Below are 113,237 nucleotides of genomic sequence, written 5' to 3'. Positions count from 1 at the left end.
ATGGTCAACGTGAGCAATGATGGCGATGTTACGTAGATTTTCGATCACTTGTGTATCTCGATCAGAGGATTCGGTGTGCTGACAGGTCGTGGCAGCGATTAACAGTAGAGTCAGGCCTTGCCGTTACAGCTTGACGGCAGAGTCGGGGGGCCGGTGACGCAGGCCACAGGCATACAGCCCCGGGCTCTTAGCTCGGTCGATAAACGCGCACATTGGCATGCCCCTCACTGAGCAAATGGTGGGCATGCAGGCGACTCATCACGCCTTTGTCGCAATACAGCAGGTACTGGCGAGTAGGGTCCAGTTCCTTGAAACGAGCGTTCAAAGCATAAAACGGCATCGCTTGTACCTCGATGCCAGCCAAGCCCAGCGGGTCATCTTCAGCGGCATCCGGGTGACGGATGTCGATAACGATCTGACCGGCCAGCGCTTCGCTGACTTCTTCAATCTGCACATCCTGGCCCAATTCGTCGATCACGCGATCGATCGGCACCAGTTTGGCGTTCTCGAGCGCACGCTCAAGCACTGCCATGTCGAACTGTTGTTCTTCGTACTCCACGCGTGGACGCTTGGCGTGGGTCTTGGGGTTCACCGAGATGACCCCGCAGTATTCCGGCATGTGCTTGGCGAAGTCAGCAGTACCGATTTCGTTGGCCAGGTCGATGATGTCCTGCTTGTGACTGGCGATCAGCGGACGCAGGACCAGCTTGTCGGTCACGCAGTCGATCACGGACAGGTTCGGCAGCGTCTGACTCGACACCTGGGAAACCGCTTCGCCGGTGACCAGCGCATCAATGTCCAGCCGATCGGCAATACGGGAAGCGGCGCGCAACATCATACGCTTCAAAACCACACCCATATGACTGTTATCGACTTTACCGAGAATTTCTCCCAGTACTTCCTCGAACGGCACACTCACAAATAACACGCGCTGGGAGCTGCCGTACTTCTTCCAGATGAAGTGCGCGACTTCCATAACGCCCAGTTCATGGGCCCGTCCGCCCAGATTGAAGAAGCAAAAATGACTCATCAGCCCGCGGCGCATGATCTGGTAAGCGGCGACGGTGGAATCGAAACCGCCAGACATCAGCACAAGCGTCTGTTCCAGGGCACCCAGCGGATAACCGCCGATGCTGTTGTGCTGGCTGTGGATCACAAACAACCGTTTGTCGCGAATTTCGAGACGAACTTCGATTTCCGGCTCTTTCAGCGAAATTCCGGCGGCGCCGCACTGACGGCGCAGTTGGCTGCCGACGTATTTCTCGACGTCCATCGAGCTGAATTCGTGCTTGCCGGCACGCTTGCAACGCACCGAAAAGATCTTCCCGGCCAACGCATCACCAAAGTGCTGCTTGCACTTGGCGACGATGTCGTCGAAGTCGCCCAGCGGGTATTCGTCGACCTGCAGGAAGTGCGCGATACCCGGCATGCAGCTCAGGCGCTCGGTCATCTCCTTCAGGGCTTTGGGCTCGCTGACGCGGGTTTCCAGCTCGAGATTGTCCCACACACCGTTCACCACCACAGCCGGGTCCAGGTCGCGGAGCACGGTACGGATGTTTTTGGCCAACTGGCGGATGAAACGCATCCTTACCGGGCGGCTCTTGATGGTGATCTCGGGGAAGACTTTTACGATTAGTTTCATGAAAACAGCGCGCGCTGGGCCAGCCGAAAAAGGGGGGCGCGGATTATAGCGGAAATTGCTCAAGGTTTAACCAGTTAATGTGCAGAAGGTTTTGCGCGCACCAAAACAGGTCATCTGCTGAATTTAACGCTACATTACGGGGCGCTATTTCCGGCGCTGCGGTGCTTTGTTCCTTTATAAGCGTGATATTGGGGCAAAAAACCCATGGTGGGGCACTGGCATGCAATTTGCTCCCTTGTGAGGCAGGTTGCCTTGGCAGAGTATTCGCGCCGGCATCACCCACATTCTAAGGGCATCCACTACTTAAGCCCGAAGCCACCCGGAGGACACTATGTCGAAGTCGGTTCAACTCATCAAAGATCATGACGTCAAGTGGATTGATCTGCGCTTCACTGACACCAAAGGCACTCAGCACCACGTGACCATGCCGGCTCGCGACGCGCTGGATGACGCTTTCTTCGAAGAAGGCAAAATGTTCGACGGTTCCTCCATTGCTGGCTGGAAAGGCATCGAAGCTTCCGACATGATCCTGCTGCCGGACGACAGCACTGCCGTACTCGACCCGTTCACCGAAGACCCAACGCTGATCATCGTTTGCGACGTTATCGAGCCGTCGACCATGCAAGGCTACGATCGCGACCCACGTGCGATCGCCAAGCGTGCCGAGGAATACCTGAAATCGACCGGTATCGGCGATACCGTATTCGTTGGCCCGGAGCCTGAGTTCTTCATCTTCGACCAGGTGAAGTTCAAGTCCGACATCTCCGGTTCGATGTTCAAAATCTTCTCCGAACAAGGTTCCTGGATGTCCGACCAGGACATCGAAGGCGGCAACCATGGCCACCGCCCAGGTATCAAAGGCGGTTACTTCCCGGTTCCACCGTTCGACCACGACCACGAAATCCGTACCTCCATGTGCAACGCCATGGAAGAAATGGGTCTGGTCATCGAAGTTCACCACCACGAAGTGGCAACTGCCGGTCAGAACGAAATCGGTGTGAAGTTCAACACCCTGGTTGCCAAGGCTGACGAAGTTCAGACCCTGAAGTACTGCGTGCACAACGTTGCTGTCGCTTACGGCCGCACCGCGACCTTCATGCCTAAGCCTCTGTACGGCGACAACGGTTCGGGTATGCACGTTCACCTGTCCATCGCCAAAGATGGCAAGAACACCTTCGCTGGCGAAGGCTATGCCGGCCTGTCCGACACCGCTCTGTACTTCATCGGCGGCATCATCAAGCACGGTAAGGCCCTGAACGGCTTCACCAACCCGTCGACCAACTCCTACAAGCGTCTGGTCCCAGGTTTCGAAGCTCCGGTAATGCTGGCCTACTCGGCTCGCAACCGTTCCGCTTCGATCCGTATTCCTTACGTGTCCAGCCCTCGCGCTCGCCGTATCGAAGCCCGCTTCCCGGATCCGGCAGCCAACCCGTACCTGGCCTTCGCTGCCTTGGTAATGGCTGGCCTGGACGGCATCCAGAACAAGACTCACCCTGGCGACGCAGCTGACAAAAACCTGTACGACCTGCCGCCTGAAGAGGCGAAAGAGATCCCACAAGTTTGCGGCAGCCTGAAAGAAGCCCTGGAAGAGCTGGACAAAGGTCGTGCGTTCCTGACCAAAGGCGGCGTTTTCAGCGACGATTTCATCGACGCTTACATCGCCCTGAAAAGCGAAGAAGAAATCAAGGTTCGCACCTTCGTACACCCACTGGAATACGAGCTGTACTACAGCTGCTGATCCAGTAGCGCCTGCGCAAGCGGCGTGACAAAAAAGAGGCCTCCTTCGGGAGGCCTTTTTTGTGGGCGCGGTTCAGTAAGCGCTCCCACAGGGTTATGCGGTGTTTGAGGGATTTCGGCAATTCATGCCCAAATGTTTACAACTTGGGTCAATCGCCACCCCTGACCTATGCTGCACCTCAACGTTTTCGTTTCTGGTTGATTTTATGGGTCGTGGTTTTCTATTCATCCTGCTGCTGATCGCCCTGCCCGCCGCAGCGCAGATCTATAAGTACATCGACGCCGACGGCAACACCGCCTACAGCAATCAACCGCCCGATGGCGTTAAAGCTCAACCGGTCGAATTGCCTGCGCTCAACAGAGTCGAAAGCCAGCCACCTCCTGCGCCCGCTGCCGAAGCCAGCAACCACGAACAGCCGCGCAGTGCCTACGAGGTGCTGGAGTTGACCAGCCTGCCCACCGACGAAGCCCTGCGCGCCAACAACGGCACGTTCACGGTCAGCGTCATGATCAAACCGCGCCTTCAACCGCCGCATCTGTTCAGGTTGCTGCTTGATGAACAACTTTACGGACAGTCCAGCAACGTGCCGATCCTGCAACTGGTGAACATCGATCGTGGCGAACACAGACTGGCGGTACAGGTGATTGATGGCGAGAGCATCGTCCAGCAGAGCCCGACAGTGACGTTTACCGTACAACGGGTACATAAGCCGTGAGGGTGTGGTTGCTGATCGCCTGTTTGATCGCCCTGCCGGTGACTGCTGAGGTTTTCACCTATGTCGACGCCCAGGGCAATCGGGTCTACACCGATCAGCCAGGCGCCGGCAACGCCAAGCGCGTGCCGATGGCGACGAGCAATCGCATGTACGCCAACCCAACCGGGGCTGCGCCCATGACAGCCGCGAAGAAAAACGAAGCCAAACCGCTTTTCCACTACGACATGCTCCGCGTACTGGTGCCGGAACCCGACGCAACAGTGCGCAGCAACGCTGGCGAGATTATCGTCAGCGTCACCAGCGAACCCGGTCTTCAGCGAGGCCATCGTTACCGATTGCTTCTCGACGGCCAACCCACCGCAGAGCCCGGCCCAAGTCCGGTATTCGCCCTGAGCAACATCGATCGCGGCAGCCATAACCTCTCAGTGGAAATCCTCGACGAGCAGAGTCGCATCGTTGAACGCACAGCCAACCAGCCGTTCCACATGCTGCGCATCTCCCTCGCGCAAAAGCGCCAGGTCAGACCCTGCGCCCTTGCCGATTACGGCCAACGGCCGGAATGCCCGCTCAAAGACAAACCCATCGAGCCCAGAAATCCCTTCCTGCGTTTCTTCTAACGCTGTTCAGCTTTGCGCACTATATTGGTGCAATAGGCTGCACCGTTCCCACATCGCAACCCATTTTGGTTCGAAAGTACCCGCCAAAGCTGGCAGAACGCCACGCAAACGCGCGTCAAACGCCCGTTTCAGGCCTTAAACGCTTCTTTTAGGAGCCTTGGTTTGGTTTTTGCATTTTCCTCGTATACGCGCGTTATTCATGCGCAATGCCCTGCTCCAAAAGAGGTCCTGATGACCATTAGCGACGCACTACACCGCTTGCTACTCGACAACCTGACCACCGCCACCATTCTGCTCGACGCCGAACTGCGCCTCGAGTACATGAACCCGGCAGCGGAGATGCTCCTGGCCATCAGCGGTCAGCGTAGCCATGGGCAGTTCATCAGCGAGTTGTTCACCGAATCCACCGAGGCGCTGAACTCACTGCGCCAGGCGGTCGAGCAGGCACACCCGTTCACCAAACGCGAAGCGATGCTCACCGCCCTCACCGGCCAGACCCTGACCGTCGACTATGCGGTCACGCCGATCCTGGCCAACGGCGCCACCATGCTGCTGCTGGAAGTCCATCCTCGTGACCGCTTGCTGCGAATCACCAAGGAAGAAGCGCAGCTGTCGAAGCAGGAAACCAGCAAGATGCTGGTGCGCGGCCTCGCTCACGAAATCAAGAATCCACTGGGCGGGATTCGCGGAGCGGCACAACTGCTGGCGCGCGAACTGCCGGAAGAAAGCCTGCGCGACTACACCAACGTGATCATTGAAGAGGCCGACCGCCTTCGCAACCTGGTCGATCGCATGCTTGGCTCCAACAAACTGCCGTCGCTGGCGATGTGCAACGTCCACGAAGTGCTCGAACGCGTCTGTCATCTGGTGGAAGCCGAAAGTCAGGGCTGCATTACATTGGTGCGCGACTACGACCCCAGCATTCCCGACGTGTTGATCGACCGCGAACAAATGATTCAGGCCGTGCTGAACATTGTGCGCAACGCGATGCAGGCCATCAGCAGCCAGAACGAGCTGCGCCTTGGCCGCATCAGCCTGCGTACCCGCGCCATGCGCCAGTTCACCATCGGCCACGTGCGTCATCGCCTGGTGACCAAGATCGAAATCATCGACAACGGCCCGGGCATTCCCGCGGAGTTGCAGGAAACCATCTTCTTTCCCATGGTCAGCGGCCGCCCGGACGGTACTGGGCTGGGCCTGGCCATAACCCAGAACATCATCAGCCAGCACCAGGGCCTGATCGAATGTGACAGCCATCCAGGCCACACCACCTTCTCGATCTTTCTGCCACTGGAACAAGGAGCCACATCGACATGAGCCGTAGTGAAACCGTGTGGATCGTCGATGACGACCGTTCTATCCGTTGGGTCCTGGAAAAAGCCTTGCAGCAAGAAGGCATGACCACGCAAAGCTTCGACAGCGCCGATGGCGTGATGAGCCGCCTGGCGCGCCAGCAGCCGGACGTGATCATCTCCGACATCCGCATGCCGGGTGCCAGCGGTCTGGACCTTCTGGCACGGATTCGCGAACAACACCCACGGCTGCCGGTCATCATCATGACCGCTCACTCCGATCTGGACAGCGCTGTCGCGTCCTATCAGGGCGGCGCGTTTGAATACCTGCCAAAACCGTTCGACGTTGATGAAGCGGTGTCACTGGTCAAACGTGCAAACCAGCACGCTCAGGAACAGCAAGGCCTGGAAGTCCCGGTCGCCCTGACCCGTACCCCGGAAATCATCGGCGAAGCGCCGGCGATGCAGGAAGTGTTTCGCGCCATCGGGCGCTTGAGCCACTCCAACATCACCGTGCTGATCAACGGCGAATCCGGTACCGGTAAAGAGCTTGTGGCCCACGCCCTGCACCGTCACAGCCCGCGCGCGGCTTCGCCGTTCATTGCGCTGAACATGGCGGCGATCCCGAAAGACCTGATGGAATCCGAGCTGTTCGGCCATGAGAAAGGCGCGTTCACCGGCGCGGCCAACCTGCGTCGCGGGCGTTTTGAACAGGCTGACGGCGGCACGCTGTTCCTCGATGAAATCGGCGACATGCCGGCAGACACCCAGACCCGCTTGCTGCGGGTGTTGGCCGACGGCGAGTTCTACCGTGTCGGCGGCCATGTGCCGGTGAAGGTCGATGTGCGAATCATCGCCGCGACTCACCAGAATCTGGAAACCCTGGTGCACGCCGGGAAATTCCGTGAGGACTTGTTCCACCGCCTCAACGTGATCCGCATCCATATTCCACGGCTGTCGGACCGTCGCGAAGACATCCCGACCCTGGCCAAGCACTTCCTCGCCCGCGCCGCGCAAGAACTGGCGGTGGAGCCGAAGCTGCTGAAAAGCGAAACCGAGGAATACCTGAAGAACCTGCCGTGGGGCGGGAACGTGCGTCAGCTGGAAAACACCTGCCGCTGGATCACGGTGATGGCTTCGGGTCGCGAAGTGCACATCAGCGACCTGCCGCCGGAGCTGCTGAACCTGCCACAGGATTCAGCACCGGTGACCAACTGGGAGCAAGCGCTACGCCAGTGGGCTGATCAGGCGCTGGCCCGTGGTCAGTCGAACCTGCTCGACAGCGCCGTGCCGGCCTTCGAGCGGATCATGATCGAGACCGCCCTCAAACACACCGCAGGCCGCCGCCGCGATGCTGCCGTTTTGCTGGGCTGGGGGCGTAATACCCTGACGCGCAAGATCAAGGAATTGGGGATGAAGGTTGATGGTGGGGATGATGATGAGGGGGATGAGGGTTAAGCACTCGGTCTAATGTGGGAGCGGGCTTGCTCGCGAAGGCGTCATCACACTCACATCGATGTTGAATGAAACACCGCTTTCGCGAGCAAGCCCGCTCCCACATTTAGGGCTCAGTGCACCGCACCAATGCACCGTGACCCGCAATCGCGCACGACAACTGATTCGAAACCCCGCCTGCTTCTGCAATAGAACCCATTCTTTAAAAACACGAAAGCCCCGGAATACGGGGCTTTCGACGTTTCAGCGCGACATTCTGTTTCAACTTGTTAAAACCTGGCACGCCCCCTGCAATAGTCCATTCAGTGATTCGATTCACTACCCAGTTTCGGGGACCTTGGTACAGGCAGGCCGGGGATTCCCTCTTTTATTGCTCTCGGAGATGGATCTCCAGCCGCCAGCGGTCATCGACCTCGCTACCGGCCCACTCGCCCTGCAGTGGCCGGGCCGCCACCACCGTCAGCAACAACCCCCCATCACTCAAACGCACGCGCCAGTTCACGCTCTTGTCGTTGATTTTGAGCTGACCTTTCTGCGACTTGCCTTCAGCCTCAAAGAGCAGCGCGAGGCTACCGTCCACGAACTCGCCGTGAGCCTTGGGTTCGTTGTTGAACCACACCACCAGCCCATCGTTCGTCACTTCCACTTGCTGCAATTCGCTGGGGTCGGGGGTGGTCAGGCGACCGATCATCAGCCCCACCATTACCCCGACAATCGCCAGCGAAGCCATCACTCGCGGGAATAGTTTCGAACGCGGATCCGCTTGCGGCGTAGAATGCTGCTCATCTTTACCTTCGGAGCCGTGCATGTTTCACGTCATCCTTTTCCAACCAGAAATTCCGCCGAATACCGGCAACGTTATCAGGCTGTGCGCCAACAGTGGCTGCCACCTGCATTTGATCGAACCGCTGGGCTTCGAGATGGACGACAAGCGCCTGCGCCGGGCCGGCCTCGATTACCACGAGTATGCCACCCTGCAACGCCACGCAGACCTCGCCAGCTGCCTGGAAAGCCTCGGCCATCCTCGGCTGTTCGCCTTCACCACCAAGGGCTCGCGACCGTTCCACGATGCCAGCTTCGCCGAGGGCGATGCGTTTCTGTTCGGCCCGGAAAGCCGTGGTTTGCCGGCGGAAGTACTCGATGCCCTGCCCAGTGAACAGCGTCTGCGCCTGCCGATGCGTGAGGGCTGCCGCAGCCTGAACCTGTCAAACACCGTGGCGGTTGCCGTGTATGAAGGCTGGCGTCAGCTCGGGTTCAAGTAACACACATAACAAATGTGGGAGCGGGCTTGCTCGCGAAGGGGCCATAACATTCAACATCATCGTTGACTGTTACACCGCTTTCGCGAGCAAGCCCGATCCCACATTGGACTTGCTTTGACTCAGGACCGCTTATTGAACGGTTGCAGTCTCGCCCGCCGCCTGCATGCGTTGCAGTTCCTGTGCGTACAGCGCGTCAAAGTTCACCGGAGCCAGCATCAGGGCCGGGAACGAACCGCGGGTCACCAGGCTGTCCAGGGTCTCGCGAGCGTACGGGAACAGGATGTTCGGGCAGAACGCGCCGAGGGTGTGGCTCATCGAAGCGTCGTCGAGGTTCTTGATCAGGAAGATCCCGGCCTGTTGCACTTCAGCAATGAACGCCACTTCGTCGCCGTTCTTCACGGTGACGGACAGGGTCAGCACGACTTCGTGGAAGTCGCCCTCCAAGGCCTTTTGACGGGTGTTCAGATCCAGACCGACGCTCGGTTCCCACTGCTGGCGGAAGATCGCCGGGCTTTTCGGGGCTTCGAAGGACAAGTCACGTACGTAGATGCGCTGCAAGGAGAATTGCGGTGCGGTTTCTTCTTCGCTAGCTGCAGTGTTCTGTTGGTCAGTCATCTCAGATCCTTTCTGATCTTGGGGTCTTAAAGGGAAGGCGTTCAGGCCTTGAGCATGGCGTCGAGCTTGCCGGCGCGCTCAAGGGCAAACAAATCATCACAGCCACCGATGTGGCGCTCGCCGATCCAGATCTGCGGCACGGACGTACGTCCGGCCTTCTGGGCCATGGCGGCGCGCACCTGAGGCTTGCCATCGACCTTGATCTCTTCGAAGGCCACGCCTTTGTTCTCGAGCAGGTACTTGGCTCGCGAGCAGTAAGGGCAGTAATCGCTGGAATAGACGACGACGTTGCTCATCTCACTTTACCAGCGGCAGGTTGTCGCCTTTCCAGCTGGAAATCCCGCCGGAGAGCTTGGCGGCGGTGAAGCCGGATTTCATCAGTTCGCGGGCATGAGTGCCGGCAGTCTGGCCCATGGCATCGACCAGGATGATGGTCTTGGCCTTGTGCTTTTCCAGTTCGCCGACGCGAGCGGTCAGTTTGTCGTGAGGAATGTTCAACGCGCCAACAATGTGACCAGCGGTGAAATCCTTGATCGGACGGATGTCGATCACCACGCCTGCGTCCTTGTTGACCAGCCCGGTCAGTTCACCGGTGCTCAGGCTGCGGCCGCCGCCTTTCATCTCATGGGCGATCAGCAGAGCCAGCAGAACAACGAAAATACCGGCCAGCAAATAGTGGGTAGTGGCAAATGCAATCAGGTGATCAAGCATTTAAGGTGGTTCCAGGGCGTTAAAAGTGGGCCAGTATACACAGCCCATATGGTGCGCCAAACCCCGTCCGGCGGTGACGGCACCGGAACTTAGCTTTAAACTGCCACTCCCTTTTCCATCGCCCTCTTTTAACTCAGCCACGAGTGGAATCCATGACTACTACGCCTAAACCTCTGGTCCTGATTATTCTCGACGGCTTCGGTCACAGCGAGAGCCCTGAATCCAATGCCATCTATGCGGCCAGGAAGCCCGTGCTGGACCGCCTGACCGCTACCGTGCCAAACGGCCTGATCTCGGGCAGCGGCATGGACGTCGGCCTGCCAGATGGCCAGATGGGCAACTCCGAAGTCGGCCACATGAACCTCGGCGCTGGCCGCGTGGTGTATCAGGACTTCACGCGCGTGACCAAATCGATCCGCGATGGCGAGTTTTTCGAAAACCCGACTATTTGCGCCGCTGTGGATAAAGCCGTCGCTGCCGGCAAAGCCGTGCACTTCATGGGCCTGCTGTCCGAGGGCGGCGTTCACAGTCACCAGGATCACTTGGTTGCCATGGCCGAACTGGCTTTCAAGCGCGGCGCCGAAAAAATCTACCTGCACGCCTTCCTTGATGGCCGCGACACGCCGCCGAAAAGCGCTCAGTCCTCCATCGAACTGCTGGACGCTGCGTTCCAGGCACTCGGAAAAGGCCGGATCGCCAGCATTGTCGGCCGTTACTTCGCCATGGACCGCGACAACCGCTGGGACCGCGTGTCCCAGGCCTACAACCTGATTGTCGATGGCAACGGCGAATTCAACGCCGCCACCGCTCAGGAAGGTCTGCAAGCTGCGTACGAACGTGGCGAGAGCGACGAATTCGTCAAAGCCACCTCCATCGGTGAGCCGGTGAAAGTCGAAGACGGCGACGCCGTGGTGTTCATGAACTTCCGCGCCGACCGCGCCCGTGAACTGACCCGCGTGTTCGTTGAAGACGATTTCAAGGAATTCGAACGTGCCCGCCAGCCAAAACTGGCCGGCTTCGTCATGCTGACCCAATACGCCGCCAGCATTCCCGCGCCTTCGGCCTTCGCCGCAGGCAGTCTGGACAACGTGCTGGGCGACTACCTGGCGAAAAACGGCAAGACCCAGCTGCGCATCGCCGAAACCGAGAAGTATGCCCACGTGACCTTCTTCTTCTCCGGCGGCCGCGAAGAACCGTTCCCGGGCGAAGAGCGCATCCTGATCCCGTCGCCGAAAGTCGCCACCTATGACTTGCAGCCTGAGATGAGCGCCCCGGAAGTCACCGACCGCATCGTCGAAGCCATCGAAAACCAGCGTTACGACGTGATCGTAGTCAACTACGCCAACGGCGACATGGTCGGCCACAGCGGCGTGTTCGACGCAGCCGTCAAAGCTGTTGAATGCCTGGACCTGTGTGTCGGCCGCATCGTCGACGCGCTGGAAAAAGTCGGCGGCGAAGCGCTGATCACTGCCGACCACGGCAACGTCGAGCAAATGGCCGACGAATCCACCGGCCAGGCGCATACCGCCCACACCACCGAACCGGTGCCGTTCATCTATGTCGGCAAGCGTGACTTCAAGGTTCGCGACGGCGGCGTGCTGGCGGATGTGGCACCGACCATGCTGATGTTGATGGACCTGGAAAAACCGACCGAGATGACGGGCACGTCGATTCTGGTGTAATCCGACCGCTCAAACGCCGCCAAACCCTGTGGGAGCGAGCCTGCTCGCGAAAGCAATCTGACAGCCAACATCCCTGTTGAATGTCAGGATGCCATCGCGAGCAGGCTCGCTCCCACATTGGTTTTCGGTGTTTTTCAGGCCGGTTATCACACAGCCCCAATTGGGCGTTTTTTTTGCAGCGCTTGGCGGGCATACTAGGCCGTCCCTTTCCCTGGTGTCGCCCGCCTCTATGCTTCGCGTCCTGATAGCCCTTGCTCTGACTTGCCTGCTCCAACCGGCCTTTGCTGACGAGCGCGCGCAAACCCAACAACAGTTGGACGCCACGCGTCAGGATATTGCCGAGCTGAAAAAACTGCTGGGCAAACTCCAGGAAGAAAAATCCGGTGTGCAAAAAGACCTCAAAGGCACCGAGACCGAGATGGGCAAGCTTGAGAAGCAGGTCGAAGCCCTGCAAAAAGAGCTGAAGAAAAGCGAATCCGAGCTGCAGCGACTCGATGCCGAGAAAAAAAAACTCCAGAGCGCGCGCATTGAACAGCAGCGACTGATCGCCATTCAGGCCCGCGCGGCCTATCAGAACGGCCGTCAGGAGTACTTGAAGCTGTTGCTCAACCAGCAGAACCCGGAAAAATTCGCCCGCACCCTCACCTATTACGATTACCTGAGCCAGGCCCGCCTGGAACAGTTGAAGAATTTCAACGAAACCCTGCGCCAACTGGCCAATGTCGAAAAAGACATCGCCATGCAACAGGCGCAATTGCTGGTGCAGAAAAGCAGCCTCGACAGCCAGCGCGATGAACTCGACAAAGTCCGCAAGGAGCGCCAGCAAGTCCTGGCCAAGCTCAGCGACGACGTGAAGGCCCGCGATCAGAAACTGGCAGCCCGCGAGCAGGATCAGGCAGACCTGTCTAAAGTCCTTAAAACCATTGAAGAAACCTTGGCCCGCCAGGCCCGTGAGGCAGAGGAAGCGCGGCAAAAAGCGCTGATCGCCCAGCAGGAAGCCGAAAAAAAGCGTTTACGTGAGGCTCAGGCTGAAGCAGACGCAGACGCCACTGACGCCCCACGAAAATCCGTTAAATCGACGTCCGGCGTTCTGGTATCAAGCTCCGGCGAGACCTTTGGCGGCCCTTTCGCTTCAACTCGGGGAAAACTTCCTTGGCCGGTTGATGGTCGACTGCTGGCACGCTTTGGCGAAACCCGTGGCGACGACGCCCGCACCAAGTGGGACGGCGTGATGATCAGCGCCTCCGCCGGCAGCCAGGTGCACGCCGTGCATGGCGGTCGCGTGGTCTTCGCCGACTGGTTGCGAGGTGCCGGGCTGCTGGTGATCCTCGACCATGGCAACGGTTTTTTGAGTCTTTATGGTCACAACCAGACGCTGCTCAAGTCTGCGGGTGACGTGGTTAAAGCCGGTGAGTCCATCTCCACTGTGGGTAGCAGTGGCGGGCAGGACACACCAGCGCTGTATTTCGCTATTCGTCAGCAGGGTCACCCGAGTGATCCAGCGCAATGGTGTCGCGCGCAAGGATAAGCACGCGACCTACTTCAGGAGTTCGTTCGACATGCTGCATTTGTCCCGCCTTACCTCGCTGGCCCTGACGATCGCCCTGGTGATCGGCGCGCCTCTGGCGTTCGCCGCTCAACCTGCTCCGGCTGTCGCGCCTGCGGGCACTGCTGCGACCACCAAGGCGCCATTGCCGCTGGAAGAGTTGCGCACCTTCGCCGAGGTCATGGACCGGATCAAGGCCGCCTATGTCGAGCCGGTGGACGATAAGACCCTGTTGGAAAACGCCATCAAAGGCATGCTCAGCAACCTCGACCCACACTCCGCCTACCTGGGCCCGGAAGACTTCGCTGAATTGCAGGAAAGCACCAGCGGCGAATTCGGCGGCCTGGGCATCGAAGTCGGCGCCGAAGACGGTTTCATCAAGGTCGTTTCACCGATCGATGACACCCCGGCCTCCAAGGCTGGCATTCAGGCCGGCGACTTCATCGTCAAGATCAACGGCCAGCCGACCCGTGGCCAGAGCATGACCGAAGCCGTGGACAAGATGCGCGGCAAGATCGGCCAGAAAATCACCCTGACCCTGGTACGCGACGGCGGTACACCGTTCGACGTGACCCTGGCCCGCGCCATCATTCAAGTGAAGAGCGTGAAGAGCCAGCTGCTGGAGTCCGGCTACGGCTACATCCGTATCACCCAGTTCCAGGTCAAGACCGGTGACGAAGTCTCCAAAGCCCTGGCCAAGCTGCGCAAGGACAACGGCAAGAAGCTCAAAGGCATCATTCTCGACCTGCGTAACAACCCGGGCGGCGTCCTGCAAGCGGCGGTGGAAGTGGTCGACCACTTCATCACCAAGGGCCTGATCGTTTACACCAAGGGCCGTATCGCCAACTCTGAACTGCGCTTCTCCGCCACCGGCAAAGACGAAAGCGAAGCCGTGCCAATGGTCGCACTGATCAACGGCGGCAGCGCCTCGGCGTCGGAAATCGTCGCCGGTGCCTTGCAGGATCAAAAACGCGCGGTGGTCATGGGTACCACCAGTTTCGGCAAAGGCTCGGTACAAACCGTGTTGCCGCTGAACAACGAACGCGCACTGAAGATCACCACGGCGCTGTATTACACGCCGAACGGTCGCTCGATCCAGGCTCAGGGCATCGTCCCGGACATCGAAGTGCGCAAGGCCAAGATCACCAATGAGCAGGACGGCGAGTACTTCAAGGAAGCCGATCTGCAAGGTCACCTGGGCAATGGCAACGGCGGCGCCGACAAACCGACCGGCTCCAGCGGCAAAGCCAAGGCGATGCCTCAGGATGACGACTACCAGTTGGCCCAGGCGCTGAGCCTGCTCAAAGGGCTGAGCATCACTTCCGGCCGCTGAGATGCAGCTGCGGTTCATCCTCGGCTTGCTGTGCTGTCTGGCGGGTGTTGCTCATGCAGCGCCCGTCGCGACAGCGCCTCAAAAAGCCTACCTAAGCCTGATCATCGACGACCTGGGGCAGAACCTGCCCCGGGATCGTCGCGTGCTGGCCCTGCCCGGCCCCGTCACCACGGCGATCATGCCCGACACGCCCCACGCCACCGAATTCGCCCGCGAGGCTCACCGCGCCGGCAAGATCGTCATCCTGCACATGCCCATGGACCCGGCCACCGGCCCGTTCGCCTGGCATCCCGACCTGCCCATCGACGAACTCGAAAAACGTCTGAACGCGGCGCTCAATGTCGTGCCCTATACCGACGGCATCAACAACCACATGGGCAGTCGCATGACGGCTCAGCCGGCCGCCATGGCCTGGTTGATGGCGGATTTGCAGCAGCGACACAAATTCTTCGTCGACAGCCGCACCAGCGCGCAGACCGTCGCCGCGGCCGAGGCGCAGAAAATCGGGTTGGCGAGCGTTTCGCGGGATGTATTTCTGGATGATGAGCGCACTGAAGCGGCGATCTTCACGCAGCTACAGACGGCTATCAGCCTGGCGCGAAAGCAGGGTTCGGCGGTGATGATCGGGCACCCGTATCCGCAGACATTGGCGGTATTGGAGCGTGAGTTGCCCAAGCTCAAGGATCAGGGGATTGACTGGATCGACATCAAACAGATGATCAGCGTGCGCGGGAACCGCGCAACGACTGCACATGGCAAGGACGGCGTGTACCGTTAACCGCCAAACACCGCAGTTCTAATGTGGGAGCGGGCTTGCTCGCGAATGCGGCCTGACAGTCGACATTAATGGTGACTGACACTCCGCATTCGCGAGCAAGCCCGCTCCCACATTAGATTGTGCATGGCACAGGATTCAGTGTTGGGCCCTAGAGATACTTCGTCATGATGTCTTCCACCACACCTTCCTTGCGCAACTGATCCAGCGCCGCCTGCAACTTCGCCACCACCTCGTCCGGCACATCCTTGTTCAGCGCCAGGTACAACTCGGCGCTGTTGAATCGCAGCACGGTCTTGAGGCCGGTCACGCCATCCTGTCGCGCGAGGTAACGGCCGGCCGGATCGCCGGTGGCCCACAGGTCAATCTGGCCGTTAACCAGTTTCTTCGCGTTGTCCTGGTCCCGCAGCACGACTATCGGCTTCAACCCTTGCTTGGCCAGCGTCTCGGCAATCGCGTCGCCCTTATAGGCACCAATCTTGTATTTGCGCGCCTGCTCCAGTGACTCAAGGCTGATATTGCTATCAGCCTTGGCCAACATGATCCAGTCGTCCGGGCCGATCGGGCCGACCCACTTGAATAGGTTCTCGCGGTCCGGCAACCGTGCCATCACAAATACGCCGTAACCGGGTTTCTCGAGGGCGATCTTGTAGATTCGCTCCCAAGGGAAACGCAGCGTCAGGCTATAAGTGATGTTCGCGCGTTTGAACATCTCGCGGACGATGTCCACGGCGATGCCGTTGATGTTCTCGTCCTGAGCGAAGTTCTTGCCGTTCTTCGCCATGTTGTACGGGGGGAAATTTTCAGTCAGTAACACCAGATCGGTGTCGGGATTTTCTACGGCATGCGCCCCATTGACGAGCAATAGAGAAGCGCTGGCGAGGGCGAGAAGAAGGCGTCTAAGCATGTCTGGCTACCTGAATCCATGGCGTACCCAAGAGTGCCTTGAGCCCGCCATGATGTCCACTGGCCTGTATCGGTTTGTTTAGCGCATCACGATGCCGCGATGAGCCATGTAGGCCTTGGCTTCCTGCACGGTGTATTCGCCAAAGTGGAAAATACTCGCCGCCAACACCGCGCTGGCGTGGCCTTCGATAATGCCGTCGGCCAAATGTTGCAGGTTGCCGACGCCTCCGGAGGCGATCACCGGAATCCCCAAGGCATCGCTGATGGCGCGGGTAACGCCCAGGTCGAAGCCGTTTTTCATGCCGTCCTGATCCATGCTGGTCAGCAGGATTTCACCGGCACCCAAGCCTTCCATCTTCTTCGCCCACTCAACGGCATCGAGACCGGTAGGTTTGCGGCCGCCGTGGGTGAAGATTTCCCAGCGCGGGGTTTCGCCCGGGCCGGAGACCTTCTTGGCGTCGATGGCAACGACGATGCACTGCGAACCGAAATGCTGCGCCGCTTCGCCCACGAATTCCGGGTTGAACACCGCAGCAGTGTTGATCGAGACCTTGTCCGCGCCAGCATTCAGCAAGTTGCGAATGTCCTGCACGGTCCGCACGCCGCCGCCCACGGTCAGCGGAATGAACACCTGGCTGGCCATGCGCTCAACGGTATGCAGCGTGGTGTCGCGGCCATCGACGCTGGCGGTGATGTCGAGAAAGGTAATCTCGTCGGCACCCTGCTCGTCATAGCGACGGGCGATTTCTACCGGGTCGCCGGCGTCGCGGATGTTCTCGAACTTGACGCCCTTGACCACCCGGCCGTTATCCACGTCCAGGCAAGGGATGATGCGTTTGGCCAGCGCCATGGTCAGTCCTCAGCCTTTGTACGAATCGCAGAAAGCTTGCGCTTCAGCGACATCAAGAGTGCCTTCGTAGATCGCCCGGCCAGTGATGGCGCCGATGATGCCTGGCGCCTTGGCGTCGAGCAGCGACTTGATGTCACCCAGATTGTGGATACCGCCGGAAGCGATGACCGGAATGCGCGTGGCGGCCGCCAGCGCAGCAGTGAACGGTACGTTGCAGCCCTGCATCATGCCGTCTTTGGCGATGTCGGTATAAACGATCGCGGACACGCCATCAGCTTCGAATTGCTTGGCCAGGTCGATCACCTGAATGGTGCTGATCTCAGCCCAGCCGTCGGTGGCGACGAAACCGTCTTTGGCGTCCAGACCGACAATCACCTTGCCCGGGAACGCGCGGCAGGCTTCAGCAACGAAGGCCGGATCTTTCACGGCTTTGGTGCCGATGATCACGTAGCTCACGCCGGCCTTCACGTAGTGCTCGATGGTTTCCAGGGAACGGATACCGCCGCCGATCTGGATCGGCAGGTTCGGGTAGCGCTTGGCGATGGCGGTAACCACTTCGCCGTTGACCGGCTGGCCTTCGAAAGCGCCGTTCAGGTCGACCAGATGCAGACGGCGGCAACCGCCCTCCACCCACTTGGCAGCCATGCTCACCGGGTCATCGGAGAACACCGTGGAATCTTCCATGCGGCCCTGGCGCAGACGAACACAGGCACCGTCCTTGAGATCGATAGCGGGAATAATCAGCATCTGGCAAACCTTCAAATTCGAGTGTTCAGCTTCGCTCGGAAATCAGTTTTTCTCGAGCGCCCACAAGTCGCTTTCGATGCTTTCGAACCTCTCTTTGAGGTGCGTCTGCACATCGAAAATCGCCCTGTTGTAATAGTGCGGCGCAATTTCACGGGTAAACAGCTCAAGGATTTCAGCCGCCTCGAACGAACCCAGGTCCAGTTCGAAGCGATCCTCCATGAAGCGTTTGATCTTCTGATTGGCCTCGTTCTCCTGTTCAGGAGTGAGGGTCAAGATCGGTGGCTTCTTCTTGACGGCCATTTACCAGCGACCATCCCACGCGGCGAAGTTCTGCAGCAATTGCAGGCCATGGGTATGGCTCTTCTCCGGGTGGAACTGCACGGCGAAACGCGAGCCATCGGCCAGCGCCGCGGCGAAATCGACACCGTAGTGACCGCCACCCACCACCTGCCGCGCATTGCCGGCGGCGATGTAGTAGCTGTGCACGAAGTAGAAACGCGCCAGGTCCGGAATGTCGTGCCACAGCGGGTGACTCACCGTCTGCTTCACTTCGTTCCAGCCCATGTGCGGGACTTTCAGGTGCTCGCCGTCTTCGTGCAGGTCTTTTCCGAAGAATTTCACTGCGCCTGGAAACAGGCCGATGCAATCCACGCCGTCGTTCTCTTCACTGCTGTCGAGCAAGGCTTGCATGCCCACGCAGATGCCAAGGAACGGACGGTCCTGGCTGACTTCACGCACCAGCGAGTCGAAGCCCAGGCGACGGATTTCCGCCATGCAATCGCGAATCGCGCCGACGCCGGGGAATACCACCCGATCAGCTTCGCGAATCACGTCGGCATCGCTGGTGATCAGGACCTTGCCGGCACCCACGTGCTCGAGGGCCTTGGCCACCGAGTGCAGGTTGCCCATGCCGTAATCGATAACCGCGACCGTCTGCATTACAGAACGCCTTTGGTCGACGGCATCTGACCGGCCATGCGGTCATCCAGCTCTACGGCCATGCGCAGGGCGCGGCCGAAAGCCTTGAACACGGTTTCGATCTGGTGGTGGGTGTTGGTGCCACGCAGGTTGTCGATGTGCAGGCTGACGAGGGCATGGTTGACGAAGCCCTGGAAGAACTCCTGGAACAGGTCAACGTCGAAGCCGCCGACGGTGGCACGGGTATAGGGAACATGCATCTGCAGGCCAGGACGGCCGGAGAAGTCGATCACCACGCGCGACAGCGCTTCATCGAGCGGCACGTAGGCGTGGCCGTAGCGACGGATGCCTTTCTTGTCGCCGATGGCTTTGGCGAAGGCCTGACCCAGGGTGATACCGACGTCTTCCACGGTGTGGTGGTCGTCGATATGCAGGTCGCCCTTGCTGACAATATCCATGTCGATCAGCCCGTGACGGGCGATCTGGTCCAGCATGTGCTCAAGAAAAGGAACACCGATATCAAATCGGGCCTTTCCGGTGCCATCCAGGTTGATCGAGGCTTTGATCTGGGTTTCCAGAGTGTCGCGCTCGACTGACGCCTTACGTTCGGCCATCACCAGCTCCGCAAAATCATTGGGCGAAAAAGGCAGCCATTATAGGGGCGCGGGCGCGAAACAGAAACATGGGAGGTGATATGACTGACGGACAGGACCCCGTGCTGTCGGGGATAGACATGTCCATACAAGAAAAAGATCGCAGCCTCCGGCAGCTCCTACACCGACCGCATTCACACAATGTCATGTGAACGCTGACCGTAGGAGCTGCCGAAGGCTGCGATCTTTTCGGGCATAAACCAATGTGCCTGACACAACACATGCCAGGCACAAAGCGCTACTTAGTGGAACAGAACCGCGGTTTTCTGCAGGGTCACCCAAACACCCCACGCCAACGGAATACCCACCACCAGCCATGCAGCAATCGCCAAAGGCTTGGTACCCGCATCCGCTTTCCACTCCAATACGGTGCTGCTGTCAGCACCTTTGTCGTGGCCCAGCGCCTGTTCGGCCGCCAGTTCAGCGTCGGTCATGAAGTACTTGTCGGCCACCGGACGCACCAGCAGGTTGCACAGGAAACCCAGCACCAGCAGGCCGGCGAGGATGTACAGCGTGATGTCGTATGCTGCGGCGCGTTCAACGCCGATGCTCAGCTGATACTCACGCAGATAGTTCACCAACACCGGACCCAACACACCCGCCGCCGCCCAGGCAGTCAGCAGACGACCGTGGATCGCGCCCACCATTTGCGTACCGAACAGGTCCGCGAGGTAGGCAGGGACCGTCGCAAAACCACCGCCGTACATCGACAGGATGATGCAGAAGGCCGCCACGAACAGCGCAACGTTGCCCAAGTGACCGAGGTTCGGAATCAACGCGTACAGAGCAAAGCCCAGGGCGAAGAACACGAAATAGGTGTTTTTGCGCCCCAGGTAATCGGAGAACGACGCCCAGAAGAACCGCCCGCCAATGTTGAACAGGCTCAGCAAACCGGTGAAACCGGCAGCGATCGCTGCGATCGAGGCCAGTTGCCCAGCGTCCAGCTGACCGAAAGTCAGACCGTTACCCAGCAACTTACCGGCGAACACTTCCTGCAACAGCGGCGACGCCATGCCGAGGATGCCGATACCGGCCGATACGTTCAGGCACAGCACCAGCCACACCAGACGGAACTGCGGAGTTTTCCACGCCACATTCACGTGGACGTGACGGTGGGTGATCATCGAGTTGGAAGCTTTCTTCGCCGGAGCGGTCCAGCCTTCAGGCTTCCAGCCGGTTGGCGGAACGCGGTAAGACAGCGCGCCACCGATCATGAACACGAAGTAGATCGCGGCCATCACCAGGAAGCTCTGCCATACGCCGACGCTGGTTGGCGTAGCGAAGTGGCCCATCAGCGCTGCGGCCAGCGGAGCACCCACCATCGCGCCACCACCGAAACCCATGATCGCCATGCCGGTCGCCATGCCACGCTTGTCCGGGAACCACTTGATCAGGGTCGAGACCGGCGAGATGTAGCCCAAACCCAGGCCGATACCGCCAATGACCCCGGAGCCGATCCACATCAGCCAAATCTGGTGGGTATACACGCCCAACGCCGAAATCAGCAGACCACCACACCAGCACAGTGCCGATACAACGCCAGCCTTGCGAGGACCTGCGTGTTCCAGCCAGCCACCCCAGATCGCTGCCGAGCAGCCAAGGAAGATGAAGAACAAGGTGTAGATCCAGCCGAGCATCGAGATCGGCCAGTCGCATTGGGACGAAAAGACTTGCGAGATGAAGCTCATGTCTGGCGCGCAAGCCACGGCCTTGGTCACACCCAGGGCTTTGGACAGTGGCAACCAGAACACCGAAAAACCGTAGGCCATGCCGATGCAAAGGTGGATGGCCAGGGCGGCCGGTGGCACCAGCCAACGGTTGAAACCGGGCTTGGCGATGATGCGCTCCTTGGACAGGAACGCGGGCTGATCGGCTTTGAGGCCGTCCGCCGTAATGCTCGTGGTCATTGTGTATCCCCCAATTATTAGTAGTGTTCGCCAGTCACTCCTCACCCCTCAGCCTTTATGCGCACGCATGACTGTTTTTTCAGGCTGAAGCTCCGCGTTGGTGCGACATCAAGTCGCAGAAGGACGGACGAACTGGCAGAGGTTACCATCAGTAGGTGACAGAAAAACCAAAGTGACATCACCTTTTGTACGTTATCCGATCTCTTCAACGGTACAGAAGGGCCAACCGCGCTAACCTCACAGGAAGCTGAAAGTGCCGCTGGATTTGCTGACGACGTGATCGCTGACCGGTCGTCCGCTGCGGAGCGCTATACTCCCCGGCTAAATTTCGAATTCGACTAACTACAAGGACTCGCCCATGAAAGCGTTCGGCAAAATCCTGGGTCTGACACTTCTCGGGCTGTTGCTGATCATTGTGGCGCTGGGCTTTGCCCTGACCCACCTCTTTGATCCCAACGACTATAAAGACGAGATTCGCCAGATAGCCCGCGACAAGGCCCACATCGAGCTGACGCTCAATGGCGATATTGGCTGGAGCCTGTTCCCGTGGCTGGGCCTGGAATTGCACGAAGCCAGTGTCGCGACCCTGGCCAAGCCCACCGAACCGTTCGCCGACTTGCAGATGCTCGGTCTGTCGGTTCGCGTGCTGCCGCTGCTGCGCCGTGAAGTGCAGATGAGCGATGTGCGCGTCGAAGGCCTGAACCTGCGCCTGAACCGTGACAAGGACGGCCACGGTAACTGGGAAGACATCGGCAAAGCCCCGGCACCGGCCACACCGCCCGCGACCACCGGCGAACCAGCGCCCGAGACCACTGCCCAAGCGGAAAAACCGGCCCAGCCGATCCGCCTGGACATCGACAGCCTGACCGTCAACAACGCCCGTGTTGAGTACAGTGACGAGAAAACCGGCAAGCAGTTCAGCGCCGAAAGTATCCAGCTGAGTACCGGCCCGGTGCATGACTCCACCAATATCCCGGTCAAACTCACCGCGTTCCTGGGCACCAACCAGCCGGTCTTGCGCGTGCGCACCGAGCTCAACGGCGAGCTGCGTTTCGAGCGCGCACTGCAGCGCTACAAACTCGAAGACATGAAACTCTCCGGTGAAGTCGCTGGCGATCCGCTGCAAGGCAAGACCATGACCTTCGCCGCCCAAGGCCAGTTACTGCTGGATAAAGCGGCAAACGTCGCCGAATGGACCGGCATCAAAATCTCCGCCAACCAATTGCGCGCACTGGGTGAACTGAAGGTCAACGACCTCGACAAGACCCCGAAAATCAGCGGCGGCTTGTCGATTGCCCAGTTTGATCTGGCGAAATTTGTCGACAGCATCGGCCAGAAACTCCCGGCCATGGCCGAAGGCAGCCTCACTAAAGTCGAGCTGGTCAGCCGCCTTGCTGGCACGCCGACCAGCGTGGTGCTCGACAACATCAACCTGAAAGTCGACGACAGCACCTTCAGCGGCCGCATTGCCGTCGAGGACTTCGCCAAGCAATCGTTGCGGGCGAACCTCAAGGCCGACACCTTCAACGTCGACCGTTACCTGCCGCCAAAATCTGCCGAAGCCAACAGCGCAACACAAGTCCGTCAGGCTGAAGTCGCCAGCACCGAAGCCGATGCCATGGCCGGTGCTGGCAGCACACCGCTGCCGCAAGCACCGACCAAAGAGGCGTGGAGCAACGAACGTCTGTTGCCGGTTGAACGGCTGAGCAAACTCGACGTGGACGCTGACCTCACCTTCGGCCAGTTGACCCTCGATAAACTGCCGATCAAGAACGCGGCGCTCAAGGCCACCGGCCAGGGCGGCCTGCTGACACTGGAAAACCTTCGCGGCGAGTTGTACGACGGCAACTTCGATGCCAAAGGTACGCTCGACGTGCGCCAACAGGTGCCAGCGTTGAACATCCAGACGCAGATCAGCAAAGTGCCGGTGGAAAAAATCCTCGAAAGCCAGGGTAAAAATCCGCCGGTCAAAGGCTTGGTGACGCTCAACAGCAACCTGACCGGCAGCGGCAACAGCCAGAAAACACTGATCGAAAGCCTCAACGGCAACGCCAGTTTCGTCATCAACGATGGCGTCCTGCTCAATGCCAACCTCGAACAACAACTGTGCAAAGGCATCGCCACCCTGAACCGTAAATCCCTCAGCGGCGAGCCACGGGGCAAGGACACACCGTTCCAGGAGCTCAAGGGCAACCTGACCTTCCGTAACGGCGTGGCCAGCAACCCGGACCTGAAAGTGCGGATCCCGGGCATGACCGTCAAAGGCGACGGCGATGTCGATTTGCGGGTGCTGGGCATGGATTACCGCGTCGGCATCATCGTCGAAGGCGATACGAGCGCGATGCCGGATCCGGCCTGTCAGGTCGGCGAGAAGTTCGTCGGCATCGAGTGGCCGCTGCGCTGCCGCGGCCCGCTGGAACTGGGCGCCAAGGCCTGCCGCCTCGATAACGAACGCATGGGCCAGGTCGCGAGCAAAATGGCCGGCGAGCGGATCAGCGAAAAAATCGACGAGAAACTCGGCGACAAGGTCAGCCCGGAACTGAAAGATGCGTTGAAGGGGCTGTTCAAGCGATGAGAGCCGAGCAGTTTTCAACGGCGGTGCTGGATTGGTACGACCGCCACGGCCGTCACGACTTGCCTTGGCAACAAGGCATCACACCGTATCGGGTGTGGGTTTCAGAAATCATGTTGCAGCAAACCCAGGTCAGCACCGTGCTGAACTACTTCGATCGTTTCATGGCCTCGTTGCCGACCGTCGAAGCCCTGGCCGCCGCACCGGAAGACGAAGTGCTGCACCTGTGGACGGGCCTCGGTTACTACACCCGCGCACGCAATCTGCAGAAGACCGCGAAAATCGTCGTCGCCGAGTACGGTGGTGAGTTTCCGCGCGATGTGGAGAAGCTCACTGATCTGCCGGGTATCGGCCTGTCCACGGCGGGCGCCATCGCCAGCCTGAGCATGGGTCTGCGGGCGCCGATCCTCGACGGCAACGTCAAACGAGTCCTGGCGCGCTTTACCGCACAAGAGGGATATCCGGGCGAGCCCAAGGTCGCCAGACAGCTGTGGGCGAACGCTGAGCGCTTTACGCCGCATGATCGGGTCAACGCCTATACCCAGGCGATGATGGATCTGGGCGCTACGCTCTGTACACGCAGCAAGCCAAGCTGCCTGCTCTGCCCGCTCGAAAAGGGCTGCGAAGCGCACATGCTTGGCCTGGAGACGCGCTATCCGATCCCTAAACCGCGCAAAGCCGTGCCACAAAAGCGCACGCTGATGCCGATGCTCGCCAACGGCGAAGGCGCGATTCTGCTTTACCGTCGGCCTTCCACGGGCTTGTGGGGCGGTCTCTGGAGCCTGCCGGAACTCGACGACCTCGACGACCTGCAACATCTGGCTTCGCAGCATTCGCTGGAACTGGGCAGCCAACAGGCGCTGCCGAGCCTGGTGCACACCTTCAGTCATTTTCAGTTGTCCATCGAACCCTGGCTGGTTCAGGTTCAGGAGGCTGGCCATCACGTGGCCGAGGCCGACTGGCTCTGGTATAACCTCGCCACCCCGCCGCGCCTGGGCCTTGCCGCCCCGGTCAAAACCTTGCTCGCACGCGCGGCCGCCGTATTGAACGCAGGAGAGTCGTCATGACCCGCACCATCATGTGCCGCAAGTACAAAGAAGAATTGCCCGCCCTGGAACGTGCTCCATTCCCGGGTGCAAAAGGTCAGGATATTTTTGATCATGTCTCGGCCAAGGCCTGGGCCGACTGGCAGAAACACCAGACCCTGCTGATCAATGAGAAACGCCTGAACATGATGAACGCTGAAGACCGCAAATATCTTCAGGGCGAGATGGACAAGTACTTCTCCGGCGAGGAATACGCCAAAGCCGACGACTACGTTCCGCCGGCTGAATAATCACGATTTATCGGGGGTCGGAACGTAAGCGACGGTAATAATTAAAATTTTTTTGAAAACTTTCTTGACGACCCCCTGAAAAACCAGTTTAATGCGCCCCGTTGCCCAGATAGCTCAGTCGGTAGAGCAGGGGATTGAAAATCCCCGTGTCGGCGGTTCGATTCCGTCTCTGGGCACCAAATACCGAAAACCCTGAATCGCAAGATTCAGGGTTTTTTTATGCCTGGGATTTGATCAGGCCCGGTTTACGGCGTCCGATTCGCAAGCCTTTGCCTCTCCCCTTCGCAACTACTCATCACCATTCCAGTGGAAAACCAGATTGCGAGCGGTGCCGCTTCCGACATCCGCTGTGTCGCGCCGCGCCTCACCATTGCGGGTCGCGACAACGGTGTACTTGCCGGCGGGGAGCTGAACGTAAACGAGGGGGCCAGCCTGACTCAGCGTCAGAACCGTCTGACCCGGTGCGTTCTGAATAACCACATCCACATCGGGAACGTATTTGTTTTCCGGCCCAACAGAGAAGGTCATGTGCAGGTTGTAGCCCTGGGCTTGCTGGATGGCCTTCGACTCATCCTCGCCAATCCCCCCGGACAGGTAACTAATCCCGCTTTGCTGTTGCGGCTGGACTTGCACGCCTGAGTTGTCGATGGGCTCAAGGCTGGCAGCGCTCAGCATGACGGGAAACATCAATACGCCAACAGCGGTGATGGGTAACAGGAGTGAATGGAGGTACTTCATAGTGGCGACTCCCCGGGCTGCGCAGAACCCAATCGTTCGTCCTGTTAGATTTCCTGCTGAGTGGCCAAGTTTTAGATTGATTAGTACTTGGGTTCACTGCGAAACGGACTACACGTTGTATTCCTCAAGCGCGGATTGCCGTCGGCACGATCCCGCAAAATCAATCGGCCTTTCCTTCCGATTTACCAGCCCCGCCCGGCATCACCGACCACCCCACCCCTGCAATCCTCTTCTGCCTGTTCATCCAGCCGCGGAAGACTCATGAGCGCACTAAAACCCGATAACACCCAAGATCCACAACTCGCCTCACTGCTTGGCAATCTCGGCGAATTGATTCGTCAGGCACGGCAGAAAGTGCTACGAGCGGTCGATACCGTCCAGGTGCAAACCTGCTGGCAGATCGGACGGCATATTGTGGAGTTCGAGCAGGAGGGGGCTCGGCGGGCGGGTTATGGAAAGCAGCTATTGTTGACGCTGGCAAAAGTACTGACAGCGGAGTTTGGGAAAGGTTTTGACGCCTCCAACCTTCGCTATATGCGCCTGTTTTACCAAGCATTCCCAATGTGTGACGCACTGCGTCACGAATTGAGCTGGACTCACTACCGCAGGCTGCTGCGCGTCGACAACGACCACGCTCGCCACTGGTACATGAACGAATCAGCCCTGCAAAATTGGTCAAGTCGCGCCCTGGAACGCCAGATCAACACGCTTTACTACGAACGCCTGCTGGCGAGCCGAGACCGCTACGCAGTCAGGCAGGAAGCTGCCACCAATATTCAGCAAATGAAGGCCAACCCTCGGGATTTCATCAGGGATCCGGTAATCCTGGAGTTTCTTGGGTTGCCCAATGCGGGCTTAATCCAAGAAACCGATCTCGAACAAGCACTGATCAATCAGCTTCAGGCCTTTCTGCTCGAACTGGGCAAAGGCTTCGCTTTCATTGCTCGCCAACAACGTATCAGCACCGACAGCAAAGACTTCTACATCGATCTGGTGTTCTACAACTACCTGCTCAAGTGCTTCGTCATCTTCGATCTCAAGCGCGGTGAACTGACCCATCAGGATGTCGGCCAGATGGACATGTACGTGCGCATGTACGACGACCTCAAACGCGGACCGGAGGACGGCCCGACCGTCGGCATCATTCTCTGCGCACAGAAAGATGAATCGGTGGTGCGCTATTCAGTGTTGGAGGGCAATGAACAGTTGTTCGCCAGCAAGTACAAACTGGTGCTGCCGAGCGAGGAGGAACTGCGCGCAGAACTGGATCGGGAACGGGCAGTGCTTGAGGAACGATTGTTCAACCAGATCCCCAGATAATCATGGATGGATTGTTCATGGGCAGCGTGAAGACTATTGTTGGCAGCTACCCGCAAAGGTCAAAAACCGATGAATGTGCAGGACATGCCCTCGTTGGCCTCCGCTCAAATGGAGTTGCCGCTGCCAGCCTGCGCCCCCGGCGAACCGTTCAAGGAGACCGCCGCAGACGGCTTCATTCTTGGCGGATTCACCTGGCGGCAGACTCTATCGGACTCAATGCGTCCAGTCGTTATCATCAACGCTGCCACCTCTGTCCGCTGCCGCCACTATTCTCGTTTCGCCGATTACCTGTTCACCAACGGCTTCGACGTGATCACTTTTGATTACCGCGGCATCGGCGAGTCGCGTCCCGCATCGCTGAAAGGACTTCAGGCCTCATGGTCCGATTGGGGCGCGCTGGACTTTGAGGCGATGCTCAAGCGCGCTCAGCGAGAATTCCCCGGCCAGCCCATCGACGTCGTCGGTCACAGCTTTGGAGGCTGTGCAGCGGGACTGGGAGCCTCTGGGCAGGTCATCCGGCGCCTGGTGACCGTGGGCGCTCAGTTCGCTTACTGGCGCGATTACGCCCCTGCCCATCGCTGGCGAATGTTCGGCAAGTGGCACCTGGTGATGCCGCTGTTGACGATGGTTTACGGCTACTTCCCCGGTAAACGCCTCGGCTGGCTGGAAGACACGCCCACGGGTGTGGTCCGCGACTGGAGCACGCCCACGGCCCGGTACGAGAAGCGCCCCAGCGGCCGCATCATCCACGCAAGACACGGCCAGCTCCCGTTCGTCAACGTCACCGCAAAAACCCTGGCCATCAGTATCAGCGACGATCCTTACGGCACGATTCCCGCCATCGAACGCCTGCTCGGTTACTTCACCGCCGCAACGACCAACCATCTGCGAATCACCCCCGAAGACATCGGCGAACAAGAAGTCGGACATTTCGCCTTTTTTCGCAGCGCATACCAAGCCACACTATGGCCCATTGCATTGTCCTGGTTGCAGACCGGCGAACTGGCCCCCGACACACCCGGGCGGCTAGTGCCACGCCGCTGATTGACTTGCCCACTCAACGAAATACGGAACGACGCCCATGGCCTCCGCCAACAAGCAGAACAAACGCGCCACACGCGCCAAAGCCAAGGCCAAGCAGAACCGCACCCAGCGGGCTGCCGCGCCGGTTGAGCTGGACCCGAACGACGATCGCATCGACTTTGAATCGGTGGACCTGACCGAGCTGTTCAAAGAAATGATCGACGCGCAAAAGATCAGCCAACAAGCCATGTGCGCGGCTTTTCTTGAACACCCACTGCTCGCGCTGGTGCTGGAGCAGGAAGGTGAAGAAACAGCGACAGACTTTATCCTCGCCGCGCTGATCGAATATCGCCAATGGTCCGCTGAAGTCGACGAAGCCGGCGCCTTGGCGTGGATCGAATCACCGGCCTTCCAGGCCGACTACGTGGCGGCGTCCGACGCCATCGCGGCTCAAACCCAACAGAAAGCAAACTGAGTTCCCATGGCCTCCCTGAACAAGCAACAGAAACGCGCCAAACGCGCCAAGATCAAAGCCAAGCAAATCAACATTCACGGCAGAAAACCCGCCGCACTGGACGATGATCTGGGTGAAATCGGCGAACCGATCCCGGAATACACCCTGGCGATGTTCAGCAAAATGCGTGACGCGGAAGCCATCAGCCGCAACGACATGCTGCGGACCTTGCTGTCGAACCTCGCCGAGATCATCAGCGACCATCCAGAACTGCTGGACATGGAAAACGCCGACAACGAAGCCATGGCCGCCACTCACCTGGCCGCCGACATGCTGATCGACTACCGCATGTGGGCCGACGGCATGGACCGCGACGCCGCCCAGGCCTGGCTGACGGACCCGCAGTTCATCACCGACTTCGGCGATGCACTCGACAGCTATCGCGAGTCGCTGGATGCCCAGGAAGAAAAGGCTGAGTAAACACTCGCCTCAGAAATAAAAACGGCCGCTTGTCATCACTGACAGCGGCCGTTTTGAGTTACGCGGTGTTCAGTTCAGCACCACCGCGCCACGCTTCTCCAGTTTGCGACGGCGCGCCACGAACAAACCGGCAGCCACCACCAACACGCTCAGCAGGCCGGTCGCGAGGATCTCCACGCGATGGGCTTCCTGGAACAGCATGATCGTCAGCGCGCCAACAATGAACACGATCACTGCGTAGGTCAGACCCGGGAACAGCCACATGCTGAAGGCGATTTTGTCGCCACGGGCCATGCGTTGCTTGCGCATACGCAGTTGCGAGATGGCGATCACCAGATACACCAGCAGCGCGATAGCGCCCGAGCTGGCCAGCAGGAATTCGAACACGGCGGCCGGGGCCACGTAGTTGGCGAAAACCGCGATGAACGCAGCACCGGTGGACAACATGACGGCCCAGTACGGCGTGCCGCTCTTGTTGGTGCGCTGGGAAACGGCCGATGCATCACCGCGCTTGCCCAGGGAGAACATCATGCGGGAGGCGGTGTACAACGCAGAGTTCAGGCAGCTGGTCACAGCAACCAACACCACGATGTCGACGATCATCTTGGCATTCGGGATACCCATGCGCTCAAGCACGGTCTGGTAAGAGCCGACGCTGGCCAGAATCGGGTCGTTCCATGGCACCAGGGCCACAACGATGAAGATCGACACGAGGTAGAACAAGCCAATCCGCCAGATCACCGAGTTGGTGGCCTTGGAAATCTGCTGGCCAGGGTTTTTCGATTCCGCGGCCGCGATGGTCACGATCTCGGTACCCATGAAGGAAAACATGGTGGTAAGGATCGCTCCCAGCACTGCGCCCATACCGTTTGGCAGAAAACCTTGGGTGTCGAACAGGTGCGAAACGCCGCTGACCTGGCTGTTCGGCAGGAAGCCGAAGATCGCCAGAATGCCGAGGCCAATGAAACCGATGATCGCGATGACCTTGACCAGGGCGAACCAGAATTCGAATTCACCGTAGTTCTTCACGCTGAACAGGTTGGTCACTGTCAGCAGCAAGGTGATGATCAACGCGAAAGCCCAGATCGCCACATTCGGGAACCAGGCATGCAGGATGGTCGCGGCGGCGTTGGCCTCCAGCGGGATGACCAGCACCCAGAACCACCAGTAGAGCCAGCCGATCGTGAAGCCGGCCCAATGACCGATCGCGCGATCGGCGTACGTCGAGAAGGAGCCGGTATCTGGCGACGCGACGGCCATTTCGCCGAGCATGCGCATGACCAGAACCACCAGCGCACCGGTAGCAGCGTAGGCCAACAGCACGGCAGGACCTGCGGCGGCGATGGCGTGACCCGAGCCAACGAACAGGCCGGCGCCGATAAGGATCAAGAACGTTTGGCCGGTTAGCGCTTTCAACACCCCGCCAAAGCTGGCAACATCGCGCCCTTTTTTACGCGGCACCCGCGGGGCAGCGGGTTCAAACGGCTGTTCGGTTGATAGCAGCGCGACACTCTGCTGTACCGATGCGACAACCTGCCACATGCCACCCGTTTACCGCCCGTAGCGCTGTTGGCTGCCATTCGAACGCTATGCTAGCTTGGCCGCCTCGCCAGGAAGGCCGCCAACAGCAGGAGCGAAAACATTATGAGGAACGCACATGGCTGAGGCCACGCCCGCGCTTGAAATCCGCAACTTGCACAAACGCTACGGACAGCTTGAGGTGCTCAAAGGCATCTCGCTGACCGCCCGCGACGGCGACGTGATCTCGATCCTGGGTTCTTCCGGTTCCGGCAAGTCCACATTCCTTCGTTGCATCAACCTATTGGAAAACCCGCATCAGGGCCAAATCCTGGTGGCCGGCGAAGAACTCAAGCTCAAAGCCGCGAAAAACGGCGAACTGGTCGCAGCCGACGGCAAGCAGATCAATCGCCTGCGCAGCGAGATCGGTTTTGTGTTTCAAAACTTTAATCTGTGGCCGCACATGAGCGTGCTCGACAACATCATCGAAGCCCCGCGCCGGGTGCTCGGACAGAGCAAGGCCGAGGCCATTGAAGTCGCCGAAGCCTTGCTGGCCAAGGTCGGCATCGCTGACAAACGCCACGCCTACCCCGCGCAACTCTCCGGCGGTCAGCAACAGCGCGCGGCCATCGCTCGCACGTTGGCGATGCAGCCCAAGGTGATCCTGTTCGACGAGCCCACCTCCGCCCTTGACCCGGAAATGGTTCAGGAAGTACTTAATGTCATCCGAGCATTGGCCGAAGAAGGCCGCACCATGCTGCTGGTCACCCATGAAATGGGCTTCGCCCGTCAGGTTTCCAGCGAAGTGGTGTTCCTCCACCAGGGCCTGGTAGAAGAGCAAGGATCGCCACAGCAGGTGTTCGAAAACCCGCTTTCGGCGCGCTGCAAACAATTCATGTCCAGCAACCGCTAACGGAGCTACCCACATGCAGAACTACAAAAAAATCTTCCTGGCTGCTGCCGTCACCCTGGCCTTCAGCGCCGGTGCCGCCGCCGAGACCTTGAAGATGGGCATCGAAGCGGCCTACCCGCCGTTCAACAACAAAGATGCCAGTGGCAATGTCGTCGGCTTCGACAAAGAAATCGGCGATGCCCTGTGCGCCAAGATGAAAGTCGACTGCACCGTGGTCACGTCCGACTGGGACGGCATCATTCCGGCCCTGAACGCCAAGAAGTTCGACTTCCTGATCTCCTCGATGTCGATCACCGACGAGCGCAAGCAGGCGGTGGATTTCACCGACCCGTACTACTCCAACAAGCTGCAATTCATCGCCAAGAAAGACGTCGACTTCAAAACCGACAAGGCTTCCCTACAAGGTAAAGTGATCGGCGCACAACGTGCGACCCTCGCTGGCATCTGGCTGGAAGACAACATGGAAGGCGTTGAAGTCAAACTCTACGACACTCAGGAAAACGCCTACCTCGACCTGACCTCCGGTCGTCTGGACGGCATCCTGGCGGACAAGTACGTCAACTACGAGTGGCTGAAAAGCGACGCCGGCCGCCCTTACGAATTCAAGGGTGACCCGGTGGAAGAAAGCGACAAAATCGGTATCGCTGTACGTAAAGGCGACACCCTCCGCGCGAAGCTGAACCTTGCCCTGAAAGAAATCGTCGAAGACGGCACTTACAAAAAGATCAACGACAAGTACTTCCCGTTCAGCATCTATTGATTCTGACCTGCCTGCCTGACTGGCGCCGTCCGCTGACGGTGCCAGTCCCTGGCATTGCCTGCCGCGATTTGAAAAGAAATCCATGACTATCGATCTCTACGGATTCGGCCCGGCGCTCGCCGCTGGCGCGCTGATGACTGTGAAACTGGCACTCTCGGCTTTGTGCCTGGGGCTGGTGCTCGGTCTGCTCGGCGCCTTGGCCAAGACCTCCCCGTACAAGCCGCTGCAATGGCTTGGCGGCACTTATTCGACGCTGGTTCGCGGCATCCCGGAATTGCTCTGGGTGCTGTTGATCTACTTCGGCACGGTCAACCTGATGCGCGCCCTGGGCGAGTTCTTCGGCAATCCCGACCTCGAACTCAATGCCTTCGCCGCCGGCGTAATCGCGCTGGGACTGTGCTTCGGCGCCTATGCCACGGAAGTGTTTCGTGGCGCGATTCTGGCGATTCCCAAAGGTCACCGTGAAGCGGGTGTGGCGTTAGGCCTGTCGAAATTTCGCATCTTCACCAAGCTGATCATGCCGCAGATGTGGCGCATCGCCCTGCCCGGCCTGGGCAACTTGTTCATGATCCTGATGAAAGACACCGCGCTGGTGTCAGTGATCGGCCTGGAAGAAATCATGCGCCACGCGCAAATCGGCGTGACCGTGTCCAAACAGCCGTTCACCTTCTATATGGTGGCCGCGTTCATGTACCTGGGCCTGACGATTCTCGCCATGACGGGCATGTACTTTATGGAAAAACGTGCCGCTCGCGGCTTCGCGAGGAGTACCCAATGAACTGGGAAGTCATCATCAAGTGGCTGCCGAAACTGGCTCAGGGCGCGACGCTGACCCTGGAGCTGGTGGCCATCGCCGTGATCGCGGGTTTGCTGCTGGCCATTCCGCTAGGCATCGCGCGCTCATCGCGACTCTGGTACGTGCGGGCATTCCCCTACGGCTACATCTTCTTTTTCCGCGGCACACCGTTGCTGGTTCAGCTGTTCCTGGTCTACTACGGCCTGGCGCAGTTCGACGCGGTCCGTAACAGCGCGATGTGGCCGTACCTGCGCGATCCGTTCTGGTGTGCCACGGCGACCATGACGTTGCACACCGCGGCTTACATCGCCGAGATCCTGCGCGGCGCGATCCAGGCGATTCCACCGGGCGAGATCGAAGCGGCACGGGCGCTGGGCATGTCCCGGCCCAAGGCGCTGTTCTACATCATCCTGCCCCGTGCCGCCCGCATCGGCCTGCCGGCCTACAGCAACGAAGTCATCCTGATGCTCAAGGCCAGTGCCCTGGCCAGCACCGTGACCCTGCTGGAACTGACCGGCATGGCCCGCACCATCATTGCCCGGACCTACCTGCCGGTGGAGATCTTCTTCGCGGCGGGCATGTTCTATCTGCTGATGGCTTATGTGCTGGTACGCGGTTTCAAGCTGCTGGAGCGCTGGCTGCGCGTCGATGCCTGCCAAGGTCGATGATTACCACGTGCTGACGGGGGAGACCCTACTCGCCCGTTTCGCGGCGCTGGATGCTTTTCTGATCAAGCACCAGGCGCTGTGGAAGCCTCGACCGTTTACTCATCGGCAGCTTCCTTGGGAAGCGTCCTACCCGGAGCTGGCCGAATGGCTACGCGGGCGGTCGCTGGAAGAGGCGGAACATAGCCACAATCAACCTTGCTTGCTGGATGCGCCGGAGCCTTTTGCCTCGCTGGCAGCGTTGTCCCTTGAACTGAGCGCAGTGGGTGAATTGCCGGTTCATGCGCTTGCAGCGGCAGGCCATCGGTTGAATGTCGATGTGCCGGGGCGCAAGTGGCAGCAGATCGAAGCCTTCGCCAGTCGCTTGCACTTCGCAGACGCGCCGAATCATTGGCTGGACTGGTGCTCAGGCAAAGGACACTTGGGACGACGCCTGCTGCAAACCGGGCAACAACTGACCTGCCTGGAATACGACCCGGCGCTGGTTTCCAGCGGTCAGGCACTCAGCCAACGTCATCAATTGCATGCGCTGCATGTCGAGCAAGACGTGCTCGCTACGGACGCCACCTCTTTCTTGAATGCTGACCACACGCCGGTAGCGTTGCACGCCTGCGGTGATCTGCATGTGCGGCTGATCCAGCTCGCCAGTGCGGCAGGTTGCAAACAACTGGCCATCGCGCCTTGCTGCTACAACCGGATCAGTCTGAGCGAGTATCAGCCGCTTTCTTCGTCGGCCAAGCGCTCCGACCTACAGCTGTCCCTCGAAGATCTCTCGCTACCGATGAGCGAAACCGTCACCGCCGGCGCTCGCGTCCGACGTCAACGGGACGCCTCTATGGCCCGACGCCTCGGCTTCGACCTGCTGCAGCGGCAACTGCGCGGGATGGACGAATACCTGCCCACCCCTTCCCTGCCCAGTGCCTGGCTGGATAAATCCTTCGCTGATTACTGCCATCATTTGGCCGCGCTTAAGGAGTTATCCACAATCGGCCCGCAGGATTGGTCAGCACTCGAAGCCGCCGGTTGGCAACGATTGGCCGAAGTGCGCAATCTGGAGCTGTTGCGCGGCCTTTTCCGACGGCCATTAGAGCTTTGGCTAGTACTCGATCGGGCTCTTTTCCTGTTCGAGCAGGGTTATGCCGTTCGCCTCGGCACCTTCTGCGAAACCTCGCTCACACCGCGTAATTTTCTACTCTTGGCCGAACGCCTCAAGTAACGCCAGCCTGTGGATAACTCTGTTGATGAAATTATCGTGGATCCAATATCCATGCCTGTTACGGGGTTGAAACACTACTGTTTAATTTTCGTACACATGAATAAAAAACCAGAAAAACAGGCATTTGCGAGCAAAATGAGAATGGGTCTACATATTCAGATGTAAGCGCTCGCTTCTGCCGGTCCGTTGTGCATAAGCATTCGAATCAAAAGAACATAACCACCGAAACCGAGTATTAATTTGCGCCTCGTATGCAGCGTATCGACGCCCAGATAGGGCCAGGCTTTCTATCGGCCACCTACCAGGCGTGGTCATCACCGGCAGCGTCAAAATCGGTCGGAATTTTTTCATCCGGCAAAACACGACAATTGGCATCGAGACCCTTGGGCTGGACACGTACGACCTGATCATTGGTGACAATTGTCAGTGTGGGGGGCCAACAGTTGCATCATCGTCGACACCCTGCGTATCGGGGATAACGTCAAAATCGGGGCCATGTCATTCGTCAATAAAGACATCCCTGAAGGGACGACGTTTTACCACGCGCGATGACTGCAAGGCCTGCCAGAAAACCTCAGTTGAGGCCTGTGCAAAAATAGTCTGAATTCAGGGGTTTACAGAACCAATCCAATCGCTATAATCGTCGCCCTAACACGCCGGTATAGCTCAGTTGGTAGAGCAACTGACTTGTAATCAGTAGGTCCCGGGTTCGACTCCTGGTGCCGGCACCATACAAGGTCCCAGAGAAGGCTTTCAAAATCTCTGGAACCCCCGAAAAACTCGCCTTCTGGCGGGTTTTTTTGTTTTGGGGTTCTGTCGGGTTACGTCAAAATCTGGTGGATTCCCGCCGTTTTATGGGTAATGTTAGGGGTAAGGTATTCGATAAAGGGGGAGTACCCTTATGTCGCGCGCCACTGCTCCACTCTCCGATTTGGCTTGCCGCTCAGCCAAGCCCACCGACCGCGCCTACAACCTTTTCGACGGCGACGGCCTCTACCTTTTAGTACAGCCCAATGGCCGTAAAGGCTGGCGCCTCAGGTATGTAAAACCTGATGGACGCGAAGGACTGACCTCGTTCGGCAGCTACCCCGTGGTCGGCCTCGCCGATGCTCGCAACAAGCGCCTGGAGGTCAAGCGGATGCTGGCGAAGGGTACCGACCCCATAGAAACCAAACACCAAGCCAAGACGCAGGCCGCAATCAAAGGCCGAACCTTTGAAAGCGCCCGCAATGGGGTATTCCCGCGTCCGCGCAACACTCGCGCAGTACAGCGATAAAAAGTTGAATAAGCAAAACAAAAACCCATAACACTTAATAAACTCTTGCATTCGATTTTTGCAGTGCATGTTCCTAAACTTTAACTATAAGCGCTTACTTCCAATTCGGCGCATCGATTCGCCTTTCAGATCGCCCACAAGGGCCTTCTGAACAAGTCAGTCAAAATTCGCACCATCAATAGCGGGATCGCCGAACAAGCAATACCAGAACTTCGATCACGATGATAAAAAAACCGAAGCGTTAAATTGGTCTAATGTACGAAGAAGTATCGTGCACGGCAGAGTAGCAAATGTGAAAATTGTAGGCCAAGGCTGAATGCGGTATGAAAAAAAATGAGCATCCTAGGAAACGAGCAATAACATGTTGGAAACATCGTATTTTGACCTTATGAGTCTCACGGCCAATTGCTCAAAGCCTCCCGATTCATGTTTATATTCTGATCGCGCCCTTTCGGGGACCATTCAGATTACGCAACGACATGGCCACCTCACCGGCCGCAAGACGCAGAATACCGGACTATTCTGTCCTGTATGATCCGACATTCCCGGTACACATAAACCGCGCGCAAAGACCTAAGATCACGACGTACTCCAGCCTGCACATTGGATGCAAGGCGGCTTAGATAACGCTGAGCTTCATTGGATAATCACTGTGGGCCGGCTGCTTTTACCGGCCTTAGAGTTTTTACCGCTGCTATTTATATAGGGAATATTAAATGTCTTTGGCATCTAGGAATAGAATCGCGTCGAATGCTGAGCCTGCCATTTCAAGCCAGAGTACGGCACACTTAAACTGGGAAGATCTTCATTACTTCGTGACGTTTTCACAAGTTATTCCTTGAGCGGCGCGGCGCGAATCTTGGGTGTTGAGCACGCAACGGTTTCTCGGCGTATCGCGGCCCTTGAGAAGTCCCTGAGTGTAAAATTAGTTGATCGACGGAAGCGGCTCTACGAACTTACGGCCGACGGACGCAAACTCGCCGACATTGGACAACAGATAGAGACTCAGACGGAAGCGATTGAGCGATTGGCAGCTGCCGCCGCACAAACCCTCCAAGTTGTCGAAGTTACCATTAGCGCTCCACCGTCCGTGACTTCTGAGAAACTTATACCAAACCTTGGGCGCTTCCGGGCTACACACCCGAGCATAGTTTTGCGCCTCTTAGGAGATAATCAGTACTCGTCGCTGTCAAAGTGCCAAACAGGGTCGCTGTATTGGACAAGATAAATACCGACACTACCATCCAACCAGCGAGCCACATACGTATGGGGCTCCGGGGCAGGTCGGTACTTTGGTTCAGCAAATCTTGAGCGGACGGAGCGTTTCGATCAGACAAGGCTCGCTCCCTGTGCCGGAAAAAGCGGCAGCACGTATTCTGCAAGTTCCTGCAAGACGTCCTTTGCAGGCCGTCGTAATGGCTTCAGGTTCAATGCGACATGTGAAACACCTTGCGCTTGTTGTCGCTGCCACAAGTCAATGAGCGCATTGCGGCCGGTGCTTATCCCTCGTCCAACCTTCAAGGGGGCGTCGGGGTTTTCTTCCAGGTTGAAAAATGTCGCATAGCCGTAGGGTTTGAACGTGCCAGGCTCAGTACAGGACTGCCATTGCTCAATCAAGTTGGGCAGGCTGCCAAAGTCGCTTTGGTGCCATAGCTATCCATCCATATGCGATGCCAACCACTTCATGTCTTGCCCACAACGGCCAACGGCGAGCATTGGCATTCGCGTGGACCATGGCTTTGGAAGCAAATCCAGCGTCCCGTCGAGCCTGCCATAGTGACAAAGCTCATACCTGGGAAAAGACTGTTGGGTAGCGATACGTAAAATTTCGCAACCTTCTCTGAATCGCTCCGCCCGGTTGTCGAAGTCCTGGCCGAATGCTGGATACTCGCTGGGCCGATCTCCCGTTGAGAGTCCGAGTAGAAAGCGGCCCTGCAGTAGCACATCAAGGGTTGCGGCTTGCTTGGCGACCATCAAGGGATCGCGTAGCGTCAGTACAATCCCGGCAGTACCGATACAGATTCTTTGAGTGACCGCCCCTAAGTGAGCTGCGTACACCAAGGGATCAAACATCTGGCCCGCGTCTCCAAACTCCGGATCCAGCAGAGGCACGTCGCGTAGCCAGATCGCTGAGAAACCAGCGACGTCAGCTTGTCGGGCCAAGTCAACATGATCTTGCATAGTCGGAGCCATGAGGTTGGGATATCCCTCCAGCGGCGTGATTAGGCCAAACGTAAGATTGCCTGGTGCGAACACTCGGGAAAACGCAGGGTGAGCTTCATTGGAATCGCCGCTCGTTCGTATCCGCCCGATCACTCGCGGTCACCCACGACCACGGGACGGACTGCTTCTACTGGTTGATGATCATGCGCACTAACTCGACCGAGCGTTGCGAACACAGCAACTGCCGTGAGCACGCTGCCAGCGCCCAAGATGAAAAGCAGATGACGAAACGCGTTCGCGTACTCGTGGCGCAAAAGCTCTGACTGCCCTGGCAGTTGGTTGCCTGCGTTCTGCAGATCGCCGAGCGCAGCCCGGCTGGATGCCTCCATAATCTGATGCGATGCAAAATTCGTGGCGGTGTCGAATAGCCCCCATTGAATGAACGTCGCCAGCAACGCCCCGGCGACGGCGATGGCTATACCGTCGGCGGAAACGCGAACTGCGTTAAAAATCCCTGTGGCCATTCCCGCGCGTTCTTTTTCAACCACGCTAACGGCCATGCCATCCATCAAACCCCAAGGCAGGCCAATGCCGATGCCGATCAGTGCCATAGGCATTACCGCATTACTTACTCCGCTATCTAGCACGACGCCTAGCCAAAACAGTCCGACAGCCACCAGCATCAGCCCGATCGCCGAGAGCATCCCTGAGGTGTAGTGTCGCGCGAGCTGAGCAGCCAGAAACGGCACAAGCAACAACGGTGCGGCCAACGCGATCATCATTTGTCCGGTCTGCAAAGCACTAAGCCCATCGACTCCGATGAATCGCGCCGGGAGCATGATGATGAGGACGACAAAAAAGAATGCAGGGCTCGCTGCAAGAATCTGCACACCAACAAACTTGGATTGCTTGAACAACGAAAGGTCGAGCATAGGACTACTGGTTCGGCGCTCTATCAGCACGAAGATCATGAACAGCAGGATCGCGCCGGCGACACTTCCCAAAACGATTGGGCTGGCCCAACCGTCCTCAGGCGCGAGGAGAATGCCATAGGTAAACAAGGTTAGTGCGGCCGTGAAGCTGAGAGCACCGGGCCAGTCCATACCATTGTTAGCCGGGTCTTTAGAATCAGTCGCGCTCACGCAGACAAGTACGAAGCCCGCTACGCCTATCAATGCCGTAGCGTGGAACGTCCATTTCCAGCCTGCGGAGTCGACCAGTAGCCCCGCTGCCAATGGGCCGAAAGCTAATCCAATGCCGAAAGTCGTCCCAAGGAGACTGAAAACCTTGGTGCGCTCAGCACCGTGGAATACCTGGGCTAGAGACGACATGGCGCCGGCGAAAGCAGCTGCTCCGCCCAACCCCTGTACAAGCCGTAGGATATCGATCTGCAAAACAGTGGAAGAGAAGGGAATAGCGATGGTAGACAACACAAAGATTACTAGACCAATCAGCCATACCCGCTTGCGTCCATAGATATCCGTCAGACTCCCTGCCGCCATCATGGCGCTGCCATAAGTCAGGATATATGCGTTGACGACCCAACTGAGCTCGACAGCAGATCCGCCCATGGCAGCGCTGATGGAAGAGAGGACAACTGCCGGCCCGGTGAAGCAAAGCGGGATGAGAACGCCTGTCAGGCAAGCTGCGAATAACTGTATCCACTTCAAAAACTGGGGAGCCGCCTGAACGCTGCGTGTTGAATTCATCTGAATGTTTCCCTGATTGGTGTGCGGAGGTGTTGGTCCTCAGCGCACGGTTGTCCGCGGTGATCGGCCCACCAAGAGGTTAGGGCTTGCGTCCGCAAACAAAAACAGGCCTATAATCCGAACATATCGGACGCTGGTGTCCGCAGTGAGGGCAGCCCTTGGAATCGCTTGGCAGCATTTCACTATTCGTATTGGTGGCTGAGACTCGAAGCTTTACAGAAGCAGGGAAACGACTAGGTATTTCCTCCTCTGGCGTCGGTAAAAGTATTGGTCGGCTGGAGGAGAAGCTCGGTGTGCGCCTATTCCAGCGCAACACCCGCAGTATTGCCCTGACGTTAGAAGGGTCACTGTTTCTTGAGCGGTGCCGACGGATACTTTCGGAGCTTGAAGCCGCAGAAATGGAGCTAAGCAATGCCCGTGAACAACCGAGGGGCAAATTGCGAATTAGCTTGCCTCTAGTCAGCGGTTTAGTGATGCCAGCAATCATTCAATTCATGCGCACTTACCCCGACATTGAACTCGACATTGATTTTTCTGATCGAATGGTCGACGTTATTGAGGAGGGCTTTGATGCTGTGTTGCGGACAGGCGAGCCTAGTGACTCTCGGTTGATTTCTAAAAGGTTGGGGGGCTTTCAACTCCAGATTGTGGCGTCTCCGGACTATCTCGCACAGTACGGTGTACCCAAACGGCCAGCGGAACTCGCTACGCACTCATGTTTATTGCACAAGTTTCCTTCGACAGGGAAGGTTGAACCTTGGCCGCTACGCGTTGAGACTGGAGAGCCGGATTTCGAGCTACCTCAGACCATGGTGTGCAACACGACTGAAGTGATTGTCGATGTGGCTCGTTCAGGTTTGGGAATCGCGTGCCTACCTGACTTCATGACTTCTAAGTCCATCAAAAACGGCGAACTGGTTCGGGTGTTAGCAGACTATACGGTTCACACTGGGGTGTTCAGGCTTCTGTGGCCCTCGAGCAAACACCTTTCTCTAAGACTACGGGCCTTCATAGATTTTATGCACAGTCAGCTATTCACTAGCGACCTGCACGGATAGCTCGTTTATCCGCTCGCCAACGCAGCTCACCTCGCAGCAACGACCCTAAGCCTAGGATGTCACAATCACACCACTTGACAGTCCTGCCCCGTTGCCAAGCTCATCAGCTAGGCCACGAGCGAGAGGACCTTCCTTATCTAGAAGTAAAGGGTAGTTTTAGAGGTAGAAAAGAATATTTACCTTCAGAAAAATCATTGTTGGCAAATAGTTAAATATCCATTCGACTCCTGGTGCCGCACCATTACAAAACAAAGCCCTCGTAGAAATACGAGGGCTTTGTTGTTTCTGGAGTTTGGAAAAGCAGGCCTTAGTGACCCGCGCTCTGACCACCATCAACGTGCAGGATCTCGCCGGTGACAAAATTGGCGCTGTCCAGATACACGACTGCCTGAGCAATGTCGCTGATCTCACCCATGTGCCCGACCGGGTGCAGATTCCCCAGCGCTTCATGGGTTTCTTCACCGTGCATTGGGGTCTTGATGATGCCCGGGGAAACCGCGTTCACCCGAATCCCGCGCTTGGCGTATTCGATGGCCAGGGATTTGGTCGCCGCATTCAGGCCACCTTTGGTCAACGACGCCAGTACCGACGGCACACCGTCGATGGCGTGGTCCACCAGGCTGGTGGTGATGTTGACGACGTGGCCGCGGCCTTGTTTTTCCATCTCGGTGATCGCGAGTTGGGTGATGTAGAAGAAACCATTCAGGTTCACCGACAGCACCGCAGCGTAATCTTCCTGGGTATATGCGGTGAACGGCTTGGCGACGAAGATCCCGGCGTTGTTGACCAGGGTGTCGATACGGCCAAAACGTTCGATGGCTTCACGAATAACCCGCTGAGCGACCGCAGGGTCGCCAATGTCGCCGGCCACGGTGAGAATGTCCGCGTCGGTAGACGGTTTGATCGAACGCGAAGTGGCGACAACCTTGTAATCCAGATCACGGAAGGCCTTGACCATGCCTGCGCCGAGACCTTGGGAGGCGCCAGTAATAACGATGACTTTTTTCAAATTGCTCATGATCAACCTCGACTAATAAATGATCGTTTAAAAAAAGTAAGAAATCAGGCTTCGGCGGGGGTCTTCGCCATTTGTCTCAACATCTGTTCGTAGTACTCGACCGACAGCGAACCGGACACCAGGTGACGACCGAAAATCGATGGAAACCGCCGCGGTCATGACTGCCCCTCCGCCTCAGCCAGCTGCTTGCGGTACTGGGTGGTGGTGATGCCGGCGTAACCCCAGTTATCGGTGTCGACTTCTTCGATCACGATGTGGGTCAGGTCGGGACGCTTGTTGAGGACGCGTTCCAGGGTTTCAGTGATTTCGGCGATCACCTGAGCTTTCTGCTCAGAGGTAACGCCATCGCGGGTGATGCGTACGCTTACGAAAGGCATGAGGAATCTCCAGTGACCTTCCCTTCGGAATGAATGGGTAGGCGTTGGAGCTCAATGTATGGAGTTAGCTGGAGGGGATAAAGGTGGGGGCGGGAACATCATTAGTTACGTGGTGTAATGGGTGCGCGATCTCACGCCTGCTGGGCGTCGAAGCTCCCTTTTCAGTTCCTTCATATGTATGGCGTTGCCAAGCGACATGTCAGTCAGCATTCCTTCTCCGCTCAAAAACCCTCAGAAACAGCGAACAAACTGGCTTCACGCTGTATTTGAACCTTTATGCTAAATTATGGCTGGCCAATAATTATGGCGTATCCATAAAAAGAGGTAATTGCATGAGCAGCATTTTTCAGCGCCCTGAATTGGCCGAAGAGATGGCGAACCAGCTTCTCAATCCAGGCGTTCTCGATGAAGGTTTGCGCTCAGGTCTGTTTTTATCCGGCCTGCGCAGGACTGGTAAAACGACATTCCTGAGGAGCGACCTCATCCCTGCGCTGAAAGATGCGGGTGCTCTGGTCATTTACGTCGACCTATGGAGTGACACGCTGGCCAATCCGGCGACACTGGTGCATGACGCCATCCGTAAAACCCTGCAGGAGCTCCAAACACCGGGCTCCGGTTTGCTCGAAATGCTCAAGCGTGTCAGCGGTGCTGATGTAGGCGTTGCAGGATTCAAGTTTGGTTTCAAACTCGACAGCATCGGGAACTCAGGTGGGCCAACCCTGGCGCAGGCGCTGACAGAGGTTGTTGATCAAGCGAACACCAACTTGGTGCTGATCATCGATGAAGTGCAGCACGCCATTTCTTCCGAGGATGGTAATCAGCTGCTTCTGGCACTCAAAGCTGCTCGTGATGCGATCAATCCTCGACCAGGTACACCGGGTTACTTTTTGTTTATTGGCACGGGATCGCACAGGGCGCAAGTCAGCGAACTCACGGCAAAGAGGAACCAAGCGTTCTGTGGTGCGACATCGACAGCGTATCCGGTACTGAAAGGGGATTACGTTGAATACTTGCTTAACCGGCTCGCTGCGACGGTGAAGAAAGAAAAGCTACCTTCACTCGAAGTCGCCATCGAAGCATTCAATACCTTGGGAAACCGGCCCGAGGAAATGCTCAAAGCGTTGCGGCAGCTCATGCAGCAGGAAGGTGACCCTGATCTATTCCTACCGGTTATTGCCAGCACATTGCGCTCGGCGGCGGCCAGCATCGAACTTGAAAAAGTGGAGCTGTTAGGCAGCCTGGCTCAGGCTATTTTCAACAAAATCGCGTCTACACAAGGCGATGCTCGGGGTATTTTCTCCATCGATGCTGCAGCTGAGTATTCGAAGACTGTGGGCCGGGAGGTGCGTGTAGAAGAGATTCAGCCGGTGGTGATTGCGCTGGTTGCTGAGAACATCATCATGCGGCGCGGGCATGGAATTTATGCGATTACGGACCAGTTTGTTCAGGAGATTTGGTTGGAAGAACGAGTGTTGATTGAAGCTAGCTAGCCGTGCCCTTAACCCTGTGTAAATTTCATGAATAAATAGGCGAAAAACGTCTAAGAAATCACTTGTCGACGATAGCCAGTTGCACGGTATGGCTGTCCACGAACTGTTCGAAGTGGGTGACCTTGCCGTTGGCCAGGGTCCACAAATGGGCGACGCGGGCATTCATCGGACGACCGGTAGCTTTGTAGACGCCGCTGTAATTGCCGTAGGCAAACACCTTGTCACCCTGTGCGACGTAGTCTTCGATCTTCAGCTGAAACCCGTCCCACTCGGTGGCCAGGCGTTTGAACACGTTTTCAACGATTGCATCGAAACCGACGTAGGTTCCGGCGTACGGGAAACCCGCGGCTTCGGTCCAGCGGGCGTCATCGGCCAGCGCGGCAGCGGTGTTGCGCGCGTTTTCCTGAGAGTTGGCGCCTTCGTAGGTGCTTTTGATCAGGCTCAGATTATCCATGGGTAACTCCCGATTAATTCAGTGGGCACAGCCATCAAGGCCACAGGCTTGAAACGCCGATGGAGACGCTTGTGCGGGAAGCGACTGACTCAGCCATGCCGCAAAGGCTTGCGGCTTGCCGAGCCACGGGCCGATATCGATCAGGGTGAATTGACCGTTGTGTTCCAGGGCGAAGGTGGGGAAACCCTGGCTGCCGACCTTGGCCAAGAATGCTCGACTGTCCTTGATGTGGCGATCGGTTTCCGCTTCATTGAAAACAGCCTGAAACGCTTGGGGCTCCAGACCGATGTCTTGTGCGAGTTCAAACAGGACCGCTTCATCGGCAATGCGTTCACCGTTCTCGTAGTGAGCACTCTGCAAACGCCCCAGCAACTCGAGTCCGCGGCCGGCGATTTGCTCGGCTGCCAGCACAGCGGCAATCGGCGGTGCGGAATCAAAAACCGCCGTCTCGTCGCGCAGTAAACCTTCGAAATACGCCTCGCCGAACGGCTGGCCGGTGTATTCGGCAATACGCTGATCGTGGGGTATCACGTAGTTGCGCAGTTGTGGCGAGACGGTCTGGCGGTTGGCGCCGGCCATCATGCCGCCGCCGTGGGCAATCACTGGCAACACAATCTGGGCGGCTTGCACGAGCGGTTTTGCGCCATAGCACCAGCCACACAAGGGGTCGTAAATGTAGTGAAGGATCATGGAAAGGCTCCGGCAAAAGCGTAGGAAAACTAGATGCCGGCAGACTAGTCCTCCACCTGTTTCGGAAAAACGCTGGAATAGCTTTCAGTCTGTTTCATGAATCGGTCAAATGCCCTTCCAGGTCCGCTGTAACTCCTTCGACACAATTCGAAATAATTAAACAGCGAAACAGGTCAAGAATAATTAACGGAAGTAAATAGTAAGCATTACCATCCGCGCCCTCGAATATCTTACCCTTTCGGATGCGCTTCAGATGCCTGCCCCCTTTCGCCTCACGCCCGTCACCCTTGGGCTCTGCGCATTTCTCTCTGCCGGTTTTACCTGCGCCGCCACCACCGTTTTACCCGAGACGTCGATAAGCGCCGAAGCTGAGGCCGATGACCCGCGCGTGAAGGAAACCAGCACCGCGACCCGCACCGCCACGCCAGTGCGTTACGTTCCACAAGCCATCGACTCGATAAAAACCGCGAACGTCGTGGATTACGGCACTAACGATCTGGGCACTGCGCTGAGCGGCATCCCCAACGTCAGCAGCGGCGCCGACACCCGCTTCGACAGCCTGCGCATCCGCGGTTTCGACGCCAGCAACGACTTCTACCTCGACGGCATCCGTGACGACAGCCAATACGTGCGCGATTTGCACAACATTGAACGCATCGAAGTCCTCAAAGGCCCGGCCGCTGTTTTGTATGGTCGTGGCAGTCAGGGCGGGATTGTCAATCGGGTCAGCAAGCTGCCTGAGTCCGGTCGCCGCTCAACTATCGAAGCCCAGGGCGGCAGCGATGATCTGCGCAGTCTCTACGCCGACCTCAGCACCGACCCGAGCGAGAACATCAGCCTGCGCCTGAACATGGGCAACATGGATCAAAACAGCTTCCGCGACGGCGTGAGCGGCAATCGCCAACTGTTCGCACCGTCGATGAGTTGGCAGCTCACACCGGACCTGAACTGGCTGGTGCAGTACGAATACAGCCGCTACAACCGTACGCCGGATCGCGGCGTCCCCGGTGTAAACGGGCGCCCGGCGGACGTAGGACGCGATACGACCTACGGCAGCGAGCACGATTTCATTGACGACAAATCGCAATCCCTGCGCTCGAAACTCAGTTATGAGCTCAGCGACAACTGGCAGCTGCGCCACACCCTGGGCGTGTTCAAGCTCGACAGCGATTTCGACAACACCTACCTGACCGGTTACACCCCGGCGACCAACCAGGTCACGCGCCAGCACTGGCAACAGGACCTGACCACCCGCAACGTCTACAACAACGTCGAACTGGAAGGCGGATTCGACACGTTCGGCCTTGAGCATCGCTTGCTGACCGGCATCGAAATCGGCAGCCAGCGCCGCGATCCGACGTTGTACAACGCCGCCACCGGGCGCGGGACTCAGCCGGTGCCGGCACTGGACCTGTACAACCCTGACCGCGATTTGCGCCACACCGGACGGATGCAGGTTTCGAGCAGCACTCACACCGAAGTCGAAAGCCGTGCGGTGTACGTGCAGGATCAGCTGCGCTTGAACGATCAATGGCAACTGCTCGCCGGCCTGCGTTACGACACCTTCGACATCGAGTCGACCAACAAACTGCGGGACATTTCCGAGGATCGCGATAGTCATAGCACCAGCCCGCGGGTAGGACTGGTGTGGACACCGCTGCAGAATCATTCCTTCTACGCGTCCTGGACCAAGACTTTTTCCCCGGTCGGTGGTGGTTTGATCGGTATCACCCCGGGCGCCGCCGGCAACAGCAACGACCTGAGCCCCGAGCTGACCAAGCAAAAGGAAATCGGCGTGAAGAGCGACTGGCTCGATGATCGTCTGAGTACCACGCTGGCGATCTACGAACTGGAACTCTACAACCGCCGCACCAGCGACCCGAACGATCCGAGCGTAACCTTGCTCACCGGCCTGCAACGTTCCCGCGGCATCGAGCTGACCGGTACCGGCAAGATCGCGGGCAACTGGTACGTGCGCGGTGGCGTGGGTGTGCAGGACGCGACGGTCGAGAAGGACAACAACGGCTTTGAAGGCAAACGCATCAGCAACGTGGCCAAGCACAACGGCAGCCTGTTCCTGACCTGGAAACCGGAAATGGGCTGGTACGCTGAAACTGGTCTGACCCTGGTGGGCCAGCGTTATGCCGATAACCTCAACACCACCGTCCTGCCGGGTTATGGCCGTTGGGATGCATTGGCCGGGTTCCGGCAGAAGGATTGGGATTTGCGCGCGGCGCTGAACAACATCAGCGATAAGACCCATTACTCGTCGGCCACCAGTGCGGCGCAGATTCAACCGGGCGCACCGCGCAGCCTGGTCGTGACTGGAACCTACAGTTTCTAAACACTGCGGATCGGTGAGAACCGCAAATATTGGTTCACACCGATCACCTGTGAGAGCGGGCTTGCCCGCGAAGAGGCCGGCATATCCGACATCTGCGTCGCCTGACACGCCGCCTTCGCGGGCAAGCCCGCTCCCACAGGGTTCAGCGTTGATTGCAAGCCTGTATTTCGGGCACAAACCCTTCGCCCATAAAAAAGCGCCGCCATCCCGGCAGCGCTTTTACCAATCCGTTGTTTGTTTTTCTTCTTATCCTTCCATCACATCCCACAACGCTTCCAGCTCCGCTTCGCTGAATAAACCAGCGGGGTAGCGCTCGATCATCATCCGGCGCGGATCAGGTTCTCTGATCTGACGCGTTCCATTGGACTTCAACCAGTGCGCCAGGACCTGGAGCGATTCGCTGTTTACTGCCAGGGGATGCAACGCCCGTTCGCTCACTACATTCATTTCGGCGTTCATTTCCGCGCTCTCTCCTGGTGTGTGAGCGGCTAACTTATCCAAGGTTTATGACAGAACATCGCAGTTCTCCCCTCCCTGTTTTACACCAGGAGAGATACAAGAGCTGTGCCAAGGTTTAGAAACTGTCGACAAGCGGATGCAAAAAAGCCCACAGTCCTGAAGGGCTGCGGGCTTTCTATAAGGCTGAGAGGGAAAACGGTTGCCGGGCCGATTCTGTAATCAACTCAAGCTGTTACAACCTCACTCACTCCTTGTGCGGTGCTGGCTGTTGTTGGGTAAGGCAGTGAATGTTTCCGCCTCCCAGTAACAGTTCGCGGCCGGGCACCATCACCACTTCGTGCTGCGGGAACAGACTCTGCAAAATCTCTTTGGCCGGGCCGTCCAGCGGGTCGTCGAAGCTCGGCGCGATGATGCCGCCGTTAACGATCAGAAAGTTCACGTAGGAACCGGCCAGACGCACGGTCGGATTACGTTCCTGAGTCCCGTCCACCGGATCCACACCGGCGCACTCTTCCTCGGTCGCATACAGCGGCCCCGGAATCGGCATTTTGTGCACCGTGAATGGGCGGCCCTTGGCGTCGGTGCTGCTTTCCAGCACTTTCATTGCCGCCTGGCAGCGCGGGTAGTTCGGGTCTTGCGGGTCGTCGGTCCAGGCCAGCAATACTTCGCCCGGACGCACGTAGCAGCAGAAGTTATCCACATGACCGTCGGTTTCGTCGTTGAACAAGCCGTCCGGCAGCCAGATGATTTTATCCACAGCCAGATTCGCGCTGAGTACCGCTTCGATTTCTGCACGGGTCATGTGCGGATTGCGATTGCGGTTGAGCAGGCATTCTTCGGTGGTGATCAGCGTGCCCTCGCCATCGACGTGAATCGAACCGCCTTCGAGCACGAAGCCCTCGGTGCGGTAGCGCTGGCTGCGCTCGATCTCGAGGATCTTGCCGCCGACCTGCGAATCGCGATTCCACGGCGAATACAGACCACCATCGAAACCGCCCCAAGAGTTGAAATCCCAGTTCACACCACGGACTTCGCCGCTGTTATTGATGACGAACGTCGGGCCAGTGTCGCGAACCCAGGCGTCGTCACTGGACATTTCCACCACACGAACATTCGGCACGTCCAGACGGGCACGAGCGTTTTCATACTGGCCGGCGGAAACCGCCACGGTCACCGGTTCGAAACGTGCGATGGCTTTCGCTACAGCGACGTGCGCGGCTTGCGCCGGCTTTCCACCCAGGCGCCAGTTGTCCGGGCGCTCGGGCCAGATCATCCAGGCCTGGGTTTGCGGCGCCCATTCGGCTGGCATGTAAAAGCCGTCGGCGCGAGGCGTGCTGTGCAAAGTGGTCATAGCTATCAGGACTCCAGGGAACCGTCGAGGGTTTTGATTGCGCCATACAGGTTCGGCCGACGGTCACGGAACGAACCCCACGCGCTGCGGATGTGCTCCAACTCGTCGAGGTCGAAACTGTGCACCAGCATACCTTCTTCGGTTGTGTTGAGTTCCTGAACCTTCTCGCCGAACTGGTTGGCGATGAACGACGAACCGTAGAACGTAATGTCGTAACCGTCCTGCTCTTCGTTGCCGATGCGGTTGCTGGCGATCAGCGGCATCAGGTTGGCGCCGGCATGGCCCTGTTGCACACGCTGCCAGTGATCACGGGACGAAATGGTCTTGTCGTGTGGCTCGCTGCCGATCGCGGTCGGGTAGAACAGGATTTCCGCGCCTTGCAACGCCATGCTGCGCGCGCATTCCGGAAACCACTGGTCCCAGCAGATGCCCACGCCGATTTTCGCGTAACGGGTGTTCCAGACTTTGAAGCCGGTATCGCCCGGGTTGAAGTAGTACTTTTCGTGGTAGCCAGGGCCGTCAGGGATGTGGCTTTTACGATAAATCCCAAGGTTGCTGCCGTCGGCATCGATGATCGCGATGCTGTTGAAACGCGCGCGGCCCGCCAGTTCGTAGAAGCTGATTGGCAGAACCACTTGCAGCTCTTTGGCGACTTTCTGGAAGTGCTTGATGGCGACGTTGTCTTCAACGGTCGTGGCCAGCTGCAAGTAATCCGCGTTCGGCTTCTGGCAGAAGTACGGCGCCTCGAACAGTTCCTGGATCAGGATGATCTGCGCGCCTTTGGCCGCGGCCTCACGGACCAGCTTCTCAGCGGTCTCGATGTTGGCTTCAAGGTCCCAGGAACAGGCCATCTGGGTGGCGGCGACAGTAACGATACGGCTCATGAATCGGCTCCTGAGCAAGTGCTTGAGGGTCGAGTGTGGCGTCGACCGATGACAGAAATGGGAAGCACCGGGCGTGGAGGGGGTCCACACCGAGAGCAGCGGTGACTTTATAGCCGATAAATATCGGCTTTAAAAGTTATAAACCATCCATCTGTCGAAATTTATTCAGTTAATCCAGATAATAATCGAATTTAAAGCTATCCCTGTGGGAGCGGGCTTGCTCGCGAAAGCGTCGGATCAGTCGACATCGATGTTGAATGAGCGACTGCTTCGCGAGCAAGCCCGCTCCCACAAGGGGTATATGTTTACAGACCCTCTGCGAGCACCTTCGACAGCATGTCGACAAAGAAATCCACGCTCTGACGCGAGGTCACCATCGGTGGTTTGATCTTGAGGATGTTCAGGTAATCGCCGGTCGGCTGCATGAAGATCCCCAACTCGCGCAACCGATCACATAGCGCCGTGGTTTCTTCGGTCGCCGGCTCCAGGGTTTCGCGATTGCGGATCAACTCGACGCCCAGATAGAAGCCGGAACCATGCACCGCGCCCACCAGCGGATGAATATCGATCAACGCTTCAAGCCGCTCCTTGAAATACCCGCCCACGACCTGAGCGTTTTCCCAGAGCTTTTCTTCTTCCATCACATCCAGCACCGCCATGCCGATCTGGCAACTGACCGGGCTGCCGCCGGCCGACGAGAAGAAATAGCCCTCGGCCTCCAGCGCTTCGGCGATTTCTCGGCGGGTGATCACCGCGCCCAGCGGCTGCCCGTTGCCCATGCCTTTGGCCATAGTGATGATGTCCGGCACCACGCCTTGCTCTTCAAAACCCCAGAAAAATTCGCCCATGCGGCCGTAGCCGACCTGCACTTCGTCGGCGATGCAAACGCCGCCCTGGGCACGAACCAACGCGTAAACCTGCTTCAAATACCCCGGCGGCAAAGAGATACCGCCGGCATTGCCGTACACCGGTTCGCAGATGAAACCGGCCAGCTGACGCTTCTGCTCGGCAATTTTCGCCAGGTTGTGTTCGACGCTGCACACGTAGTCCGGCGCGCTGCCCGGTCCACGGAATTCGCCGCGATAGGTGTTCGGCGCGGTGACCGGATGCACCCAGTCCGGGCGGCTGCTCAAGGCCTTCGGATTGTCGGCAATCGAGGTCGAGACCGCGTCCGCGCCCACTGTCCAGCCGTGATAGGCCTCCAGCACGCTGAGCATGTCGCGACCGCCGCTGTAGGCCCATGCCAGGCGGATTGCCAGGTCATTGGCCTCGCTGCCACTGTTGACCAGAAACACCCGGTCCATGGAGTCCGGCGACAGTTTCAACAGACGTTCGGAAAACTCGGCCACCGCCGCGTAGTTGAAACGCGAGTTGGTGTTGAGCAGCGACCACTGACGACTGGCAACAGCGGCCATGCGCGGATGACCGTGGCCAAGCACCGCGACGTTGTTGAGCATGTCGAGGTAAGAGCGGCCCTGCATGTCGATCAGGTGATTGCGCCAGCCACGCTCGATGCGCGGCGGGTCGACGTAATAGTGCTTTTGGGTACGGGCGAAACTGGCGTCACGGCGCGCCAGCAACGTCTGCGAATCGAGTTCTTTTTCGGCGTCACAGGCCAGCCCCAGCAGCGTCGCTGGCGACGGGCACAACGCTTGCCAAGCCAATGCGCGAGATGGCGTGCAAAACAAGGGCGCATTGAACGAAGCGCCTCGGCACAACTGCACCACCAATGGCCCGTTGACCGAACCCAGCACCTGACCTTTGACCAGCGCTGCGCCCGTGTGCAGCGACGGCGTCACGCCCCACAGACGCACGCTCAGTTGCGGGCCGTCCAATTGCAGCACGCCCACCGCGGGCTGATGGACCACGCCGGCAAACGGCGACTCGACCGCCGTGCCATGGGGCACTCGCAACTCGACGTGCAACGGGCAAGTGTCCGGCTCAGTGGCGCTGTCCGGCCGGGTGCGGGACAAGCGATATTGCCCATAACGACTGGCCGCCAGACCGTGAGCGGCGGCGGCCTCGGTCAGCAGGCGCTGATCAATCCCTTCCTGCTCCCAGTTACCGGCCTCGAAATGCGCACTGAGCACGCCCAAATCGATCAAGGCAAACTCACGCCCGACCAGACTCGGCAACAGCGGCGCAAAGCCTTCGCTGCCGATGCTCGGCAGACTCTGGCCGACCGCGGTAAGGATCGCCGTTTCCATCAACGCCAACGGCACCGATGTAGCGACGCGGAAAATCTCCCACTCGTGGGTGAGATTGTCGCGGCTGTACGCGTTGCCAGGATCGATGCTGACCTGCTGTTCGCCGCTGAGCACCAACACCGCCGCGCGGGCGACGATCAGCGGCCAGAGTGCCAGCAGCTCTTCATGCGTGAGCGGATTGACCGCGTGGTAGGCCTGGACCGCCGGCAAAATGTAGAAAGGATCGCCATCGGCGTGGTGCAGCAACGCCGCGCACGTCACCGACAGATCAGTGATGCGCCAGGTTCGAATCAGATCGCCGAAATCGATCACGCCCTGCAATTGCCAATGGCGTTGCGAATCCCGCTGCCACACCACGTTGTCGTCGGTGATGTCCATGTGAATCGCCTGCACTGGCAGCTGATCCACAAGCGGCTGCAAATGGCGCTCGGCCCGTTCAGCCGCATCGGCGATCAGCCGGCGTTGGTGGTCATCCTTGATGACCGGCAGCAAATGCGTGATCAATGCGTTGGCGTGGCGAGCGTCCCATTGAAGGGTGCGCTCGAGGCCAGGATGGTCGAAACCGGCCAGTGCCAGATCCATTTCACCGCAGAGCCGACCAAATCCCGCCACCACTGAACCGGGCAGATGATCAAGGTGTGTCAACGATTGGCCTTCGATGTAATCGAGCAGGCGCACATGCACCGGTTGGCCGTCGACTTCCAGAGAGAGAAGGTCTGCACCGTTGTTGGCCGCGATCACCCGCGGCACATGCACATCGGGGTGTGCACCCAAATGCTTGAGCCCGGCGTGCTGGGCGTGCAGCTCCAGCGCCGAGTAGTCACCACGGCAGATTTTCAGGACAAAACGCCCCTGGTCGCTGTCGACCCGAAAGTTAAGATCCTGTTGGCTGCCGAGGGGCTGCAACCTTCCACTCAGCCCGTAATGTCCCTTCAACAGCTCAAGCGCCTGCTCCGCAGACACTTGCGGGCTGGGCAAACTGGCGCGATGAATCAACGTGGCGAGTGGCATACAACGACCCCTGAAATTTTATTAGGCGCTTATATCGCCACTGCTTGGGACGATACGCAACCCCCTATCGGCTCCCTGACACCCACCTGATGCTCGACCAAATCATGAACGGATCAGGAAAAAACACACTCCACTCGCACCGGCAGGGACTTTGCGCAAGAATGTCGCCCATCAACGCCTATTGCTGGAGAAAGACCATGAAAGTAGTCACCACCGAGCTGCCCGGTGTTCTGATCATCGAACCCAAGGTATTTGGTGACGAGCGCGGTTTCTTCTATGAAAGCTTCAATGACAAGTCTTTCAAAAAAGCGACGGGTCTGGAGACGAATTTCGTTCAAGACAACCATTCCCGTTCGCAAAAAGGTGTACTGCGTGGCCTGCATTACCAACTGGAAAACACTCAGGGCAAACTGGTACGCGTCACAGTCGGTGAAGTACTCGACGTGGCTGTGGACATTCGCCGCAGCTCGCCACATTTCGGCAAATGGGTGGCTGTGCGCCTGTCCGCCGAGAACCATCGCCAACTCTGGGTCCCGGAGGGTTTCGCCCACGGTTTCGTGGTGCTGAGCGAGTTCGCCGAATTCCTCTACAAAACAACCGACTACTACACCCCATCCGCCGAGCGCTGCATTCGCTGGGACGACCCGGACCTCGCCATCGAATGGCAACTGGACGAAGCACCGCAACTGTCTGGCAAAGACCAGGCTGCCGCGTACTTCAAGGACGCTGACGTCTTTTCCTGAAACACCCACGGTGCGCAGACTGCGCCCGCAAGCCTAGGCATAATGCGCCTGTACCCACAGGCGCTCGATGCTCATGACTCCGACCCTCCCCCGCAGACCCCGCTGGCGCAGCCTGGCCCTGCTCGCGCTGTGCCTGGCGCCGTTGCTGTGGCCGCTGGAGCATCTGGCCGAGCGCTATTACCGCAGCGAACTGGCCGGGCAGAACCGTCAGACGCTCGACCTTTACGTCGCCAACCTGCTGGGCACCTTGCACCGTTATGAAGTGTTGCCGCAGATCCTCGGCGATCTGCCGGCCCTAAGAGCGGTCCTCGGCGCGCCCGACGATGGTGTCACTCAGGGCAACGCCAATCGTTTGTTGAAAAACATCAGCGCCCAGAGCGGCGCTGAAGTCATGTACCTGATGGACACCACGGGCAAGACCCTGGCCGCGTCCAATTGGGACAAACACGACAGTTTCGTCGGGCGTAATTTTTCCTTCCGGCCGTATTTCAGCGAAGCCATGGCCGGGCGGCTTGGGCGTTTTTTCGGCTTGGGAACGACATCGGCCAAGCGCGGCTATTTCTTCGCCGCCGCCGTGCGTAACGGCGAAAAGATCATCGGTGTGCTGGTGGTCAAGGTCGACCTGGACCATACCGAAAGCCTCTGGGGCAAAACCCCGGAACAACTGCTGCTGACTGACCATAACGGCGTGGTCATTCTCACGTCGCGGCCCGAGTGGCGATTCCGCTCGACCCGCCCGTTGAGCGAAGAAGAACGCAAGGCTATTACGGCGATTCAACCCTATCCGACCCGCGATCCCAAACCATTGAGGCTCAACCCCAATGCCTGGCTGACACAGACCCAGGCCATCGCAGAAACCGGTTGGAACGTCAGCATCCTCGCCCCACGCACCTTGATCGATCGCCCGGTGCGCACGGTCGTCGCCATCGGCGGCGCGACGCTGTTGGTGTTGATGTTGTTGCTCGGCCTGATGATGCAGCGCCGTCGGCATTACCTCGAACGGATCGCCTTCGAAGCCAAGGCCCGTCGTGAACTGGAAGGCCGGGTAGCCGAGCGGACCAGCGACCTCGAAGGGCTCAACCGTCGATTGAAACAGGAAGTGCTGGAGCGCGAACAGGCCCAGCAAGAGCTGGTTCGCGCTCAGGATGATCTGGTGCAGGCCGGCAAACTGTCGGCCCTTGGCACCATGTCGGCGAGCATCAGCCACGAATTGAATCAACCGCTGGCGGCGATCCGCAGCTACGCAGAAAACGCCGAAGTGCTGCTCGATCATCAGCGCACCGACGATGCCCGTGGCAACCTCAAGCTGATCAGCGAACTGACCGGGCGAATGGCGTCAATCATCGCCCACCTGCGCGCCTTCGCCCGGCGCGATCGCCACGCCCCGGAAAGCGTCGCCCTGCAACCGGCGCTGGACGACGCGCTGGCGCTGCTGGCCAAGCGTCGGCGCGGCATGGAAGTCGAACTGATCCGTGATTTGCCGGCCGCCACCCTGTGGGTCGAGGCTGGGGAAACCCGTCTGCGCCAGGTGCTCGGCAACTTGCTGGCCAACGCCCTGGACGCCCTGACGGAAAAAGGCCCGCCGCGTAAGCTCTGGTTGAGTGCCCAATCCACCGCCGACGGCGTCAATCTGTACATCCGCGACAATGGCCCCGGGTTTTGCCTGGAGGCACTTGGCCGCGCCAGCGAGCCCTTCTACACCACCAAGACCCGCACTCAGGGCCTTGGATTGGGGCTGGCGATTTGCGAAACCCTGATGCGTGCCTTCGGGGGTGAACTGTCGTTCGCCAACCACAAGGAAGGCGGCGCCCTGATTACCCTGAAATTGCGTGCAGGCGCAACGGGTGTAAGCCTGCAACCGTCCGAGGACCGAAGTGCATGACCATCGACAACCGCATCCAGGTCGTGCTGATCGACGACGATCCCCACCTGCGTCAAGCCCTGAGCCAGACCCTGGACCTCGCCGGCCTGAAAATCCTGCCGCTCGCCGAAGCGAAGGGCCTGGCCGCGCAACTGGAGCGCGACTGGCCCGGCGTGGTGGTCAGTGACATCCGCATGCCGGGCATGGACGGTCTCGAACTGCTGACCGAACTGCATGCCCAGGACCCGGATCTGCCAGTGCTGTTGATTACCGGCCACGGCGATGTGCCGCTGGCCGTGCAAGCGATGCGCGCCGGGGCTTATGACTTTCTGGAAAAACCCTTCGCCAGCGACGCCCTGCTCGACAGCGTGCGCCGCGCCCTGGCCTTGCGCCGGCTGGTGCTGGACAACCGCAGCCTGCGTCTGGCCCTGAGCGATCGCAATGAACTGAGTACCCGACTGGTCGGGCAATCGGCACCGATGCTGCGCCTGCGCGAGCAGATCGGAGCATTGGCGGCGACCAAGGCCGATGTGCTGATCCTGGGTGAAACCGGTGCGGGCAAAGAAGTGGTCGCACGTGCATTGCACGATCTGTCGAACCGTCGTAGCGGTCCGTTCGTGGCGATCAACGCCGGCGCCCTGGCCGAGTCGGTGGTAGAAAGCGAGCTGTTCGGGCACGAACCGGGCGCCTTTACCGGCGCGCAAAAGCGTCGCATCGGCAAGTTCGAATTCGCCAATGGCGGCACGTTGTTCCTCGATGAAATCGAAAGCATGAGCCTGGATGTGCAGGTGAAATTGCTGCGTTTGCTGCAGGAGCGCGTCGTCGAGCGCCTGGGCGGCAATCAGCTGATCCCGCTGGACATCCGCATCATCGCCGCGACCAAGGAAGACCTGCGTCAATCCGCCGATCAGGGCCGCTTCCGTGCCGATTTGTATTACCGCCTGAACGTCGCACCGCTGCGTATTCCACCGCTGCGTGAGCGCGGCGAAGATGCGCTGATGCTGTTCCAGTATTTCGCCGACGAAGCCAGCACTCGACACGGTCTGCCACCCCACGAGTTGCAACCGGGACAACGCGCCCTGCTGCTGCGCCACACCTGGCCGGGCAACGTGCGCGAACTGCAAAACGCCGCCGAACGCTTTGCCCTGGGCCTGGAACTGGCGCTGGACAACAGCGCGCCGCAGGGCGCTGCCGGCATGACGGTCGAAGGGGTCAGCGGCGGTCTCAGCGAGCAAGTGGAAAATTTCGAGAAGAGCCTGATCGCCGCCGAACTGGCGCGCTCTCACAGCTCCGTGCGCAGCCTCGCCGAAGCCCTCGGTGTCCCGCGCAAAACCTTGCACGACAAACTGCGCAAGCACGGGTTGAACTTCGCCGACGGTGGTGTCAGCAGCCACACCGACGAACTCGATTGAGCTACCGTCAAATCATCATCTTCATACAAGAGACCCGTGCATGAGCCGCGACAGCCGTCATCTGGAATCCGTCCTCCATCGCGACATTCCCCTTACGCGGGACATGGGCCTCAAGGTGCTCGACTGGCACGATCAGCAACTGCGCCTGCACTTGCCGCTGGAGGCCAACGTCAACCACAAGAGCACCATGTTCGGCGGCAGTCTGTATTGTGGCGCGGTGCTGGCGGGTTGGGGTTGGCTGCATTTGCGATTGCGTGAAGAAGGGGTTAAAGACGGGCACATCGTGATTCACGAAGGGCATATCACCTATCCATTGCCGGTCACCATGGACGCGACAGCGATTTGTCAGGCGCCGAGTGCGGCGGTGTGGAAGAAGTTTCTGGCGATGTATGAGCGGTATGGACGGGCGCGGTTGAAGCTGCATTCAAGGATTGTGAATGTGGGGAGTGAGGAGGATGCGGTGACGTTTACCGGGCAGTACGTGCTCCATCGGTAAATCAAAAGATCGCAGCCTCGTTTCACTCGACAGCTCCTACAGAGAAATGCGTCCCACCTGTAGGAGCTTGCGATCCCTTGATCTTCAGGCCCGCGCCAACGTTAACAATTTCTCGCGCCAAGCAGCCTTCGCCGGCAGCGCCAAAAAAAACTCATTCAACAACGATTCCCGCGCCGGATAACAAAACGGCGCACCGCTCAAATCCAGCACCTCGCCGCCCGCCCCTTCCAGCACGCCTTGCGCAGCGGCCGTGTCCCACTGCGAAGTCGGCGCCAACCGCGGATAACAATCCGCCGCACCCTCCGCCAGCAAACAAAACTTCAATGAACTGCCGATATTGGCCAATTGCAGCTCACCCAGACTGTCGCTCAACCCGGCCAGCAAGCGCTCCTGCTCAGGACTTGAATGCCGACGACTGGCAACCACGGTAAATGCCTCGCCCGCTGCAGGCACGTCGCGCACCTGAATCGGCAGCGGCTGCGCGCCTTTATCGCCACGCCACGCGCCCAAACCAGCACCACCGACGTAGAAGCGCCCGTTGGTCGGCATCGACACCACGCCAAACACCACTCGCCCCTGCTCGATCAGCGCGATGTTGACGGTGAATTCTTCGCTGCCGGAAATGAATTCCTTGGTCCCGTCCAGCGGGTCGACCAGCCACCAACGCTGCCACCCGGCGCGCACGCTCTGGGGAATATTGGCGTCTTCTTCGGACAGCACCGGGATGCTCGGGTCCAGCGCCGTCAGCCCGGCCAAAATCAGGTGGTGAGCGGCCAGGTCTGCTGCTGTGACCGGAGAATCGTCAGCCTTGGCGGTCACCGCCGTGCCAGTGCGCCAAAACGGCAGAATCGCATCCCCGGCCTTCAATGCCAGCTCGATGACCGGCGCCATCAACGGATGGGGGAAATTCATGGCAGGAACACTCCACGCTGAGTCAGCAGATCACGGGCCAGATAAAGCGCTGCCAACGCACGGCCCTCAGTGAATCGCGGGTTCTGGGCCAGGGCCGACAACTCACGCAGGTTAATTTTATCCACACCCATCGGCTCGGGCTCATCGCCTTCAAGGCTTTCTTCGTACAGATCGGTGGCCAACACCACCTGGATCTTCTGGCTCATGTAACCGGGCGACAACGACAACTCAGTCAGATGCTCCAGTTGCCGCGCGCCATACCCGGCCTCTTCCTTGAGTTCTCGTTCGGCCGCCGCCAGCACGTCTTCGCCCGGCTCGATCAAGCCTTTGGGCAAGGACAGCTCGTATTCATCGGTGCCGCCGCAATACTCTTCAACCAGCACCGCGTGGTCTGCATCCAGCATCGCCACGATCATCACCGCGCCATAACCGGCGCCCTTGCCCACCAGTCGTTCATACGTGCGCTCCACGCCATTGGAAAAGCGCAACTTCAGCTCTTCGACGCAGAACAAACGGCTGGTGGCGACGATCTCGCGGGCGAGGATGGTGGGTTTCTGGCGCATGAAAAGCTCCTTGGCGTGAACGCGTTACTATACCCGGCCTATCCTGATTGTTGACCTCGGATATCTTTTTTACCGCTGGAGAAGTTTTTTATGGCCCTGCTGCCCTGGCGCGACATCGACACCGTACTGCTAGATATGGACGGTACGCTGCTGGACCTGCACTACGACAACCATTTCTGGATGGAGCACTTGCCCCAGCGTTACGCTGAGTTGCACGGGGTGAGCCGGGCCATGGCCGAGATGGAATTGCAGCCGCTGTTCGAGCGCAATGCCGGCCAGTTGCAATGGTATTGCCTGGATTTCTGGAGCGCCGAGCTCAAACTGCCGGTGCGCGAATTGAAACTGGAAACGGCGCACCTGATCGCCTTGCGACCGGACGCGGACACCTTTCTGGCCGCCATCAAACGGGCCGGCAAGCGGGTGGTGCTGATCACCAACGCACACCGCGATTCGCTGTCACTGAAGCTGGAAAGAATCGAACTGGCGCCGTACTTCGAGCGATTGATCAGCTCGCATGATTACGGTTTCGCCAAGGAAAACCCGCAATTTTGGGATGCCCTGCAGGCGGACATCGGCTTTGATCCGGCGCGCAGTCTGTTTATCGACGACACCTTGCCGATTCTGCGTAGCGCGCGGAATTTTGGTGTGGCGCATTTGTTGGCCGTGAGTGAACCGGACAGCCGCAAAGGGCCGAAGGACACGGCCGAGTTTGCGGCGGTGGGGGATTATCGGGAGCTCATTGCAGGGCTTTGATTCCATGTAGGAGCTGCCGCAGGCTGCGATCTTTTGATCTTCGCGGTATTGAAGCTGCCGAAGATCACGATCAAAAGATCGCAGCCTTCGGCAGCTCCTACGGGCCTCACATTATTCAGGAATCCGCAACGACTGCCCCGGATAGATCTTGTTCGGATCCTTCAGCATCGGTTTGTTCGCCTCGAAGATCTTTTGGTACTTGTTGGGATCGCCATACACGCGCTTGGAAATGGCGCTGAGGGTGTCGCCCTTCTCGACCGTGACAAACTTGGCCGCCGTAGCCACCGGCCCGGTCACGGTGATCTGGTCATCAACACCGCTAATACCGGCCACGTTACCGAGCGCGAGAAGGATTTTTTCCTTCTCTTCCTGACTGGCGGCTTCGCCACTGGCGATGACTTTATCGCCTTCGACTTTCACCTGAATTTTGGAAGTGTCGATTCCCGTCAGCGCATCCTTCACGTGCTTGGTCAACGCTTCACTATTCGCTTCGGCCTTGTCCGGCGTCAGCGCATCGAGGATTTTTTCACCGGCTTCTTTTAAAAAACTGAAAAGGCTCATCGTGTGCTCTCCATGGGATTAGGTGTCCAGACGCAAAAGCCTAGACCAAGCCTGAGAACCCCGGTTTCAACCCGACCAATGACGTTGATCCGGCGCAAGCGCTAGAATCCCCGCCTACACCGCGCCTTGGAGCGAAGATGGACATCAAGCAACTGAAATTCCTCATCGCCCTCGACGAAACCCGGCATTTCGGCCAGGCCGCCGCGCGTTGTCACATCACCCAGCCGACCCTGTCCATGCGCCTGCGCAGCCTCGAAGAAGAACTCGAGTTGCCGCTGGTCAATCGCGGTCAGCGCTTCGAGGGTTTCACCGCACCGGGTGAACGGGTGCTGGCCTGGGCGCGCACCGTGCTGGCAGCCTGCGACGGCTTGCAGGCAGAGGCGGCTGCCTGCCGCGGCAATCTGGTCGGCACGCTGCGCCTGGGCGTGGTGCCACTGTCGAGCTTCGATCCGCTGCCGCTGATGCAACGCCTGCACGCCGAGCACCCGAACCTGCGCTTCGAACTCTCAGCACTGAGTTCCGAACAAATCCTCGAACAACTGGCGAACAATCGCCTGGATCTGGGCGTGTCGTACCTGGAGCGACTGGACGGCGAACGCTTCGATTCCCTGGCGTTCAGCGAAACCCGCATGGGCCTGCTCTACGATCAGCGCTTCTTCAGTTTCGGCGAGGTACCGCTGAGTTGGGAATCGCTGATCGAACTGCCGCTGGGCATGCTCACCAGCGGCATGCATTTTCGGCAGTCCATCGACCACAACTTCCACAGCCGCGGCCTCATCCCGCAGCCATTGCTGCAAACCGATGCCGTCCACCAATTGTTACAAGCGGTGCACGGCGGACTCTGCTGCGCAGTGATGCCTTTAGAAGGTGGCCTCGAAAACCTCACCGATCATTTGCGCCTGCAACCCATCGAAAATGCCCAGACCCTCGCCCGGCTGGGCCTGATCATGCGTCGCAGCGCCCCGCGTTCGGCGCTTGCGGAAGCCTGTTTCGCGATACTTCAGCAATCGCTGCCGAGCACTTGATCGACGCCATCTATCGGTAGATCAGTATTAGCGATTAGACGCGACAACTTGACGCGCCTAGGCTTAAAGCTAATCAAACCGTTGGTGATGCCATGAACGCCAAGCGCCCTGCCTGCGCGGCGCCTGCCCGCGAAACGCCAGCGCCCGCTGCCAGCCAGACGTACAGTTACTGCGATCTTCGCCACACCGAAACGCAAAGCGCCGAATCGGACAGCACCGCGCTGGCCGAAGAAGTTGCGTTGGCGATTGCCTATAACGGCATCAGCCAGGCTGTGATGCTGGTGACGCCGACGGATCTGGAAGACTTCATCGTCGGTTTCAGCCTCGGTAGCGGCATCATCGAAGACGCTTGCGACATTTATGACCTGCAACTCAGCGGCTCGGGGTCGGCGCAATACGCGCAAGTGACCATCGCCAACCGCGCCTTCTGGAACCTCAAGCAACAACGTCGGCAAATGGCTGGCACCAGCGGTTGCGGGCTTTGCGGTGTGGAAGCAGTGGAACAGGCGTTGCCAGACCTCAAAGTCCTGCCCGGCGCACCCTTGCCGCCCGCCGAATGGCTCGATGGTTTGCGTCAGCGTATCGGTGCGTTCCAGCCGCTTGGCCAGTACTCCGGCGCGGTGCACGCCGCCGTGTTTATGAACAGTCAGGGCCAATTGCTGCTGGGTCGCGAAGACATTGGCCGTCACAACGCCCTCGACAAGCTGATCGGTGGGTTGATCCGGCAGAAGATCCCGACTACCGGCGGGCTGGCGATTGTCACCAGCCGTTGCAGCCTCGAGTTGATCCAGAAAGTATTGCGCGCAGGCATTCAGACCTTGGTCAGCCTGTCGTCGCCCACGGGTCTTGCCGTGCAATGGGCCCGTCGTCACAACCTCAATCTCATCCACCTGCCGCAAAAAAGTGCGCCGCGGGTCTACAGCCCTGCGACGGAGAACCAAGCGTGAGTCAACATCGTCAAGCCGACCAGAAACCCGTCCCTCGCTACAAGCCCTACAAAGGCCCAGCCGGTGGCTGGGGCGCGCTGATCAGCGTCGCCCAGGCCTGGTTGACCAGCGATAACGCGCTGAAAAACCTCCGCATAATGCTCAAGACCAACCAGAACGGCGGCTTCGACTGCCCCGGTTGCGCCTGGGGCGATTCTCCGGAAAAGGGCATGGTGATGTTCTGCGAGAACGGCGCCAAAGCGGTGAACTGGGAAGCGACCAAACGCCGTGTCGACGGTGCATTCTTTGCCAGACATAGCGTCACCTCGCTGCTGGAACAGAGCGACTACTGGCTGGAATATCAGGGCCGTCTGACCGAGCCGATGAGCTACAACGCCGAAACCGATCGCTACCAACCCATCAGCTGGGATGATGCCTTCACCCTGATCGCCAAGCATCTGCGCGGCCTGTCGAGCCCGGATCAGGCCGAGTTCTACACCTCGGGCCGCGCCAGCAACGAGGCGGCGTACCTGTATCAATTGTTCGTGCGTGCCTACGGCACCAACAACTTCCCCGACTGCTCGAACATGTGCCACGAGGCCAGCGGTGTGGCCTTGGCGCAAAGTGTCGGCGTTGGCAAAGGCACGGTAACCTTCAACGACTTCGAACACGCCGATGCGATTTTCGTCTGGGGCCAGAACCCTGGCACCAACCACCCTCGGATGCTCGAACCGTTGCGCGAAGCGGTGAAGCGCGGCGCTCAAGTGGTGTGCGTCAACCCGCTGAAGGAACGCGGTCTGGAACGCTTCCAGCATCCGCAGCACCCGTTCGAAATGCTCACCAACGGCGACAAACCGACCAACACCGCGTTCTTCCGTCCGGCCCTCGGTGGTGACATGGCGATCCTGCGCGGCATGGCGAAATTCCTCCTGCAATGGGAGCGCGAGGCGCAGAAGACTGGCGCACCCGCGGTGTTCGATCACGACTTCCTCAATGAACACAGCGTCAACGTGCTGGACTATCTTGCCGCCATCGACGATACCCCGTGGGAGCAGATCGTCGAGCAGTCCGGCCTGCCACTGGTGGAGATCGAGCAAGCGGCGCGCATGTACGCCAAAGGCAAGAACGTCATCATGTGCTGGGCCATGGGCATCACCCAACATCGCCATTCGGTGCCGACCATCCAGGAAATCGCCAACCTGATGCTGCTGCGCGGCAACATCGGCCGGCCGGGTGCCGGTCTGTGTCCGGTGCGTGGACACAGCAACGTGCAGGGCGACCGGACCATGGGCATCAACGAACGTCCGCCGGTGGCGTTCCTCGATTCCCTGGAGCGTCGCTTCAAGTTCAAAGTGCCGCGTGAAAATGGCCACAACGTGGTCGAGGCGATCCATGCCATGGCCGACGGCCGCGCGAAAGTCTTTATCGGTCTGGGTGGTAACTTCGCCCAAGCCACTCCGGACAGCTCACGGACCTTCCAGGCCCTGAGCAACTGTGACCTGACCGTGCAAATCAGTACCAAGCTCAATCGCAGCCATTTGGCGCACGGTAAAGACGCGCTGATCCTGCCGTGCCTGGGTCGCACCGACATCGATATCCAGACCGAAGGCGCGCAAGCGGTGACCGTCGAAGACTCATTCAGCATGGTGCACGCCTCCAACGGCCAGTTGCAGCCGCTGTCGAACCAGATGCGCTCGGAGCCGTCGATCATTGCCGGCATCGCCGCCGCGACCCTGGGCAGCAAACCGGTGGACTGGAACTGGCTGGTGGCCGATTACCGGCGCATCCGCGACCTGATTGCCGACACCATTCCGGGCTTTCGCGACTTCAACGAGAAGATCCAGAACCCGGGCGGGTTTTACCTCGGCAACAGCGCCGGCGCTCGCCGCTGGAATACCGCGTCGGGGCGCGCCAATTTCCGTCCGAACATCCTGCCTAAAGATCTGGTGCACGAACGCACTCGCGCCACCGGCGTATTGCCGGACCTGATCATGCAGTCGATGCGCTCTCACGATCAGTACAACACCACGATTTATGGGCTCGATGACCGCTATCGCGGAGTCAAGGGTCAGCGTGATGTATTGTTCGTCAACGAAGCCGACATCATTCGCCTGGGCTTCAAGCCGGGGCAAAAGGCTGACATCGTTTCGATCTGGGATGATGGCCGTGAGCGTCGTGTGAAGGGCTTTACGCTGCTGGCATTTGATATTCCTGCCGGGCAAGCGGCGGCTTACTACCCGGAAGTGAATCCGCTGGTGCCGCTGGAAAGCATCGGGGATGGCAGCCATACGCCGACGTCGAAGTTTGTGGCGATCCGGTTGGAAGCGGCGAGTGAGACCCGGCTCATCATGGCCAAATCGGCCTGACCCTGATCGTTCCCACGCGGAGCGTGGAACGATCAACAATTTTCAAACGCCCACAAAAAAGGCCGTTTTTGCATAAAAACGGCCTATCCGAAGTAGCTAAAGACCGGCGAAAAACACTTAAGTTCCGCCCAAAAAACAGCAACTTATAGAATTGTGCTGAAGTCGTGTTACTCGTCGGATTTCGATTGTCACAACCATGACACAGCCTCAGGATCGCGCCGTCATCCCCTTGAGGTTCCCCTATGAAGTTCTCCTCGATTCTCTTGTTGTCCCTTGGCCTGGTCAGTGGCTTCGCTTCTGCCGGCGGCACCACCGAAGCAGGTGTGGGCGGCGCATTGGGCGGGGTTCTGGGCTCGGTCGTCGGTCAGTCATTAGGCGGCAATACAGGTTCCACCATTGGCGCGGCCCTGGGCGGCGCGGGTGGTAGCGCTGTTGGCGCAGACAAACGCAGCCGTGGTGAAGCAGCCATTGGCGGTGCGTTGGGCGCAGCAGGCGGTAACGTGGTCGGCCGCAGCATGGGCGGCACCACCGGCAGCCTGATCGGCTCCGCAGCAGGCGGCGGCGCCGGTGGCGCGCTGGGTAACTACATGGGCAACAAGAGCGATGACGACGATGATCGTCGCTCCTATCGTCGTGGTGATGATGACCGTCGCTACTACCGTGACGGCCATCGGGGTCGCGGCCATGCCTACGGCCATCGTAAGCATAAACATCGCCATGACGACTGAGGCTTGAATCGCCTTGTGGACCGGTAAATCAAAAAATCGCGGCCCTCGGGCTGCGATTTTTTTTGCCTGTCAAACTACCAAGCGCTCCATTGCATCGCGCAACCCGGCAGGAATCGCCACCGGCTGATTCGACGCCCGATCCACAAACACATGCACGAAGCACCCCGCCGCGCAGGCTTCGTCTTCCCCAACCTTGAACACGGCCAGCTCGTATTGCACCGAGCTGTTGCCCAATTTGGCCACCCGCAAACCGATCTCGATCCGATCGGGGAAGGCAATGGAGGCAAAGTAATCGCAAGCCGAACTCACCACAAAGCCCACCACTTCACCGTCATGGATATCCAGGCCGCCGACTTCAATCAGGTAGGTGTTCACTGCCGTGTCGAAGAAGCTGTAGTAGGTAACGTTGTTGACGTGGCCATAAGCGTCGTTGTCGTGCCAGCGGGTGGTGATGGGCTGGAAATGGGGGTAGTCGGTGCGTTGATTCATGGGCGGCTCTCGTCTGGGTGAGGCGCTCCCACGCGGCGCGCGGGAACGATCGAGTCGGTGGAGTCTACCGCTGCGCAAATCCTTTACCCACCGCCGCCAACTCCCCAATTAACCGCGCCGGTTTCCACTGATCACCCTGCTTCGTCTCAAGCGCCAGCAATCGCTGGTGAATATCCGCCAGCCCTTGCTGATCCGCCCAGGACATCGGCCCACCCTTGTCCGCCGGGAAGCCGTAGCCATTGAGGTACACCAGATCGATGTCGTGTGCCGACTCGGCGATGTCTTCCTGAAGGATCTTCGCCCCTTCATTGGCCAGTGCCAGCAAGCAGCGCTCAAGAATCTCCTCGGGGCTGATCTCGCGACGCTGGAACCCTAGCTCTTCGCTGACCTCCAGCACCAGCGCATCGACTTCAACATCGTGCTCAGCCTGGCGACTGCCCGGTTCGTAGTGGTAATAGCCGTTGCCACTCTTCTGGCCGAAACGACCCAATTCGCACAGACGATTGTCCACCTGAACCTCAGGCGCATCCTGACCTTTGCCGGCCAATTCCCGAGCCCGCCAACCCAGGTCGACGCCAACCACGTCGTACATGCGAAACGGCCCCATAGCGAAGCCAAAACCTTGCAGCGCCGCATCGACCTGTTGTGGAAAAGCGCCTTCGAGCAGCATCTTGCGCGCTTCGAGCACGTAGGTATTGAGCATGCGGTTGCCGATGAAACCATCGCAGTTGCCCGCCACCACGCTGACCTTGCCCATGCGCTTGCCCAGCTCCAGCGCCGCATCGAGCACCGCCGGGGCGGTTTGGGCACCGCGGACGATTTCCAGCAGTTTCATGATGTGCGCCGGGCTGAAGAAGTGCAGGCCCAAGACCTGTTGCGGGCGGCGAGTGGCCGCGGCGATGGCATCGATATCCAGCGCCGAGGTATTGCTGGCCAATATCGCATCAGGTTTGAGCAGACCGTCCAGTTCACGGAAGATTTTCTGCTTGAGCTCGAGGTTTTCGTACACCGCTTCGATCACCAGATCGACATCGCGGATCGCCGCGTAGTCGGTAGCCGCCGTTATCCGTGCAACGCGAGCGTCTGCCTCGGTCTGATCGATCCGGCCCTGACGCACGTTGTGGGCGTAGGTGTCCGCCACGGTGGCCAGCGCCTGTTCAAGCATCTGTGGATTGTTATCGACCCACTGCACCGGGACGCCGGCGTTGGCCAGGCACATGACAATGCCACGGCCCATAGTGCCCGCGCCAATGACAGCGGCGCGCTGAATAGTGAACGGTGTCTGGCTCATAGTTGTTGTTCTCTTGTGGGCGATCCAAAGACAGCCTTCACCATAGTCAGCCACCGCGCATTTTTGAAATTTATTCCAGTGATGAGCAGCATTCAGCGGATGGATCTACGCAGGTAAATGCGCCTCGGCCCACGCCCGGACTTCGCCATACGAATAATCCTCCAGCGCCGCAAACCCGGGAATCGCCCGCGCCTTGAGCTTGGTGAACAGCGGCACACTGATCCCGCACAGAAACCGTGTCACGCGCTCCGCCGATGGGGCGTTGCCGGTGTGCTGCCCATGCCTGTGGATAAAATCACCACACAATGCTTCGAAGTTTTTATCCACAAGCGCCGGCCATTCCGGTGGCGCGGGCAATCGCGCCACATCCCCGTGACACACCGAACAATGCCCGCACTGCTGCGGCGCGTTTTCATCGCCGAAATACTCGGCCAGTCGATAACCCAGGCAATGGTCGGTGGCGAACAGATCCAGCATGGCGTGAATCCGCGCGATCTCGGTGCGCTCGTGCCGGGTGAAACAGGCGTGTAACTCGGCGCTCAGGGATTGGCTGTTGAAATCCGTTTGCAGCAGGCTGTAGACCTCGGTCATCTGCTTGCTTTCGAGCTCGACCCAGCCTTTCTCCTGGAAATAATCCAGTGCCTTGACCACCCGGTTGCGCTCGGCTTGATGCTGCTCATACAACGCGTCGAAATTCACTGTGGCCCAGGTCCGCGCACGGCTGGAGGTCTGGATGATTGCCGCGACAAAGTCTTTGCGCTCGCCCTCGAAGCGGGCCAGCAAGGCCTCTGGCTCCTGCAAGTATTTGAAACGGTACTCGGCGTAATAGGCGTAACGCGGAGCGATGATCCCGCGCAGTTCCAACTGCACCAGTAAGGTCTTGAGCGGCAATTGTCGGATGTTGCTGTGGTCCGCCAGCGGCCCCAACAGAAACTCCCACTGCCCCTCAGGCGCGGCGGCTTGCAACTCGTCGAGCACGTAGCGGATGCCATCCAGCTCAGGCGTATCGCCGTAGACGAAGTTTTCCAGCACGTTGAGGCTGTCGCGGTTGGCCAGCACCAGACAGTCGGATGGCTGCCCGTCACGTCCGGCGCGGCCGATTTCCTGGCTGTAGTTTTCGATCGATTTGGGCAGGTCGAAATGCACGACGTTGCGGATGTCGCTCTTGTCGATGCCCATGCCGAACGCGATGGTGGCAACGATGCAATTGGACTGTCCGCCCATGAACCGGCGCTGGATGGCTTCGCGTTGTTCATGGGGCAAACCGGCGTGATAGGCCTCGGCCTGAATGCCGTTGCGAGTCAGATGTTCGGCAATGTGCTCGGCGGTTTTCTGCAGGGTGACGTAGACAATGCTCGGCTGGTCGGGACGCTGACTCATCCATTCGACAAGGCGTCGGCGTTTGTCCTGACCCCGTACCGGCTCGACCAACAGATTGAGGTTCGGCCGATAGAAACCGGTGGTCACCACATCGTCGGGAGCGATGGCGAACTTGGCCTCCATGTCAGCGATCACTTTGGGTGTCGCAGTGGCTGTCAGCAGTAACGCCTGTGGGATGTTGAACTGGCGCTGATAATCCGGAAGCTTGAGATAGTCGGGGCGGAAGTTGTGGCCCCACTCCGAGATGCAGTGCGCCTCATCCACCACCAGCAACGAGATCGGCACTTGCTGCAAGAAATTGCGGAAACGCTCGTTCTTCAGGCGCTCCACCGAGATCATCAAAATCTTCAGCTCGCCAGACTTGGCCCGAGCCATCACGTCGCTGGCGTCATCGCGGCTCTGGGCCGAATCGATACTGCCCGCCGCAATGCCGTGGCGCTGCAGGAACGCCAACTGATCCTGCATCAACGCCAGCAGCGGCGAGACCACCAGCGTCAGGTGCGGTAGCAACAAGGCCGGCAATTGGTAACACAGGGACTTGCCTGAGCCGGTGGGGAAAATCGCCGCCGCCGAACGCCCGGCCAACACCGCGCTGATCGCCGCTTCCTGGCCGGGCCGAAACTGTGGATAACCGAAAACCTGTTCCAGGGTGTTGTGCATAAGCTGTCACTCCGTTGACCGCTGCGAAGCCCAAAGCCTAGCCGGCAAACGCAGCGAGTCGAGAAAAGGTCGGGGAACAAAACGATACGGGATGATACAGCGGAAGCAACGAGGACAAAGTAAGGCGTGAGGGATTGGCCGGCTGGCAGATTGCTTTCGCGAGCAACCCGATGGTCCTCGCCAATATGGATCGCACCGGTTGGCCGGAGGCCCTGACCAGCCAGACGAACGTGGTTTTCGAAACGTCCTACAGTTTCTGGCGCGCACCATACAGAGGATTGATGCGCTGCGCCTGACAAACACGTAGGAAATTCGACCTCTAGGGGTATCGCTGAAAAAAGCCTCGGGGTACACGTAGGCAAAAGGCCACAACACAGGAAAATCCCCTACAAACTCCGTCCATTTACGCGGTATTGCGACGCCTGAACGCACGCCTCTATAGTTTGCCGCGCCGCTGAAAACAGGGACTGACCTCATGCAAGACCGCTATCGCCCGCTCAAAACCAGCTACAGCGAAACGCCCGTGTTGGTCATCGACACCGCCGCCAGCACCGGCGCCGTCCTCGACGCCGCTCACCAACGCCTGCGCGCCGCCAGCGACCTGCTCGAAACACTTTATTGCCTGTGCTTCAAACAAGCTGACGTGAACGACATTCCCCATATAGTGAATGCACTTTATTTATTAACGCAAGACGGATGCGAACTTCTTGAAGTTGCAAGACAACGAATGGATTATTAAAACCACAAACATAGAAACAACTAACCTCTTCAACATCCAAACAACAAACATTAGTCTGCAAGCTCTTAAATCACACTAGAGCACTACAATGACTATATTAACTATTTTCTTTTGCGGCACCGGCTCGACCAAGTTCGACGACACTCATGAAAACTTTTGGGACGGTGAACTGGTCTCCACGCTTGCCACTCGCCATACCGGCCGCGAGTTCGCCGAATGGATAGTGGTCGACGGTCCCGGCAGCGGTAACCTGCAAGTCGACGACCTCTTTACCAAGTCCAAGGACTACGGCCTCAGTGGCTCACTGTTCGGTAAAGGCTGGGCGGAGAACGTGCAGCACGCGATCAACATCATCAAAGGCAAATGCGACTGGCAGCGCGAGCAACTGACCGAAGTGGAATATAACCGCCTGAAAGCTGCCGGCATTCCAATCGAAGAAGTGAAAGTTGAAGGCTCGTGGTTCTGGCGCAAATACAACTATGGCGCCCGCAGCGTGACGCAACAAAATTTACAGGAACAAATTATCAAGACGTTCCGCAAAGACGGTGTTATTCCCACCCAAGTCAATCTGGTGGGCTGGAGCCGCGGCGGCGTAAGTTGCCACATGCTGGCCAACGCCATGCTCCAGGACAACGAACTTAAAAACATTCCGGTGAATATCTTTGCCCTTAATCCGGTGCCGGGCACCGGTAACTTTCAGGATGACAAAGTCAAACTCGGGGCCAACGTCAAAGAGTATGTAGGTTTCTATGCCCGGGACGAACGCTCGAAAGGCTTCAGCTGCGTCATCCCGCAAACCGCCACAGGCACCAAAACTCACATTTACCCCATGGCCGGCCGCCACGCCACCCTGGCGGGCAACGCGTCCCCTACTGGCACCAACGGCCCGAAAACCCTGGCCGAGCCAGGCCGGATCGTCCGCCACCTCGCCGAAGTTTGCCTCAAGCGTTGGGGCGTGCAGTTGAACAAACCGTTGAACCTGACCCAGGCCGACCTGGAAAACCTCAGCAACGCCATGGCCCGCGACGAAGCGAAGTACCAGCTGATGCACAAATACTCCTACACCTACTTCACCGAACTGGATCAAGGCGAACGCTACGTATCGCTGGGCAGCAAAGGGGTCAGCTTCTCGGCAGTGAAAGGCACGATCTACGCGCCGGCGACGGGGTTGACCACTAGCCTGCTGGATGTGGCGTCGTATAAGCACATTGGTTAAGTGAAAGGGCACGGGGGTCGGCAGCTCAACTTTAAACAATCAGAGGTGAAACCGATGAAGGAAAAAGCGCCACGCAATTGCTGTGAGGCTCACATCGACAATGCTGCCTACGAGGCATGGTTCATCAGGCAGGTTCAGGCCAGCATCGATGATCCACGGCCGAGCATTTCTGATGAAGAGGTGAGGAAGCTGATGGCAGAAAAACGCGAGAAATTGCGTCGCGGAAAACTCCTATAGAAATGGCCTAGCCGAGGTTCGGCCCGATCCTACAAGCGGGGACTCTTTGTCGCCTATCGCTGCTCGGCTGCTCACACCTATAGTCGGGCTGTCGCTGCCAATTCAGCGACTCGGGCTTGGTCACTCGACAAAGAGAGCGCACATTCCCAATTAAGTAGAGGTGTTCTTCAGTGACCGCATTAAATCCGTTTCCAAACCGCTACCGCCCCCTCCAAACCAACCTCACCGATTCCCCGCCCCTGATCATCGACACAGAGGCCCACCCCCAGGACATCCTCGAAGTCGCCCTCCAGCGCATCCGAGCGTCCAGCGATCTACTCAAAACCCTGCACTGCCAATGCTTCAAGCACGGTGACGTCGAAGACATTCCCCACATCACCCACGCGCTCTACCTGCTGACACAGGACGGTTGCGATCTGCTCAAGGTCGCCCAGCAACGCATGCTGAATTGGAAAGCGCCGACCTGAGGTCGAGTGAACAGATCGTTCTCACGTTCTGCGTGAGAACGATCAAAAACCAGTTACGACTGAACAGATGAAAGTCTATTCAATCCGGACCAGCATTGCCCGAAAGTAAGCCAATGGCGTACATTAACGATGATTTTCATTGAGACCCCGATCTTCACTCGTCGAGCCAAAGAGCTAATGGATGACGATGCCTATATCGCCTTGCAGAAGGTACTGGTGTTGAACCCTTCGGCTGGCGACTTAATCGAAGGGACAGGCGGGATTCGCAAAATGCGGGTCGCGGCCAAGGGGCACGGAAAACGAGGCGGAGCCCGAGTGATTTACTACCATTTCGTCTCGGCGTCGCAGATCGCTTTGTTGATGATCTACCCTAAAAATGAACAACAAGACCTGACCGCCGATGAACGCAAAGCGTTGAAAGCCGTCATTGAACACTGGAGATAACCATGAGCAAGTTTTTTGATGAGCTGATGGAAAGCGTGCAACAGATGGATGAGATCGTACGGGGTGAACGTCGGCCTTCCCGCGAATTCCATGTTGATGCGTTGCAAGTCAAAGAAATTCGTAAGGCTACCGGTCTGACTCAGGCCAAGTTCGCAGCCTTGATAGACGTCCAACTGGGCACTCTTCGCAACTGGGAACAGGGTCGCCGCGAACCGACAGGGCCGGCCAAAGCCCTGCTGAAAGCCATCCATAATGACCCTATCCATGTGCTGAATGCGTTAGCCGGTTAAACAGCGCAACACATCCCACCTCCCCGCGCTTCGTCCTGGAACGTGGGAGCGGTCAAAAATATTGACTCTTTATAAAAACGTTTTTCCGACTGTCCACATTCCATAAAACGTGGACAGCCACCAAGTGCATCAGCGCTGAAAGTCAAGAATCAGACCCACGGCAATAAGCGAACACTCGTACCCGAGACAACCACGATGAGCGAATCCACGTTCCAAAGTAAACACGATTACTACGAAAAGGTCCGCCGCTCAAATTACCTGGCCAGCCTGTACCTCGCCGGTTTCGACACATCACCGGTAGACCTCAACAAACCACTTCCTACGCAAGACGGAGTGCTCGCCAAATACCAACAAGACAAACCGCCGCAATGCTCTCCCGTCCTTCCCCACAAGCCTGACGACCAATAAGATCCATCCAAGCCCAACCGGACACCCGCAATGAACCTCGCCCCCAACTTCCCCGACGACCACGCCATGCACCTGCTCATACAGCTGCTGCACGAAGAGCTCGGCCTACCCGAACGCAAAAACATCAGCCTCAACACCTCGATCAACTTCGACCTGGGCTGCGACGGCGCTGATGCACGACACCTTATGGAAGAACTGGAAGAACAATTCGCAATCGACTTCATCGACTACGACGCCTACCGCTACTTTCAGCCGGAAGGATTTGATGTGTTTCTCAAGCATCGGGCCAAGGGGCGTGGCGACAAGGTCCCGCTGACCATCGGAATGATTTACCAAGCGATCAAGTTGCAACGATGGGATACACAGGAATTGGAAGGGATCTAGCTGAACGCGTAAGTGCCATTATTCTGGCCGTTTGACGTCTGTTCAGCTGGAATAATGGCAGTTGTGTCTTTGATGACCCGAATTGCGCACATAAAAAAGCCGCCCCTGAGGGCGGCTTTTCATTACATCAAACCAACACTTACAACTTCGGCCCAGCAGCCTTGATCGCGTCGCTCACTTCAAATTTCTTGAAGTTCTCAACAAACAACCCAGCCAACGCCTTAGCGGCCTCATCGTAAGCAGCCTTGTCAGCCCATGTGTTACGTGGGTTCAACAGGCCAGTCTCAACGCCTGGCACAGCCAACGGCACGTCAAGGTTGATGGTGTCCAGGTGCTCGGTTTCAGCACCGATCAACGCGCCGCTCTGGATCGCTGCGATCACGCCGCGAGTAGTCGGGATGTTGAAGCGTTTGCCGACGCCGTAGCCGCCGCCGGTCCAGCCGGTGTTGACCAGATAGACCTTGGAGCCAAAGCCGCGGATACGCTTAATCAGCAGTTCTGCGTATTCACCAGCCGGACGCGGGAAGAACGGTGCGCCGAAGCAGGTGGAGAAGGTCGATTTGATGCCGCTGCCGGAACCCATTTCGGTCGAGCCTACCAGTGCGGTATAGCCGGACAGGAAGTGGTAGGCCGCTTGTTCTTCGCTGAGGATCGACACGGGCGGCAGCACGCCGGTCAGGTCGCAGGTCAGGAAGATCACAGCGTTTGGCTCGCCACCGAGGTTCTTCTCGGAACGCTTGGCAACGTGCTCCAGCGGGTAGGCGGCGCGGCTGTTCTGGGTCAGGCTGACATCAGCGTAATCGGCGTGCTTGGCGTCATCGATAACGACGTTTTCCAGGACTGCGCCGTGCTTGATGGCTTTCCAGATGACCGGCTCGTTCTTCTCTGACAGGTCGATGCACTTGGCGTAGCAGCCGCCTTCGATGTTGAAGACAACGCCTTCACCCCAGCCGTGCTCGTCGTCACCGATCAGGTAACGGCTTTCATCAGCGGACAAGGTGGTCTTGCCGGTGCCGGACAGACCGAAGAACAGGGTCACGTCGCCCTCTTCGCCGATGTTGGCGGCGCAGTGCATTGGCAGCACGTCGGCAGCCGGCAGCAGGAAGTTCTGCACCGAGAACATGGCTTTCTTCATTTCACCGGCGTAACGCATGCCGGCGATCAGCACTTTCTTCTGAGCGAAGTTGAGGATCACGCAACCGTCGGAGTTGGTGCCGTCACGCTCTGGCACGCACTCGAAGTTGGCAACGTTGAGCACTTGCCACTCATCACGGCCAGCCGGGTTGTACTTTTCCGGGTTGATGAACAGGCAACGGCCGAACAGGTTCTGCCAGGCAGTCTGGGTGGTCATCTTCACGGCCAGGTAGTGGTCTTCAGCCGCACCTACATGCACGTGGGAAACGAAATGCTCTTGCGCGTTGTTGAACGCCTCGACGCGAGCCCACAGGGCGTCGAACTTGTCGGCCGGGAACTTGCGGTTGATCGGGCCCCAGGCAATGGCTGCCTGGGTGGAAAGCTCTTCTACGATGAAACGATCGACTGGCGAGCGACCGGTGCGGTGACCAGTGCGAACTACCAGCGCGCCGGTATCGGCAAGCTCGCCTTCACCGCGACTCAGGGCTTCTTTTACCAGATCATCAACACTCAGATCGGTGTACACGGCGTTATTGGCTTGCGTCATGAGATTCCCCGTCGGCCAGTGGCCGAGTGTGCTCCAAACGTTTTGTAGTAGAAAGTCGTGCACTACTACCGCGACAAAAAGTGGGCCGGATTATGCCAGAAACGCCCAAAAATAGTAGGGCCCTCCCGTCGTAACGGCGTTATTCCGGCGCTAAGCAGTGAATTTACCTGCGCTGAACCGTTTTAGTGCCGGGTATCTGACGGCGTATCGACACCCGCACCCGCGAACAATTGAGTGATATCCGCAGCATCAAACAGGTAGCGCTGGTTGCAGAACTGGCAATCGATCTCGATGTGGCCGCCGTGTTCGATCACCAGGGACTGCGCATCTTCCAGACCCAAGCTGACCAGCGCATTGGCAGAACGTTCGCGTGAGCAGCTGCAACGGAAACGCAGTTTCTGCACATCGAACAGGCGAACCTGCTCTTCGTGGTAGAGGCGATGGAGTACGGTTTCGTTGTCCAGGCTCAGCAATTCATCGGCGGTCAGGGTGCTGCCCAGCGCGGTGATGTGCTGCCAGCTGGCGGCGCGTTCTTCTTCGTCTTTCAGACGGTCGGCGGGCAGTTGTTGCAGCAACAGGCCACGGGCGCGACGACCATCAGCGTACAGCCAGAAACGCGTACCGACTTGTTGGGACATCACGAAGTAGTTAGTGAAGCACTCCGACAGGGTTTCGCCATCGAGGTCGACGATGCCCTGGTAACGCTGGCCTTGGGTGGGGTCGACGGTCAGCGCCAATACGCCATTGGGCATCAGGTCGGCGAGGGTCGCGTCGGGTGCGATCTGGTCGGCTTCGTATCGGGCCAGGCCACGGATTTCACGCTCGCTGGAGCATTCGATCATCAGCAGCGGGATCGGGCCTTCGGAACGGGCCTGAAGAATCAGCAAGCCATCGAACTTCAAGGTGCCGACCAACAACGATGCCGCCGCCATCAGCTCGCCGAGCAGTTGTGCAACTGGCTCCGGGTACGGGTGTTTTGCGAGGACTTCGGCGTAGCTACGCTCCAACGCAACCAGCTCGCCGCGGGTGTCGCTGTCATCGAAAATGAAGCGTTGGGTGTAGTCGGTATCCGGTAAATCGGTCATAGGTCTGGGTATCTGAAGTAATAACAAATGAGTTCAAAAAGTGAAAATTGCGCCTCTGCAGCACCCTTTCGGTGCGCGATGTTCAGCCATGGGAGGCATTTTATGAACAATCCGGGTTTGTTCCAAGCGTAGCTCGCGAAGGCTGCTTCACAGGCAACACAGAAACTATTGCCCTACTCGTCGTTGCTGCTTCCACGAAACTTGAACAAATCCCGTCGCTGCTTCTTGCTCGGTTTGCCGTCGGTGCTCACGCCCAGCGAACCAGCCTTACGCATGGCTGCGGCCGCCTCGCGCTTGGCGATGCTGGCTTCTGTTTCGGCGTAGAGCGCCTGAGCCTCTGGCGCGCCTCGGCGTACGATCGATAACGCCTGAACCACTACCGTGCGTTCCTCGAACCCTGTGCGAATCTGAAACTCGTCGCCGACCCTCGGCTCCTTGCCCGGTTTGCAGCGCTCACCCCGGCAATGCACCTTGCCGCTCTCTATCGCCGCTTTGGCCAAGGCGCGTGTTTTATAAAAACGCGCGGCCCACAACCATTTATCGAGACGGACCTTGTCGTCCTCTTCCTGTTTTTGTGCCACTTTAATTCCTCTTTCAGCCCATAGTCGGAACTGTACTACCGTTTCTGTCGGGCGCAAGAACTCGGCCCTCCAGATAGAATGTGATCTTGGCCGGCTCACCGGCATGGAGTGACCGATTGACTATATTTCCGTCTTCATTGACCTCGCCCAAGGGCAGTTGCCAGGGTTGCCAGCAAAGTGAGCCCTTGGGGTTCGATTTTGCGTTTGCCTACCAACCGATCGTCGATTTGCGAGACCAGTCGATATTCGCCCATGAGGCACTCGTACGCGGTGTAAAGGGTGAGGGTGCACTGTCAGTTCTCGATCAGGTCACCGAGAACAACCGCTACCGCTTTGACCAGCTCTGCCGGACCAAAGCCATTGAAGGCGCGGCGAATCTAGGGATGCAGACGCATCTGTCGATCAACTTCATGCCCAACGCCGTGTACCGCCCGGAACTGTGTATTCGCAGCACACTGGAAGCAGCGAAAAAACACAACTTCCCCATCGACCGGCTGATTTTCGAAACCCTGGAAAGCCAACACGTAGATAACTATCGCCATTTGACCAATATTCTGCGTGAATACCGCGAATTCGGCTTCAAGACCGCCATCGACGATTTCGGCGCGGGCTACTCGGGGCTCAATCTGCTTGCTGATTTCCAACCGGACCTGATCAAACTCGACATGGCACTGATCCGCGATGTCGACCGCGATCGTGTTCGTCAGGCTATCGTTCGAGGGGTTGTCACAATCTGTGCGGAGCTGAACGTTACAGTCATTGCCGAAGGGATCGAAAGCGCCGGAGAACGGGATTTCCTGGCGGACTGTGGAATTTTTCTGATGCAGGGTTACTGGTTCGCCAAGCCTGCATTCAAAGCGTTGGCCCCGGTAACGCCTGGGGCCTGGACGCGTTAATCGCCGGTTTTTCCTATTGAAGACATTTGACCATTTGACCGTTGTCGGTCTGCGCGAGTGGGTGGCGCTCCCGGATTTGGGAGTCGCGGGCCTGCGCGCAAAAATCGACACCGGCGCCAGCACCTCCAGCCTGCATGCTACCGATATCGAACCGTTCGAGCGCGACGGGGAACAGTGGGTGCGCTTTACTGCGCACTTGGGCACGGTGGTGCAACTGCGTCACCGGCGCTGCGAAGCACCCCTGGTGACAATGAAGACTATCAAAAGCTCCAACGGTCACGCGCAGATGCGTTACGTGGTCAGCACTACCCTGGCCCTTGGTGATCGGGTCTGGCGGGTCGAGTTCACCCTCGCCTGCCGCAAGTCCATGCGTTATCGCCTGCTACTCGGTTCCAAAGCCTTGATCGACGGCCAGTTAGTCGTCAATCCGGGCATTAAATACGTACAAGACAAGCCGGTGTTCCCGGTATCTACCTTTTCCACAGGTGTTGCATGAAGATCGCTGTGCTGTCGCGGAACCCGCGTCTGTATTCCACTCGTCGTCTGGTCGAAGCCGGTACCGAGCGTGGCCATGAAATGGTGGTGATCGACACCTTGCGCGCCTACATGAACATTGCCAGCCATAAACCGCAGATCCACTACCGCGGCAAGCCGCTGGAAGGTTTCGATGCGGTGATCCCGCGGATCGGCGCGTCGGTGACGTTTTATGGCTGCGCGGTGTTGCGCCAGTTTGAAATGATGGGCGTTTTTCCACTCAACGAATCGGTGGCCATCGCCCGCTCGCGGGACAAACTGCGGTCCCTGCAATTGCTGTCGCGCCGGGGGATCGGTTTGCCAGTCACCGGTTTTGCGCACTCCCCGGACGACATTCCCGACTTGATCGAGATGGTCAACGGCGCGCCGCTGGTGATCAAGGTGCTGGAAGGCACTCAGGGTATCGGCGTGGTGATGTGTGAAACGGCGACGGCGGCGGAGTCGGTGATCGAGGCGTTCATGGGCCTGAAGCAGAACATCATGGTTCAGGAATACATCAAGGAAGCCGGCGGGGCGGACATTCGCTGCTTCGTGGTGGGCGACAAGGTGATCGCGGCGATGAAGCGCCAGGCCAAGCCTGGGGAATTTCGCTCCAACCTGCATCGTGGTGGCACCGCCAGCCTGATCAAGATCACGCCGGAAGAACGCATGACGGCATTGCGTGCGGCGAAGGTGATGGGTTTGGCAGTGGCGGGCGTGGATATCCTGCGCTCCAATCATGGGCCGCTGGTGATGGAAGTGAATTCGTCGCCGGGGTTGGAAGGGATTGAAACCACCACCAGCAAGAATGTGGCGGGGATCATCATTGAGCATCTTGAAAAGAATGGTGGGCCGAATATGACGCGGACCAAAGGCAAGGGCTAAGCCCAGTCTTTGCGGTGGCAGTGATGCCGCCTTCGCGAGCAGGCTCGCTCCTACAGTTGATCTGCGGTGGACGAAAATTCACATCCGACGCAAATTCATGTGGGAGCGAGCCTGCTCGCGAAGAGGCCGTCCGCCGCCGCAGAGTTGTTGGACTTTAAACCGCGTCTCGAGGAAGCATCAACCCAAGCGGCAACCGCACCCGAGCTTCGAGTCCACCACCGGAACGGTTGCGCAGTTCAACATTGCCGCCGTGCATCGAAGCAATTCGCTTCACGATCGCCAAGCCCAACCCTGTCCCCTTGCCCCCCCGGGCACGATCACCACGCGTAAACGGGTTGAAGATCGCCTCCAGCTCCGAAGGATCAATCCCCGCCCCACGGTCCATGACACTCAGCACCACATACGGCGCACTGGTATCACCGGACACATAAGCCGCCACCTCAACCCCGCTGCCTGCGTGATGCAAAGCGTTGCCAATCAGGTTGTTCAGCAACCGCTTCATCGACACCCGACGCAACGGAAACGGCTGAATCGGCTCCAGGCGCAGGCACACTTTCTCTTCGTTCTGGTTGTACGGCGCCGCGACTTCGCGCACCAGGTCGCTCAGGTCCACCTCTTCCACCGACTCGTCGCGACCATCGCGGATAAACGCCAGGAACTGGTCGAGAATCGCGTCCATGTCTTCGATGTCGCGGACCATGTCGTCTGTCAGGTCGCTATGGTCGCCCATCAACTCCAGAGACAGCCGCAAACGGGTCAAGGGTGTGCGCAAGTCATGGGAGACCCCAGCGAGCATCAGTTCGCGCTCGCGGCCGGCCTGTTCGACGTCTTCAGCCATCTGGTTGAAGGCGCGATAGACCTCGGTCATTTCACTCGGTGTGTCGCTGATCGGCAGGCGCACACTGCGGCCCTGACCGAGTTGCCTCGCGGCATACACCAGACGTTTCAACGGTTGATTGAGCTGGCTGACGAAGATCCATGCCGACGCAGTGGACAGCAAGCCAATGGCAAGGAACCAGCCGAGCACATTCCAAATTTTCTGGCCACGCAACGGATGTGGGTAAAGCGGCACTTTCAGCCAGCCATCACCCAGGCTTGGTGCCCGCACCCACAGCGCCGGCGGCGAGTGCATGCGTAATCGCACTTCGGTGTCGTTACCCAGCTCTGCCTGCATCTGCCGCTGATAGATCTCGCTGTAGGGCCAGTGTTGCTCGCCCTCCGGCACACCCGCGCCCACTACCCGGATCAGGGTCGCAGCATCTGCGATTTTCTCACGGTTTTCTTCATCGGCCGCCCAATAGGCGCGCAGCGTCAGGGCGACGCCGTGGCTGTATTGGCGGTCCACCAGGACGTCTTCGTTCATCAACAGATAAACCAGGGTCAACGCCTTGGAAAACAGGACGACGATCAGCACCAGCCACAGGGTGCGGGAGAAGAAACTCTGGGGGAACCAAACGGGGGTTTTCATGGATAACCGCTACACACTTGCAGGAGCGAGCGATGCTCGCATATTACGGATCGCGAGTCAGCGGACAAGGTCATCTGACCCGTTGCCCGCAAGACCCGCTCCTACAAATCACCGATCACTTGGTGGCGGCGCCATCCGGAACGAACACGTAACCCACGCCCCAGACTGTCTGGATGTAACGCGGTTTGGATGGATCGGGCTCGATCATCCGGCGCAGACGCGAGATTTGTACGTCGATGGAACGCTCCAGGGCGTCCCACTCGCGGCCACGGGCCAGGTTCATCAGTTTGTCGCGCGTCAGAGGCTGGCGGGCGTTCATCACCAACGCCTTGAGCACCGCAAACTCACCCGTGGTGAGCATGTGCACTTCGTCGCCGCGCTTGAGTTCGCGGGTGGCCAGGGACAGTTCGTAGTCACCGAAGGTCACGCTTTCGTCTTCGCTGCCCGGAGCACCCGGCACCGGAGCGGACTGACGACGCAGGACCGCTTTGACACGCGCCATCAGCTCATCCGGGTTGAACGGCTTGGCCAGGTAATCGTCGGCGCCCAGTTCGAGGCCCTTGATACGGCTCAGCTCATCGCCCTTGGCGGTCAGCATGATGATAGGAATCTGGTTGTTCGCGGTGCGCAGGCGGCGGCAGGCGGTCAAGCCGTCTTCGCCGGGCAGCATCAGGTCGAGGACGACCAGGTTGAACACTTCACGCGCCAGCAGGCGATCCATTTGTTCAGTGTTCGGCACGGCGCGGGCGCGGTAGCCCTTGCTGACGAAAAAGCGTTCCAACAGGCTGCTCAGCCCTGGATCGTCGTCAACAATAAGAATTTTCTCGCCTTCAGCAATGTTTGCAGTGCTGCTCATTAGATGCTCCTTTGGTCTCGGCGCGCATTATGGCGTAGCTGCCGTTATACGCACCGTGTGCATTGTTAGCAGATTTTTCCTTCACCGCCAGAAATCCGGCCTTTATGCCTACAGCCTGCGATGCCCCCGAATGACAGAACGCTGGTTATAATGCGCGGCCTTTTGTGTCAGGCAACGTCTGATCATTGCTGCGAGTGGCCGATATTTATTTTCACGGTTGCGGCAGTCATTGTTCGATTTCACGGGTCAACGGGATGCCTGTTGATCCAGGTAGCGGCGCAGGCCAGGCCGCTCAACCAGACTCGCCGAGCCTTTATCTCGCGCCTGCGAGCCTGCTTTCACAATTTGTCAGGTGGTTTTATGGACAGCATCAACAGCCGCATCGCCGAGGAACTCGGCGTACGCCCACAACAGGTCGAAGCGGCCGTCGCGCTACTCGATGAAGGCTCCACGGTGCCCTTCATCGCCCGTTACCGGAAAGAAGTGACCGGCAGCCTCGATGACATCCAGTTGCGTCATCTGGAAGAGCGTCTGCGCTACCTGCGAGAACTCGACGAACGGCGTATCAGCATCCTTGCCAGCATCCAGGAACAAGGCAAGCTGACCCCGCAACTTGAACGCGACATCAAACTCGCCGACACCAAAACCCGCCTCGAAGACTTGTACCTGCCATACAAGCAGAAGCGCCGCACCAAGGGCCAGATCGCCCTGGAAGCCGGCCTCGGCGAGCTGGCCGACAGCCTGTTCAACGACCCGACCCTGACGCCAGAGGCTGAAGCCGCGCGCTTCATCGATGCCGAAAAAGGCGTCGCCGATGTGAAGGCTGCCCTCGAAGGCGCCAAGTACATCCTCATGGAGCGCTTCGCCGAAGACGCCGGTTTGCTGGACAAACTGCGCAGCTACCTCAAGCAGGAAGCCACTCTGAGTGCCCGCGTCATCGCTGGCAAAGAAGAGGAAGGCGCCAAGTTCCGCGACTATTTCGAGCACGACGAACCACTGAAAAGCATGCCGTCGCACCGCGCGCTCGCCATTTTCCGTGGCCGCAACGAAGGCATTCTGAGTTCTGCGCTGAAAGTCGGCGACGAACTGCCGGGCACCATGCACCCGTGCGAAGGCATGATCGGCCAGCAATTCGGTATCCAGAACCAGAACCGCGCCGCCGACAAATGGCTGGGCGAAGTGGTGCGCTGGACTTGGAAGGTCAAGCTCTACACCCACCTGGAAACCGACCTGCTGGGCGAACTGCGCGATGGCGCGGAAACCGAAGCGATCAACGTGTTTGCCCACAACCTGCACGACTTGCTGTTGTCGGCACCGGCCGGCCCGCGCGCCACGCTGGGCCTCGACCCGGGCCTGCGCACCGGTTGCAAGGTCGCCGTGGTCGATTCCACCGGCAAGCTGCTGGATCACGCCACGGTTTACCCGCACGTGCCGCACAACAAGTGGGATCAGACCCTCGCCGTGCTCGCCGCCCTGTGCGCCAAGCATGCGGTGGACCTGATCGCCATCGGCAACGGCACCGCCAGCCGCGAAACCGACAAGCTGGCCGCTGAACTGATCAAAAAATACCCAGCCATGAAGATGACCAAAGTCATGGTGTCCGAGGCCGGCGCATCGGTTTACTCGGCGTCGGAACTGGCGTCCAAGGAATTCCCGGACCTCGACGTGTCGATTCGTGGCGCGGTGTCGATCGCTCGTCGCCTGCAGGATCCACTGGCCGAACTGGTGAAGATCGATCCGAAATCCATCGGCGTCGGCCAGTACCAGCACGACGTGTCGCAGCTGAAACTGGCGCGCGGCCTGGACGCTGTGGTCGAGGACTGCGTAAACGCCGTAGGCGTGGACGTGAACACTGCTTCCGTGGCGCTGCTGGCGCGTATCTCCGGTCTCAACGCGACCTTGGCGCAGAACATCGTGAGCCACCGCGACGAGCACGGTGCGTTCAAAACCCGTGCGGCGTTGAAGAAAGTCGCGCGTCTGGGTGAAAAAACCTTTGAGCAGGCTGCCGGTTTCCTGCGCGTCATGAACGGCGATAACCCACTGGATTCGTCCGCGGTTCACCCGGAAGCCTATCCGCTGGTCCAGCGCATCGCCGCTGAAACCGACCGTGATATCCGTTCGCTGATCGGCGACGCGAGTTTCCTCAAGCGCCTCGACCCGAAGAAGTACACCGACGAGACTTTCGGTCTGCCAACGGTCACCGACATTCTGCAAGAGCTGGAAAAACCTGGCCGCGATCCACGTCCTGAGTTCAAGACCGCCGAGTTCCAGGAAGGCGTCGAAGACCTCAAGGACCTGCAACTGGGCATGATCCTCGAAGGCGTGGTAACCAACGTGACCAACTTTGGCGCGTTCGTCGACATCGGCGTGCATCAAGACGGTTTGGTGCACATCTCTGCGCTTTCGGAGAAGTTCATCAAAGATCCGCGTGAAGCGGTGAAGGCCGGTGACGTGGTGAAAGTGAAGGTCATGGAAATCGACATCCCGCGCAAACGCGTGGGCCTGTCGATGCGCATGAGCGACACCCCGGGCGAGAAAATCGATGGCGCACGTGGCGCGCGTCCGGGTTCGGCACCCCGTCAATCCCAGAACACCGCACCGCGCAAAGAAACCACGGCGGCGGCTCCGGCCAACAACGCCATGGCTTCGCTGTTCGCCAACGCCAAGCAGCTGAAGAAACGCTGATGGACATCCCTGCCGGGCTGACCGAAAGCGCTTTTTTCAAGTTGCTGGGGTGTCGTTTGCACAGTCTGGAGACCGGGGTGGCGCAAGTCGCCCTCGGGCTTGCGCCAGAGCTGCGCAATCGCGGCGGCAAGCTGCACGGCGGGGCCTTGTTCAGTCTGGTGGACATTGCCATGGGGCTGGCCTGTTCCAGCACCCACGGCTTTGACCAACAGAGTGCGACCATCGAGTGCAAGATCAACTACATTCGCGCCGTTTCTGACGGTGAAGTGATGTGCACGGCGCGGGTCATTCACCCGGGCCGCCGCACGTTGGTGGTCGAGGCTGACGTGATGCAGGGCGACAAACTGGTCGCAAAAGCACAAGGCACGTTCGCTGTCCTGTAGCTAGTGATCATCAATTTGAGTTAATTTCGGCGCTATGGCCGCAGCGTCGGAGTTTCCTGTGGGAGCGGGCTTGCTCGCGAAAGCGGTGTGTCAGGCAACATTCAAGTCGACCGATCCACCGCTTTCGCGAGCAAGCCCGCTCCCACAGGGGATTGCGGCGATCAAACCTTGGCCGGCGGACAACAGTCCTGAGGGGCTCCCAAACCAGGCGAAAACGCCAGTTTCAACTTCACCCTTGTAGACCGTCTTGCCCACCCCCATATTGGGGCGACTGACGCGTGAAGGAATCCAACTTGAGCGAACTTCTCAACCGCCGCCTGGCTCTGCTCGGCGAGCGCGCTAACCTCTCTCTGCTCGAACAGTGCCTTCACGGCATCGAACGTGAATGCCTGCGCGTGACCGGCGAAGGTCGCCTGGCGCAAACGCCGCACCCGGAAGAATTGGGTTCCGCGCTGACCAACGAACAAATCACCACCGACTATTCCGAGTCGCTGCTGGAGTTCATCACGCCCGCCCTGCCTGACCCGGCAGACACCCTGGCGAGCCTGGACAAGATTCATCGATTTGCCTACAGCAAGCTCGGCAACGAGTACCTGTGGAGTCCATCGATGCCGTGCCCGTTGCCGGCCGAGGAAGACATCCCGATCGCCTATTACGGCACCTCCAACATCGGTCAGCTCAAGTACGTCTACCGCAAGGGCCTGGCCCTGCGCTACGGCAAGACCATGCAGTGCATCGCCGGGATTCACTACAACTTTTCCCTGCCGGAAAAGCTCTGGCCGCTGCTCAAGGAAGCTGAAGGCTTTGTCGGCACCGACCGTGACTATCAGTCTTCGGCCTACATCGCCCTGATCCGTAACTTCCGCCGCTACAGCTGGCTGCTGATGTACCTGTTCGGTGCATCCCCTGCGCTGGACGCCGGTTTCCTGCGCGGTCGTTCGCACCAGTTGGAACAACTGGACCCGGACACGTTGTACTTGCCGTACGCCACCAGCCTGCGCATGAGCGACCTGGGTTACCAGAGCAACGCCCAGGCCGGTTTGACGCCGTGCTACAACGACCTCGCCAGCTACACCGACAGCCTGCGCAAAGCGGTCGCCACGCCTTATGCGCCGTACGTCGAAATCGGCACACATCAGGACGGTGAGTGGGTGCAGCTCAACACCAACATCCTGCAGATCGAAAACGAGTACTACTCCAACATCCGCCCGAAACGCGTGACCTACACCGGCGAACGGCCGATCCAGGCGCTGATGGCCCGTGGCATTCAGTACGTCGAAGTGCGTTGCCTGGACATCAACCCGTTCCTGCCGATGGGCATCGACCTCACTGAGTCGCGCTTCCTCGACGCGTTCCTGCTGTATTGCGCGCTGAACGACAGCCCGCTGCTGACCAATACCTCGTGCGGCAACGCGACCTCGAACTTCCTCAGCGTGGTCAAGGAAGGTCGCCGTCCGGGCCTGCAGCTGCAACGCGACGGTCATCCGGTGGACCTGAAAGAGTGGGCCTGCGAATTGCTGGAGAAGATTGCACCACTGGCGGCGATGCTGGATCAGAGCCATGGCGGCGATGCGCATAGCAAGGCGCTGGATGCGCAGCTGGCCAAGGTCAAGGATCCTTCCCTGACGCCATCCGCCCAGGTGCTGGCGGCGATGGCTGAGCACAAGGAGAGCTTCAGTCAGTTCTCCCTGCGTCAGAGCCAGGTGCATGCGGAATTTTTCCGCAGCGAGCCGTTGAATGGTGATGATCAGGCGACATTTGAAGCGCGGGCGCGTTCGTCGCTGGCTGAGCAGGTTGAGCTGGAGCAGAACGAGGTGGGCGATTTCGATGTGTTTGTCGGGTCGTATCAGGCGAGCATTTTGGCCATTAGCAACTAACATCAGAAGGTCCTTCGGACCTTATCGCGAGCAGGCTCGTTCCCACACTGGATTTTCGGCGTGATTACAATTGTGTAGGCACCATTAAACCCTGTGGGAGCGAGCCTGCTCGCGAAGGACGCACTGCGGGCTCCCTTAGAATTTTCCGTTCATAAGCTCATTCGAAAAAGTTATTTATTTTCTGATTCTTAGATCATTTAGTCTCCTTTCACGCCGATTCTCGGTCGTCTGAAAAGGAGCTTCTCAATGAAACTGACTTTCCCCCTTCGCCTGCTGGCGGCCGCGTCTCTGGCTGCGATGAGTTTCTTTGCCCAGGCGGCCGACGTCACCGTCGCCTACCAGACCACCGTTGACCCGGCGAAAGTCGCCCAGGCCGACGGTGCGTACGAAAAAGCCACCAACGCCAAGATCGACTGGCGCAAATTCGACAATGGGGCCGACATCATCGCCGCCATCGCTTCCGGCGACGTGCAGATCGGCTACCTCGGTTCCAGCCCTCTGACGGCAGCAATCACCCGCAAAGTCCCGGTAGAAACCTTTCTCATCGCCACCCAGATCGGCGCCGCTGAAGCCTTGGTCGCTCGCGACGGTTCCGGGATCAAAACGCCGCAGGACCTGATCGGCAAGAAAATCGCCGTGCCGTTCGTTTCCACCGGCCACTACAGCCTGCTGGCCGCGCTGAAGCACTGGAACATCGATCCGTCGAAAGTCACCGTCCTCAACCTCGCTCCGCCCGCGATTGTCGCTGCATGGAAACGCGGTGACATTGACGCCACCTACGTGTGGGACCCAGCCCTCGGTGTGGCCAAGGAAAACGGCAAAGTACTGATCACCTCCGGCGAACTGGCCAAGTTCGGCGCACCGACCTTCGATGCCTGGATCGTGCGTAAAGACTTCGCCGAGAAGCACCCGGAAATCGTCACCGCGTTCGCTAAAGTGACTCTGGATGCCTACGCCGACTACCGTAAAGACCCGAAGGCCTGGCTCGCCAACCAAAGCAACGTCGACAAGCTGGTGAAACTCTCCGGCGCCAAGGCCAGCGACATTCCGCTGCTGCTGCAAGGCAACGTCTACCCGCTGGCGGCTGATCAGGTGATCACCCTCGGCGCGCCGACCACCAAGGCCATCACCGACACAGCCACGTTCCTCAAAGAACAAGGCAAGGTCGAGGCTGTGCTGCCGGATTACGCCCCCTACGTCAGCGCCAAGTACATCACCAACTGATCGGGAGTTAACTGCGATGGCTTTGCTAAAGCTGGAGCGCATCAGCGCACAGTACCCCGGTGCCGCCGAACCGGTACTGGCGGATATTTCCCTGAGTCTTGGGCCCCAGCAATTGCTGGTCGCCCTCGGCCCGTCCGGCAGTGGCAAGACCTCGCTGTTGAACTTGATTGCCGGTTTCGTCGAGCCCAGCGCCGGGCGCATCACCCTCGATGGCGTGCCGGTCAAAGGCCCGAGCGCCGAACGCGGCGTGGTATTCCAGGACGACGCGCTGCTGCCCTGGCAGGACGTGCTGGCCAACGTCGGTTTCGGTCTGGAACTGGCCGGCATTTCCCGGGACAAACGCGAAATCCGCGCCCGGGAAATGCTCGCCCTGGTAGACCTTTGCGGTTTCGAAAATCGCCGAATCTGGCAACTCTCGGGCGGGCAGAAGCAGCGTGTCGGTCTGGCGCGCGCCCTCGCCGCCGACCCTCGGGTTTTGCTGATGGACGAACCCTTCGGCGCCCTCGATGCCTTCACCCGTGAACAAATGCAGGCGCTGCTGCTGCAAGTCTGGCAGCGCACCGCCAAGCCGGTATTTCTGATTACCCACGACATTGAAGAAGCGGTGTTCCTCGCCACGGACCTGATTCTGCTGGCGCCAAACCCTGGGCAAATCTTCGAGCGCCTCAGCCTGGATTTCGGTCAGCGATACGCCGCTGGTGAGTCGGCTCGATCGATCAAGTCTGACCCGCGCTTTATCGAAACCCGCGAACACGTGCTCGCCAAAGTGTTCTCCCAACGCAGCACCGCCCAGCGGCAGGAGCGCGCATGAGCAGCTATGAAATTCCGGCCGCGACGGGAAAAACCAACGGCCAATTGGTAGTCATTCCGGTACGTCGCAGCCTCAGCACCCGGTGGATCAGCGTGCTGACGCTGGTCGCGCTGGTTGTCATCTGGTGGGCCGTCACCGCCACCGGAATGATCGAACCGCTATTCCTGCCGCCACCTTCCGCTGTGCTGCAAAAAGGCTGGCTGCTGGTCACCACCGGCTACATGGATTCGACCTTGTGGCAGCACTTGGGCGCGAGTCTCAGCCGAATCGGTCTGGGCCTGGGCTTCGCAGTGCTGACCGCCGTGCCGGTGGGCATCGCCATCGGCCACAACCGTATCGCTCGGGGCATTCTCGATCCGCTGATCGAGTTTTACCGCCCTATCCCACCCTTGGCTTATCTGCCGCTGATCGTGATTTGGTGCGGCATCGGTGAGCTGTCAAAAGTCTTGCTGATCTACCTCGCGATCTTCGCCCCGATCGCCATCGCTACCGCGACCGGTGTGCGCACCGTCGACCCGGCCAAATTGCGCGCGGCGCAGTCGTTAGGCGCGACCCGGGCGCAGTTGATTCGCCATGTGATTCTGCCCAGCGCGTTGCCGGACATTTTGACCGGTGTGCGCATTGGCCTGGGTGTGGGTTGGTCGACGCTGGTCGCTGCCGAACTGATCGCCGCCACCAGCGGGCTGGGCTTCATGGTGCAGTCGGCCGCGCAGTTTCTGGTCACCGATGTGGTGGTGCTGGGGATTCTGGTGATCGCGCTGATCGCCTTCGCCATGGAAATGGGCCTGCGCGCCCTGCAACGCAAACTGGTGCCGTGGCATGGCCAGGCTCACTAAAGACTTGTCATTGACCCTGCCGACAGCTCGGCTCCCCGGATTGAAGAGAACCACCATGAGCCACCTGAAAATCGTCCCCCTCAGCTCGGCCCTCGGCGCGCAAATCAGCGGCGTCGACATCAGCCAGCCGCTGAGCCTGGAACAGCGCGACGCCATCGAGCAGGCGTTGCTCAAGCATCAGGTGCTGTTCTTCCGCGACCAGCCAATCGAGCCACAGCAACAAGCGCGATTCGCCGCCCATTTCGGCGACCTGCACATTCACCCGATCTACCCGAATGTGCCGGAACAGCCCGAAGTGCTGATCCTCGACACCGCCATCACCGACGTGCGCGACAACGCCATCTGGCACACCGACGTAACCTTCCTGCCGACCCCGGCCATGGGCGCTGTGCTCAGCGCCAAGCTGCTGCCGGAGTTTGGTGGCGACACACTGTGGGCCAGCGGCATCGCGGCGTATGAAGCGTTGTCCGCGCCGATGAAAACCTTGCTCGAAGGGCTGACAGCTACCCACGACTTTACTCGGTCGTTTCCGCTGGAGCGTTATGGCAACACGCCGCAAGCGTTGGCCCAGTGGGAAGAAGCGCGCCGCAAGAATCCGCCGCTGTCACACCCGGTGATCCGCACGCACCCCGTGAGCGGGCGCCGGTCGTTGTTCGTCAATGAAGGTTTCACGTCGAAGATCAATGAGCTGTCGGAGACCGAAAGCGAGGTGATTCTGAAGTTTCTGTTTGCCCACGCGACACGGCCGGAATTTACGATTCGCTGGCGTTGGCAGAAGGACGACGTGGCGTTTTGGGATAACCGCGTGACACAGCATTACGCCGTGGATGATTACCGGCCGGCGCGGCGGGTGATGCAGCGGGCGACGGTGCTGGGGGACGTGCCGTTTTTCCGGTGATCATCCAATACTTGTACTGACTTTGATGGCGCCGTCGCGGGCAAGCCCGCTCCCACACTGGTTATGTGTTGAACCAACATTCTGTGGCCAACCGATAAACCTGTGGGAGCGGGCTTGCCCGCGATGAGGTCAAAGCAGGCGCCAGATTATCCGGTGCCGAACACTTACTCCGCCGCCGAAGGCTTCTCCCAAAGATTAATCCCACCCTCCTGAGCAAACCGGTCAATCTCCGCCAGCTCTTCAGCGCTAAAGCTCAAATTCTTCAACGCCCCGACGTTCTCGATAATCTGCTCCGGACGGCTCGCACCGATCAGCGCAGAAGTCACCCGCGAATCACGCAACGTCCAGGCCAATGCCAGCTGCGCCAGACTCTGTCCGCGACGCTTGGCGATCTCATTCAGTGCACGCACATGAGCGATGTTGGCTTCGGACAGGTGCGATGCCTGCAACGAACCACCGCCCGGGCGATTGACCCGCGCATCCGCCGGCACACCGTTGAGGTACTTGTCGGTCAACAAACCCTGAGCCAGCGGCGTGAAAGCAATCACGCCCGTACCGAGTTCGTCCGTCGTATCCAGCAGGTCTTTTTCCACCCATCGATTGAGCAGGTTGTAAGCCGGTTGGTGAATCAGCAACGGGACTTTCCACTCTTTCAGCAGCGCGGCCATTTCACGGGTTTTAACCCCCGAGTAGGACGAGATGCCGATGTACAGCGCCTTGCCCTGTTGCACGGCAGTGGCCAGTGCGCTGGCGGTTTCTTCCAGCGGCGTGTCCGGGTCGAAGCGGTGGGAGTAGAAGATGTCCACGTAGTCCAGACCCAGGCGTTGCAGGCTCTGATCAAGGCTGGCCAGCACGTACTTGCGCGAACCGCCGCCCTGACCATAAGGGCCGGCCCACATGTCCCAACCGGCCTTGCTCGAGATAATCAGCTCGTCGCGATACTGCTTGAAGTCTTCGCGCAGCAAACGACCGAAATTGATCTCGGCGCTGCCATACGGCGGGCCATAGTTGTTGGCCAGGTCGAAATGGTTGATGCCCAGATCAAACGCGGTGCGCAGCAATGAACGCTGGGTGTCGATCGGCGTGCTGTCGCCAAAGTTGTGCCACAGGCCCAGAGACAGTGCCGGCAGCACCAGCCCACTGCGACCGACGCGGCGGTAAGGGATGGAGTCATAGCGGGTTTCGGCAGCGGTGTAGGTCATCGAATCCTCTCTTGTCTGTCTTGAAGTTGGTATCGACTGCTTCGCAAGTTGCCCAGCATACGCCCAGACAAACGCCGATAAACCTCGGACTCGAGAAAATGCTGAAACGTTTCACAGATTTTTGATCCACCTACGTTTACGCCGACAACTCCCGCAGGGCGGCAGCAGCCAGAAAGCCAGACCTTGAGCTATATCGCTGATCCCGTCTGACCGTTTGGTCGATACGTTCAAGCAACTGCTCAGGCAGCGTGGCATTGAAGCGTACCGACTTGCCGAAGTAAGGCGTGATATCGAATTCGACCACACCCCACACGCCGCCTGCGTAATCAGGGTTATTAAGATGAGCGTCGATCTCACGCACCTGCGGCAGTGGATCGCCATCGGCCACCAAGCCTTCATAATGCAACGACAATGCTTCTTTCACGTTTTCAAATGCCTGCGCCACAGTACCGCCTGCGGAGAAGCAGCCCGGCACGTCCGGGATAATTACTCCGTATTCTGAGTCGGCATCCTTGTGCAGAACGACCGGGAATTTCATTTCGGTGAGTCCTTCCTGTGATGTGGCCCCTTCGGGGCTTTGATATCCGATGTCGGGGCTCATTTCAGACCCGCCTGTTTCAATATGCTGTTGATCGTTCCTTTTGGAAGCTCTGAGTCCGGGTGTTTTATCGTCACCCTCCCTGGCTTGTACGGATGCTTGTACTGATGATGGCTGCCTTTCACGGCCCCCAGACACCAACCATCCTCTTCGATCATCCTGATCATTTCCCGACTTCGCATCACCTTCGTCCTTGTGGGCAGCATCTGCTGCGCACTTACGCGACGAACAGGCTTTTAATACACACCATACACACTATGATAAATATTAGCCTAAGGTGAGAAGATCCAACTTGCCCGTGGACCAGCGGCTACCGACCATCCGCAAACACTTCCCCCAACCAATCCACAAACACCCGAACCCGTGGCGACATGTGTCGGTTGTGGGGATACAGCACGTCTGGCTCAGCCAGAAGACATCTCCCGCGTCGTGTCCTTTCTGGTCGGCCCGGATTCGGCCTGGGTCAACGGGCAAATCCTGCGGGTCAATGGCGGGCTGGTTTAACTAAGCTCACACTGACACCGCAGTCTTGATCGTTCTCAGGAGCACACACCATGCACACCACGATCATCATTACCTTCGGCCTGATCCTGCTGGCGCTGATGCTGTTCATCGGCGAGAAAATCGGTTTCAGCCGCCAGACCCTGACCTACAGCTTTGTCGTGCTGTGGTTCGCGCTGACGTTGATCAACGGTGCAGTCGGCATGGTCAGCGCAGGCCAGCCCCTGAGCACGGAACTGGTGGTCGGCAGCGCCGTATTCGGCGTGCCTGTGGCGGCGATGGTGCTGTTCATGGTGTTGAGCGCCGAGACCTGAAAAGGGCCCGGCGCCACCGGTTCTCGATCAACGCACCAAATGCAAGAACTGCATGTGCCGTTCGTACTGATCGAGGATGTCGTTGATGATCTGCTCCTTGGTGTAACCCACCAGATCGTAGTCCTGACTGCCCTCGCTCAAATGCACTTCGGCCCGGTAGTAGCGACGGTTGTTGAGTTCCTTGGAACCCATGCCGCCACGGGCAAACGATGGCGTGAAGTAGCCACGCATCTGCACCTGATAGATGAACGGATGCTCCTCACCGTGACCGATTTCCAGGCTGACGTTGTCATTCGCCGGATCGGGTTGAGTGAGCACGTTCAAGCCCTTCTCGACGAACACCGCCGAGACTTCTTCAATCGCCGGGCGCACCGTCGTATCGAGGAAGCGGTAAACCTCATCACGAGACGGGAAATGCACGGCCTGAGTCAAGCGTTGACGCCAGCCGCCACGCCGCGAGCCGGACACCGGCGCCAGGGAATGCATCTGCGCGATCTGCTTCTGCGACTCCAGATAGAACGCTTTGTGCAGCCCCCACATCATCAGCAGCAAAATCATGGAGAACGGCAACGAGGTCAGCACCACCGCTGACTTCAATGCATCGATGCTGCCGGAGAACAGCAGCGCACTGGTCACCAGCGCCGTCATTGCACCCCAGAACACTCGCAGCCATTTCGGACCGTCTTCATCCGGGTTGCCGCCCTTGGCGGACAGCGTCGACAACACCACCGTGCCGGAGTCGGCCGAAGTGACGAAAAACACGAAGCTGATGAACACCGTCACCGCGATGACCGTTTTGCTCCACGGATAGGTTTCCAGCAGCAGGTAAAGGGTCATCGACGGGTTGTCGATGGCCGACATGCCGAGGGCGCTCATGCCGTGATTGAGGACTTGATCGATGGCGCTATTGCCGAAGATCGACATCCACGCCAGGGTAAAACCGAGCGGAATCAACAGCACGCCGAAGACGAATTCGCGGATGGTCCGGCCACGGGAAATCCGTGCAATGAACAGACCCACGAACGGCGACCATGCAATCCACCAGGCCCAGTAGAACACTGTCCAGCCGCCCAGCCAGTCGCTGGGTTTGTCGTAAGCGTAGAGGTCGAAACTCTTCATCGGCAACGCGCCGAGGTAGTCGCCGATGTTCTGGATCAGGGTGTTGAGCAGGTGCTGAGTGGGGCCGGCGAACAACACGAACAGCAGTAGCGCGCAGGCCAGCAGCATGTTGATGTCAGACATCACCCGCACGCCTTTATCGACGCCAGACACTGCAACGATAATCGCCGCGCCCATCATCAGCGTGATCAGGCCGACCTGAATCCACTGGGTGTGAGCGATGCCGAACAAGTAGTCCAGACCCGAGTTGAGGTGCAACACGCCAAAGCCCATGTCGGCGCCGAGGCCGAACACCGTGGCGATGATGCCGAAGCCGTCCACCGCATAACCGATGGGGCCGTTGATGCGCTTGCCGATCAGCGGATAGAGCGCCGAACGCAGGGCCAGTGGCAGGTTATGTCGATAAGCGAAGTAGGCCAGCGCCATGCCGACAAAGGCGAACACGCCCCAGCCATGCAGGCCCCAGTGCAGAAACAGAATCTGCATCGCCTGCCGCGCCGCATCCGCCGTGCCGGCCTCGCCTTGCGGTGGTTGCGCCAAATGGGTCAGCGGTTCGGACACGCAAAAGAAAAACAGCGTGATGCTGATCCCGGCGGCGAACAGCATGCCGGCCCAGGACAGGTAACTGAATTCGGGTTCGTCGTGGTCGGCACCGAGCTTGATCTTGCCGTAGCCGGACAAGGCGGTGACCACCACGAAGACCAGATACAGGGTCATCGCAAGCATGTAGTACCAGCCGACCGTATTGGCCGCCCAGTTTTGTGCTTCCAGCAGCCAGGCACCGGCCTGTTCCGGCATGGCTATCACCACAATGCCGAACAACAGAATGAAGCTCGCCGCGAAGTAAAACACCGGCGGATTCATGCGGACCTGGCCGCTTGGAGGAAGGGACGATGCACTCATGAAAGGCGCACCTCAAGGGGGTGAAACAGGGCAATCAGTAACGGACTCGGCAAAGGCAAGCCTCCTGTTGTGAGCGGGCAGCAAACCGGCGGTTTAACTTGAATGTGCGTTCAAGTTAAACATGGATAGGGCGCTAAGGACTAATCGCAAGCTTCGGCGGTGTGCTTTGTACGCTAGCTCATGGAAGGGTATGACGTGGGGTTTGGAGGATTTTGTAGGAGCTGTCGAGTGAAACGAGGCTGCGATCTTTTGACTTTGGTGGTGTTTTTGAAAAGATCGCAGCCTCGTTTCACTCGACAGCTCCTACAGCCAGCGAAGACTGTTTATCTGTCACCAAAAAACCGGGGGCCTACTTCTGCGTCCCATCATCATGCTGCAGATTCGCCTGCGTCAGGTTGCACCCGGCCGGTACGCTACGGGTCAGCCAGACATTGCCGCCAATGGTCGAACCCTTGCCGATAGTGATCCTCCCCAAAATCGTCGCCCCTGCATAGATCACCACATCATCCTCAACAATCGGGTGCCGTGGATGGCCCTTCTGCAACTGGCCGTCCTCATCCGCCGGGAAGCGTTTGGCGCCCAGCGTCACGGCCTGATAAATCCGTACGCGCTCACCAATGATGGCGGTCTCGCCGATCACCACGCCCGTCCCGTGATCGATGAAGAAGCTGCGACCAATCTGCGCGCCAGGGTGAATGTCGATACCGGTGGCCGAGTGGGCGATTTCCGCGCTGATCCGTGCCAGCAACGGCAATCCGGCGCGGTACAAATGATGGGCCAGGCGATGGTGAATCACCGCCAGAATTCCCGGATAGCACAGCAGCACTTCATCGACGCTGCGAGCTGCCGGATCGCCGTGATAGGCCGCCAGCACGTCGGTGTCGAGCAGACTGCGCAGCCCCGGCAACGCGAGGGCGAAGTCCTGAATGATCTGAATGGTCTTGGCCTCGACCTCAGTATCGGCCTGGGCACTGTGGCGAGCGGCGTAGCGCAATTCGAGTCGCGCCTGAGCCAGCAACGCATTCAACGCAACGTCCAGCGTGTGGCCGACGTAAAAGTCTTCACTCTCCTCGCGCAGATCCACCGGGCCGAGGCGCATCGGGAACAACGCGCCACAGAGGGCTTCGAGAATCTCTGCCATGGCCGCCCGGGAAGGCAACTCGCGACCGCCCTGTTCGGTGCTGGCGCGGCCGTTTTGTACGCGCCACTGCTCACGCGCCGTGCGCAGTTGACTGACGATGGTCTGCAGTTGCCAATGACTGGAACGCTCGCTCACGGTAAAAACTCCTCACGGGCGGCCGGACTGTCTGGCCGCGTTAACGGGGATTACTTTACGGCATGGTCCGGAAGGCGAATTAAGAACCGATTGTGCTGTGCTCAGCACTTTTGGGCATAAGGCGATTGCCGGTTGCCCCGCTAAATAGGCGTGCCTATAGTCCTGTCATCTCCCTCCGCCAGTACGGACCCCCATGATCAAACAACAGCTTGCCCGCTTTAACCGTCTCGACCTGCTTGGTCATCCTACTGCCCTGGAAAAACTCGAACGGCTGTCGACCTGGCTCGGCCGCGATGTGTACGTCAAACGTGACGACCTGACGCCGCTGGCCATGGGCGGCAACAAGCTGCGCAAACTCGAATACCTGGCGGCCGATGCGCTGGCACAAGGTGCCGACACCTTGATTACCGCAGGGGCGCTTCAGTCCAACCATGTGCGCCAGACTGCCGCCATTGCGGCCAAGCTTGGCCTGGGCTGCATAGCGCTGCTGGAAAACCCCTTGGGTACCGACGACGCTAACTATGTCGGCAACGGCAATCGACTGTTGCTGGACCTGTTCGATGCCAAGGTCGAGTTGGTTGAAAACCTCGACAACGCCGACGAGCAATTGCAGGCTCTGGCCGACCGTCTACGCAACAATGGCAAGAAGCCGTATCGGGTGCCGATTGGTGGCTCGAATGCATTGGGCGCGTTAGGTTATGTGCGCGCCGGGCTGGAATTGGCCGAGCAGATCAAGGACACCGGGCTGACATTCGCCGCCGTGGTTCTGGCCTCGGGCAGTGCCGGCACCCACAGTGGTCTGGCGCTGGCATTGAGCGAAGTACTGCCGGATTTGCCAGTGATTGGTGTCACGGTGTCCCGTAGTGATGAAGATCAGCGACCGAAAGTCCAGGGTCTCGCCGAGCGCACTGCCGAGCTGCTGGGCGTGAGCCTGCCAGCGAGTTTCAAGATCGAGTTGTGGGACGAATACTTCGGTCCGCGCTACGGCGAGCCGAATGCCGGGACCCTGTCGGCGGTGAAGCTGGTGGCGAGTCAGGAAGGTTTACTGCTGGACCCGGTTTATACCGGCAAGGCCATGGCGGGATTGCTCGATGGCATCGGCCGCCAGCGCTTCAATGACGGCCCGATCATCTTCCTGCACACCGGTGGGGCACCGGCGTTGTTTGCCTACAAAGACTTTTTATAAGCGATCGTTCCCACGTCTGCGTGGGAACGTTCTTGAACGCATATACAATAAAAGAATAAAAAACTAAATATTCATTATTTTCTTATCTAAAAACCTCATCATATAGTCACGCCGCAGGCGAATTTGCAGCGAGACGCATACGCTGCTTTAGGGCAGGATATCGCAGTCGTTCAAATCCCGAATTTGCCAACTTTCCTAAAGCGTCTTCCATAAGAAAACACAGGGGCTTGTCATGAATTTTTCTGCACTACGTCGAAACTTGCTGGTTGGTTCGCTGGGCCTGGCGCTGAGCGCCGGTCTGTTGGGGCAAGCAGTTGCCGGTGAGCAGCTGCAAAAGATCAAAGACGCTGGCGTGATCAACGTCGGCCTGGAAGGCACTTACCCACCGTTCAGTTTCGTCGACGCCGACGGCAAGCTGGCTGGCTTCGAAGTCGAGTTCTCCGAAGCCCTGGCCAAAGAGCTGGGCGTGAAGGTCAAACTGCAACCGACCAAATGGGACGGCATCCTTGCAGCGCTGGAATCCAAGCGTCTGGACGCGGTGATCAACCAGGTGACCATCTCGGACGAGCGCAAAAAGAAGTATGACTTCTCCGAGCCGTACACCGTTTCCGGGATTCAGGCGCTGGTTCTGACCAAGAACAAAGACACCATCAAGACCGCCGCCGATCTGGATGGCAAGAAAGTCGGTGTAGGCCTGGGCACCAACTACGAACAATGGCTCAAGGAAAATCAGCCTAAAGCCATTATCAAGACCTATGACGATGATCCGACCAAGTTCCAGGATCTGCGCGTCGGCCGCATCGACGCCATTCTGATCGACCGCCTCGCCGCACTGGAATACGCCAAAAAGGCCAAGGACACTGTCGCCGCCGGCGAAGCGTTCTCCCGTCAGGAAGCCGGTATTGCCCTGCGCAAAGGTGAGCCTGAGTTGCTGGCTGCGGTGAACAAAGCCATCGACAAGCTACGTGCCGACGGTACGCTGAAAAAGCTTTCGGAAAAATACTTCAGCGCTGACGTCACTCAATAATGGAAGAAGCTTTCCAACTCGCACTGGACTCCCTGCCTTTCCTGCTCAAGGGGGCCTACTACACGGTCATCTTGAGCCTGGGCGGGATGTTCTTCGGCCTCATGCTGGGCTTCGGCCTGGCACTGATGCGCCTGTCGCGCTTCAAGCTGGTGAGCTGGATCGCCCGCATCTATGTGTCGTTCTTTCGCGGCACGCCGTTGCTGGTGCAACTGTTCGTGATCTATTACGGCTTGCCGCAATTGGGCATGGAACTCGATCCGCTGCCGGCGGCCCTGATCGGCTTCTCGCTGAACATGGCCGCTTACGCCTGTGAAATCCTGCGTTCCGCGATCAGCTCCATCGAGCGCGGTCAGTGGGAAGCTGCCGCCAGCATCGGCATGACCCGAGCGCAGACCCTGCGCCGGGCCATCATCCCGCAAGCGATGCGCACCGCATTGCCGCCGCTGGGCAACAGCTTCATTTCGCTGGTCAAGGACACCGCGCTGGCCGCCACCATCCAGGTGCCGGAGCTGTTCCGCCAGGCGCAGTTGATCACAGCACGCACCTTCGAAGTGTTCACCATGTACCTTGCCGCCGCGCTGATCTACTGGATTCTGGCCACGGTGCTCTCGCACCTGCAGAACAAGTTGGAAGAGCGGGTCAATCGGCACGACCAGGAGTCCTGACCCAATGATTGTCGTGGAAAAACTGACAAAGCAGTTCAAGGGTCAAGTGGTGCTCAACGGCATCGATCTGCAAGTGAAGGAAGGCGAGGTGGTGGCGATCATCGGGCCTAGCGGCTCGGGTAAAACCACCTTCCTGCGATGCCTGAATTTTCTGGAAGAACCCACCAGCGGCCGGATCAAGGTCGGTGACATCGAGATCGATGGCAGCCGCCCGTTGAACCAGCAGCAGAGCTTGGTGCGGCGCTTGCGTCAGCACGTTGGCTTCGTGTTCCAGAGCTTCAATCTGTTCCCCCATCGCACCGCTTTGGAAAACGTCATCGAAGGTCCGATTGTGGTGAAAAAGATTCCCCAGGCCGAAGCCGTTGCCCTGGGTAAAAAGCTTTTGGCCAGGGTTGGCCTGGCGGGCAAGGAAGACGCTTACCCGCGACGCCTTTCCGGTGGCCAGCAACAGCGTGTGGCGATTGCCCGTGCACTGGCGATGGAACCGGAAGTCATCCTGTTCGATGAACCGACCTCAGCGCTCGACCCAGAACTGGTAGGCGAAGTGCTGGCGACCATCCGCAGCCTGGCCGAGGAGAAGCGCACCATGGTCATCGTCACCCACGAAATGGGCTTCGCCCGCGACGTGGCGAACCGCGTGGTGTTTTTCGACAAGGGTGTGATCGTCGAGCAAGGCGAAGCCAAGGCGCTGTTTGCCAATCCGAAAGAAGAGCGGACTAAACAGTTCCTCAGCAAGTTCTTGAATAACGCTCACCACTGAAACATCACCTCACCTCTTATTAACTTCCATGGATGGAAGTGACAACCACCCCGCTAATAAATCTCTCGGCCCTCCCGAACAATAGATATTTAATCGACGCTGCGTGCGGTACATATATATGTCCTGCAACAGATTAACCTCGCCTAAAATCCGTCAAAACCAGCCTCCCCACCGAACTGATCTCGCCGTCCACAACGCGCTAAAAGCCTATAAAATCGCGGTCAAGTTCGACAGAGTGGTACAGCTTATTGACTTCAATGCGTAGGATCTTTCTGAATAACCCTGGATACTCTACTTAACTAGCCAGCTCTATTGACACCTGTTCAAGCGAACTCTTATCTAGTCTCCAACAGGCGTCGAATCCCGCACTCACTCATTATTTAAACTTGTAAATAGCGAACAGTATTGTTGCTCGGCAATTCACGCCTTTCGAACTTTCAGAAACGGACTTCGCTGCAGGCTTCAAGGAGAAACCCCATGACAAGCACTTCGAACAAACCCGAACTTGCGGCCCCGACCCTGGCGCAATCTCACAAGACTTGCATCAACACCACTTCGGCAGCTCACCTGCTGATCGACGTGGCGCCCTACCCCGGCATGGACGAAGGCGACCTGATCGAACTGTTCTGGGACAACTGCTACGTGGCCTCCAGAGTGCTTACGGCCAGCGATGTCGGCCAGCCGGTCCAACTGCGTGTGCCCGAGAGTTTCATCGCCAATGGCACCTCGCGCGTTCACTACCGGATCATGCAGATCGGGCAAGGGCCAACCCTGTCGGCCGCCAGACGGGTGCAGATCAAACTGGACTGCCCCGGCGGCCAACCATCGACGCTGTGTGGCGACGAAAACCAGAGTCTGGAACCCGTGAACATCCCCGAGACCATTCGCCGCCAGGGGGTCAATCCGAACCAGATCAAGCGCGGGGTTCCGCTGACCATCGAGCCTTACCTGAACATGGCCGCCGACGACGAAATCACCCTGCGCTGGGGCGATGTACGTATGGATCTGCCACGACTCAAGGCAAGCGATGTCGGCCAGCCGATCCAGGTCTGGGTGCCGCCGGCGATCATTCTCGAAGCCGGCGAAGACCTTCGGCTGGAAGTGACTTACTGCATCCTCGACCGGGTGGGTAACAACTCCCGCTGGGCACCACCGCGGATGCTGAAGATCGGGTGTGCAAATCCTTATCTGAAAGTGCCGTTGAAAGAGGAGCTGAAGGCAGCAGAACCCCGCAAGGAGTGAAAACACCGCCGCCCCTGTGGGAGCGGGCTTGCTCGCGAAGAGGCCGTATCAGTCACCATCAATGTTGCCTCACACACCGCCTTCGCGAGCAAGCCCGCTCCCACAGGGGGCGCGTTCAACCTCTTAAAGCGTCTTCTATGCTTATTCCTAAAAGTTAGTTTATTTATTATTTGTACACGCTTAGGGTATATGCACCGGACCACCGGACATTCTTGTTTTCGTTCGTCGCAACCCTCGCGGCGTTTCCATGAGATGTGAGGTAGGTATGGTCCGGAACACAATCACCCCAGTGCAGATCGCCAGGGCATTGCGTGCAGCCAAGGAGCGGCACTGATGTCCAGTCTGGCAGATGCAATCGTCCAGAGTGATCTGGACATCGCCCCGCTGTTGTTGCCCGCGCAGGTCTTGCGCAACGACGCACAAGCCATCAAGGCTGCCCATGAGCTGGCGCAAGTCGCCCGTCTGCAAGCGGCTAAACGCGACCAGCAGCGCAAGCTGCCGTGGTCGGAAATCGAACAATTCACCCGCAGCGGCCTGGGCAGCATTGCGATCTCTCGCGAGTACGGTGGCCCACAGGTTTCATTCGTCACCGTTGCCGAAGTCTTCGCGATCATTTCCGCGGCCGACCCGGCATTGGGACAGATCCCGCAGAACCAGTTTGGCATTCTTAATCTGGTGCTCGGTAGCGCCACCGAGTCGCAAAAAAAACAGCTGTTCAAAAGCGTGCTCGACGGCTGGCGGATCGGTAACGCAGGACCTGAGCGCGGCACCAAAAACACCCTTGAACTAAAGGCACGAATCACCGCTGACGGTGACGGCTTCGTCCTCAACGGGCAGAAGTTCTATTCCACTGGCGCGCTGTTCGCCCACTGGGTCGCCGTCAAGGCACTGAACGACGACGGCAAGCAGGTCCTGGCTTTCGTCCGCCGCGGTACACCGGGCCTGCGCATCGTTGATGACTGGTCGGGCTTCGGCCAACGCACCACCGCCAGCGGCACCCTTTTGCTCAACAACGTGCAGGTCGACGCCGAGCTGATGGTGGATAACTGGAAGATCAATGACAGCCCGAACATTCAGGGGGCCGTATCGCAGCTGATTCAAGCCGCCATTGACGCCGGCATCGCCCGGGGCGCCATCGACGACGCCATCGAGTTCGTGAAAACCTTCGCGCGGCCATGGATCGACGCCAAGGTCGAACGGGCCAGCGATGACCTGTATGTGATTGCTGATATCGGCAGACTGAAGATCGAACTGCACGCCGCCGAAGCGCTGCTGCGCAAGGCCGGGCAAGTGCTCGATCAAGTCAACGCCGCGCCGCTCACCGCCGAGTCTGCCGCCCGCGCCTCGATTGCCGTGGCCGAAGCCAAAGTGCTGACCACCGAGATCTCGCTGCTGGCCAGCGAAAAGCTTTTCGAACTGGCCGGCAGCCGCGCCACCCTCGCCGAATTCAACCTCGACCGCCACTGGCGCAACGCCCGCGTGCACACGCTGCACGACCCGGTGCGCTGGAAATATCACGCGGTCGGCACTTATCACCTCAATGGCACGCTCCCCGCTCGCCACTCCTGGATTTAACGACCAGATCTCTGGAGAAACACATGACTCTTTCTCACCACGTCGCGGTCATAACCAGCGATGAGCAAGCCCTGATTGTCGCCAGTGACCTGGCCGAAGATTTCAAACGCGACAGCGCCTTGCGCGACCGCGAACGCCGTTTGCCGCTCCCGGAACTGGAAGTGTTTTCCCGCTCGGGGCTCTGGGGCATCAGCGTGCCAAAAGAATACGGCGGCGCCGGGGTTTCCAACGTCACGTTGGCCAAGGTGATCGCGTTGATCGCTCAGGCAGATGGCTCGCTCGGACAAATCCCGCAGAACCATTTCTATGCGCTCGAAGTGTTGCGCGTGAACGGCAGCGAAGAGCAGAAAAAACGCCTGTACGCAGAAGTGCTCGCCGGCCAGCGCTTTGGCAATGCCTTGGCGGAACTGGGCACCAAAACCGCCCACGACCGGGTCACCAGCCTGACCCGTGACAGCAGCGGCTATCGCATCAACGGCCGCAAGTTCTACGCCACCGGGGCGATTTATGCACAGCGCATTCCGACCTCGGTCGTGGATGAAAACGGCGTGCAGCAATTGGCGTTCGTGCCGCGCAACAGCAAAGGCTTGACGGTGATCGACGACTGGAGCGGCTTCGGCCAGCGCACCACCGGCAGCGGTTCGGTGGTGCTTGAAGAGGTCTACGTCGCCGCCGAAGACGTGATCCCGTTTCAAAGTGCGTTCGAGCGCCCGACCACCGTCGGCCCGCTGGCGCAGATACTTCACGCCGCCATCGACACCGGCATCGCCCGGGCTGCCTATGAAGATGCACTGCATTTTGTGCGGACCAAAACCCGGCCGTGGATCGATTCCGGCAACGACAAAGCCACCGAGGACCCGCTGACCATCAAGAGCTTCGGCCACTTGAGTATTCGTCTGCACGCCGCCGAAGCCTTGCTGGAACGCTCCGGCGAATTCCTCGACAAGGCTCAGGCCACGACCAACGCCGAGACTGTCGCGGCCGCCTCAATTGCCGTCGCCGAAGCCCGGGCCATCAGCACCGAGATTTCCCTCGCCGCTGGCAGCACACTGTTCGAATTGGCCGGCAGCCAGGCGACCCTGATCGAACACGGCCTGGATCGCCACTGGCGCAACGCTCGGGTGCACACGCTGCACGACCCGGTGCGCTGGAAGTATCACGCCGTCGGCAATTACTACCTCAACGATGAAAACCCGCCACTGCGGGGGACCATCTAAATGGCCAAGAAAAAGATTTTGCTCAACGCCTTCAACATGAACTGCATCGGGCACATCAACCATGGTCTGTGGACGCATCCACGGGACAACTCCACTCAGTACAAGACGATTGAATACTGGACCGAACTCGCGCAACTGCTGGAGCGTGGACTGTTTGATGGTCTGTTCATCGCCGACATCGTCGGGGTTTACGACGTCTACCAAAACTCAGTGGATGTGCCGCTCAAAGAGTCAATTCAACTGCCGGTCAACGACCCGTTGCTGCTGGTGTCGGCAATGGCGGCGGTCACCAAAAACCTCGGCTTCGGCCTCACCGCCAACCTCACTTACGAACCGCCGTATCTGTTCGCCCGTCGCATGTCCACGCTCGATCACCTGAGCCGTGGTCGGGTCGGCTGGAACATCGTCACCGGCTACCTCGACAGCGCTGCCAAGGCCATGGGCTTGAGCGAACAGGTGGAACACGACCGTCGTTACGATCAGGCCGACGAGTACCTGCAAGTGCTCTACAAACTCTGGGAAGGCAGCTGGGAAAACGGTGCGGTACTGAATGATCCGCAGCAGCGGATCTACGCCCAGCCCGACAAAGTGCACAAGGTCGAGCACAAGGGCGAGTTCTATCAGGTCGAGGGTTATCACCTCTGTGAACCCTCGCCGCAGCGCACCCCGGTGCTGTTCCAGGCCGGCAGTTCGGATCGCGGTTTGCTGTTCGCCGGGCGCCACGCCGAGTGCGTGTTCATCAGCGGCCAGAACAAACCGTCGACCAAAGTTCAAGTGGACAAGGTTCGCGCCAGTGCCGTCGAGGCCGGGCGCAACCCCGAGGACATCAAGGTGTTCATGGGGCTGAACGTGATTGTCGGCGAAACCGAAGAGGCGGCCTGGGCCAAGCATGCCGAGTACTTGAGCTACGCCAGCGCCGAGGCCGGCGTGGCGCATTTCTCGGCGTCCACCGGGATCGATTTCTCCGAATACGCCATCGACGAACCGATCCAGTACGTGAAGAGCAACGCGATCCAGTCCGCCACCAAGAACCTGCAAAACAACGACTGGACCCGCCGCAAACTACTCGAGCAACACGCCCTCGGAGGACGCTACATCACTGTGGTTGGTTCACCTGAGCAAGTGGCCGATGAACTGGAATCGTGGATCGCAGAAACCGGTCTGGATGGTTTCAACCTAACGCGGATTGTCACGCCGGAAAGCTACGTGGATTTCATTGAACGGGTGATTCCCGAGTTGCAGCGCAGAGGGTCGTACAAGACCGCTTACGACAGTGGCAGCCTGCGGGAAAAGCTGTTTCACGGCGAGGCGCAATTGCCTGAGCAACATACCGGCGCCGGGTACCGGCGCTAAAAGCTTCGCGAGCAGGCTCGCTCCCACGGGGATTGTGTGAACACCGAAAATCCACTGTGGGAGCGAGCTTGCTCCGGGCGGCGTTCCGACGAAGAGGCCCGCCCAAACAGCCAAAATTTATGCACTGACTGGAAAACCCATCATGACCAAGAAACTCTTAACCCACCCAGTCAAAGCACTGGCCCTGGCCCTCGGCCTTTTCAGCTCCGCCACCTTCGCCGCCGACGCAGCGTTGAAAGTCGGCACCACCGCTGCTTTCGCCATTCCCCTGGAAGCCTCCGTCGAAGAAGCCCAAAAACAAGGCCTGAAAGTCGAACTCGTGGAGTTCAGCGACTGGATCGCGCCCAACGTCAGCCTCGCCGCCGGCGACATTGATGTGAACTACTTCCAGCACATCCCGTTCCTGGAAAACGCCAAGGCCGCCGCCGGTTTTGACCTGGTGCCGTTCGCGTCGGGGATCATCAACAACGTCGGCCTCTACTCGAAGAAATACAAAAGCTTTGACGAGCTGCCAGAAGGCGCCAGCGTGGCAATCGCCAACGACCCGATCAACAGCGGTCGTGGCCTGCAACTGCTGGCCAAGGCCGGGCTGATCACGCTCAAACCGGGTGTCGGCTACAAGGCCACCGAAGAAGACATCATCGCCAACCCGAAGAAAATCAAAATCCTTCAGGTCGAAGCCGTGCAACTGGTCCGCGCCTATGACGACGCCGATCTGGTCCAGAGCTACCCGGCCTATATCCGCCTGTCGAAGACCTTCGATGCCGGCTCTGCCCTGCTGTTCGACGGCCTCGATCACAAGGAATACGTGATCCAGTTCGTGATCCAGCCGAAAAGCAAAACCGACCCGCGCCTGATCAAATTTGTCGACATCTACCAGCATTCGCCGGCCGTTCGTGCAGCGCTGGATAAAGCCCACGGCAAGCTTTATCAAGCCGGTTGGGAAAGTTGAACATGACGGCCGCGATCCAACGGCGACTGGAAATTCCGGAGCCTCAGCAAGCTGAACACACCGAACTGCACCCGGACCTGAATCGCGTCCACGTGCGCTTCATCGGCCTGGGCAAAACTTACAACGGTCAGCAAGGCCCGGTCGCGGCGCTGCACGGCATCGACCTGGCGATCCAGCGCGGCGAAGTGTTCGGCATCATCGGACGCAGCGGCGCCGGCAAATCGTCGCTGATCCGCACCATCAACCGCCTGGAACAACCGAGTACGGGGCGCGTGCTGATCGATCAGGTCGACATCGGTGAATTCGACGAAGACCGCTTGGTGGCGCTGCGTCGGCGCATCGGCATGATCTTCCAGCACTTCAACCTGATGTCGGCCAAGACGGTTTGGCAGAACGTCGAGTTGCCACTGAAAGTCGCCGGTGTGCCGAAGGACAAACGCGAGCACAAAGTACGCGAATTGCTGGAACTGGTGGGTCTGCAAGGGAAGCACAAGGCCTACCCGGCGCAGCTTTCCGGTGGGCAGAAACAGCGCGTCGGCATCGCCCGTGCCTTGGTGCATGACCCGGAGATTCTGCTGTGCGACGAAGCCACTTCGGCGCTGGACCCGGAAACCACGCAATCGATTCTCGGCCTGCTGCGCGAGATCAATCAGCGCCTGGGCCTGACCATCGTGCTGATCACCCACGAGATGGCGGTGATTCGCGATGTATGTGATCGGGTCGTAGTGCTGGAACACGGGCGAATCGTCGAACAAGGGCCGGTCTGGGAAGTCTTTGGCAACCCGCAGCACGAGGTCAGCAAAACCTTGCTGGCGCCGTTGCAGCACGGGTTGCCGGCAGAACTGCAAAGCCGTTTGCGTGTGCAGCCGCAGTCCTCGGATGACGCGGTGGTACTGCGACTGCAATTCACTGGCGCGGCTCACGACGAGCCCGATCTGGCGGCGCTGTTCAGTGCCCTCGGCGGTCGCGTGCGCTTGCTGCAAGGTGGCGTGGAACGGATTCAGGGTCATGCCCTCGGGCAATTGCTGTTGGCGGTGACCGGCTCGTCCCTTGGCGCAGAGGAATTACGCCAACGCGCCGGCAACTGGGCGCAACAGGTGGAGGTGCTGGGTTATGTGGTTTGATCGCTTGCTGCAAGGCTTCATCGACACGTTTTTGATGGTCGGCGTTTCATCATTGATCGCGCTGCTGGTGGGCATTCCGCTAGCGGTGATCCTGGTCACCAGCTCCAAGGGCGGGATCTACGAAGCACCGGCGCTGAACCGCTCGTTGGGCGCGTTCGTGAACCTGTTCCGCTCGATTCCGTTTCTGATTCTGATGGTGGCGTTGATTCCGTTTACACGGTTGATCGTCGGCACCACGTACGGTGTCTGGGCCGCCGTAGTACCGCTGACCATCGCTGCCACGCCGTTCTTTGCGCGCATTGCCGAAGTCAGTTTGCGTGAGGTTGATCACGGGTTGATCGAAGCCGCGCAAGCGATGGGTTGCCGGCGCCGGCACATCGTTTGGCATGTGCTGTTGCCTGAGGCGTTGCCAGGGATTGTCGGCGGTTTCACGATTACGTTGGTGACGATGATCAACTCGTCGGCCATGGCCGGGGCGATTGGTGCCGGAGGGTTGGGCGATATCGCCTATCGCTACGGCTATCAGCGCTTTGATAGCCAGATCATGTTGACGGTGATTGTGTTGCTGGTGTTGTTGGTGGCGGTGATTCAATTGGGCGGGGATCGGTTGGCACGGGGTCTCAATAAGCGTTGAGCCTGGCTGAAGTCCTTGGTTGTCAGTGATACCGCTTTCGCGAGCAAGCTCGCTCCCACAATGATCGCGTCGTACACAAATCTTGTGTTCATTGCAGATTAACTGAGGGAGCGAGCCTGCTCGCGAATGGCTGCGAAGCAGCCACCGGCTTCATGGCGTATATTCGGCAAACCCCAATTGCCTGCGCAGCCGACCATGAAACAGACTCCGACCGACCTCGAGCAGATCACTGCCACCACCCTGGGCCATTACAACTCGGTGGCCGAAGGGTTTCGCGAAGGGACGCGCGATCATGATGTCATCCAGAATATTGATGCGCTGCTGCGGCATATTCAGGGCGAAGTGCCGTTCGACATTCTGGATTTTGGCTGCGGGCCGGGGCGTGATTTGCAAACCTTCACGCGCAGGGGTCACGCCGCTGTCGGGCTTGATGGCTCGGAGAAATTTGCGCAGATGGCGCGCGAAGACAGCGGTTGTGAAGTCTGGCAGCAGGATTTCCTGAAACTTGATTTGCCGGCCGGACGCTTCGACGGGATTTTTGCCAATGCGGTGCTTTTTCATATTCCGCGTCAGGAATTGCCTCGGGTGTTGAAGGAATTGCGCGGGGCTTTGAAGCCGGGTGGAGTGTTGTTCAGTTCCAATCCGCGTGGCGAGAATCAGGAAGGCTGGAACGGTCCGCGATACGGGGCGTATCACGATCTTGAGACGTGGCAGCAATTACTGACGGCGGCGGGGTTTGTGGAGTTGGAGCATTACTACCGGCCGGCGGGGTTGCCGCGGGCGCAGCAGGCTTGGTTGGCGAGTGTTTGGCGTAAGCCTGCGTAGTCAGGTCGGACGCCTTCGTCGGAACGCCGCCCGGAGCCGGCTCGCTCCCACAGTTGACCGAGTTGCCCAGGCGGACGCGGTTCCCTGTGGGAGCGAGCCTGCTCGCGAATAGAGCGCGAAGCGCTCGCCGTTACTGCACTTCTTTCTTTGGCTCCCGAATCTTGTACCAGGCCACATACAACGCCGGCAAAAACAGCAGCGTCAGCAACGTCGCAATAATAATCCCGCCAATCATCGCGTAAGCCATCGGCCCCCAGAACACTTCCCGGGCGATCGGAATCATCCCCAGGCTCGCCGCCGCTGCTGTGAGCAGAATCGGACGGCGACGATGCTCCGTGGCTTGCACCACGGCATCCCACGGTGCATGACCGTCCTTCTCCAAGGTCTCGATCTGCGTCACCAGAATCACCGAGTTGCGGATGATGATGCCGATCAGCGCCAGAATGCCGAGGATCGCCACGAAGCCCATTGGCGTGTCCGTCGGGATCAGCGCCAGCACCACGCCGATCAGCCCGAGCGGCGCGACGCTGGCCACCAGGAACAGCTTCTGCACGCTGTGCAACTGGATCATCAGGAAAGTCGCCATCAAAAACAGCATCAACGGCACGACCTTGGCAATCGGCCCTTGGGCCTTGCCGCTTTCCTCCACCGTACCCCCGGTGGCGACCTTGTAGCCCACCGGCAAACTGGCGGCGAATTTGTCGATGTCGGGTTGGAGCTGTTTCACCAGATCGGTCGGTTGGATTTCGTCACGCACCGCAGCTTTGATGGTAATGGTCGGCTTGCGGTCGCGACGCCAGACCAGCGGTTGCTCAAGTTCATAACGCACGGTGGCAAAAGCCAGCAGTGGAATCGACGTGCCGCCCGGCGTAACGATCTGCAAATTCTGCAGGGTTTCCGGGGTGCCGCGTTCGGCGTCTTCAGCACGACCCACCACGTTGATCAGGTAGATATCGTCGTCGACCTGCGTCACCGGCGCACCGACCACGATGCTGTTCATCAGGTTGGCGACGTCTTCCGACGACAGTCCCAATTGCCGTGCCTTGTCCTGCGCGATGTCGATGCGCAGGACTTTTCCCGGTTCGTTCCAGTCGTAAATGATCTCGCCAATGTGCGAGTTTTTATCCAGTTCGGTGGCCAGGGCGATGGCGTGCTTTCGCACCTGATCGACGTCCTTGCCACTGACCCGGTACTGAATGGGCCGCCCGACCGGCGGGCCCATTTCCAGCGCCTGGACGTAGCTGCCGATGCCGACGAAATCTTTGCGCAACCGCTCACGCAAGCGTTGACTCAGGGCCTCGCGCGATTCCAGGCCTTTGCTGACGATCACCAGTTGGGCGTAATACGGGTTCTGCAATTGCTGATCGAGGGGCAGGTAGAAACGGATCGCACCTTCGCCGATGTACGTGCTCCAGCGCACGATGTCCGGGTCGCCCTTGAGGGTTGCTTCGAGCTTGTCCACAGCCTTGCGGGTTTCGGCGATCGAGGCGTTTTGCGGCAGGTTCAGGTCGACGAGGATTTCCGGGCGGTCCGAGGACGGGAAGAACTGGCTCTGCACAAACTGCATGGAAAACACCGACGCCACGAACAGTGCAAGGGTGATACCGATCGCCCACCAGCGATTGCGCATGGCCCAGAGCATGCCGCCGTTGAAGGCGCGACCGATGCGTCCCGGTTCTGCGTTGTGAGGTTTCACGTTGGCACTGAGAATGTGCACGCCGATCACCGGGGCGAACAGCACCGCGACAATCCACGACACGATCATGGCCACCGCGATCACCGCGAACAGCGTAAAGGTGTACTCGCCGGCCGAGCTGGCGTTCAGGCCGATGGGCACAAAACCGGCCACCGTCACCAACGTACCGGTGAGCATCGGGAACGCCGTCGAGGTGTAGGCGAACGTGGCCGCTTGCTCCTTGGTCTCGCCCATTTCCAGGCGCGTGACCATCATCTCGACGGTGATCATCGCGTCGTCCACCAACAAGCCGAGGGCGATGATCAGGGCGCCGAGGGAGATCCGTTGCATGGTGATGCCGCTGTATTCCATGAAGACGAAGACCATCGCCAGCACCAGTGGAATCGAGCACGCCACCACCAATCCGGCGCGCACGCCGAGGCTGATGAAGCTGACGATCAGCACGATCACCACCGCTTCGAACAGTGCGCTGGTGAAGCCGCCGACGGCTTTTTCCACCACTTCGGCCTGGTCGGAAACCGTGTGCACACCGACACCCACCGGCAAGTCCGCGGTCAGGTCGGTCATGCGCTGGTGCAAAGCCTTGCCGAACACCTGGATGTTGCCGCCCTTCTTCATGGCGATGGCCAGACCGATGGCCGGGTGGCCGTTAAAGCGGAACTCCGGCGTCGCCGGGTCGACATAGCCACGGCTGATCTCGACGATGTCGGCCAAGCGGTAGAAGCGATCATTGAGCCGCAGGTTGACGTTTTCCAGATCTTTTTCGGAAGCAAACTGCCCCGACGTCCGCACGGAAATCCGCTCGGGACCGGCTTCGATCACCCCGGCCGGGGTCACCGCGTTCTGGGCTTGCAGGCTCTGCACCACCTGACGCTGATCGATGCCCAGCGCCGCCAGTTTGCGGGTGGAGAAGTTCAGGTAGAGGACTTCGTCCTGCTCGCCGACCATCTCGACCTTGCCCAGCCCCGGTACTTCGCGGATCTCGGCGCGGACCTGCTCGACGTAATCGCGCAACTGACGCATCGACAAACCATCAGCGGTAAAGGCGTACACCGAGCCGAATACGTCACCGAATTCGTCGTTGAACCCCGGCCCTTGAAGTCCTTTGGGGAAATCGCCACGAATGTCGTTGATCTTCTTGCGCACCTGGTACCAGATTTGCGGAATGTCCTTGGCACTGGTGGTGTCACGCAAGTTAACGAAGACCGTTGACTCGCCGGGGCGGGTGTAGCTTTTCACGTAGTCGAGCGAATCAAGCTCTTCGAGTTTTTTCTCGATGCGGTCAGTGACCTGCTTGAGAGTTTCTTCCTGGGTCGCGCCCGGCCAGCGGGTCTGGATCACCATGGTTTTGATGGTGAACGACGGGTCTTCCTCGCGGCCGAGGTTCATGTACGAGAACACGCCCATCAGCAGCGCGACGAACATCAAATACCAGACAAACGACTGATGCTTGAGGGCCCATTCGGATAAGTTGAAACTCCCTTTCATTGCGGGCTGTCCTCATCGATTTTTACTTTTTGCCCAGGTTTCAGGCTGTTCACACCCGCACTGACCACCCGCTCGCCAGATTTCACACCGTCGGCCAGCACCACTGTGCTGTCAGTGCGGCTGATCAGGCTGACGTCTCGCGGGGCAACGGTTTGCGTCTGCGGATCGACGACCCAGATTCGCGACTTACCATCAACCTCCTGCAGCACGCTCACCGGCAATTCGATGCGCGATTTGATCGCGGAGCTGAGAGTCACGCTGATCGCAGTGCCCAGGCGAAACCCCGGTGGCGTATCAGTCAGGCTCAGACGGGCGCGACGGGTGCGAGTCGCGCTGTGGGCCTGGGGTTCGATTTCGCGAACGATGGCGGTGGTGGTAATGCTCGGGTCCAGTTGCACGGCGACTTGAAACACCACGTCCGCCGGCAACTGGTCGACCAGCGTGTCGGGGAGGTCGATCACCGCTTCCTTGATGTCCGGCTGCGCCAGGGTCACCACTTGTTGGCCGGCGGTCACCACTTGCCCGGCTTCGGCATTCCACGCGGTGACGATGGCTTTGTGGTCGGCGCGCAGTTCGACGTAGTCGAGTTGGTCCTTGGCCTGGTCGACCGCCGCCTTGGCCTGATCAAGGGAGGCCTGCGTAGTTTTAAGATCGGTCTGGGCGATGTCCAGTTGTGCCTGCGCACCGACCCCGCGATCGAACAGTTCCTGCTGGCGCCGGGCGTTGGCCTGGGCATTGATCAACTGCGCCTGCACACGGGCCAGATCGCCCTGGGCCGAGCGCAACTGGTTTTGCTGGTCAGTGGGGTCAAGTGTGGCGAGCAAGGCACCCTTCTCGACTTCGGCACCGACATCGACGTTACGGCTGGCGATTCGGCCCGGCACCCGGAAGCCGACATTGCTTT

107 protein-coding genes, 2 tRNA genes and 6 pseudogenes (2 of these 115 running past the window's edge) are annotated in these 113,237 nt (G+C 58.9%); 71 read left to right on the top strand and 44 right to left on the bottom strand.

The window, feature by feature from the left end; translation table 11 throughout:
- Positions 1–48 carry the 5' end (the start) of a translational GTPase TypA gene (typA, locus tag ACYZTX_RS03090; RefSeq protein WP_462032902.1) on the bottom strand. Its footprint begins 1,773 nt before the window's first position, so only the first 48 of its 1,821 coding nucleotides appear in the window; the start codon lies at positions 46–48; its stop codon lies off the left edge, out of view.
- 139 nt (positions 49–187) lie between these two features.
- Positions 188–1,642, bottom strand: coding sequence for a tRNA uracil 4-sulfurtransferase ThiI (gene thiI, locus ACYZTX_RS03085; protein ID WP_462032901.1), 1,455 nt, complete (start codon positions 1,640–1,642; stop codon positions 188–190).
- Between the two features lie 331 nt (positions 1,643–1,973).
- Between thiI and glnA the strand changes: the two genes are divergently transcribed.
- From glnA to ntrC, 5 genes are all read left to right on the top strand, one after another.
- Positions 1,974–3,380 carry a type I glutamate--ammonia ligase gene (gene glnA / locus ACYZTX_RS03080; protein ID WP_462032900.1) on the top strand — a complete coding sequence of 469 codons (1,407 nt, stop codon included), beginning with the start codon at positions 1,974–1,976 and terminating at the stop codon, positions 3,378–3,380.
- Between the two features lie 205 nt (positions 3,381–3,585).
- Positions 3,586–4,095, top strand: a complete 510-nt coding sequence (locus tag ACYZTX_RS03075; protein ID WP_462032899.1) for a DUF4124 domain-containing protein — start codon at positions 3,586–3,588, stop codon at positions 4,093–4,095.
- Positions 4,092–4,712: a DUF4124 domain-containing protein gene (locus tag ACYZTX_RS03070; RefSeq protein WP_462032898.1), complete on the top strand. Its 621-nt coding sequence runs from the start codon at positions 4,092–4,094 to the stop codon at positions 4,710–4,712. The genes ACYZTX_RS03075 and ACYZTX_RS03070 overlap by 4 nt, the downstream gene beginning before the upstream one ends.
- Positions 4,713–4,943: 231 nt before the next feature.
- The gene (glnL, locus tag ACYZTX_RS03065) at positions 4,944–6,029 is read left to right on the top strand and encodes a nitrogen regulation protein NR(II) (RefSeq protein WP_008024908.1); all 1,086 of its coding nucleotides are present in this window, start codon (positions 4,944–4,946) and stop codon (positions 6,027–6,029) included.
- The gene (gene ntrC, locus ACYZTX_RS03060) at positions 6,026–7,462 is read left to right on the top strand and encodes a nitrogen regulation protein NR(I) (RefSeq protein WP_462032897.1); all 1,437 of its coding nucleotides are present in this window, start codon (positions 6,026–6,028) and stop codon (positions 7,460–7,462) included. Before glnL ends, ntrC begins: the two co-directional genes overlap by 4 nt.
- A 364-nt stretch (positions 7,463–7,826) precedes the next feature.
- On the opposite strand, the gene ACYZTX_RS03055 is transcribed toward ntrC, so the two are convergent.
- Positions 7,827–8,267 carry a hypothetical protein gene (locus ACYZTX_RS03055; RefSeq protein ID WP_462032896.1) on the bottom strand — a complete coding sequence of 147 codons (441 nt, stop codon included), beginning with the start codon at positions 8,265–8,267 and terminating at the stop codon, positions 7,827–7,829.
- On the opposite strand from ACYZTX_RS03055, the gene ACYZTX_RS03050 reads away from it, so the two are divergent.
- On the top strand, positions 8,266–8,721 hold the full coding sequence (locus ACYZTX_RS03050) for a tRNA (cytidine(34)-2'-O)-methyltransferase (RefSeq protein ID WP_008068783.1): 456 nt from the start codon (positions 8,266–8,268) through the stop codon (positions 8,719–8,721). The genes ACYZTX_RS03055 and ACYZTX_RS03050 overlap by 2 nt on opposite strands.
- Positions 8,722–8,850: 129 nt before the next feature.
- On the opposite strand, the gene secB is transcribed toward ACYZTX_RS03050, so the two are convergent.
- From secB to ACYZTX_RS03035, 3 genes are read right to left on the bottom strand one after another with little or no spacing between them, the layout of a single operon-like run.
- Positions 8,851–9,336, bottom strand: coding sequence for a protein-export chaperone SecB (secB, locus tag ACYZTX_RS03045; RefSeq protein ID WP_462032895.1), 486 nt, complete (start codon positions 9,334–9,336; stop codon positions 8,851–8,853).
- A gap of 41 nt (positions 9,337–9,377) precedes the next feature.
- Positions 9,378–9,632 (bottom strand): glutaredoxin 3, encoded by a 255-nt coding sequence (gene grxC / locus ACYZTX_RS03040; protein WP_010464569.1) that lies wholly within the window; start codon positions 9,630–9,632, stop codon positions 9,378–9,380.
- Between the two features lies 1 nt (position 9,633).
- Positions 9,634–10,047, bottom strand: a complete 414-nt coding sequence (locus tag ACYZTX_RS03035) for a rhodanese-like domain-containing protein (protein ID WP_462032894.1) — start codon at positions 10,045–10,047, stop codon at positions 9,634–9,636.
- Positions 10,048–10,199: 152 nt separating this feature from the next.
- Between ACYZTX_RS03035 and gpmI the strand changes: the two genes are divergently transcribed.
- The 4 genes from gpmI to ACYZTX_RS03015 all read left to right on the top strand — a co-directional run bounded on the left by gpmI (position 10,200) and on the right by ACYZTX_RS03015 (position 15,386).
- Entirely contained in the window at positions 10,200–11,729 is a 1,530-nt protein-coding gene (gpmI, locus tag ACYZTX_RS03030) for a 2,3-bisphosphoglycerate-independent phosphoglycerate mutase (RefSeq protein WP_462032893.1), read from the top strand.
- A 229-nt stretch (positions 11,730–11,958) separates the two neighbouring features.
- A complete protein-coding gene (locus tag ACYZTX_RS03025) occupies positions 11,959–13,257 on the top strand; it encodes a murein hydrolase activator EnvC family protein (protein ID WP_462032892.1) in 1,299 nt (432 codons plus the stop codon).
- Positions 13,258–13,288: 31 nt separating this feature from the next.
- Positions 13,289–14,608 (top strand): S41 family peptidase, encoded by a 1,320-nt coding sequence (locus tag ACYZTX_RS03020; protein WP_462032891.1) that lies wholly within the window; start codon positions 13,289–13,291, stop codon positions 14,606–14,608.
- A 1-nt stretch (position 14,609) separates the two neighbouring features.
- Positions 14,610–15,386: a divergent polysaccharide deacetylase family protein gene (locus ACYZTX_RS03015; protein WP_462032890.1), complete on the top strand. Its 777-nt coding sequence runs from the start codon at positions 14,610–14,612 to the stop codon at positions 15,384–15,386.
- A gap of 148 nt (positions 15,387–15,534) precedes the next feature.
- Here ACYZTX_RS03015 and ACYZTX_RS03010 read toward each other — a convergent pair whose 3' ends face one another.
- The 7 genes from ACYZTX_RS03010 to ACYZTX_RS02980 all read right to left on the bottom strand — a co-directional run bounded on the left by ACYZTX_RS03010 (position 15,535) and on the right by ACYZTX_RS02980 (position 21,364).
- Entirely contained in the window at positions 15,535–16,290 is a 756-nt protein-coding gene (locus tag ACYZTX_RS03010) for a substrate-binding periplasmic protein (RefSeq protein WP_462032889.1), read from the bottom strand.
- Positions 16,291–16,368: 78 nt separating this feature from the next.
- A complete protein-coding gene (gene hisF / locus ACYZTX_RS03005; RefSeq protein WP_007972752.1) occupies positions 16,369–17,139 on the bottom strand; it encodes an imidazole glycerol phosphate synthase subunit HisF in 771 nt (256 codons plus the stop codon).
- Between the two features lie 9 nt (positions 17,140–17,148).
- Positions 17,149–17,886 (bottom strand): 1-(5-phosphoribosyl)-5-[(5-phosphoribosylamino)methylideneamino]imidazole-4-carboxamide isomerase, encoded by a 738-nt coding sequence (gene hisA, locus ACYZTX_RS03000; RefSeq protein ID WP_010464588.1) that lies wholly within the window; start codon positions 17,884–17,886, stop codon positions 17,149–17,151.
- A gap of 42 nt (positions 17,887–17,928) precedes the next feature.
- Positions 17,929–18,186: a DUF2164 domain-containing protein gene (locus ACYZTX_RS02995; RefSeq protein ID WP_050682512.1), complete on the bottom strand. Its 258-nt coding sequence runs from the start codon at positions 18,184–18,186 to the stop codon at positions 17,929–17,931.
- Positions 18,187–18,825, bottom strand: coding sequence for an imidazole glycerol phosphate synthase subunit HisH (gene hisH, locus ACYZTX_RS02990; protein ID WP_438661564.1), 639 nt, complete (start codon positions 18,823–18,825; stop codon positions 18,187–18,189).
- Positions 18,825–19,418 (bottom strand): imidazoleglycerol-phosphate dehydratase HisB, encoded by a 594-nt coding sequence (gene hisB / locus ACYZTX_RS02985; RefSeq protein WP_123367004.1) that lies wholly within the window; start codon positions 19,416–19,418, stop codon positions 18,825–18,827. Before hisB ends, hisH begins: the two co-directional genes overlap by 1 nt.
- 281 nt (positions 19,419–19,699) lie before the next feature.
- Positions 19,700–21,364: an OFA family MFS transporter gene (locus ACYZTX_RS02980; protein ID WP_462032888.1), complete on the bottom strand. Its 1,665-nt coding sequence runs from the start codon at positions 21,362–21,364 to the stop codon at positions 19,700–19,702.
- Between the two features lie 358 nt (positions 21,365–21,722).
- Here ACYZTX_RS02980 and ACYZTX_RS02975 point away from each other — a divergent pair, with 358 nt between their 5' ends.
- From ACYZTX_RS02975 to ACYZTX_RS02960, 4 genes are all read left to right on the top strand, one after another.
- Complete coding sequence (locus ACYZTX_RS02975; RefSeq protein WP_462032887.1) at positions 21,723–23,939, top strand: AsmA family protein; 2,217 nt, start codon at positions 21,723–21,725, stop codon at positions 23,937–23,939.
- Positions 23,936–25,003 carry an A/G-specific adenine glycosylase gene (mutY, locus tag ACYZTX_RS02970; protein ID WP_462032886.1) on the top strand — a complete coding sequence of 356 codons (1,068 nt, stop codon included), beginning with the start codon at positions 23,936–23,938 and terminating at the stop codon, positions 25,001–25,003. Before ACYZTX_RS02975 ends, mutY begins: the two co-directional genes overlap by 4 nt.
- Positions 25,000–25,272: an oxidative damage protection protein gene (locus ACYZTX_RS02965; protein WP_462032885.1), complete on the top strand. Its 273-nt coding sequence runs from the start codon at positions 25,000–25,002 to the stop codon at positions 25,270–25,272. The genes mutY and ACYZTX_RS02965 overlap by 4 nt, the downstream gene beginning before the upstream one ends.
- 103 nt (positions 25,273–25,375) lie before the next feature.
- Positions 25,376–25,451: transfer RNA gene (locus ACYZTX_RS02960), tRNA-Phe, on the top strand.
- 109 nt (positions 25,452–25,560) lie between these two features.
- On the opposite strand, the gene ACYZTX_RS02955 is transcribed toward ACYZTX_RS02960, so the two are convergent.
- Positions 25,561–26,010, bottom strand: a complete 450-nt coding sequence (locus tag ACYZTX_RS02955) for a carboxypeptidase regulatory-like domain-containing protein (protein WP_462032884.1) — start codon at positions 26,008–26,010, stop codon at positions 25,561–25,563.
- 261 nt (positions 26,011–26,271) lie between these two features.
- Here ACYZTX_RS02955 and ACYZTX_RS02950 point away from each other — a divergent pair, with 261 nt between their 5' ends.
- The 4 genes from ACYZTX_RS02950 (at position 26,272) to ACYZTX_RS02935 (ending at position 29,287) form a co-directional block, all read left to right on the top strand.
- Positions 26,272–27,330, top strand: a complete 1,059-nt coding sequence (locus ACYZTX_RS02950; protein ID WP_462032883.1) for a PDDEXK nuclease domain-containing protein — start codon at positions 26,272–26,274, stop codon at positions 27,328–27,330.
- A 69-nt stretch (positions 27,331–27,399) separates the two neighbouring features.
- A complete protein-coding gene (locus tag ACYZTX_RS02945; RefSeq protein ID WP_462032882.1) occupies positions 27,400–28,374 on the top strand; it encodes an alpha/beta hydrolase family protein in 975 nt (324 codons plus the stop codon).
- Between the two features lie 37 nt (positions 28,375–28,411).
- The gene (locus tag ACYZTX_RS02940; RefSeq protein ID WP_462032881.1) at positions 28,412–28,828 is read left to right on the top strand and encodes a hypothetical protein; all 417 of its coding nucleotides are present in this window, start codon (positions 28,412–28,414) and stop codon (positions 28,826–28,828) included.
- A 6-nt stretch (positions 28,829–28,834) separates the two neighbouring features.
- On the top strand, positions 28,835–29,287 hold the full coding sequence (locus ACYZTX_RS02935; protein WP_462032880.1) for a hypothetical protein: 453 nt from the start codon (positions 28,835–28,837) through the stop codon (positions 29,285–29,287).
- 69 nt (positions 29,288–29,356) lie between these two features.
- Here ACYZTX_RS02935 and gabP read toward each other — a convergent pair whose 3' ends face one another.
- The gene (gabP, locus tag ACYZTX_RS02930) at positions 29,357–30,829 is read right to left on the bottom strand and encodes a GABA permease (protein ID WP_462032879.1); all 1,473 of its coding nucleotides are present in this window, start codon (positions 30,827–30,829) and stop codon (positions 29,357–29,359) included.
- A gap of 115 nt (positions 30,830–30,944) precedes the next feature.
- Between gabP and ACYZTX_RS02925 the strand changes: the two genes are divergently transcribed.
- The 9 genes and pseudogenes from ACYZTX_RS02925 to ACYZTX_RS02885 all read left to right on the top strand — a co-directional run bounded on the left by ACYZTX_RS02925 (position 30,945) and on the right by ACYZTX_RS02885 (position 37,659).
- Positions 30,945–31,718, top strand: a complete 774-nt coding sequence (locus ACYZTX_RS02925; protein WP_007897462.1) for an ABC transporter ATP-binding protein — start codon at positions 30,945–30,947, stop codon at positions 31,716–31,718.
- A gap of 13 nt (positions 31,719–31,731) precedes the next feature.
- Positions 31,732–32,478, top strand: coding sequence for an ABC transporter substrate-binding protein (locus ACYZTX_RS02920; RefSeq protein WP_462032878.1), 747 nt, complete (start codon positions 31,732–31,734; stop codon positions 32,476–32,478).
- Positions 32,479–32,560: 82 nt separating this feature from the next.
- A complete protein-coding gene (locus ACYZTX_RS02915; protein ID WP_134419580.1) occupies positions 32,561–33,256 on the top strand; it encodes an ABC transporter permease in 696 nt (231 codons plus the stop codon).
- Positions 33,253–33,942 carry an ABC transporter permease gene (locus tag ACYZTX_RS02910; RefSeq protein WP_462032877.1) on the top strand — a complete coding sequence of 230 codons (690 nt, stop codon included), beginning with the start codon at positions 33,253–33,255 and terminating at the stop codon, positions 33,940–33,942. The genes ACYZTX_RS02915 and ACYZTX_RS02910 overlap by 4 nt, the downstream gene beginning before the upstream one ends.
- Positions 33,923–35,155 (top strand): methyltransferase, encoded by a 1,233-nt coding sequence (locus ACYZTX_RS02905; protein ID WP_462032876.1) that lies wholly within the window; start codon positions 33,923–33,925, stop codon positions 35,153–35,155. The genes ACYZTX_RS02910 and ACYZTX_RS02905 overlap by 20 nt, the downstream gene beginning before the upstream one ends.
- 260 nt (positions 35,156–35,415) lie before the next feature.
- Positions 35,416–35,707, top strand: a pseudogene (locus tag ACYZTX_RS02900) (LbetaH domain-containing protein); the annotation flags it as partial.
- A gap of 103 nt (positions 35,708–35,810) precedes the next feature.
- A tRNA-Thr gene (locus ACYZTX_RS02895) sits at positions 35,811–35,886 on the top strand.
- Between the two features lie 170 nt (positions 35,887–36,056).
- Positions 36,057–36,377: pseudogene (locus tag ACYZTX_RS02890) on the top strand (integrase arm-type DNA-binding domain-containing protein); the annotation flags it as partial.
- A gap of 892 nt (positions 36,378–37,269) precedes the next feature.
- Entirely contained in the window at positions 37,270–37,659 is a 390-nt protein-coding gene (locus tag ACYZTX_RS02885) for a LysR family transcriptional regulator (RefSeq protein ID WP_462032875.1), read from the top strand.
- Between the two features lie 101 nt (positions 37,660–37,760).
- Here the strand turns inward: ACYZTX_RS02885 and ACYZTX_RS02880 are convergent.
- A pseudogene (locus ACYZTX_RS02880) lies at positions 37,761–38,747 on the bottom strand (LLM class oxidoreductase).
- Complete coding sequence (locus tag ACYZTX_RS02875; protein ID WP_462032874.1) at positions 38,744–40,303, bottom strand: MFS transporter; 1,560 nt, start codon at positions 40,301–40,303, stop codon at positions 38,744–38,746. Before ACYZTX_RS02875 ends, ACYZTX_RS02880 begins: the two are co-directional and overlap by 4 nt.
- Before the next feature lie 158 nt (positions 40,304–40,461).
- Between ACYZTX_RS02875 and ACYZTX_RS02870 the strand changes: the two genes are divergently transcribed.
- The gene (locus ACYZTX_RS02870; RefSeq protein WP_462032873.1) at positions 40,462–41,361 is read left to right on the top strand and encodes a LysR family transcriptional regulator; all 900 of its coding nucleotides are present in this window, start codon (positions 40,462–40,464) and stop codon (positions 41,359–41,361) included.
- A gap of 307 nt (positions 41,362–41,668) precedes the next feature.
- Here the strand turns inward: ACYZTX_RS02870 and ACYZTX_RS02865 are convergent, their stop codons facing one another.
- From ACYZTX_RS02865 to ACYZTX_RS02855, 3 genes and pseudogenes are all read right to left on the bottom strand, one after another.
- A complete protein-coding gene (locus ACYZTX_RS02865) occupies positions 41,669–42,379 on the bottom strand; it encodes an SDR family NAD(P)-dependent oxidoreductase (RefSeq protein WP_462032872.1) in 711 nt (236 codons plus the stop codon).
- Between the two features lie 44 nt (positions 42,380–42,423).
- Positions 42,424–42,510, bottom strand: a pseudogene (locus tag ACYZTX_RS02860) (DsbA family oxidoreductase); the annotation flags it as partial.
- Positions 42,511–42,534: 24 nt separating this feature from the next.
- Positions 42,535–42,756 (bottom strand): tautomerase family protein, encoded by a 222-nt coding sequence (locus tag ACYZTX_RS02855; protein WP_007939483.1) that lies wholly within the window; start codon positions 42,754–42,756, stop codon positions 42,535–42,537.
- Between the two features lie 332 nt (positions 42,757–43,088).
- Here ACYZTX_RS02855 and ACYZTX_RS02850 point away from each other — a divergent pair, with 332 nt between their 5' ends.
- Complete coding sequence (locus tag ACYZTX_RS02850; protein ID WP_462032871.1) at positions 43,089–44,246, top strand: AAA family ATPase; 1,158 nt, start codon at positions 43,089–43,091, stop codon at positions 44,244–44,246.
- Positions 44,247–44,304: 58 nt separating this feature from the next.
- Here ACYZTX_RS02850 and ACYZTX_RS02845 read toward each other — a convergent pair whose 3' ends face one another.
- Positions 44,305–44,700 (bottom strand): nuclear transport factor 2 family protein, encoded by a 396-nt coding sequence (locus tag ACYZTX_RS02845; protein ID WP_462032870.1) that lies wholly within the window; start codon positions 44,698–44,700, stop codon positions 44,305–44,307.
- Between the two features lie 18 nt (positions 44,701–44,718).
- Entirely contained in the window at positions 44,719–45,390 is a 672-nt protein-coding gene (locus ACYZTX_RS02840; protein ID WP_462032869.1) for a DsbA family protein, read from the bottom strand.
- Between the two features lie 253 nt (positions 45,391–45,643).
- Here ACYZTX_RS02840 and ACYZTX_RS02835 point away from each other — a divergent pair, with 253 nt between their 5' ends.
- The gene (locus tag ACYZTX_RS02835) at positions 45,644–47,734 is read left to right on the top strand and encodes a TonB-dependent receptor (protein WP_462032868.1); all 2,091 of its coding nucleotides are present in this window, start codon (positions 45,644–45,646) and stop codon (positions 47,732–47,734) included.
- 246 nt (positions 47,735–47,980) lie between these two features.
- On the opposite strand, the gene ACYZTX_RS02830 is transcribed toward ACYZTX_RS02835, so the two are convergent.
- The 4 genes from ACYZTX_RS02830 to ACYZTX_RS02815 all read right to left on the bottom strand — a co-directional run bounded on the left by ACYZTX_RS02830 (position 47,981) and on the right by ACYZTX_RS02815 (position 53,646).
- A complete protein-coding gene (locus ACYZTX_RS02830; RefSeq protein ID WP_046045525.1) occupies positions 47,981–48,193 on the bottom strand; it encodes a hypothetical protein in 213 nt (70 codons plus the stop codon).
- Between the two features lie 244 nt (positions 48,194–48,437).
- Positions 48,438–49,544 (bottom strand): agmatine deiminase, encoded by a 1,107-nt coding sequence (aguA, locus tag ACYZTX_RS02825; protein WP_462032867.1) that lies wholly within the window; start codon positions 49,542–49,544, stop codon positions 48,438–48,440.
- Between the two features lie 5 nt (positions 49,545–49,549).
- On the bottom strand, positions 49,550–50,428 hold the full coding sequence (gene aguB, locus ACYZTX_RS02820; RefSeq protein WP_461967816.1) for an N-carbamoylputrescine amidase: 879 nt from the start codon (positions 50,426–50,428) through the stop codon (positions 49,550–49,552).
- 305 nt (positions 50,429–50,733) lie between these two features.
- Positions 50,734–53,646: an aminotransferase gene (locus tag ACYZTX_RS02815; RefSeq protein WP_462032866.1), complete on the bottom strand. Its 2,913-nt coding sequence runs from the start codon at positions 53,644–53,646 to the stop codon at positions 50,734–50,736.
- A gap of 197 nt (positions 53,647–53,843) precedes the next feature.
- Between ACYZTX_RS02815 and rfbC the strand changes: the two genes are divergently transcribed.
- From rfbC to ACYZTX_RS02795, 4 genes are all read left to right on the top strand, one after another.
- Positions 53,844–54,389: a dTDP-4-dehydrorhamnose 3,5-epimerase gene (gene rfbC / locus ACYZTX_RS02810; protein WP_462032865.1), complete on the top strand. Its 546-nt coding sequence runs from the start codon at positions 53,844–53,846 to the stop codon at positions 54,387–54,389.
- Between the two features lie 73 nt (positions 54,390–54,462).
- Complete coding sequence (locus ACYZTX_RS02805; protein WP_462032864.1) at positions 54,463–56,271, top strand: sensor histidine kinase; 1,809 nt, start codon at positions 54,463–54,465, stop codon at positions 56,269–56,271.
- Positions 56,268–57,662, top strand: coding sequence for a sigma-54-dependent transcriptional regulator (locus ACYZTX_RS02800; RefSeq protein WP_462032863.1), 1,395 nt, complete (start codon positions 56,268–56,270; stop codon positions 57,660–57,662). Before ACYZTX_RS02805 ends, ACYZTX_RS02800 begins: the two co-directional genes overlap by 4 nt.
- 40 nt (positions 57,663–57,702) lie before the next feature.
- Positions 57,703–58,158, top strand: a complete 456-nt coding sequence (locus ACYZTX_RS02795; protein ID WP_462032862.1) for a YiiD C-terminal domain-containing protein — start codon at positions 57,703–57,705, stop codon at positions 58,156–58,158.
- A gap of 84 nt (positions 58,159–58,242) precedes the next feature.
- Here the strand turns inward: ACYZTX_RS02795 and cysQ are convergent, their stop codons facing one another.
- Positions 58,243–59,070, bottom strand: coding sequence for a 3'(2'),5'-bisphosphate nucleotidase CysQ (gene cysQ / locus ACYZTX_RS02790; RefSeq protein WP_462032861.1), 828 nt, complete (start codon positions 59,068–59,070; stop codon positions 58,243–58,245).
- Positions 59,067–59,633 carry an ADP compounds hydrolase NudE gene (gene nudE, locus ACYZTX_RS02785; RefSeq protein WP_462032860.1) on the bottom strand — a complete coding sequence of 189 codons (567 nt, stop codon included), beginning with the start codon at positions 59,631–59,633 and terminating at the stop codon, positions 59,067–59,069. The genes cysQ and nudE overlap by 4 nt, the downstream gene beginning before the upstream one ends.
- A gap of 90 nt (positions 59,634–59,723) precedes the next feature.
- Between nudE and yrfG the strand changes: the two genes are divergently transcribed.
- Entirely contained in the window at positions 59,724–60,386 is a 663-nt protein-coding gene (gene yrfG / locus ACYZTX_RS02780; RefSeq protein WP_462032859.1) for a GMP/IMP nucleotidase, read from the top strand.
- Positions 60,387–60,497: 111 nt separating this feature from the next.
- Here the strand turns inward: yrfG and lysM are convergent, their stop codons facing one another.
- Positions 60,498–60,947, bottom strand: a complete 450-nt coding sequence (lysM, locus tag ACYZTX_RS02775) for a peptidoglycan-binding protein LysM (protein WP_462032858.1) — start codon at positions 60,945–60,947, stop codon at positions 60,498–60,500.
- A gap of 137 nt (positions 60,948–61,084) precedes the next feature.
- On the opposite strand from lysM, the gene ACYZTX_RS02770 reads away from it, so the two are divergent.
- From ACYZTX_RS02770 to ACYZTX_RS02755, 4 genes are all read left to right on the top strand, one after another.
- Complete coding sequence (locus tag ACYZTX_RS02770) at positions 61,085–61,972, top strand: LysR family transcriptional regulator (protein WP_462032857.1); 888 nt, start codon at positions 61,085–61,087, stop codon at positions 61,970–61,972.
- Positions 61,973–62,064: 92 nt separating this feature from the next.
- Entirely contained in the window at positions 62,065–62,919 is an 855-nt protein-coding gene (fdhD, locus tag ACYZTX_RS02765; RefSeq protein ID WP_462032856.1) for a formate dehydrogenase accessory sulfurtransferase FdhD, read from the top strand.
- Positions 62,916–65,264, top strand: a complete 2,349-nt coding sequence (locus ACYZTX_RS02760) for an FdhF/YdeP family oxidoreductase (RefSeq protein WP_462032855.1) — start codon at positions 62,916–62,918, stop codon at positions 65,262–65,264. The genes fdhD and ACYZTX_RS02760 overlap by 4 nt, the downstream gene beginning before the upstream one ends.
- A 242-nt stretch (positions 65,265–65,506) precedes the next feature.
- Positions 65,507–65,992, top strand: coding sequence for a glycine zipper domain-containing protein (locus tag ACYZTX_RS02755; RefSeq protein WP_462032854.1), 486 nt, complete (start codon positions 65,507–65,509; stop codon positions 65,990–65,992).
- A 69-nt stretch (positions 65,993–66,061) separates the two neighbouring features.
- On the opposite strand, the gene ACYZTX_RS02750 is transcribed toward ACYZTX_RS02755, so the two are convergent.
- From ACYZTX_RS02750 to ACYZTX_RS02740, 3 genes are all read right to left on the bottom strand, one after another.
- Positions 66,062–66,481: an acyl-CoA thioesterase gene (locus ACYZTX_RS02750; RefSeq protein ID WP_462032853.1), complete on the bottom strand. Its 420-nt coding sequence runs from the start codon at positions 66,479–66,481 to the stop codon at positions 66,062–66,064.
- A gap of 64 nt (positions 66,482–66,545) precedes the next feature.
- Positions 66,546–67,772: a 3-hydroxyacyl-CoA dehydrogenase family protein gene (locus ACYZTX_RS02745; RefSeq protein ID WP_462032852.1), complete on the bottom strand. Its 1,227-nt coding sequence runs from the start codon at positions 67,770–67,772 to the stop codon at positions 66,546–66,548.
- 105 nt (positions 67,773–67,877) lie between these two features.
- Complete coding sequence (locus ACYZTX_RS02740; RefSeq protein WP_462032851.1) at positions 67,878–69,812, bottom strand: RecQ family ATP-dependent DNA helicase; 1,935 nt, start codon at positions 69,810–69,812, stop codon at positions 67,878–67,880.
- Between the two features lie 475 nt (positions 69,813–70,287).
- Here ACYZTX_RS02740 and ACYZTX_RS02735 point away from each other — a divergent pair, with 475 nt between their 5' ends.
- From ACYZTX_RS02735 to ACYZTX_RS02700, 8 genes and pseudogenes are all read left to right on the top strand, one after another.
- Positions 70,288–70,551 carry a hypothetical protein gene (locus tag ACYZTX_RS02735; protein ID WP_462032850.1) on the top strand — a complete coding sequence of 88 codons (264 nt, stop codon included), beginning with the start codon at positions 70,288–70,290 and terminating at the stop codon, positions 70,549–70,551.
- A gap of 88 nt (positions 70,552–70,639) precedes the next feature.
- Positions 70,640–71,767, top strand: coding sequence for a hypothetical protein (locus ACYZTX_RS02730; protein ID WP_462032849.1), 1,128 nt, complete (start codon positions 70,640–70,642; stop codon positions 71,765–71,767).
- 54 nt (positions 71,768–71,821) lie between these two features.
- Positions 71,822–72,004 (top strand): antitoxin PaaA2 family protein, encoded by a 183-nt coding sequence (locus ACYZTX_RS02725; protein ID WP_462032848.1) that lies wholly within the window; start codon positions 71,822–71,824, stop codon positions 72,002–72,004.
- A gap of 170 nt (positions 72,005–72,174) precedes the next feature.
- Positions 72,175–72,471, top strand: coding sequence for a hypothetical protein (locus ACYZTX_RS02720; RefSeq protein ID WP_462032847.1), 297 nt, complete (start codon positions 72,175–72,177; stop codon positions 72,469–72,471).
- Between the two features lie 129 nt (positions 72,472–72,600).
- Positions 72,601–72,915: a type II toxin-antitoxin system RelE/ParE family toxin gene (locus ACYZTX_RS02715; protein WP_462032846.1), complete on the top strand. Its 315-nt coding sequence runs from the start codon at positions 72,601–72,603 to the stop codon at positions 72,913–72,915.
- A gap of 2 nt (positions 72,916–72,917) precedes the next feature.
- Positions 72,918–73,205 carry a NadS family protein gene (gene nadS, locus ACYZTX_RS02710; protein ID WP_462032845.1) on the top strand — a complete coding sequence of 96 codons (288 nt, stop codon included), beginning with the start codon at positions 72,918–72,920 and terminating at the stop codon, positions 73,203–73,205.
- A gap of 195 nt (positions 73,206–73,400) precedes the next feature.
- A pseudogene (locus ACYZTX_RS02705) lies at positions 73,401–73,556 on the top strand (YhfG family protein); the annotation flags it as partial.
- A gap of 87 nt (positions 73,557–73,643) precedes the next feature.
- Positions 73,644–73,997, top strand: coding sequence for a DUF1493 family protein (locus ACYZTX_RS02700; RefSeq protein WP_462032844.1), 354 nt, complete (start codon positions 73,644–73,646; stop codon positions 73,995–73,997).
- Positions 73,998–74,136: 139 nt separating this feature from the next.
- Here the strand turns inward: ACYZTX_RS02700 and ACYZTX_RS02695 are convergent, their stop codons facing one another.
- The 3 genes from ACYZTX_RS02695 to ACYZTX_RS02685 form a co-directional block, all read right to left on the bottom strand.
- Positions 74,137–75,678: a phosphoenolpyruvate carboxykinase gene (locus ACYZTX_RS02695; RefSeq protein ID WP_462032843.1), complete on the bottom strand. Its 1,542-nt coding sequence runs from the start codon at positions 75,676–75,678 to the stop codon at positions 74,137–74,139.
- Between the two features lie 182 nt (positions 75,679–75,860).
- Entirely contained in the window at positions 75,861–76,763 is a 903-nt protein-coding gene (gene hslO, locus ACYZTX_RS02690; protein ID WP_462032842.1) for an Hsp33 family molecular chaperone HslO, read from the bottom strand.
- A gap of 173 nt (positions 76,764–76,936) precedes the next feature.
- Positions 76,937–77,344 carry an RNA-binding S4 domain-containing protein gene (locus ACYZTX_RS02685; RefSeq protein ID WP_462032841.1) on the bottom strand — a complete coding sequence of 136 codons (408 nt, stop codon included), beginning with the start codon at positions 77,342–77,344 and terminating at the stop codon, positions 76,937–76,939.
- Between the two features lie 116 nt (positions 77,345–77,460).
- Between ACYZTX_RS02685 and rimA the strand changes: the two genes are divergently transcribed.
- The 3 genes from rimA to rimK are packed head-to-tail and all read left to right on the top strand — an operon-like array spanning position 77,461 to position 79,638.
- The gene (gene rimA, locus ACYZTX_RS02680) at positions 77,461–78,240 is read left to right on the top strand and encodes a S6 modification regulatory phosphodiesterase RimA (RefSeq protein WP_462032839.1); all 780 of its coding nucleotides are present in this window, start codon (positions 77,461–77,463) and stop codon (positions 78,238–78,240) included.
- A 16-nt stretch (positions 78,241–78,256) separates the two neighbouring features.
- Positions 78,257–78,736 carry a retropepsin-like aspartic endopeptidase RimB gene (gene rimB / locus ACYZTX_RS02675; protein ID WP_074872557.1) on the top strand — a complete coding sequence of 160 codons (480 nt, stop codon included), beginning with the start codon at positions 78,257–78,259 and terminating at the stop codon, positions 78,734–78,736.
- A complete protein-coding gene (rimK, locus tag ACYZTX_RS02670; protein WP_134419496.1) occupies positions 78,733–79,638 on the top strand; it encodes a 30S ribosomal protein S6--L-glutamate ligase in 906 nt (301 codons plus the stop codon). The genes rimB and rimK overlap by 4 nt, the downstream gene beginning before the upstream one ends.
- A gap of 154 nt (positions 79,639–79,792) precedes the next feature.
- Here the strand turns inward: rimK and ACYZTX_RS02665 are convergent, their stop codons facing one another.
- Both ACYZTX_RS02665 and ompR read right to left on the bottom strand, forming a co-directional pair.
- Positions 79,793–81,106, bottom strand: coding sequence for an ATP-binding protein (locus tag ACYZTX_RS02665; protein ID WP_462032838.1), 1,314 nt, complete (start codon positions 81,104–81,106; stop codon positions 79,793–79,795).
- Between the two features lie 115 nt (positions 81,107–81,221).
- Positions 81,222–81,962, bottom strand: a complete 741-nt coding sequence (gene ompR, locus ACYZTX_RS02660) for an osmolarity response regulator transcription factor OmpR (RefSeq protein ID WP_008149284.1) — start codon at positions 81,960–81,962, stop codon at positions 81,222–81,224.
- Positions 81,963–82,322: 360 nt separating this feature from the next.
- Between ompR and ACYZTX_RS02655 the strand changes: the two genes are divergently transcribed.
- The 7 genes from ACYZTX_RS02655 to tauD all read left to right on the top strand — a co-directional run bounded on the left by ACYZTX_RS02655 (position 82,323) and on the right by tauD (position 90,676).
- The gene (locus ACYZTX_RS02655; protein ID WP_462032837.1) at positions 82,323–84,647 is read left to right on the top strand and encodes a Tex family protein; all 2,325 of its coding nucleotides are present in this window, start codon (positions 82,323–82,325) and stop codon (positions 84,645–84,647) included.
- Complete coding sequence (locus ACYZTX_RS02650) at positions 84,647–85,030, top strand: PaaI family thioesterase (RefSeq protein WP_140668028.1); 384 nt, start codon at positions 84,647–84,649, stop codon at positions 85,028–85,030. Before ACYZTX_RS02655 ends, ACYZTX_RS02650 begins: the two co-directional genes overlap by 1 nt.
- 293 nt (positions 85,031–85,323) lie before the next feature.
- Positions 85,324–86,907 carry a glutamate--cysteine ligase gene (gene gshA / locus ACYZTX_RS02645; protein ID WP_462032836.1) on the top strand — a complete coding sequence of 528 codons (1,584 nt, stop codon included), beginning with the start codon at positions 85,324–85,326 and terminating at the stop codon, positions 86,905–86,907.
- 246 nt (positions 86,908–87,153) lie between these two features.
- Positions 87,154–88,131, top strand: coding sequence for a taurine ABC transporter substrate-binding protein (gene tauA, locus ACYZTX_RS02640; protein WP_462032835.1), 978 nt, complete (start codon positions 87,154–87,156; stop codon positions 88,129–88,131).
- A gap of 16 nt (positions 88,132–88,147) precedes the next feature.
- Entirely contained in the window at positions 88,148–88,942 is a 795-nt protein-coding gene (tauB, locus tag ACYZTX_RS02635; RefSeq protein ID WP_462032834.1) for a taurine ABC transporter ATP-binding subunit, read from the top strand.
- Positions 88,939–89,778: a taurine ABC transporter permease TauC gene (tauC, locus tag ACYZTX_RS02630; protein ID WP_462032833.1), complete on the top strand. Its 840-nt coding sequence runs from the start codon at positions 88,939–88,941 to the stop codon at positions 89,776–89,778. Before tauB ends, tauC begins: the two co-directional genes overlap by 4 nt.
- Positions 89,779–89,833: 55 nt before the next feature.
- Positions 89,834–90,676 carry a taurine dioxygenase gene (gene tauD, locus ACYZTX_RS02625; protein WP_462032832.1) on the top strand — a complete coding sequence of 281 codons (843 nt, stop codon included), beginning with the start codon at positions 89,834–89,836 and terminating at the stop codon, positions 90,674–90,676.
- Between the two features lie 164 nt (positions 90,677–90,840).
- Here tauD and mgrA read toward each other — a convergent pair whose 3' ends face one another.
- The 3 genes from mgrA to ACYZTX_RS02610 form a co-directional block, all read right to left on the bottom strand.
- Positions 90,841–91,878 (bottom strand): L-glyceraldehyde 3-phosphate reductase, encoded by a 1,038-nt coding sequence (gene mgrA / locus ACYZTX_RS02620; RefSeq protein ID WP_462032831.1) that lies wholly within the window; start codon positions 91,876–91,878, stop codon positions 90,841–90,843.
- Positions 91,879–92,014: 136 nt separating this feature from the next.
- Positions 92,015–92,479 (bottom strand): type II toxin-antitoxin system HicB family antitoxin, encoded by a 465-nt coding sequence (locus ACYZTX_RS02615; RefSeq protein WP_462032830.1) that lies wholly within the window; start codon positions 92,477–92,479, stop codon positions 92,015–92,017.
- Positions 92,476–92,658: a type II toxin-antitoxin system HicA family toxin gene (locus ACYZTX_RS02610; RefSeq protein WP_462032829.1), complete on the bottom strand. Its 183-nt coding sequence runs from the start codon at positions 92,656–92,658 to the stop codon at positions 92,476–92,478. Before ACYZTX_RS02610 ends, ACYZTX_RS02615 begins: the two co-directional genes overlap by 4 nt.
- A 211-nt stretch (positions 92,659–92,869) precedes the next feature.
- Here ACYZTX_RS02610 and ACYZTX_RS02605 point away from each other — a divergent pair.
- Positions 92,870–92,980, top strand: a pseudogene (locus tag ACYZTX_RS02605) (3-ketoacyl-ACP reductase); the annotation flags it as partial.
- A 50-nt stretch (positions 92,981–93,030) separates the two neighbouring features.
- A complete protein-coding gene (locus tag ACYZTX_RS02600) occupies positions 93,031–93,291 on the top strand; it encodes a hypothetical protein (protein ID WP_462032828.1) in 261 nt (86 codons plus the stop codon).
- Positions 93,292–93,318: 27 nt separating this feature from the next.
- On the opposite strand, the gene betT is transcribed toward ACYZTX_RS02600, so the two are convergent.
- The gene (betT, locus tag ACYZTX_RS02595; protein WP_462036976.1) at positions 93,319–95,274 is read right to left on the bottom strand and encodes a choline transporter BetT; all 1,956 of its coding nucleotides are present in this window, start codon (positions 95,272–95,274) and stop codon (positions 93,319–93,321) included.
- 388 nt (positions 95,275–95,662) lie between these two features.
- On the bottom strand, positions 95,663–96,589 hold the full coding sequence (gene epsC / locus ACYZTX_RS02590) for a serine O-acetyltransferase EpsC (protein WP_462032827.1): 927 nt from the start codon (positions 96,587–96,589) through the stop codon (positions 95,663–95,665).
- Positions 96,590–96,782: 193 nt separating this feature from the next.
- Between epsC and ACYZTX_RS02585 the strand changes: the two genes are divergently transcribed.
- The 12 genes from ACYZTX_RS02585 to ACYZTX_RS02530 all read left to right on the top strand — a co-directional run bounded on the left by ACYZTX_RS02585 (position 96,783) and on the right by ACYZTX_RS02530 (position 109,149).
- A complete protein-coding gene (locus tag ACYZTX_RS02585) occupies positions 96,783–97,775 on the top strand; it encodes a D-cysteine desulfhydrase (protein WP_462032826.1) in 993 nt (330 codons plus the stop codon).
- 232 nt (positions 97,776–98,007) lie between these two features.
- Positions 98,008–98,802, top strand: coding sequence for a cystine ABC transporter substrate-binding protein (gene tcyJ / locus ACYZTX_RS02580; protein ID WP_462032825.1), 795 nt, complete (start codon positions 98,008–98,010; stop codon positions 98,800–98,802).
- Positions 98,802–99,467: a cystine ABC transporter permease gene (gene tcyL, locus ACYZTX_RS02575; RefSeq protein ID WP_010464804.1), complete on the top strand. Its 666-nt coding sequence runs from the start codon at positions 98,802–98,804 to the stop codon at positions 99,465–99,467. Before tcyJ ends, tcyL begins: the two co-directional genes overlap by 1 nt.
- A 4-nt stretch (positions 99,468–99,471) precedes the next feature.
- Positions 99,472–100,227: an L-cystine ABC transporter ATP-binding protein TcyN gene (tcyN, locus tag ACYZTX_RS02570; protein ID WP_462032824.1), complete on the top strand. Its 756-nt coding sequence runs from the start codon at positions 99,472–99,474 to the stop codon at positions 100,225–100,227.
- Between the two features lie 477 nt (positions 100,228–100,704).
- On the top strand, positions 100,705–101,469 hold the full coding sequence (locus ACYZTX_RS02565) for a hypothetical protein (protein WP_462032823.1): 765 nt from the start codon (positions 100,705–100,707) through the stop codon (positions 101,467–101,469).
- 333 nt (positions 101,470–101,802) lie between these two features.
- On the top strand, positions 101,803–103,044 hold the full coding sequence (locus tag ACYZTX_RS02560; RefSeq protein ID WP_462032822.1) for an SfnB family sulfur acquisition oxidoreductase: 1,242 nt from the start codon (positions 101,803–101,805) through the stop codon (positions 103,042–103,044).
- Between the two features lie 23 nt (positions 103,045–103,067).
- Positions 103,068–104,261: an SfnB family sulfur acquisition oxidoreductase gene (locus tag ACYZTX_RS02555; RefSeq protein ID WP_462032821.1), complete on the top strand. Its 1,194-nt coding sequence runs from the start codon at positions 103,068–103,070 to the stop codon at positions 104,259–104,261.
- A complete protein-coding gene (locus ACYZTX_RS02550) occupies positions 104,262–105,614 on the top strand; it encodes an LLM class flavin-dependent oxidoreductase (protein ID WP_462032820.1) in 1,353 nt (450 codons plus the stop codon).
- Between the two features lie 142 nt (positions 105,615–105,756).
- A complete protein-coding gene (locus tag ACYZTX_RS02545; RefSeq protein ID WP_462032819.1) occupies positions 105,757–106,566 on the top strand; it encodes a MetQ/NlpA family ABC transporter substrate-binding protein in 810 nt (269 codons plus the stop codon).
- 2 nt (positions 106,567–106,568) lie between these two features.
- A complete protein-coding gene (locus ACYZTX_RS02540) occupies positions 106,569–107,690 on the top strand; it encodes a methionine ABC transporter ATP-binding protein (RefSeq protein ID WP_462032818.1) in 1,122 nt (373 codons plus the stop codon).
- Entirely contained in the window at positions 107,680–108,324 is a 645-nt protein-coding gene (locus ACYZTX_RS02535) for a methionine ABC transporter permease (protein ID WP_462032817.1), read from the top strand. The genes ACYZTX_RS02540 and ACYZTX_RS02535 overlap by 11 nt, the downstream gene beginning before the upstream one ends.
- Before the next feature lie 195 nt (positions 108,325–108,519).
- Positions 108,520–109,149, top strand: a complete 630-nt coding sequence (locus tag ACYZTX_RS02530) for a class I SAM-dependent methyltransferase (protein ID WP_462032816.1) — start codon at positions 108,520–108,522, stop codon at positions 109,147–109,149.
- Between the two features lie 130 nt (positions 109,150–109,279).
- On the opposite strand, the gene ACYZTX_RS02525 is transcribed toward ACYZTX_RS02530, so the two are convergent.
- Positions 109,280–112,333, bottom strand: coding sequence for an efflux RND transporter permease subunit (locus ACYZTX_RS02525; protein ID WP_462032815.1), 3,054 nt, complete (start codon positions 112,331–112,333; stop codon positions 109,280–109,282).
- Positions 112,330–113,237: the 3' portion of an efflux RND transporter periplasmic adaptor subunit gene (locus tag ACYZTX_RS02520; RefSeq protein WP_462032814.1), read on the bottom strand. 160 nt of this gene lie beyond the right edge of the window; 908 of the gene's 1,068 nt are visible here — the last part of the coding sequence; its start codon lies off the right edge, out of view; the stop codon is at positions 112,330–112,332. Before ACYZTX_RS02520 ends, ACYZTX_RS02525 begins: the two co-directional genes overlap by 4 nt.

This window comes from Pseudomonas sp. MDT1-17, assembly GCF_054898105.1.
Note: the sequence above shows the minus strand (reverse complement) of the source record. Positions and strands in the feature narration are given on the sequence as shown.

What these genes read in the sequence shown, in the direction of transcription:
- thiI (WP_462032901.1), bottom strand. Translation starts at nt 1,642, where the DNA reads ATGAAACTAATCGTAAAAGTCTTCCCCGAGATCACCATCAAGAGCCGC.
- glnA (WP_462032900.1), top strand. Translation starts at nt 1,974, where the DNA reads ATGTCGAAGTCGGTTCAACTCATCAAAGATCATGACGTCAAGTGGATT.
- ACYZTX_RS03075 (WP_462032899.1), top strand. Translation starts at nt 3,586, where the DNA reads ATGGGTCGTGGTTTTCTATTCATCCTGCTGCTGATCGCCCTGCCCGCC.
- glnL (WP_008024908.1), top strand. Translation starts at nt 4,944, where the DNA reads ATGACCATTAGCGACGCACTACACCGCTTGCTACTCGACAACCTGACC.
- ntrC (WP_462032897.1), top strand. Translation starts at nt 6,026, where the DNA reads ATGAGCCGTAGTGAAACCGTGTGGATCGTCGATGACGACCGTTCTATC.
- ACYZTX_RS03050 (WP_008068783.1), top strand. Translation starts at nt 8,266, where the DNA reads ATGTTTCACGTCATCCTTTTCCAACCAGAAATTCCGCCGAATACCGGC.
- ACYZTX_RS03055 (WP_462032896.1), bottom strand. Translation starts at nt 8,267, where the DNA reads ATGCACGGCTCCGAAGGTAAAGATGAGCAGCATTCTACGCCGCAAGCG.
- secB (WP_462032895.1), bottom strand. Translation starts at nt 9,336, where the DNA reads ATGACTGACCAACAGAACACTGCAGCTAGCGAAGAAGAAACCGCACCG.
- grxC (WP_010464569.1), bottom strand. Translation starts at nt 9,632, where the DNA reads ATGAGCAACGTCGTCGTCTATTCCAGCGATTACTGCCCTTACTGCTCG.
- ACYZTX_RS03035 (WP_462032894.1), bottom strand. Translation starts at nt 10,047, where the DNA reads ATGCTTGATCACCTGATTGCATTTGCCACTACCCACTATTTGCTGGCC.
- gpmI (WP_462032893.1), top strand. Translation starts at nt 10,200, where the DNA reads ATGACTACTACGCCTAAACCTCTGGTCCTGATTATTCTCGACGGCTTC.
- ACYZTX_RS03025 (WP_462032892.1), top strand. Translation starts at nt 11,959, where the DNA reads ATGCTTCGCGTCCTGATAGCCCTTGCTCTGACTTGCCTGCTCCAACCG.
- ACYZTX_RS03020 (WP_462032891.1), top strand. Translation starts at nt 13,289, where the DNA reads ATGCTGCATTTGTCCCGCCTTACCTCGCTGGCCCTGACGATCGCCCTG.
- ACYZTX_RS03015 (WP_462032890.1), top strand. Translation starts at nt 14,610, where the DNA reads ATGCAGCTGCGGTTCATCCTCGGCTTGCTGTGCTGTCTGGCGGGTGTT.
- ACYZTX_RS03010 (WP_462032889.1), bottom strand. Translation starts at nt 16,290, where the DNA reads ATGCTTAGACGCCTTCTTCTCGCCCTCGCCAGCGCTTCTCTATTGCTC.
- hisF (WP_007972752.1), bottom strand. Translation starts at nt 17,139, where the DNA reads ATGGCGCTGGCCAAACGCATCATCCCTTGCCTGGACGTGGATAACGGC.
- hisA (WP_010464588.1), bottom strand. Translation starts at nt 17,886, where the DNA reads ATGCTGATTATTCCCGCTATCGATCTCAAGGACGGTGCCTGTGTTCGT.
- ACYZTX_RS02995 (WP_050682512.1), bottom strand. Translation starts at nt 18,186, where the DNA reads ATGGCCGTCAAGAAGAAGCCACCGATCTTGACCCTCACTCCTGAACAG.
- hisH (WP_438661564.1), bottom strand. Translation starts at nt 18,825, where the DNA reads ATGCAGACGGTCGCGGTTATCGATTACGGCATGGGCAACCTGCACTCG.
- hisB (WP_123367004.1), bottom strand. Translation starts at nt 19,418, where the DNA reads ATGGCCGAACGTAAGGCGTCAGTCGAGCGCGACACTCTGGAAACCCAG.
- ACYZTX_RS02980 (WP_462032888.1), bottom strand. Translation starts at nt 21,364, where the DNA reads ATGACCACGAGCATTACGGCGGACGGCCTCAAAGCCGATCAGCCCGCG.
- ACYZTX_RS02975 (WP_462032887.1), top strand. Translation starts at nt 21,723, where the DNA reads ATGAAAGCGTTCGGCAAAATCCTGGGTCTGACACTTCTCGGGCTGTTG.
- mutY (WP_462032886.1), top strand. Translation starts at nt 23,936, where the DNA reads ATGAGAGCCGAGCAGTTTTCAACGGCGGTGCTGGATTGGTACGACCGC.
- ACYZTX_RS02965 (WP_462032885.1), top strand. Translation starts at nt 25,000, where the DNA reads ATGACCCGCACCATCATGTGCCGCAAGTACAAAGAAGAATTGCCCGCC.
- ACYZTX_RS02955 (WP_462032884.1), bottom strand. Translation starts at nt 26,010, where the DNA reads ATGAAGTACCTCCATTCACTCCTGTTACCCATCACCGCTGTTGGCGTA.
- ACYZTX_RS02950 (WP_462032883.1), top strand. Translation starts at nt 26,272, where the DNA reads ATGAGCGCACTAAAACCCGATAACACCCAAGATCCACAACTCGCCTCA.
- ACYZTX_RS02945 (WP_462032882.1), top strand. Translation starts at nt 27,400, where the DNA reads ATGAATGTGCAGGACATGCCCTCGTTGGCCTCCGCTCAAATGGAGTTG.
- ACYZTX_RS02940 (WP_462032881.1), top strand. Translation starts at nt 28,412, where the DNA reads ATGGCCTCCGCCAACAAGCAGAACAAACGCGCCACACGCGCCAAAGCC.
- ACYZTX_RS02935 (WP_462032880.1), top strand. Translation starts at nt 28,835, where the DNA reads ATGGCCTCCCTGAACAAGCAACAGAAACGCGCCAAACGCGCCAAGATC.
- gabP (WP_462032879.1), bottom strand. Translation starts at nt 30,829, where the DNA reads ATGTGGCAGGTTGTCGCATCGGTACAGCAGAGTGTCGCGCTGCTATCA.
- ACYZTX_RS02925 (WP_007897462.1), top strand. Translation starts at nt 30,945, where the DNA reads ATGGCTGAGGCCACGCCCGCGCTTGAAATCCGCAACTTGCACAAACGC.
- ACYZTX_RS02920 (WP_462032878.1), top strand. Translation starts at nt 31,732, where the DNA reads ATGCAGAACTACAAAAAAATCTTCCTGGCTGCTGCCGTCACCCTGGCC.
- ACYZTX_RS02915 (WP_134419580.1), top strand. Translation starts at nt 32,561, where the DNA reads ATGACTATCGATCTCTACGGATTCGGCCCGGCGCTCGCCGCTGGCGCG.
- ACYZTX_RS02910 (WP_462032877.1), top strand. Translation starts at nt 33,253, where the DNA reads ATGAACTGGGAAGTCATCATCAAGTGGCTGCCGAAACTGGCTCAGGGC.
- ACYZTX_RS02905 (WP_462032876.1), top strand. Translation starts at nt 33,923, where the DNA reads ATGCCTGCCAAGGTCGATGATTACCACGTGCTGACGGGGGAGACCCTA.
- ACYZTX_RS02875 (WP_462032874.1), bottom strand. Translation starts at nt 40,303, where the DNA reads ATGAATTCAACACGCAGCGTTCAGGCGGCTCCCCAGTTTTTGAAGTGG.
- ACYZTX_RS02865 (WP_462032872.1), bottom strand. Translation starts at nt 42,379, where the DNA reads ATGAGCAATTTGAAAAAAGTCATCGTTATTACTGGCGCCTCCCAAGGT.
- ACYZTX_RS02855 (WP_007939483.1), bottom strand. Translation starts at nt 42,756, where the DNA reads ATGCCTTTCGTAAGCGTACGCATCACCCGCGATGGCGTTACCTCTGAG.
- ACYZTX_RS02850 (WP_462032871.1), top strand. Translation starts at nt 43,089, where the DNA reads ATGAGCAGCATTTTTCAGCGCCCTGAATTGGCCGAAGAGATGGCGAAC.
- ACYZTX_RS02845 (WP_462032870.1), bottom strand. Translation starts at nt 44,700, where the DNA reads ATGGATAATCTGAGCCTGATCAAAAGCACCTACGAAGGCGCCAACTCT.
- ACYZTX_RS02840 (WP_462032869.1), bottom strand. Translation starts at nt 45,390, where the DNA reads ATGATCCTTCACTACATTTACGACCCCTTGTGTGGCTGGTGCTATGGC.
- ACYZTX_RS02835 (WP_462032868.1), top strand. Translation starts at nt 45,644, where the DNA reads ATGCCTGCCCCCTTTCGCCTCACGCCCGTCACCCTTGGGCTCTGCGCA.
- ACYZTX_RS02830 (WP_046045525.1), bottom strand. Translation starts at nt 48,193, where the DNA reads ATGAACGCCGAAATGAATGTAGTGAGCGAACGGGCGTTGCATCCCCTG.
- aguA (WP_462032867.1), bottom strand. Translation starts at nt 49,544, where the DNA reads ATGACCACTTTGCACAGCACGCCTCGCGCCGACGGCTTTTACATGCCA.
- aguB (WP_461967816.1), bottom strand. Translation starts at nt 50,428, where the DNA reads ATGAGCCGTATCGTTACTGTCGCCGCCACCCAGATGGCCTGTTCCTGG.
- ACYZTX_RS02815 (WP_462032866.1), bottom strand. Translation starts at nt 53,646, where the DNA reads ATGCCACTCGCCACGTTGATTCATCGCGCCAGTTTGCCCAGCCCGCAA.
- rfbC (WP_462032865.1), top strand. Translation starts at nt 53,844, where the DNA reads ATGAAAGTAGTCACCACCGAGCTGCCCGGTGTTCTGATCATCGAACCC.
- ACYZTX_RS02805 (WP_462032864.1), top strand. Translation starts at nt 54,463, where the DNA reads ATGACTCCGACCCTCCCCCGCAGACCCCGCTGGCGCAGCCTGGCCCTG.
- ACYZTX_RS02800 (WP_462032863.1), top strand. Translation starts at nt 56,268, where the DNA reads ATGACCATCGACAACCGCATCCAGGTCGTGCTGATCGACGACGATCCC.
- ACYZTX_RS02795 (WP_462032862.1), top strand. Translation starts at nt 57,703, where the DNA reads ATGAGCCGCGACAGCCGTCATCTGGAATCCGTCCTCCATCGCGACATT.
- cysQ (WP_462032861.1), bottom strand. Translation starts at nt 59,070, where the DNA reads ATGAATTTCCCCCATCCGTTGATGGCGCCGGTCATCGAGCTGGCATTG.
- nudE (WP_462032860.1), bottom strand. Translation starts at nt 59,633, where the DNA reads ATGCGCCAGAAACCCACCATCCTCGCCCGCGAGATCGTCGCCACCAGC.
- yrfG (WP_462032859.1), top strand. Translation starts at nt 59,724, where the DNA reads ATGGCCCTGCTGCCCTGGCGCGACATCGACACCGTACTGCTAGATATG.
- lysM (WP_462032858.1), bottom strand. Translation starts at nt 60,947, where the DNA reads ATGAGCCTTTTCAGTTTTTTAAAAGAAGCCGGTGAAAAAATCCTCGAT.
- ACYZTX_RS02770 (WP_462032857.1), top strand. Translation starts at nt 61,085, where the DNA reads ATGGACATCAAGCAACTGAAATTCCTCATCGCCCTCGACGAAACCCGG.
- fdhD (WP_462032856.1), top strand. Translation starts at nt 62,065, where the DNA reads ATGAACGCCAAGCGCCCTGCCTGCGCGGCGCCTGCCCGCGAAACGCCA.
- ACYZTX_RS02755 (WP_462032854.1), top strand. Translation starts at nt 65,507, where the DNA reads ATGAAGTTCTCCTCGATTCTCTTGTTGTCCCTTGGCCTGGTCAGTGGC.
- ACYZTX_RS02750 (WP_462032853.1), bottom strand. Translation starts at nt 66,481, where the DNA reads ATGAATCAACGCACCGACTACCCCCATTTCCAGCCCATCACCACCCGC.
- ACYZTX_RS02745 (WP_462032852.1), bottom strand. Translation starts at nt 67,772, where the DNA reads ATGAGCCAGACACCGTTCACTATTCAGCGCGCCGCTGTCATTGGCGCG.
- ACYZTX_RS02740 (WP_462032851.1), bottom strand. Translation starts at nt 69,812, where the DNA reads ATGCACAACACCCTGGAACAGGTTTTCGGTTATCCACAGTTTCGGCCC.
- ACYZTX_RS02735 (WP_462032850.1), top strand. Translation starts at nt 70,288, where the DNA reads ATGCAAGACCGCTATCGCCCGCTCAAAACCAGCTACAGCGAAACGCCC.
- ACYZTX_RS02730 (WP_462032849.1), top strand. Translation starts at nt 70,640, where the DNA reads ATGACTATATTAACTATTTTCTTTTGCGGCACCGGCTCGACCAAGTTC.
- ACYZTX_RS02725 (WP_462032848.1), top strand. Translation starts at nt 71,822, where the DNA reads ATGAAGGAAAAAGCGCCACGCAATTGCTGTGAGGCTCACATCGACAAT.
- ACYZTX_RS02715 (WP_462032846.1), top strand. Translation starts at nt 72,601, where the DNA reads ATGATTTTCATTGAGACCCCGATCTTCACTCGTCGAGCCAAAGAGCTA.
- nadS (WP_462032845.1), top strand. Translation starts at nt 72,918, where the DNA reads ATGAGCAAGTTTTTTGATGAGCTGATGGAAAGCGTGCAACAGATGGAT.
- ACYZTX_RS02700 (WP_462032844.1), top strand. Translation starts at nt 73,644, where the DNA reads ATGAACCTCGCCCCCAACTTCCCCGACGACCACGCCATGCACCTGCTC.
- ACYZTX_RS02695 (WP_462032843.1), bottom strand. Translation starts at nt 75,678, where the DNA reads ATGACGCAAGCCAATAACGCCGTGTACACCGATCTGAGTGTTGATGAT.
- hslO (WP_462032842.1), bottom strand. Translation starts at nt 76,763, where the DNA reads ATGACCGATTTACCGGATACCGACTACACCCAACGCTTCATTTTCGAT.
- rimK (WP_134419496.1), top strand. Translation starts at nt 78,733, where the DNA reads ATGAAGATCGCTGTGCTGTCGCGGAACCCGCGTCTGTATTCCACTCGT.
- ACYZTX_RS02665 (WP_462032838.1), bottom strand. Translation starts at nt 81,106, where the DNA reads ATGAAAACCCCCGTTTGGTTCCCCCAGAGTTTCTTCTCCCGCACCCTG.
- ompR (WP_008149284.1), bottom strand. Translation starts at nt 81,962, where the DNA reads ATGAGCAGCACTGCAAACATTGCTGAAGGCGAGAAAATTCTTATTGTT.
- ACYZTX_RS02655 (WP_462032837.1), top strand. Translation starts at nt 82,323, where the DNA reads ATGGACAGCATCAACAGCCGCATCGCCGAGGAACTCGGCGTACGCCCA.
- ACYZTX_RS02650 (WP_140668028.1), top strand. Translation starts at nt 84,647, where the DNA reads ATGGACATCCCTGCCGGGCTGACCGAAAGCGCTTTTTTCAAGTTGCTG.
- tauA (WP_462032835.1), top strand. Translation starts at nt 87,154, where the DNA reads ATGAAACTGACTTTCCCCCTTCGCCTGCTGGCGGCCGCGTCTCTGGCT.
- tauB (WP_462032834.1), top strand. Translation starts at nt 88,148, where the DNA reads ATGGCTTTGCTAAAGCTGGAGCGCATCAGCGCACAGTACCCCGGTGCC.
- tauC (WP_462032833.1), top strand. Translation starts at nt 88,939, where the DNA reads ATGAGCAGCTATGAAATTCCGGCCGCGACGGGAAAAACCAACGGCCAA.
- tauD (WP_462032832.1), top strand. Translation starts at nt 89,834, where the DNA reads ATGAGCCACCTGAAAATCGTCCCCCTCAGCTCGGCCCTCGGCGCGCAA.
- mgrA (WP_462032831.1), bottom strand. Translation starts at nt 91,878, where the DNA reads ATGACCTACACCGCTGCCGAAACCCGCTATGACTCCATCCCTTACCGC.
- ACYZTX_RS02615 (WP_462032830.1), bottom strand. Translation starts at nt 92,479, where the DNA reads ATGAGCCCCGACATCGGATATCAAAGCCCCGAAGGGGCCACATCACAG.
- ACYZTX_RS02610 (WP_462032829.1), bottom strand. Translation starts at nt 92,658, where the DNA reads ATGCGAAGTCGGGAAATGATCAGGATGATCGAAGAGGATGGTTGGTGT.
- ACYZTX_RS02600 (WP_462032828.1), top strand. Translation starts at nt 93,031, where the DNA reads ATGCACACCACGATCATCATTACCTTCGGCCTGATCCTGCTGGCGCTG.
- betT (WP_462036976.1), bottom strand. Translation starts at nt 95,274, where the DNA reads ATGAATCCGCCGGTGTTTTACTTCGCGGCGAGCTTCATTCTGTTGTTC.
- ACYZTX_RS02585 (WP_462032826.1), top strand. Translation starts at nt 96,783, where the DNA reads ATGATCAAACAACAGCTTGCCCGCTTTAACCGTCTCGACCTGCTTGGT.
- tcyJ (WP_462032825.1), top strand. Translation starts at nt 98,008, where the DNA reads ATGAATTTTTCTGCACTACGTCGAAACTTGCTGGTTGGTTCGCTGGGC.
- tcyL (WP_010464804.1), top strand. Translation starts at nt 98,802, where the DNA reads ATGGAAGAAGCTTTCCAACTCGCACTGGACTCCCTGCCTTTCCTGCTC.
- tcyN (WP_462032824.1), top strand. Translation starts at nt 99,472, where the DNA reads ATGATTGTCGTGGAAAAACTGACAAAGCAGTTCAAGGGTCAAGTGGTG.
- ACYZTX_RS02565 (WP_462032823.1), top strand. Translation starts at nt 100,705, where the DNA reads ATGACAAGCACTTCGAACAAACCCGAACTTGCGGCCCCGACCCTGGCG.
- ACYZTX_RS02560 (WP_462032822.1), top strand. Translation starts at nt 101,803, where the DNA reads ATGTCCAGTCTGGCAGATGCAATCGTCCAGAGTGATCTGGACATCGCC.
- ACYZTX_RS02555 (WP_462032821.1), top strand. Translation starts at nt 103,068, where the DNA reads ATGACTCTTTCTCACCACGTCGCGGTCATAACCAGCGATGAGCAAGCC.
- ACYZTX_RS02550 (WP_462032820.1), top strand. Translation starts at nt 104,262, where the DNA reads ATGGCCAAGAAAAAGATTTTGCTCAACGCCTTCAACATGAACTGCATC.
- ACYZTX_RS02545 (WP_462032819.1), top strand. Translation starts at nt 105,757, where the DNA reads ATGACCAAGAAACTCTTAACCCACCCAGTCAAAGCACTGGCCCTGGCC.
- ACYZTX_RS02540 (WP_462032818.1), top strand. Translation starts at nt 106,569, where the DNA reads ATGACGGCCGCGATCCAACGGCGACTGGAAATTCCGGAGCCTCAGCAA.
- ACYZTX_RS02535 (WP_462032817.1), top strand. Translation starts at nt 107,680, where the DNA reads ATGTGGTTTGATCGCTTGCTGCAAGGCTTCATCGACACGTTTTTGATG.
- ACYZTX_RS02530 (WP_462032816.1), top strand. Translation starts at nt 108,520, where the DNA reads ATGAAACAGACTCCGACCGACCTCGAGCAGATCACTGCCACCACCCTG.
- ACYZTX_RS02525 (WP_462032815.1), bottom strand. Translation starts at nt 112,333, where the DNA reads ATGAAAGGGAGTTTCAACTTATCCGAATGGGCCCTCAAGCATCAGTCG.